The sequence below is a fragment of the Nonomuraea sp. NPDC003560 genome, from assembly GCF_042878785.1.
Classification (GTDB): Bacteria; Actinomycetota; Actinomycetes; order Streptosporangiales; family Streptosporangiaceae; genus Nonomuraea.
The window spans coordinates 103,004-212,724 of the sequence record NZ_JBIAOF010000005.1 but is presented as its reverse complement, the minus strand read 5'-3'; the positions used below and the strand labels follow the sequence as shown (position 1 = coordinate 212,724).

114 protein-coding genes, 1 tRNA gene and 1 riboswitch (2 of these 116 running past the window's edge) are annotated in these 109,721 nt (G+C 71.5%); of the genes, 57 read left to right on the top strand and 58 right to left on the bottom strand.

The genetic code is table 11. The features are described 5' to 3' along the window. On the top strand, positions 1-17 hold the final stretch of the coding sequence (locus ACFYUV_RS21615; RefSeq protein WP_387670807.1) for an ABC transporter permease. The gene continues 1,198 nt to the left of window position 1, outside the view; only the last 17 of its 1,215 coding nucleotides appear in the window; the start codon falls outside the window, past its left edge; it ends in the stop codon at positions 15-17. A 15-nt stretch (positions 18-32) separates the two neighbouring features. On the opposite strand, the gene ACFYUV_RS21610 is transcribed toward ACFYUV_RS21615, so the two are convergent. From ACFYUV_RS21610 to ACFYUV_RS21595, 4 genes are all read right to left on the bottom strand, one after another. Further along, positions 33-497, bottom strand: coding sequence for a hypothetical protein (locus ACFYUV_RS21610; protein WP_387670805.1), 465 nt, complete (start codon positions 495-497; stop codon positions 33-35). Positions 498-587: 90 nt separating this feature from the next. Continuing rightward, positions 588-1,157, bottom strand: coding sequence for a DUF421 domain-containing protein (locus ACFYUV_RS21605; protein ID WP_387670804.1), 570 nt, complete (start codon positions 1,155-1,157; stop codon positions 588-590). After that, positions 1,154-2,140, bottom strand: a complete 987-nt coding sequence (locus tag ACFYUV_RS21600; RefSeq protein ID WP_387670802.1) for a rod shape-determining protein — start codon at positions 2,138-2,140, stop codon at positions 1,154-1,156. Before ACFYUV_RS21600 ends, ACFYUV_RS21605 begins: the two co-directional genes overlap by 4 nt. A gap of 84 nt (positions 2,141-2,224) precedes the next feature. After that, on the bottom strand, positions 2,225-2,722 hold the full coding sequence (locus ACFYUV_RS21595) for a PadR family transcriptional regulator (protein ID WP_358288189.1): 498 nt from the start codon (positions 2,720-2,722) through the stop codon (positions 2,225-2,227). Positions 2,723-2,778: 56 nt separating this feature from the next. On the opposite strand from ACFYUV_RS21595, the gene ACFYUV_RS21590 reads away from it, so the two are divergent. From ACFYUV_RS21590 to ACFYUV_RS21575, 4 genes are all read left to right on the top strand, one after another. Then, a complete protein-coding gene (locus ACFYUV_RS21590) occupies positions 2,779-4,233 on the top strand; it encodes an MDR family MFS transporter (protein ID WP_358288186.1) in 1,455 nt (484 codons plus the stop codon). A gap of 47 nt (positions 4,234-4,280) precedes the next feature. Continuing rightward, the gene (locus ACFYUV_RS21585) at positions 4,281-4,481 is read left to right on the top strand and encodes a DUF5302 domain-containing protein (protein WP_352323331.1); all 201 of its coding nucleotides are present in this window, start codon (positions 4,281-4,283) and stop codon (positions 4,479-4,481) included. Between the two features lie 165 nt (positions 4,482-4,646). After that, positions 4,647-4,781: riboswitch (cyclic di-AMP (ydaO/yuaA leader) on the top strand. A 175-nt stretch (positions 4,782-4,956) separates the two neighbouring features. After that, entirely contained in the window at positions 4,957-5,664 is a 708-nt protein-coding gene (locus ACFYUV_RS21580) for a hypothetical protein (RefSeq protein ID WP_387670800.1), read from the top strand. A 54-nt stretch (positions 5,665-5,718) separates the two neighbouring features. Continuing rightward, positions 5,719-6,609, top strand: a complete 891-nt coding sequence (locus ACFYUV_RS21575) for an alpha/beta fold hydrolase (RefSeq protein WP_387670798.1) — start codon at positions 5,719-5,721, stop codon at positions 6,607-6,609. A gap of 30 nt (positions 6,610-6,639) precedes the next feature. Here ACFYUV_RS21575 and ACFYUV_RS21570 read toward each other — a convergent pair whose 3' ends face one another. From ACFYUV_RS21570 to ACFYUV_RS21550, 5 genes are all read right to left on the bottom strand, one after another. Continuing rightward, positions 6,640-7,011: a hypothetical protein gene (locus ACFYUV_RS21570; protein ID WP_352352019.1), complete on the bottom strand. Its 372-nt coding sequence runs from the start codon at positions 7,009-7,011 to the stop codon at positions 6,640-6,642. A gap of 26 nt (positions 7,012-7,037) precedes the next feature. Continuing rightward, positions 7,038-7,409, bottom strand: coding sequence for a roadblock/LC7 domain-containing protein (locus ACFYUV_RS21565; RefSeq protein WP_352323334.1), 372 nt, complete (start codon positions 7,407-7,409; stop codon positions 7,038-7,040). 32 nt (positions 7,410-7,441) lie between these two features. After that, entirely contained in the window at positions 7,442-8,266 is an 825-nt protein-coding gene (locus ACFYUV_RS21560) for a DUF4388 domain-containing protein (RefSeq protein ID WP_387670796.1), read from the bottom strand. A gap of 3 nt (positions 8,267-8,269) precedes the next feature. Then, entirely contained in the window at positions 8,270-8,644 is a 375-nt protein-coding gene (locus ACFYUV_RS21555; RefSeq protein ID WP_352352017.1) for a roadblock/LC7 domain-containing protein, read from the bottom strand. Between the two features lie 137 nt (positions 8,645-8,781). Continuing rightward, positions 8,782-9,132, bottom strand: coding sequence for a helix-turn-helix domain-containing protein (locus ACFYUV_RS21550; RefSeq protein ID WP_358288175.1), 351 nt, complete (start codon positions 9,130-9,132; stop codon positions 8,782-8,784). Between the two features lie 54 nt (positions 9,133-9,186). Here ACFYUV_RS21550 and ACFYUV_RS21545 point away from each other — a divergent pair, with 54 nt between their 5' ends. Then, positions 9,187-9,789: an NAD(P)-dependent oxidoreductase gene (locus ACFYUV_RS21545; protein WP_387670794.1), complete on the top strand. Its 603-nt coding sequence runs from the start codon at positions 9,187-9,189 to the stop codon at positions 9,787-9,789. Here ACFYUV_RS21545 and ACFYUV_RS21540 read toward each other — a convergent pair. Further along, positions 9,783-11,000: a DUF4032 domain-containing protein gene (locus ACFYUV_RS21540; protein WP_387670792.1), complete on the bottom strand. Its 1,218-nt coding sequence runs from the start codon at positions 10,998-11,000 to the stop codon at positions 9,783-9,785. The two genes, ACFYUV_RS21545 and ACFYUV_RS21540, sit on opposite strands and share 7 nt — an antisense overlap. A 23-nt stretch (positions 11,001-11,023) precedes the next feature. Between ACFYUV_RS21540 and ACFYUV_RS21535 the strand changes: the two genes are divergently transcribed. Further along, positions 11,024-12,592 carry a DUF885 domain-containing protein gene (locus ACFYUV_RS21535; protein WP_352352013.1) on the top strand — a complete coding sequence of 523 codons (1,569 nt, stop codon included), beginning with the start codon at positions 11,024-11,026 and terminating at the stop codon, positions 12,590-12,592. 31 nt (positions 12,593-12,623) lie between these two features. Here the strand turns inward: ACFYUV_RS21535 and ACFYUV_RS21530 are convergent, their stop codons facing one another. Then, positions 12,624-13,262: a class II aldolase/adducin family protein gene (locus tag ACFYUV_RS21530; RefSeq protein ID WP_387670789.1), complete on the bottom strand. Its 639-nt coding sequence runs from the start codon at positions 13,260-13,262 to the stop codon at positions 12,624-12,626. A 50-nt stretch (positions 13,263-13,312) separates the two neighbouring features. After that, entirely contained in the window at positions 13,313-13,897 is a 585-nt protein-coding gene (locus tag ACFYUV_RS21525; protein WP_387670787.1) for a TetR/AcrR family transcriptional regulator, read from the bottom strand. Between the two features lie 71 nt (positions 13,898-13,968). Here ACFYUV_RS21525 and ACFYUV_RS21520 point away from each other — a divergent pair, with 71 nt between their 5' ends. The 4 genes from ACFYUV_RS21520 to ACFYUV_RS21505 all read left to right on the top strand — a co-directional run bounded on the left by ACFYUV_RS21520 (position 13,969) and on the right by ACFYUV_RS21505 (position 17,820). Further along, positions 13,969-14,889, top strand: a complete 921-nt coding sequence (locus tag ACFYUV_RS21520) for a carbohydrate kinase family protein (protein ID WP_387670785.1) — start codon at positions 13,969-13,971, stop codon at positions 14,887-14,889. Continuing rightward, positions 14,886-16,100, top strand: coding sequence for an aminotransferase class III-fold pyridoxal phosphate-dependent enzyme (locus ACFYUV_RS21515; RefSeq protein ID WP_387670783.1), 1,215 nt, complete (start codon positions 14,886-14,888; stop codon positions 16,098-16,100). The genes ACFYUV_RS21520 and ACFYUV_RS21515 overlap by 4 nt, the downstream gene beginning before the upstream one ends. 318 nt (positions 16,101-16,418) lie before the next feature. Beyond that, entirely contained in the window at positions 16,419-17,279 is an 861-nt protein-coding gene (locus tag ACFYUV_RS21510) for a hypothetical protein (protein WP_387670781.1), read from the top strand. A gap of 202 nt (positions 17,280-17,481) precedes the next feature. Further along, positions 17,482-17,820 (top strand): hypothetical protein, encoded by a 339-nt coding sequence (locus tag ACFYUV_RS21505; RefSeq protein WP_387670780.1) that lies wholly within the window; start codon positions 17,482-17,484, stop codon positions 17,818-17,820. Between the two features lie 9 nt (positions 17,821-17,829). On the opposite strand, the gene ACFYUV_RS21500 is transcribed toward ACFYUV_RS21505, so the two are convergent. After that, positions 17,830-18,279 (bottom strand): NUDIX hydrolase, encoded by a 450-nt coding sequence (locus tag ACFYUV_RS21500; protein WP_387670778.1) that lies wholly within the window; start codon positions 18,277-18,279, stop codon positions 17,830-17,832. Positions 18,280-18,371: 92 nt separating this feature from the next. Here ACFYUV_RS21500 and ACFYUV_RS21495 point away from each other — a divergent pair, with 92 nt between their 5' ends. Next, positions 18,372-18,914: an RNA polymerase sigma factor gene (locus ACFYUV_RS21495; protein ID WP_387670776.1), complete on the top strand. Its 543-nt coding sequence runs from the start codon at positions 18,372-18,374 to the stop codon at positions 18,912-18,914. Positions 18,915-18,955: 41 nt separating this feature from the next. Beyond that, complete coding sequence (locus ACFYUV_RS21490) at positions 18,956-19,861, top strand: hypothetical protein (RefSeq protein ID WP_387670774.1); 906 nt, start codon at positions 18,956-18,958, stop codon at positions 19,859-19,861. A 33-nt stretch (positions 19,862-19,894) separates the two neighbouring features. Here ACFYUV_RS21490 and ACFYUV_RS21485 read toward each other — a convergent pair whose 3' ends face one another. Next, a complete protein-coding gene (locus ACFYUV_RS21485) occupies positions 19,895-21,160 on the bottom strand; it encodes an alkyl sulfatase dimerization domain-containing protein (protein ID WP_387670772.1) in 1,266 nt (421 codons plus the stop codon). Between the two features lie 154 nt (positions 21,161-21,314). On the opposite strand from ACFYUV_RS21485, the gene ngcE reads away from it, so the two are divergent. The 6 genes from ngcE (at position 21,315) to ACFYUV_RS21455 (ending at position 26,656) form a co-directional block, all read left to right on the top strand. Beyond that, the gene (gene ngcE, locus ACFYUV_RS21480) at positions 21,315-22,763 is read left to right on the top strand and encodes an N-acetylglucosamine/diacetylchitobiose ABC transporter substrate-binding protein (protein ID WP_358288139.1); all 1,449 of its coding nucleotides are present in this window, start codon (positions 21,315-21,317) and stop codon (positions 22,761-22,763) included. Between the two features lie 4 nt (positions 22,764-22,767). Beyond that, a complete protein-coding gene (locus ACFYUV_RS21475; protein WP_352352001.1) occupies positions 22,768-23,685 on the top strand; it encodes a sugar ABC transporter permease in 918 nt (305 codons plus the stop codon). Beyond that, positions 23,685-24,539, top strand: coding sequence for a carbohydrate ABC transporter permease (locus ACFYUV_RS21470; RefSeq protein WP_352326101.1), 855 nt, complete (start codon positions 23,685-23,687; stop codon positions 24,537-24,539). The genes ACFYUV_RS21475 and ACFYUV_RS21470 overlap by 1 nt, the downstream gene beginning before the upstream one ends. Positions 24,540-24,620: 81 nt before the next feature. Then, positions 24,621-25,166: a superoxide dismutase family protein gene (locus ACFYUV_RS21465; RefSeq protein WP_364329975.1), complete on the top strand. Its 546-nt coding sequence runs from the start codon at positions 24,621-24,623 to the stop codon at positions 25,164-25,166. Between the two features lie 48 nt (positions 25,167-25,214). Beyond that, positions 25,215-26,321 carry a low temperature requirement protein A gene (locus ACFYUV_RS21460; protein WP_387670770.1) on the top strand — a complete coding sequence of 369 codons (1,107 nt, stop codon included), beginning with the start codon at positions 25,215-25,217 and terminating at the stop codon, positions 26,319-26,321. After that, entirely contained in the window at positions 26,318-26,656 is a 339-nt protein-coding gene (locus ACFYUV_RS21455; protein ID WP_387670768.1) for a nuclear transport factor 2 family protein, read from the top strand. The genes ACFYUV_RS21460 and ACFYUV_RS21455 overlap by 4 nt, the downstream gene beginning before the upstream one ends. A 72-nt stretch (positions 26,657-26,728) precedes the next feature. Here the strand turns inward: ACFYUV_RS21455 and ACFYUV_RS21450 are convergent, their stop codons facing one another. The 3 genes from ACFYUV_RS21450 to ACFYUV_RS21440 all read right to left on the bottom strand — a co-directional run bounded on the left by ACFYUV_RS21450 (position 26,729) and on the right by ACFYUV_RS21440 (position 29,017). Beyond that, a complete protein-coding gene (locus ACFYUV_RS21450) occupies positions 26,729-27,277 on the bottom strand; it encodes a MarR family winged helix-turn-helix transcriptional regulator (RefSeq protein ID WP_387670766.1) in 549 nt (182 codons plus the stop codon). A 64-nt stretch (positions 27,278-27,341) separates the two neighbouring features. After that, a complete protein-coding gene (locus ACFYUV_RS21445; protein ID WP_387670764.1) occupies positions 27,342-28,313 on the bottom strand; it encodes a pirin family protein in 972 nt (323 codons plus the stop codon). 65 nt (positions 28,314-28,378) lie between these two features. Next, positions 28,379-29,017 (bottom strand): GntR family transcriptional regulator, encoded by a 639-nt coding sequence (locus ACFYUV_RS21440; protein ID WP_352326109.1) that lies wholly within the window; start codon positions 29,015-29,017, stop codon positions 28,379-28,381. Between the two features lie 112 nt (positions 29,018-29,129). Between ACFYUV_RS21440 and ACFYUV_RS21435 the strand changes: the two genes are divergently transcribed. From ACFYUV_RS21435 to ACFYUV_RS21395, 9 genes are read left to right on the top strand one after another with little or no spacing between them, the layout of a single operon-like run. Further along, positions 29,130-31,076, top strand: a complete 1,947-nt coding sequence (locus ACFYUV_RS21435; protein WP_387670762.1) for a beta-galactosidase — start codon at positions 29,130-29,132, stop codon at positions 31,074-31,076. Further along, entirely contained in the window at positions 31,073-32,404 is a 1,332-nt protein-coding gene (gcvPA, locus tag ACFYUV_RS21430) for an aminomethyl-transferring glycine dehydrogenase subunit GcvPA (protein WP_387670760.1), read from the top strand. The genes ACFYUV_RS21435 and gcvPA overlap by 4 nt, the downstream gene beginning before the upstream one ends. Then, on the top strand, positions 32,401-33,957 hold the full coding sequence (gcvPB, locus tag ACFYUV_RS21425) for an aminomethyl-transferring glycine dehydrogenase subunit GcvPB (RefSeq protein WP_387670758.1): 1,557 nt from the start codon (positions 32,401-32,403) through the stop codon (positions 33,955-33,957). Before gcvPA ends, gcvPB begins: the two co-directional genes overlap by 4 nt. Before the next feature lie 3 nt (positions 33,958-33,960). Continuing rightward, positions 33,961-35,157, top strand: coding sequence for an ATP-NAD kinase family protein (locus ACFYUV_RS21420; RefSeq protein ID WP_387670756.1), 1,197 nt, complete (start codon positions 33,961-33,963; stop codon positions 35,155-35,157). After that, on the top strand, positions 35,154-35,909 hold the full coding sequence (locus ACFYUV_RS21415) for an SDR family NAD(P)-dependent oxidoreductase (protein WP_387670754.1): 756 nt from the start codon (positions 35,154-35,156) through the stop codon (positions 35,907-35,909). The genes ACFYUV_RS21420 and ACFYUV_RS21415 overlap by 4 nt, the downstream gene beginning before the upstream one ends. Positions 35,910-35,942: 33 nt before the next feature. Continuing rightward, positions 35,943-37,232 (top strand): ABC transporter substrate-binding protein, encoded by a 1,290-nt coding sequence (locus ACFYUV_RS21410; RefSeq protein WP_387670752.1) that lies wholly within the window; start codon positions 35,943-35,945, stop codon positions 37,230-37,232. A 3-nt stretch (positions 37,233-37,235) separates the two neighbouring features. Next, the gene (locus ACFYUV_RS21405; protein ID WP_358288100.1) at positions 37,236-38,165 is read left to right on the top strand and encodes a sugar ABC transporter permease; all 930 of its coding nucleotides are present in this window, start codon (positions 37,236-37,238) and stop codon (positions 38,163-38,165) included. A 10-nt stretch (positions 38,166-38,175) separates the two neighbouring features. Continuing rightward, entirely contained in the window at positions 38,176-38,997 is an 822-nt protein-coding gene (locus ACFYUV_RS21400) for a carbohydrate ABC transporter permease (RefSeq protein ID WP_358288097.1), read from the top strand. Continuing rightward, positions 38,998-40,536 (top strand): amylo-alpha-1,6-glucosidase, encoded by a 1,539-nt coding sequence (locus ACFYUV_RS21395; protein WP_387670749.1) that lies wholly within the window; start codon positions 38,998-39,000, stop codon positions 40,534-40,536. It abuts the gene before it with no gap. Here ACFYUV_RS21395 and ACFYUV_RS21390 read toward each other — a convergent pair. After that, entirely contained in the window at positions 40,531-41,883 is a 1,353-nt protein-coding gene (locus ACFYUV_RS21390; RefSeq protein ID WP_387670747.1) for a serine hydrolase, read from the bottom strand. The genes ACFYUV_RS21395 and ACFYUV_RS21390 overlap by 6 nt on opposite strands. A 133-nt stretch (positions 41,884-42,016) precedes the next feature. On the opposite strand from ACFYUV_RS21390, the gene ACFYUV_RS21385 reads away from it, so the two are divergent. Both ACFYUV_RS21385 and ACFYUV_RS21380 read left to right on the top strand, forming a co-directional pair. Next, on the top strand, positions 42,017-43,759 hold the full coding sequence (locus ACFYUV_RS21385) for an ATP-binding protein (protein WP_387670746.1): 1,743 nt from the start codon (positions 42,017-42,019) through the stop codon (positions 43,757-43,759). Next, positions 43,752-44,429: a response regulator gene (locus ACFYUV_RS21380; protein WP_387670744.1), complete on the top strand. Its 678-nt coding sequence runs from the start codon at positions 43,752-43,754 to the stop codon at positions 44,427-44,429. The genes ACFYUV_RS21385 and ACFYUV_RS21380 overlap by 8 nt, the downstream gene beginning before the upstream one ends. A gap of 1 nt (position 44,430) precedes the next feature. Here the strand turns inward: ACFYUV_RS21380 and ACFYUV_RS21375 are convergent, their stop codons facing one another. Continuing rightward, positions 44,431-45,234 (bottom strand): spermidine synthase, encoded by an 804-nt coding sequence (locus ACFYUV_RS21375; RefSeq protein WP_387670742.1) that lies wholly within the window; start codon positions 45,232-45,234, stop codon positions 44,431-44,433. A gap of 67 nt (positions 45,235-45,301) precedes the next feature. On the opposite strand from ACFYUV_RS21375, the gene ACFYUV_RS21370 reads away from it, so the two are divergent. From ACFYUV_RS21370 to lat, 4 genes are all read left to right on the top strand, one after another. Further along, positions 45,302-46,834, top strand: a complete 1,533-nt coding sequence (locus ACFYUV_RS21370) for a penicillin-binding transpeptidase domain-containing protein (RefSeq protein WP_387670740.1) — start codon at positions 45,302-45,304, stop codon at positions 46,832-46,834. Positions 46,835-46,881: 47 nt separating this feature from the next. Further along, positions 46,882-47,529, top strand: a complete 648-nt coding sequence (locus tag ACFYUV_RS21365) for a hemolysin III family protein (protein WP_387670738.1) — start codon at positions 46,882-46,884, stop codon at positions 47,527-47,529. A 58-nt stretch (positions 47,530-47,587) separates the two neighbouring features. Further along, a complete protein-coding gene (locus ACFYUV_RS21360) occupies positions 47,588-48,130 on the top strand; it encodes an HdeD family acid-resistance protein (RefSeq protein WP_387670736.1) in 543 nt (180 codons plus the stop codon). Positions 48,131-48,196: 66 nt separating this feature from the next. Further along, the gene (gene lat, locus ACFYUV_RS21355) at positions 48,197-49,465 is read left to right on the top strand and encodes an L-lysine 6-transaminase (RefSeq protein ID WP_358288073.1); all 1,269 of its coding nucleotides are present in this window, start codon (positions 48,197-48,199) and stop codon (positions 49,463-49,465) included. Positions 49,466-49,483: 18 nt separating this feature from the next. On the opposite strand, the gene ACFYUV_RS21350 is transcribed toward lat, so the two are convergent. Continuing rightward, a complete protein-coding gene (locus ACFYUV_RS21350) occupies positions 49,484-50,740 on the bottom strand; it encodes an NAD(P)/FAD-dependent oxidoreductase (RefSeq protein WP_387670734.1) in 1,257 nt (418 codons plus the stop codon). Between the two features lie 87 nt (positions 50,741-50,827). On the opposite strand from ACFYUV_RS21350, the gene ACFYUV_RS21345 reads away from it, so the two are divergent. Beyond that, complete coding sequence (locus tag ACFYUV_RS21345; RefSeq protein WP_387670732.1) at positions 50,828-51,496, top strand: pyridoxamine 5'-phosphate oxidase family protein; 669 nt, start codon at positions 50,828-50,830, stop codon at positions 51,494-51,496. A 12-nt stretch (positions 51,497-51,508) separates the two neighbouring features. Here the strand turns inward: ACFYUV_RS21345 and ACFYUV_RS21340 are convergent, their stop codons facing one another. The 8 genes from ACFYUV_RS21340 to ACFYUV_RS21305 form a co-directional block, all read right to left on the bottom strand. After that, complete coding sequence (locus tag ACFYUV_RS21340; RefSeq protein WP_358288064.1) at positions 51,509-51,700, bottom strand: LuxR C-terminal-related transcriptional regulator; 192 nt, start codon at positions 51,698-51,700, stop codon at positions 51,509-51,511. Positions 51,701-51,897: 197 nt separating this feature from the next. Further along, positions 51,898-51,973: transfer RNA gene (locus ACFYUV_RS21335), tRNA-His, on the bottom strand. Between the two features lie 68 nt (positions 51,974-52,041). Next, positions 52,042-52,635: an oligoribonuclease gene (gene orn / locus ACFYUV_RS21330; protein ID WP_387670730.1), complete on the bottom strand. Its 594-nt coding sequence runs from the start codon at positions 52,633-52,635 to the stop codon at positions 52,042-52,044. A 68-nt stretch (positions 52,636-52,703) separates the two neighbouring features. Next, on the bottom strand, positions 52,704-53,858 hold the full coding sequence (locus ACFYUV_RS21325; protein WP_387670728.1) for a DUF2510 domain-containing protein: 1,155 nt from the start codon (positions 53,856-53,858) through the stop codon (positions 52,704-52,706). 46 nt (positions 53,859-53,904) lie between these two features. Further along, the gene (locus tag ACFYUV_RS21320; RefSeq protein WP_387670726.1) at positions 53,905-55,308 is read right to left on the bottom strand and encodes a hypothetical protein; all 1,404 of its coding nucleotides are present in this window, start codon (positions 55,306-55,308) and stop codon (positions 53,905-53,907) included. Between the two features lie 21 nt (positions 55,309-55,329). Beyond that, positions 55,330-56,982 carry a protein kinase gene (locus tag ACFYUV_RS21315; RefSeq protein WP_387670724.1) on the bottom strand — a complete coding sequence of 551 codons (1,653 nt, stop codon included), beginning with the start codon at positions 56,980-56,982 and terminating at the stop codon, positions 55,330-55,332. A 114-nt stretch (positions 56,983-57,096) separates the two neighbouring features. Next, positions 57,097-59,466 carry a protein kinase gene (locus tag ACFYUV_RS21310; protein WP_387670722.1) on the bottom strand — a complete coding sequence of 790 codons (2,370 nt, stop codon included), beginning with the start codon at positions 59,464-59,466 and terminating at the stop codon, positions 57,097-57,099. 85 nt (positions 59,467-59,551) lie between these two features. Next, the gene (locus tag ACFYUV_RS21305) at positions 59,552-60,190 is read right to left on the bottom strand and encodes a pyridoxamine 5'-phosphate oxidase family protein (RefSeq protein WP_387670720.1); all 639 of its coding nucleotides are present in this window, start codon (positions 60,188-60,190) and stop codon (positions 59,552-59,554) included. Positions 60,191-60,261: 71 nt separating this feature from the next. Here ACFYUV_RS21305 and ACFYUV_RS21300 point away from each other — a divergent pair, with 71 nt between their 5' ends. Both ACFYUV_RS21300 and ACFYUV_RS21295 read left to right on the top strand, forming a co-directional pair. Then, on the top strand, positions 60,262-61,656 hold the full coding sequence (locus ACFYUV_RS21300) for a PLP-dependent aminotransferase family protein (protein ID WP_358288047.1): 1,395 nt from the start codon (positions 60,262-60,264) through the stop codon (positions 61,654-61,656). 41 nt (positions 61,657-61,697) lie between these two features. Next, on the top strand, positions 61,698-62,417 hold the full coding sequence (locus ACFYUV_RS21295) for a hypothetical protein (protein ID WP_387670718.1): 720 nt from the start codon (positions 61,698-61,700) through the stop codon (positions 62,415-62,417). On the opposite strand, the gene ACFYUV_RS21290 is transcribed toward ACFYUV_RS21295, so the two are convergent. Next, positions 62,389-63,519 carry a DegT/DnrJ/EryC1/StrS family aminotransferase gene (locus tag ACFYUV_RS21290; protein ID WP_387670716.1) on the bottom strand — a complete coding sequence of 377 codons (1,131 nt, stop codon included), beginning with the start codon at positions 63,517-63,519 and terminating at the stop codon, positions 62,389-62,391. The genes ACFYUV_RS21295 and ACFYUV_RS21290 overlap by 29 nt on opposite strands. Further along, a complete protein-coding gene (locus ACFYUV_RS21285; RefSeq protein WP_387670714.1) occupies positions 63,516-64,598 on the bottom strand; it encodes a GNAT family N-acetyltransferase in 1,083 nt (360 codons plus the stop codon). The genes ACFYUV_RS21290 and ACFYUV_RS21285 overlap by 4 nt, the downstream gene beginning before the upstream one ends. Before the next feature lie 157 nt (positions 64,599-64,755). On the opposite strand from ACFYUV_RS21285, the gene ACFYUV_RS21280 reads away from it, so the two are divergent. The 4 genes from ACFYUV_RS21280 to ACFYUV_RS21265 all read left to right on the top strand — a co-directional run bounded on the left by ACFYUV_RS21280 (position 64,756) and on the right by ACFYUV_RS21265 (position 69,451). After that, positions 64,756-65,793 carry a phosphotransferase family protein gene (locus ACFYUV_RS21280; RefSeq protein WP_358288035.1) on the top strand — a complete coding sequence of 346 codons (1,038 nt, stop codon included), beginning with the start codon at positions 64,756-64,758 and terminating at the stop codon, positions 65,791-65,793. Between the two features lie 28 nt (positions 65,794-65,821). Beyond that, a complete protein-coding gene (locus ACFYUV_RS21275) occupies positions 65,822-66,574 on the top strand; it encodes an SDR family oxidoreductase (protein WP_387670713.1) in 753 nt (250 codons plus the stop codon). Between the two features lie 90 nt (positions 66,575-66,664). Beyond that, complete coding sequence (locus ACFYUV_RS21270) at positions 66,665-68,056, top strand: xylan 1,4-beta-xylosidase (protein ID WP_387670711.1); 1,392 nt, start codon at positions 66,665-66,667, stop codon at positions 68,054-68,056. Between the two features lie 615 nt (positions 68,057-68,671). Then, complete coding sequence (locus ACFYUV_RS21265; RefSeq protein ID WP_387670709.1) at positions 68,672-69,451, top strand: class I SAM-dependent methyltransferase; 780 nt, start codon at positions 68,672-68,674, stop codon at positions 69,449-69,451. A 94-nt stretch (positions 69,452-69,545) separates the two neighbouring features. Here the strand turns inward: ACFYUV_RS21265 and ACFYUV_RS21260 are convergent, their stop codons facing one another. After that, positions 69,546-70,121, bottom strand: coding sequence for a TetR/AcrR family transcriptional regulator (locus ACFYUV_RS21260; RefSeq protein WP_387670707.1), 576 nt, complete (start codon positions 70,119-70,121; stop codon positions 69,546-69,548). Positions 70,122-70,173: 52 nt separating this feature from the next. Here ACFYUV_RS21260 and ACFYUV_RS21255 point away from each other — a divergent pair, with 52 nt between their 5' ends. Then, positions 70,174-70,638, top strand: a complete 465-nt coding sequence (locus ACFYUV_RS21255; protein ID WP_387670706.1) for a DUF2867 domain-containing protein — start codon at positions 70,174-70,176, stop codon at positions 70,636-70,638. On the opposite strand, the gene ACFYUV_RS21250 is transcribed toward ACFYUV_RS21255, so the two are convergent. The 5 genes from ACFYUV_RS21250 to ACFYUV_RS21230 form a co-directional block, all read right to left on the bottom strand. Further along, positions 70,628-71,602 (bottom strand): NAD(P)-dependent alcohol dehydrogenase, encoded by a 975-nt coding sequence (locus tag ACFYUV_RS21250; protein ID WP_387670705.1) that lies wholly within the window; start codon positions 71,600-71,602, stop codon positions 70,628-70,630. The two genes, ACFYUV_RS21255 and ACFYUV_RS21250, sit on opposite strands and share 11 nt — an antisense overlap. A 9-nt stretch (positions 71,603-71,611) precedes the next feature. Further along, positions 71,612-71,878, bottom strand: a complete 267-nt coding sequence (locus ACFYUV_RS21245; RefSeq protein WP_352326042.1) for a hypothetical protein — start codon at positions 71,876-71,878, stop codon at positions 71,612-71,614. Beyond that, positions 71,878-72,216, bottom strand: coding sequence for a winged helix-turn-helix domain-containing protein (locus ACFYUV_RS21240; protein ID WP_352351957.1), 339 nt, complete (start codon positions 72,214-72,216; stop codon positions 71,878-71,880). Before ACFYUV_RS21240 ends, ACFYUV_RS21245 begins: the two co-directional genes overlap by 1 nt. A gap of 75 nt (positions 72,217-72,291) precedes the next feature. Continuing rightward, positions 72,292-73,497 carry a DUF418 domain-containing protein gene (locus ACFYUV_RS21235; protein WP_387670703.1) on the bottom strand — a complete coding sequence of 402 codons (1,206 nt, stop codon included), beginning with the start codon at positions 73,495-73,497 and terminating at the stop codon, positions 72,292-72,294. 70 nt (positions 73,498-73,567) lie between these two features. Further along, a complete protein-coding gene (locus ACFYUV_RS21230) occupies positions 73,568-75,775 on the bottom strand; it encodes a hypothetical protein (protein ID WP_387670701.1) in 2,208 nt (735 codons plus the stop codon). Between the two features lie 493 nt (positions 75,776-76,268). Between ACFYUV_RS21230 and ACFYUV_RS21225 the strand changes: the two genes are divergently transcribed. Then, positions 76,269-76,637, top strand: coding sequence for a hypothetical protein (locus ACFYUV_RS21225; RefSeq protein WP_387670699.1), 369 nt, complete (start codon positions 76,269-76,271; stop codon positions 76,635-76,637). A 148-nt stretch (positions 76,638-76,785) separates the two neighbouring features. Here ACFYUV_RS21225 and ACFYUV_RS21220 read toward each other — a convergent pair whose 3' ends face one another. The 9 genes from ACFYUV_RS21220 to ACFYUV_RS21180 all read right to left on the bottom strand — a co-directional run bounded on the left by ACFYUV_RS21220 (position 76,786) and on the right by ACFYUV_RS21180 (position 86,879). Next, entirely contained in the window at positions 76,786-78,102 is a 1,317-nt protein-coding gene (locus ACFYUV_RS21220; RefSeq protein WP_387670697.1) for a lipopolysaccharide biosynthesis protein, read from the bottom strand. After that, positions 78,095-78,898, bottom strand: coding sequence for a polysaccharide deacetylase family protein (locus tag ACFYUV_RS21215; protein ID WP_358288009.1), 804 nt, complete (start codon positions 78,896-78,898; stop codon positions 78,095-78,097). The genes ACFYUV_RS21220 and ACFYUV_RS21215 overlap by 8 nt, the downstream gene beginning before the upstream one ends. After that, complete coding sequence (locus ACFYUV_RS21210) at positions 78,895-79,836, bottom strand: glycosyltransferase family 2 protein (protein WP_358288006.1); 942 nt, start codon at positions 79,834-79,836, stop codon at positions 78,895-78,897. Before ACFYUV_RS21210 ends, ACFYUV_RS21215 begins: the two co-directional genes overlap by 4 nt. 11 nt (positions 79,837-79,847) lie before the next feature. Continuing rightward, on the bottom strand, positions 79,848-80,681 hold the full coding sequence (locus ACFYUV_RS21205; RefSeq protein WP_357978338.1) for a glycosyltransferase family 2 protein: 834 nt from the start codon (positions 80,679-80,681) through the stop codon (positions 79,848-79,850). Positions 80,682-80,831: 150 nt separating this feature from the next. Next, positions 80,832-81,962, bottom strand: a complete 1,131-nt coding sequence (locus tag ACFYUV_RS21200) for a GNAT family N-acetyltransferase (RefSeq protein WP_352351950.1) — start codon at positions 81,960-81,962, stop codon at positions 80,832-80,834. After that, positions 81,959-82,327, bottom strand: a complete 369-nt coding sequence (locus ACFYUV_RS21195; protein ID WP_352327059.1) for a hypothetical protein — start codon at positions 82,325-82,327, stop codon at positions 81,959-81,961. The genes ACFYUV_RS21200 and ACFYUV_RS21195 overlap by 4 nt, the downstream gene beginning before the upstream one ends. A 274-nt stretch (positions 82,328-82,601) precedes the next feature. Further along, positions 82,602-84,194, bottom strand: a complete 1,593-nt coding sequence (locus tag ACFYUV_RS21190) for a sigma-70 family RNA polymerase sigma factor (RefSeq protein WP_387670694.1) — start codon at positions 84,192-84,194, stop codon at positions 82,602-82,604. Positions 84,195-84,333: 139 nt separating this feature from the next. Further along, entirely contained in the window at positions 84,334-86,106 is a 1,773-nt protein-coding gene (locus ACFYUV_RS21185) for a substrate-binding domain-containing protein (RefSeq protein ID WP_387670692.1), read from the bottom strand. Between the two features lie 134 nt (positions 86,107-86,240). Then, positions 86,241-86,879 carry a hypothetical protein gene (locus tag ACFYUV_RS21180; RefSeq protein WP_387670690.1) on the bottom strand — a complete coding sequence of 213 codons (639 nt, stop codon included), beginning with the start codon at positions 86,877-86,879 and terminating at the stop codon, positions 86,241-86,243. A 141-nt stretch (positions 86,880-87,020) separates the two neighbouring features. On the opposite strand from ACFYUV_RS21180, the gene ACFYUV_RS21175 reads away from it, so the two are divergent. The 3 genes from ACFYUV_RS21175 to ACFYUV_RS21165 are packed head-to-tail and all read left to right on the top strand — an operon-like array spanning position 87,021 to position 89,114. Next, the gene (locus ACFYUV_RS21175; protein WP_387670689.1) at positions 87,021-87,794 is read left to right on the top strand and encodes a DUF4184 family protein; all 774 of its coding nucleotides are present in this window, start codon (positions 87,021-87,023) and stop codon (positions 87,792-87,794) included. Further along, positions 87,787-88,605, top strand: a complete 819-nt coding sequence (locus ACFYUV_RS21170) for a TrmH family RNA methyltransferase (RefSeq protein ID WP_387670687.1) — start codon at positions 87,787-87,789, stop codon at positions 88,603-88,605. Before ACFYUV_RS21175 ends, ACFYUV_RS21170 begins: the two co-directional genes overlap by 8 nt. A 59-nt stretch (positions 88,606-88,664) precedes the next feature. Further along, complete coding sequence (locus tag ACFYUV_RS21165) at positions 88,665-89,114, top strand: group II truncated hemoglobin (protein WP_387670685.1); 450 nt, start codon at positions 88,665-88,667, stop codon at positions 89,112-89,114. 4 nt (positions 89,115-89,118) lie between these two features. On the opposite strand, the gene ACFYUV_RS21160 is transcribed toward ACFYUV_RS21165, so the two are convergent. After that, the gene (locus tag ACFYUV_RS21160) at positions 89,119-89,412 is read right to left on the bottom strand and encodes a hypothetical protein (RefSeq protein WP_387670684.1); all 294 of its coding nucleotides are present in this window, start codon (positions 89,410-89,412) and stop codon (positions 89,119-89,121) included. A gap of 196 nt (positions 89,413-89,608) precedes the next feature. On the opposite strand from ACFYUV_RS21160, the gene ACFYUV_RS21155 reads away from it, so the two are divergent. Beyond that, positions 89,609-90,220, top strand: coding sequence for a hypothetical protein (locus tag ACFYUV_RS21155; RefSeq protein WP_387670682.1), 612 nt, complete (start codon positions 89,609-89,611; stop codon positions 90,218-90,220). 57 nt (positions 90,221-90,277) lie between these two features. On the opposite strand, the gene ACFYUV_RS21150 is transcribed toward ACFYUV_RS21155, so the two are convergent. Further along, positions 90,278-91,123 carry a D-alanyl-D-alanine carboxypeptidase family protein gene (locus ACFYUV_RS21150; protein WP_387670680.1) on the bottom strand — a complete coding sequence of 282 codons (846 nt, stop codon included), beginning with the start codon at positions 91,121-91,123 and terminating at the stop codon, positions 90,278-90,280. A 111-nt stretch (positions 91,124-91,234) separates the two neighbouring features. On the opposite strand from ACFYUV_RS21150, the gene ACFYUV_RS21145 reads away from it, so the two are divergent. Next, complete coding sequence (locus ACFYUV_RS21145; protein ID WP_387670679.1) at positions 91,235-91,426, top strand: YegP family protein; 192 nt, start codon at positions 91,235-91,237, stop codon at positions 91,424-91,426. Here ACFYUV_RS21145 and ACFYUV_RS21140 read toward each other — a convergent pair. Continuing rightward, positions 91,423-91,944, bottom strand: coding sequence for a DedA family protein (locus ACFYUV_RS21140; protein ID WP_387670677.1), 522 nt, complete (start codon positions 91,942-91,944; stop codon positions 91,423-91,425). The two genes, ACFYUV_RS21145 and ACFYUV_RS21140, sit on opposite strands and share 4 nt — an antisense overlap. A 155-nt stretch (positions 91,945-92,099) precedes the next feature. On the opposite strand from ACFYUV_RS21140, the gene ACFYUV_RS21135 reads away from it, so the two are divergent. Next, complete coding sequence (locus ACFYUV_RS21135) at positions 92,100-92,615, top strand: hypothetical protein (RefSeq protein WP_387670675.1); 516 nt, start codon at positions 92,100-92,102, stop codon at positions 92,613-92,615. Here the strand turns inward: ACFYUV_RS21135 and ACFYUV_RS21130 are convergent. From ACFYUV_RS21130 to ACFYUV_RS21120, 3 genes are read right to left on the bottom strand one after another with little or no spacing between them, the layout of a single operon-like run. Further along, on the bottom strand, positions 92,584-96,000 hold the full coding sequence (locus ACFYUV_RS21130; RefSeq protein WP_387670673.1) for a BTAD domain-containing putative transcriptional regulator: 3,417 nt from the start codon (positions 95,998-96,000) through the stop codon (positions 92,584-92,586). The genes ACFYUV_RS21135 and ACFYUV_RS21130 overlap by 32 nt on opposite strands. Before the next feature lie 51 nt (positions 96,001-96,051). After that, the gene (locus ACFYUV_RS21125) at positions 96,052-97,110 is read right to left on the bottom strand and encodes a lysylphosphatidylglycerol synthase transmembrane domain-containing protein (RefSeq protein WP_358287965.1); all 1,059 of its coding nucleotides are present in this window, start codon (positions 97,108-97,110) and stop codon (positions 96,052-96,054) included. Positions 97,111-97,159: 49 nt separating this feature from the next. After that, positions 97,160-97,978, bottom strand: a complete 819-nt coding sequence (locus ACFYUV_RS21120; RefSeq protein ID WP_357998908.1) for a PIG-L family deacetylase — start codon at positions 97,976-97,978, stop codon at positions 97,160-97,162. A gap of 38 nt (positions 97,979-98,016) precedes the next feature. Here ACFYUV_RS21120 and ACFYUV_RS21115 point away from each other — a divergent pair, with 38 nt between their 5' ends. After that, on the top strand, positions 98,017-99,099 hold the full coding sequence (locus tag ACFYUV_RS21115) for a glycosyltransferase (protein WP_387670670.1): 1,083 nt from the start codon (positions 98,017-98,019) through the stop codon (positions 99,097-99,099). Here ACFYUV_RS21115 and ACFYUV_RS21110 read toward each other — a convergent pair. From ACFYUV_RS21110 to ACFYUV_RS21095, 4 genes are all read right to left on the bottom strand, one after another. After that, positions 99,096-99,887 (bottom strand): NAD-dependent epimerase/dehydratase family protein, encoded by a 792-nt coding sequence (locus tag ACFYUV_RS21110; RefSeq protein WP_387670668.1) that lies wholly within the window; start codon positions 99,885-99,887, stop codon positions 99,096-99,098. The genes ACFYUV_RS21115 and ACFYUV_RS21110 overlap by 4 nt on opposite strands. 31 nt (positions 99,888-99,918) lie before the next feature. Further along, positions 99,919-101,382: a DUF2079 domain-containing protein gene (locus tag ACFYUV_RS21105; protein WP_387670666.1), complete on the bottom strand. Its 1,464-nt coding sequence runs from the start codon at positions 101,380-101,382 to the stop codon at positions 99,919-99,921. 115 nt (positions 101,383-101,497) lie between these two features. Then, on the bottom strand, positions 101,498-101,866 hold the full coding sequence (locus ACFYUV_RS21100) for a hypothetical protein (RefSeq protein WP_352351928.1): 369 nt from the start codon (positions 101,864-101,866) through the stop codon (positions 101,498-101,500). Positions 101,867-101,955: 89 nt separating this feature from the next. Further along, entirely contained in the window at positions 101,956-102,324 is a 369-nt protein-coding gene (locus tag ACFYUV_RS21095) for a TetR-like C-terminal domain-containing protein (RefSeq protein ID WP_387670664.1), read from the bottom strand. Positions 102,325-102,372: 48 nt separating this feature from the next. Here ACFYUV_RS21095 and ACFYUV_RS21090 point away from each other — a divergent pair, with 48 nt between their 5' ends. Both ACFYUV_RS21090 and ACFYUV_RS21085 read left to right on the top strand, forming a co-directional pair. Continuing rightward, positions 102,373-102,501 (top strand): hypothetical protein, encoded by a 129-nt coding sequence (locus ACFYUV_RS21090; protein WP_387670662.1) that lies wholly within the window; start codon positions 102,373-102,375, stop codon positions 102,499-102,501. Positions 102,502-102,564: 63 nt separating this feature from the next. Next, complete coding sequence (locus tag ACFYUV_RS21085; protein WP_387670660.1) at positions 102,565-103,677, top strand: SRPBCC family protein; 1,113 nt, start codon at positions 102,565-102,567, stop codon at positions 103,675-103,677. On the opposite strand, the gene ACFYUV_RS21080 is transcribed toward ACFYUV_RS21085, so the two are convergent. Further along, positions 103,647-104,201: a DUF1707 domain-containing protein gene (locus ACFYUV_RS21080; RefSeq protein WP_387670658.1), complete on the bottom strand. Its 555-nt coding sequence runs from the start codon at positions 104,199-104,201 to the stop codon at positions 103,647-103,649. The genes ACFYUV_RS21085 and ACFYUV_RS21080 overlap by 31 nt on opposite strands. A 179-nt stretch (positions 104,202-104,380) precedes the next feature. Between ACFYUV_RS21080 and ACFYUV_RS21075 the strand changes: the two genes are divergently transcribed. Together ACFYUV_RS21075 and ACFYUV_RS21070 are read left to right on the top strand one after the other, a co-directional pair. Next, a complete protein-coding gene (locus tag ACFYUV_RS21075; protein ID WP_387670656.1) occupies positions 104,381-105,313 on the top strand; it encodes an anti-sigma factor RsbA family regulatory protein in 933 nt (310 codons plus the stop codon). A gap of 10 nt (positions 105,314-105,323) precedes the next feature. Beyond that, on the top strand, positions 105,324-106,463 hold the full coding sequence (locus ACFYUV_RS21070) for a low temperature requirement protein A (protein WP_387670654.1): 1,140 nt from the start codon (positions 105,324-105,326) through the stop codon (positions 106,461-106,463). Here ACFYUV_RS21070 and ACFYUV_RS21065 read toward each other — a convergent pair. Next, positions 106,460-107,434 carry an aldo/keto reductase gene (locus ACFYUV_RS21065; RefSeq protein WP_387670652.1) on the bottom strand — a complete coding sequence of 325 codons (975 nt, stop codon included), beginning with the start codon at positions 107,432-107,434 and terminating at the stop codon, positions 106,460-106,462. The genes ACFYUV_RS21070 and ACFYUV_RS21065 overlap by 4 nt on opposite strands. Further along, complete coding sequence (locus ACFYUV_RS21060; RefSeq protein ID WP_364329775.1) at positions 107,431-107,781, bottom strand: MerR family transcriptional regulator; 351 nt, start codon at positions 107,779-107,781, stop codon at positions 107,431-107,433. The genes ACFYUV_RS21065 and ACFYUV_RS21060 overlap by 4 nt, the downstream gene beginning before the upstream one ends. Before the next feature lie 216 nt (positions 107,782-107,997). Here ACFYUV_RS21060 and ACFYUV_RS21055 point away from each other — a divergent pair, with 216 nt between their 5' ends. From ACFYUV_RS21055 to ACFYUV_RS21045, 3 genes are all read left to right on the top strand, one after another. Then, a complete protein-coding gene (locus tag ACFYUV_RS21055) occupies positions 107,998-108,615 on the top strand; it encodes a DUF998 domain-containing protein (protein WP_352327172.1) in 618 nt (205 codons plus the stop codon). A gap of 110 nt (positions 108,616-108,725) precedes the next feature. After that, a complete protein-coding gene (locus ACFYUV_RS21050; RefSeq protein ID WP_387670649.1) occupies positions 108,726-109,184 on the top strand; it encodes a universal stress protein in 459 nt (152 codons plus the stop codon). Between the two features lie 96 nt (positions 109,185-109,280). Continuing rightward, on the top strand, positions 109,281-109,721 hold the 5' end (the start) of the coding sequence (locus ACFYUV_RS21045; protein ID WP_387670647.1) for an APC family permease. It continues 807 nt past the right edge of the window; the window shows 441 of its 1,248 coding nt (coding positions 1-441); its start codon is at positions 109,281-109,283; the stop codon falls past the right edge of the window.

The following is a 109,721-nucleotide window of genomic DNA, read 5'->3' as shown; positions in this document are numbered from 1 at the left end:
CGCTGTCGGCGCCCTGAGACGAGCGCCCCGGGTCAGGACAGCGTTGTCTCGGGGGCGGGGGAGTAGCAGGTCGTCCTGCCGACGATCCTGACGTTCGGCCCGTCGAGCACGGTGAGCTCGAACGTCAGGTTCGTCCGGGGGTTGCGCACGACGGAGACGACAGGGGTCTCGTCACGCAGGTCGAGATCCTCGACGATCTGGTCGTAGCCCATGTCCTGGAGGGTGTGCAGCAGGCCGTCGGGGGTGTCGGCGGCCTCGCCCTCGGCCCGGACGAGCCGGCGCACCTGGCCGGGCACGCACGAGCGGTCTTCGGTCTCGTCGGAGCGGTCGGCCGGCGACACATGCAGCGCGGCGCTGGTGAGCAGGGTGTCGGTGTCGGCGGTGAGCTGCCTGGCCGCCTCCTCGAAGGAGGACTGGCGGCCGGAGGTACAGGCTGCCGCGACCGCGACGCATACAAGCACCGCGGACATCACGACCGAGCGACCAGCCAGGCGCACGTTGGGACGATATCGGAGATCAATTCCGGGCGCAGGGGTATTAACGCAAGATTAATGGCCGATATCAAAAGGCAATCCGGCCGCGCATTCTCAGGAGGGGCCGGTTCTCAGCTCGTCCAGCTTGCGTTCGATGCGGTCGAGGCGGCGGCACAGGTCCTCCAGGTCACCGCGTTCGGCCCCCTCCTCCTCGGGGCGCAGGTGAACCAGGAGCGAGCCGCCGGGCTCCAGGCGTACCAGGTCGGTGTCGGTGACGCTCTCGGCCCCCCGGAGCTGGAGCATCACGTTGAGGTCGGCCTGCCGGACGCCCATCCGGCGCAGCGCCGAGGGGATGAAGTGCCCGTCGCGGGCCAGGACGACCGGCGTGCCCTCGAACGCCCTGCCGACCGAGGGCACGGTCGCCGCCAGCCGCACCACGACCGAGTTGACCGCCACCAGGATCACCACGCCCACCAGGCCGCCGATCAGCGAGTTGTCCGGGCCGATGATCGCGTTCTGCACGACGTTGCTCATCAGCAGCATGACCACGAAGTCGAAGTTGTTGAGCTGCGCGATGCCGCGTTTGCCGGCGATGCGAAGCAGCACGGCGATCGTCACGTAGACGGCGATCGTCCTGACGGTCTTGTCGGCGACGGAGACCCCCAGGTCGAACAGGTCGCTCACCGGCGCCTCAGCTTGGCGATCAGCCCCAGGTCCTCCACGCAGCGTCCGAGCCCCAGGGCCACCGAGTCGCTGGGCCGCTCCGCGCGCCGCACCGGCATGGACAGCCCCTCCTGCAACCGCCGGCGCAGTCCGGGCAGCAGCGCGCCGCCGCCGACCAGCACCATTCCGCGCTCGCCCAGGTCGGCGGTCAGCTCGGGAGGGCAGCGTTCCATGGTGTGCTCCGCGGCCCGCACGATGTGCTCGACCGGCTGGACGGCCGCCTCGCGGACGCGCGCCGCGGGCAGCGCCACCGCGCGCTCCTCGCCGGTGTCGGCGTCCCTGCCGCGGATCAGCACGTTCCCGGTCGGCTCCCGCGTCGCGCGCAGCTTGGCCGACTCGGCCTCCCGCTCGTCGGCCAGCAGGCCGTGCTCGTCCTCGACCAGGCGGGCGACCGCGCGGGTCACGGCGTTCCCGCCGCCGCGCACGGTCCCGGCGGCGACCACGGCCCCGCAGGAGAGCACGGCGACCCTGGTGGCGTCCCGGCCGATGTCGACGACCATGTGCCCGGCGCCGTCGCGGACCGGCAGGCCCGCGCCGAGCGCGGCCGCGATCGCGTGTTTGACCAGCAGGATCCCGCGGGCCTCCGCCTCGAAGCCGGCGTCGCGCAGCGCCACCCGCTCGATCGGCGTGAACTCGTCGGGCACGGCCATCACCAGGCGCGGCCGGGGGAACGGGTGCCGGTGCACCTTGCGCAGGAAGTGCCTGATCATGCGCCGGGCGAGCTCGCCGTCCTGGGGCAGGCCGTCGCTGATCGGCCAGTACGTCTCGCCGTCCGTGCCGTCCGAGCCGTCCAGGGCCTCGGCGCCGAAGCCGACGACCCTGCCCGTCTGCCTGTCGCGCAGGACGACCGACGGCTCGTCCAGCACGATGCCCCTGCCCTTGGCGTAGATCCTCGTGCCGGCCGCGCCGAGGTCGATCGCCAGGTCACGACCCAGGAGGCTCATCGCCGTACTGGGAGGTTGAGCATCATGCCTGGGTGTATATCCGGCGCTTCTCCAACGCAACACCAGGAACCGCAGAGTTCCGTTTTACCCTTCGCGCCGCAGGGCGGCCAGGGTCTCGTCGGCCCACTCGATGCCGGAACGCGCCTGGTGCAGGCCGAGGGACAGCGCGTACTGGCCGAACAGGCCCCCGGGCCGGCAGTCGAGCGTCGCGAGGCGGGCCTGGAAGTGGGCCTTGATGCGCTCGACCACGGCGACGGCCTGCCCGGTGTCGAGCAGGGCCAGCAGGAACGCCTGGAGGGCGGTCTCGCTGCGCACGGTCGCCGACGGGTCGTGGCCGACCAGCCACTCGGTGACCAGCGCGCGGCCCTCGGCGGTGATGGCGTAGATCTTGCGGCCCCGGGCGCCCTCGTGCTCGACCGTCACCAGGCCGTCGGCGGCCATCTTGACCAGTTCCGGATAGATCTGCGTGTGCCCCGCCTGCCAGACGTGGTTGAGCGAGTGCTCGAACTTCTTGGCCAGGTCGTAGCCGCTGGCCGGGCCTTTGGTGGCGAGCAGGCCGAGGAGCGCGATCCGCAGGGACATGCCCGCCAGCATAGCGAAGGCTTGACATGTCAGCTCTTACATATCAATCTTCACCTGTGACTAATGACATGAAGACCAAGGGCAACGGTCTGGTGTTGCTGGCGGTGCTCGGCGGGATGTTCCTGGCGATGCTCGACCAGACGATCGTCGGCACCGCGCTGCCCCGCATCACCGGCGAGCTGGGCGGCACCCGGCTCTACACCTGGGTGGTCACGGCCTATCTGCTCACCTCCACCGTGACCGTGCCGCTGTACGGCCGGCTGTCCGACCAGCACGGCAGGAAGCCGCTGCTGCTCGTCGGGATGTCGGTGTTCGTCGTCGGATCGGCGTTGTGCGGGCTCGCCCAGGACATGACCCAGCTCATCGCCTTCCGCGCCGTGCAGGGGCTGGGCGCGGGCGCGTTGCTGCCGCTGTCGCTGGCCCTGGTGATGGAGATGTTCCCGCCCGGACGCAACGGCGCCCGCGTGCAGGGCGCGCTCGGCGGCGTGATGGCGTTGACGTACCTGGCCGGGCCCTTCCTGGGCGGGTTGTTCACCGACCACGCGAGCTGGCGGTGGGCCTTCTACGTGAACGTGCCGCTCGGGATCGTGCTGATCGCGATCGTGGTGCTGCGGCTGCCGTTCCGTCCGGGCACCGGCGGCGGGGGCCGGCCGGACTACGCGGGCATCGCGGTGTTCAGCGTGGCCATCAGCGCCCTGCTGCTCGGCCTGACCGAGAAGGGCCTGGACGGCAACTCCTGGACCTCCCCGCCCGTGGCCGGGCCGATCCTGCTGGCGCTGGTCCTGCTGGCCGCGTTCGTGCTGGTCGAACTGCGGGCGGCGAACCCGGTCATGCCGATGCACCTGTTCCGGGACCGCACGTACACGCTGGTCAACGCGACCTCGTTCTTCACCGCCTTCTGCATGTACGCCGGCGTGGTGTTCCTGCCGCGCTACTTCCAGCAGGCGCTGGGCGTCAGCGCCACCGAGTCCGGGCTGAGGATCTACCCGATGACGCTGGCGATGGTGGCGGGCAGCGCGCTCATGGGCACGCTGATGTCCAGGACGCGCACGTACAAGCCGTGGCTGGTCGGGGCGCCGTTCCTGCTGGTGGCCGGCAGCCTGCTCTGCCTGAACCTCACCGTGCGCACCGACGGCCTGCTGCTGGCCGGGTGGATGGCGCTGCTCGGGCTCGGCATGGGGCCGATGTTGTCGGGGCTGACCGTGGCTGTGCAGCAGGCCGTCGCGCCGCGGTACATCGGCACGGCCTCGGCCAACCTCACCTTCTTCCGGCAGATCGGCGGCTCGGTGGCGCTGGCGCTGGCCGGCACCGCGTACACGTCGGTCATCACCACGGACGCGCCGGTCCACGGGCTCGCGGCCGCGCACGCCTCGGCGGCGGCCGTGGTCATCCCGTCGCTGGGCGTGGCGGGCGCGGTGATCGCCCTGGTCGCGCTGGTCATGATGCCCGGCAGGCGGCTGGAGCAGGCGCCCGCGGCGGAAAGCAGAGTGGAGGCCGGTTTCGCGTCGTAAGCGACGTCGTGCGAAGCTGTGGATGTCCCCAGAACCAGGAGGTCCTCATGGCGGAAACACCGGAGCCGGAAGTCAGCGAGACTCCCGAGGACGAGATGAAGCGCAAGTTCCGCGAGGCGTTGGAACGCAAGCGCGGGCAGCAGGCCGACTCGGCCGCGGGTGGCAGGGGCGTGGACCCGTCGAAGATCCACGGGGCGCACGGTCCGGCAGCGAGTAAAAGATCCTTCAGGCGCAAGAGCGGCGGCTGAAAGGCCCGATTTAGCAGGGGGTACGGCATGCCGTGCCCCCTTTCTCTTTACCTCGATAGGTAGATCTTTACCCGGTTCATGACGATTCGTTTGTATTTGTCCGAATCTCTGGGTACCGTCTTAACCAATTACCAGCTGGTGGCGTAGTCCCTACCAGGAGAGGGACGACAGCTGGCGCCGAATCCCGACTTGTCGGGAACCGGGGACCCATCTCATTGGGGTGAATCCGGCCATGTGCCGGTAGGGCATCTCCACGCCCGAACCCGTCAGCTAACCCGGTAGGCGAGATGGAGAGGACTTCACGCATGTACCACCTCGTCGTACCCCCGGACAGTGTAGTGACGACCGCCTGCTGAGCGGTCTCTTCCCTGACTTCCCCCACGCGCCGCGTAACCACCTTTTCGGCGCTCTGCCCGGTTACGCACCGTAGTCACGCGCGTTCCCCCTGTCCCCTCGCGAAGGACTTCACTGCTTCATGTCTCGATTTGGCCTGCGCTCTCTCGCCCTGCTGTCCGTGTCCGCCATGGGCGCGCTGACGATCTCCGCCACCGGCGCCCACGCCGACACCGGCGACGACCAGAAGATCCTGCTCAAGGGTTCCACGAAGGCCTCCTACTTCTGGGACGACTCCTCCGGCCGGGCCGGCGACACCGGCCTCCCCGCCAGCGGCAAGCCCATGCAGAAGGGCCTGGCCGCCAGCCCGAGCTGGCCCCTCATGACCGAGGGTTACGTGACCTACAACGGCAAGAAGATGCCGTTCTTCGTGGGCGACCGCGGCCCCGGCGAGCCCTCCAGCCGTGGCGTCATGCTCGACCTCGACGCCAAGACCTTCGCCGAGCTGACCGGCGGCACCTTCAACCCCGACACGCTCGGCGTGGACGGCAACGGCGGCCAGGGCCACATCAAGATCGATTACGTCATCACCAAGTGGGGCGACGGCAAGGGCAAGAAGAACTACCCCGTGGCCTTCTCCACCGGCGCGTGGGGCAGGTTCGACGACAACCCGGCCGAGCCTCCCAAGGTGCTGGCCGACAAGCCCGCCGAGGACGCGGCCGGTTCCGCCGGCGGCCAGGTCGGGAAGACCGTCGCGATGGGCGGCACCGTCATGGCCGGCGTGCTCGTGCTGGCCGGCGGCGGCGTGGTGCTCGGCGGCGAGCGCCTGCGCAAGCTGCTCAACGACTGATCTCCGGACAGACCGCTCTTTACGCCTCGCGACCAGAATGACATTCTGGTCGCTGTGATCCAGCGCGCAGCCGCCAACGGCATCGAGATCGCCTACGAGAGCTTCGGCTCACCCACGGGCAGGCCCCTGCTGCTCATCATGGGACTCGGCGCCCAGCTCATCCACTGGGACGACGAGTTCTGCGAACTCCTGGCCGAGCAGGGCCACCACGTCGTCAGGTTCGACAACCGCGACGCGGGCCTGTCCACCCATCTCCACGACGAGGGCGTGCCCGCATGGGGCGCGCCCTCGCCGTACGTGCTGGACGACCTGGCCGACGACAGCGCCGGGCTCATGGACGTCCTGGGCCTGCCCGCCGCGCACGTCGTCGGCGCCTCGATGGGCGGGATGATCGCCCAGGCGCTGGCCATCCGGCACCCCGCCCGCGTGCTGAGCCTGACCTCGATCATGTCCACGCCCGGCCCGCAGGCGGCCCCGCCGACCGAGGCGGCCGCCGCGGTGCTCTTCGCCAAGCCCGCGACCGACCGCGAGGGGGTCGTCGCCGGCGCGTTGACGACCTGGGCCGTGCTCGGGTCCCCCGGCTGGGAGCTGGACCGCGAACGCGTCACCAGGCTGGCCGGGCTCGCCTTCGACCGCTGCCACGACCCGGCCGGCACGGCCCGCCAGCTCGCCGCCATCATGGCCTCCGGCGACCGCACGTCCGCGCTGGGCGGGCTGAAGGTGCCCGCGCTGGTCATCCACGGCGAGGACGACCAGCTCGTGCCGCTCGCCGGCGGGCGGGCCACGGCCGCCGCCATCCCGGGCGCCCGCCTGGTCACCTACCCCGGCATGGGCCACGACCTGCCCCGCGCCCTGTGGCCCGCGATCGTCGCCGAGATCACCGCCCACACCGGCTCCGCGACGCCCGCCCGGCCCGAGCCCGCCCGGCCCGAGCCCGCCGCGTGACCCGCCGCGGAGCCTCCCTGCGCGGGCCGGTCAGAGCTCCAGCTTCTCCTCGATGACCTTGAGCATGTGCCGGGCCAGGGCCAGGTTGGCCCGGTTGCGGTCGAGGGCGAGGTAGAGGAACAGGCCCTTGCCGCTGCGGCCGGTCAGCGGGCGGATGATGTGGTACTGGGCGGTCAGCGTGATCAGGATGTCCTCGATGCCGTCCTTGAGGCCCAGCGAGTCCATCGTGCGCAGTTTGGCCTTGATGACCTCGGTGTTGCCCGCCGCCGCGACCTGCAGGTCCAGCTCCTTCGAGCCGCCGAGCGTGCCGAGCGCCATGCCGCTGCCGTGGTCGACGATCGCCGCCCCGATCGTGCCGTCGATGCTCATCATCTCTTTGAGGGAGACGTCCATGCCTGCCATGCTTTCCTCCGCTTCGGTGGGGATGGTCAGTGCTTGCGTGCCACGGCGGCCACGGAGGCCGCCGTCTTCCTGCCCTCCAGCCGGAGGAGCCCGACGTTGGCGCCGGGTCCCGCCAGAACCGTGAGGACGATCGTGGGGCCCGCGGCGTAGAAGGCCACGAACCCGGCGGTGCCGGACACGAGGGTCTCCTCGAACGTCCCGCGGCCCGCCATGGTCAGCATCCGGCCGCTCATCGCGAGCAGCGCCGCCGACAGCGCCGCCACCTGCTCGCCGGTGTCCCCTTGCAGGTCGCAGGCGATCCGCAGGCCGTCGACGGTGCACGCGACGCTGCCGGTGACGTCCGGCGTGCGGCCGCGCAGGAGCTCCATCTCCGCCAGGACCTCTTGCCGTAGCTCCACGGGTGGCCTCCTCCTGCGTCGTGAGGGGAACCTCACGGCATCTCCTCCAGCGCCTTCTTCAGCCGCAGCAGCAGCGTCAGATCGGTCGGGTCGCCCGTCGGCACCGGCCCGGCGGCCCCCGCCCGCCCGTTCCCGGCGGGAACCGCCACCGCGCCGGGCACCCGCCTGGGCAGCGCCTCCCCGTCGTCCGGACGGCGTTGCGCGGGCCGTACCGGGTCCGGCGGGACGAGGAGGCCGGCGGCGGCCAGCCTCCTGACGGCCACCAGCACCGAGTAGCCCGACCGGCCCAGGTGCCGGGCCAGCTCCAGCGGGGTCGCCTTGTGGTCGGCCCGTACGACGACCTCCCACTGCACCTGGCTGAGCGCCACGCCATGCCCGGGCAGGCGCGGGACCGGCCGCACGGGCTGGGTGTCCACCTCCGGCGAGGGCCAGATGCCGGCCAGCTGCTCCCGGCGGCGGGCGGACTCCCGCACCAGCTCCTGGACGTCGAAGAACCACTGCCCGCCCAGCCAGTGCTCCTCGCCGGGCCGGAACTTCGGTCGCACGCCCGTCACCGGCAGCAGGAAGAAGGCGGCGTCCTGGACCACGCCGAGCACGGCGTACTGGAGCTCGGCCAGGGTGACCGGACCCTCCTGGAGCAGCCGGGCGCGGCCGCCGTCGGCCTGCAGGGCGCGCAGGGCCGACTCCGGCACCCGCCCCCTGGCCGCGAACAGCCGCTCGACGCCCGGCGTCTGGGCGCACTCCATGTACGTCACGCGCCCGTCCGACAGGTAGATCGTGCCGTTCCGGCCCACGCGGAGCGCCCCCGTCGCGCGTTCGCGGGCAAGTCCGGCGAGGAGTGAGTCGAGCGCGGCCATGGCTCAGGTGGTCAGCAGGTCGGAGATGGCCCGCAGGCGGTACCGGGCCAGGGCCAGGTTCGACCGTTCCGGGTCGAGGCGGACGTAGATGACCAGCGGCCCCTCGAAGACCGTCTCCAGCAGCCGGAGCAGGTGGTGCCCCCGGTCGGTGGTGACGAGCATGTCGTCGATGCGCACGATCTCGCCGGGACACGTCCGGGTCAGCCCGTCGGTCGTGGCGCGCAGCGCCTCGGTCAGCGCCGCGGCGGACCTGTCGGCGTCCACGCCGGACGCGCTGCTGAAGGCGACCGCCATGCCGCTCGTGCCGTCGACCAGCATGGCGTCGAGCGCGCCCGGTATCGACATGACCTCCGCCAGGCAGGTGTCCACTCCCAGCACCGCGAGCCTCCCTCCGTCGTGGGACGGGGAAAGCGTAGGGGGCCACAAGAGACCAGAAGGCAGGCGATTTACCGAGGGATACGTTTTTATACGGCCAGGACGAAGAAAAGCATCACTCGTGCGGAAATATGATTAATTCACGAGGTTTTTTCACGATGGCGGAGCATTTCGTGCACGTTCTCCTCGGCCCACCGCGCGACCACCGAGATCGGCGCGTGCAGCGAGCGGCCCAGGTCGGTCAGCGCGTACTCCACCCGCGGCGGCACCTCGGCGAAGACCTCGCGGGTAATCAGCCCGTCCAGCTCCATGGCCCGCAGCGTCTGCGTGAGCACCTTCGGCGTCACCCCGCCGATCCGCCCGCGCAGCACGGTGAAGCGCATCGGCCCGTCGCTGAGGCTGAGCAGCACCAGCACCGACCACTTGTCGCCGATCCGGTCGAGGACCAGCCGAGTCGGGCAGTTCGGGTCGAAGGCATCACCAGTATCCATAAGGTACTTATAGCACGATGAAGTAACCAGTATCCATTGGATACTGTGCTTGTCATGAAGATCCTCGTGTTCGGCGCGACCGGAATGATCGGTCAGCGCATCGTCACCGAACTCACCGGCCGCGGCCACGACGTCACCGGCGTCAGCCGCCGCGGTCCCGTCAAGGGCGACATCCACGACGCCGCCACGCTCGCCGAGGGCTACGACGCCGTCGTCTGCGCCATCGCCCCGCCGCGTGACGGCACCGAGCCCGAGCCGCCGTTCCTGGCCGCCAACCGCGCCCTCATCGACGGCCTGCGCGCCGCCGGGGTGAGCCGGGTGCTGGTCGTGGGCGGCGCGGGCAGCCTCAAGGCCGGCCCGGACGTCGACCTGGTCGACACGCCCGGCTTCCCGGAGATCTACAAGAAGGAGGCCAAGGCCGCGCGGGCCGCGCTCGGGCTCTACCGGGAGGTGACCGACCTCGACTGGACCTACGTCTCACCGGCCGCCGAGATCGCGCCCGGCGAGCGCACCGGCGTCTACCGGATCGGCCGCGACGACCTGCTCAGCGACGCCGACGGCCGCAGCTTCATCACCGCCGAGGACTACGCGGTGGCGATCGCCGACGAGCTGGAGGAGCACGCCCACCCGCGCACCCGCATCACGGTCGCCTACTGATCGTCCTCGTCCGGGTCGTCGGGCAGCAGCGCCTTCTCGTCGGGCTTGTGCACCAGCACGTTGTCCACGTACGACTTCACCGCCGTGGCCAGCCCGACGTCGCCGCCCGCCGTCTCCGACAGGTACCAGCGGTGGTCGAGAATCTCGTGGAAGAGCTGCGCGGGCTCCAGCTTGCCGCGCAGCTCGGCGGGGATGCCGTCGACCGTCGGGTGGAACACCTCGGCGAGCCAGCGGTGGGCGACGATGGCCTCGTCCTCGTGGCGCAGGCCCTTGGCGACCCGGTAGCCGTCCAGGTCGTTGAGCAGCCGCCGCGCCTGGTTCTCCTCCACGTCGAGCCCGGTCAGCCTGATCAGCCGGCGCTGGTGGTGGCCGGCGTCCACCACCTTCGGCCGGACGATCAGGCGGCCGGTGCCGACCTTGCGCCGCACCATCATCTCGGCGACGTCGAAGCCGAGCAGGTTCAGGCGGCGGATGCGCTGCTCCACGCGGTGCCAGTCGACCTCGTCGATGATCTCGCTGTCGGTGATCTCGGCCCACAGGCGGTGGTAGCGGGTGACGATGTCCTCGGCGGTCTCCATGGGGTCGATCGACGGGTGCAGCAGCCCGCCGGCCTCCAGGTCGAGCATCTCGCCGAAGATGTTGGTGTGGGCGACGTCGATGTCGGTCAGCCGCTGGCCCTCGCTGATCATCGGGTGCATCTCGCCGGTCTCGGCGTCCACCAGGTAGGCCGCGAAGGCGCCGGCGTCCCGGCGGAAGAGCGTGTTGGACAGCGAGCAGTCGCCCCAGTAGAAGCCGTTCAGGTGCAGGCGCACCAGCAGCACGGCGAGCGCGTCGAGCAGGCGGGTGAGCGTGTCGGGGCGCAGGGTGCCGGACATCACGGCCCGGTAGGGGAGCGAGAACTGCAGGTGCCGGGTGATCAGCGCGGCGTCCAGGCCCTCGTCGCGGCCGGTCACGTACGCCACGGGCTCGACGGCCGGGGCGTCCAGCCTGGCCAGGTCCCACAGGAGCTGGTACTCGCGCCTGGCGTACCGCTCGCTGATCTCCTTGATCGCGTAGACCTTGCCGGAGAGCCGGGCGAACCGCACGACGTGGCGGGAGATGCCGCGCGGCAGATCGACCAGATGATGCTTGGGCCAGTCGGCCAGCGGGACGTCCCAGGGGAGCCGGATGAGGTCGGGGTCGCCTAGCGCGCCAGTGATCTGCAGGGGCATGAACGTCAGGATATGGTGCGTAGGTGGACGAGTTTCTCAACTGGTACTTTTCCGACCGTCCCGTCGTCGCCAGCCAATTGGGAGCCGACGGCTACGACCACACCCTCGGCGATTTCACCGCCTCCGCCTGGGAGAACAGAGCCCGGGAAGAGCTCCGCTGGATCGACCGCCTCTCCGACGCCCCGGCCGACTCGCTCGACGACGCCATCGACAGAGACCTGGTCCTGTCCCAGCTGAGGGGCTCGGTCGCGCTCGAATCCTGGCCCGAGTGGCGGCGCAACCCTGGCCTGTACCTCTCGGCCGTCTTCGGGTCGCTGTTCAACGCCTTCCAGCAGCGGCTCAAGCCGGAGCCCGAACTGGTCGCCGCCGCGATCTCCCGCCTGGCCGAGGTGCCCGGCGTGCTGGCCGCCTGCCAGGCCAACCTGGACCCCGACCTCGCCGCGCCGCTGCTGGTCACGCGCGGGCTCAACCAGGCCCGTACCGGCCGCAACTTCCTCACCCGCACGCTCCCCGCGATGGTCGGCGACGAGACGCTGCGCGCCCGGCTGGCCGAGGCCGCCGGACCCGCCGCCGACGCGTTCGACGCGCTGGTGTCCTTCCTCGAAGGCTTCCAGTGCGGCGGCACCTGGCGGATGGGGGAGAAGCTCTACTCCACCCTGCTGCGCGAGCGCGAGATGCTCACGTACGGCGCCGCCGAGCTGCACCAGAAGGGCAGGGCCGCCTGGGCCGACCTGGACGCCCGGATGCGCCGGGTCGCCCTCGGCATGACCGGCGCCGAGGACTGGCGGGCCGCCATGGAGTCCCTCATGGACGACCACCCGCCGACCCTGGCTGACATGCGGGCCGAGTACGAGGCCGAGACCCGGCGGGCCCGCGAGTTCGTCCGCGAGCGCGGGCTGGTCACCTTCCCCGAGGGGGAGGAGTGCGAGGTCCTGCCCTCGGCCGAGTACGCCCGCCCGGTGCTGTACGTCGCCCACTACCTGGCGCCGCCGCCGCTCAGCAGCTCGCGCACGGGCATCTTCTTCGTCCCCTACACCCCCGACGACTTCACCGAGGAGCAGGTGCGCCAGCGCCTGCGCACCAACGCGCGCGCCCAGATGCCCTCGATCGCCGTGCACGAGGCATATCCCGGGCATCACTGGCACCTGTCGTACATGGCCGACAACCCGCGTACCGTCCGCAAGGTCTTCAGGACGCCGTACTTCACCGAGGGCTGGGCCCTGTACGTCGAGAAGGTGCTGCACGAGCAGGGCTACTTCGACACCCCCGCCACCGAGCTGGCCCACCTGGACTTCCGCCTCTTCCGCGCCGCCCGGATCATCGTGGACACCGCGCTGCACTGCGAGGACATGTCGATCGAGGAGGCCGAGACGTTCATGGCCACCAAGGCGTCGCTGTCGCCCGGCACCGCCCGGGGCGAGGTGAACCGCTACTGCGCCTGGCCGACGCAGGCGCCGTCGTACCTGACGGGGGCCATCGAGATCGACCGCATCCGGGAGTCGTTCACCGGGTCGCTGCGGGAGTTCCACGACCGGATCGCCGGCTCCGGCGGCCTGCCGCTGGGCCTGGCCGAACAGGCCGCGCTGGCCTGACCGGCCCGCTCGCGCTTTCCGGGCTCCCGGGCTAGCTCGGGCGGCGCGGGAACGCCGGCGGGTTGGCCGCGCGGTCCACGACGGCGGCGAGCTGCTCGTCGGTCAGGACCGCCGGCCTGCCCACGGCCAGCCCGCGCACGTACACCTCGCACAGCCACTCCAGCAGGCGGGTGGCCTCGAACGCCTGCTCCATCGTCGCCCCGATGGTCACCCCGCCGTGGTTGGCCATCAGGGCGGCCTGCTTGCCCGCCAGCGCCGCCCGCACGTTGGCGGCCAGCTCGGGCGTGCCGTAGGTGGCGTACTCGGCGACCTTGACCACGCCGCCCAGCAGCAGCGCGTTGTAGTGGACCGGCGGCAGCTCGGTCATCGTCGTGGCCACGACCGTCCCGAACACCGAATGCGTGTGCACGATCGCCTGGGTGCCCGTCGCCTGGTAGACGGCCAGGTGCATGGGGGTCTCCGACGACGGCTGCAGCTCGCCCTCGACCAGGTGGCCCTCCAGGTCCACGATCGGGCACGCCTCCGGGGTCAGCCGGTCGAGCGCCACACCGGACGGGGTGACCGCCACCTGGTCGCCCCGGCGCACGCTCAGGTTGCCCGAGGTGCCGATGACCAGGCCCAGCTCGACGGCGCGCCTGCCGTACTCGCACAACTGCTCGCGGAGGCTCATGGGTGGGCACAGTAGTCGGTCGTCCGAAATACTTCCAGCGGCTGCCGTTGTCAGAGGCGGTCGAGTGCCTGGAGCATGAGCCGTTCGAGGTCGACGCGGGTGAGCCGGCCCGGGTAGAGGAGCAGGTGCAGGCTAAGGCCGTCGACCAGGGCGAGCAGGTGCTCGGCGAGGTCGTCGAGGCTGCCGTCCGCGCGCACCTCGCCGGCCGCGCGGGCCTGGCCCAGCAGCTCCCGTACGGCCCCGCGCAGCTCGTCGGCCTCGGCCCGCTGGACCTCCGCCAGCCGGTCCGAGGCCAGGCTGCGGCTCCAGAAGCTGACCTCCAGCCGGCTCTCCTGGGTGCGCTCGGCGTCCAGCGGCAGGTTGTCCAGCAGCAGCTCGCGCAGGGCGGCCAGGCCCGTGACGCCCTCGACCTTGCGCGTCAGCCGCTCCCTGATGCGCTGGTGCGACTGGCTCAGCGCCGAGAGCAGGATCTCGTCCTTGTCGGCGAAGTAGTGCGCGAGCACGCCGTTGGAGTAGCCGGCCTCCTTGGCGATGGCCCTGGTGGTGGCGGCGTCGATGCCGTCCCTGACGATCACCCTGCGGGCCGCCGACAGGACCTCGGCCCTGCGCTCATCGTGATCGACGATCTTCGGCATCGGGATCCCCCTCTTCTCGCGGCGACTCCCACCATATTGACTTTTTATTCGGACGTCTGTCTATTTAGTCCATGACCGTCGCCACTGTCGGCGTGCACATCGTCGACATCCTCGCCAGGCCCGTCGAGCACATCCCCGAGGGCCAGGACACCGTACTCGTCGAGCAGATCCGCCTCACCGCCGCCGGCGCCGCCGCCGGAACGGCCGTGGACCTGGTCAAACTCGGCAACGACGTGATCACCATGGGCGCGATCGGGGACGACGAGCTCGGCGACTTCCTGGTGGCCGTCCTCACCAAGCGCGGTGTGGACGCCTCCCGCCTGGTCCGCAGGGCCGGCGAGCAGACCGCCGCCTCGATCCTGCCCATCCGCCCCGACGGCGGCCGGCCCAGCTTCCACGTGCCCGGCGCCAACCTCGGCGTCACCCTCGCCGACCTGGACCCCGACGTCCTGCGCCGCGCCAGGGCGATCCACCTGGGCGGCATGGACGTCACCTTCGGCCTGGGCGACCCCGCCTTCTTCGCCCTCCTCGACGAGGCGCGCGCGGGCGGCGCGATCGTCACGATGGACCTGCTGTCGGAGCTGCCCGACCTGCTGGCGATGGCCCGCGCGTTCCTGCCCCACGTGGACTACGTGCTGCCCAACGAGTCGCAGGCGCTGCTCATGACCGGCGACCCCGACGTGGCCACCGCCGCCGCGACCCTGCTCGCCGACGGCCCCAAGGGCGTGCTGGTCACCCTCGGCGCGGCCGGCAGCCTCGTGCTGACCTCCGGCGGCGGGCCCGAGCGGGTGCCGGCGCTGGAGACGGAGGTCACCGACACGACCGGGTGCGGCGACGCATACTGCGCCGGCTTCCTGACCGGCCTGCTGCACGGCCGCGACGTCGTCGAGGCCGCCCGCTGGGGCACCGCCGCGGCGGCCCGCGTGGCCACCGGGCTCGGCTCCGACGCCGGCCTCACCGACCTCGAATCCACCCTAAGGACTCTCGCATGACTGACGCCGAACTCCGCGAGCGCGCGCTGAAGGTCGTCCCCGGCGGCATGTACGGGCACCTCAACGCGGCCATCTTCGCGCCCGGCTACCCCCAGTTCTTCCAGCGCGGCGAGGGCTGCCGCCAGTGGGACGTGGACGGACGCGAGTACATCGACCTCATGTGCAGCTGGGGACCGGTCGTGCTCGGGCACCGGCACCCGCGCGTGGAGGAGGCCGCCGCGCGCCAGCTCGCGCTCGGCGACTGCCTCAACGGCCCGGGGCCGATCATGGTGGAGCTGGCCGAGCTGCTGGTCGACACCGTGCCGAGCGCCGACTGGGCGATGTTCTCCAAGAACGGCACCGACGCCACCACCCAGGCGCTCATGGTCGCCCGCGCCGCCACCGGGCGCACGAAGGTGCTGATGGCGCACGGCGCGTACCACGGCGCCGACCCCTGGTGCACGCCCTCGACCGCCGGCACCACCCCGAACGAGCGCGCCGACCTGGTCGAGTTCACCTACAACTCGCTGGAGTCCCTGGAGGCCGCCGCCGCCACCGTCGAGGGCGACGTCGCGGCGATCATCTGCACCCCCTTCAAGCACGACTCCTTCGAGGACCAGGAGCTGGTCGAACCCGCCTTCGCGCGCGGCGCCCGCGCCCTGGCCGACCGCATCGGGGCGGCCCTGGTGATCGACGACGTGCGGGCCGGGTTCCGGATCGACCTGCGGGGGTCGTGGGAGCCGTACGGGGTGCGTCCCGACCTGACCGCCTGGTCCAAGGCCATGGCCAACGGCTACCCGATCGCCGCCGTCACCGGCACCGACGCCCTGCGCGGCGCCGCCCAGACCCTCTACACGACCGGCTCCTTCTGGTTCTCGGCCGTGGCGATGGCCGCCGCCAAGGCCACCATCGAGACCCTGCGCGACACGGACGGCATCGCCGCCATGGAGCGCGCCGGCACCCAGCTCAGGGAGGGCCTGTACGCCCAGGCCAAGTCCCATGGCTTCGTCGTGAACCAGACCGGCCCGGTGACCATCCCGTGGCTCAGCTTCGACGGCGACGCCGACCTGTCCACCGCCCTGTACTGGAGCGACGCCTGCCTGCGGCACGGGGTGTACCTGCACCCGTGGCACAACTGGTTCATGTCGGCGGCCCTGACGGACGAGGACGTGGCCCGCGCCCTGGAAGCCACCGACCAAGCCTTCACCGAAACCCGCACCCACTTCAGCTGACCCTCACCCGAACGGCCCACCCGTCGCCCGGTCACCGGCTGGGCGTGCGGGACCCCGCCCCCTCGCCGCGAACGGCGCTTTCGGCTCCCATGGTGGGTCACCAGAGGTGAGCCTTGGGAGTCCCGCTGCGAACGGCTCTCTGGGCTCTGAGGCGCTCCCGTGGTGTCCCTTCGGCCGCGTGCTTCCCCACCCCCAGTAGCGTCGCATCCGGCTCGCAGCCCCGCGACGAGCGCTCCGCTCTGGACGATGGTCACACTACGCGCTCGCCGTGTGACAATAAGTGTCATGCCGTCCCCCCGACATGACGCTCTCAGACAGATGTTCGCCGACCGGCCTCAAGTGGCGGTGGAGATCCTGCGTGACCTGATGGGCGTCGACCTGCCCTCCACCTCGCTGGTCCGGCAGGAGGACCGCCTGTTCAACACCCGGCCTTCCGACGACATCGAGCCGGACCTCGGCATCGTGCTCGGCCCGCCGCAGAGCCCCGCGCACGCCATCATCGTGGAGATCCAGCAGGACAAGTCCAAAGACCCCCGGCAACTGGCCCGTTACGCCGCCGCGCAGTGGCTGATGCTGCGCTGCGACGTGACAGTCCTGGTCGTCTGTCCAGACCGGGGAGCCGCCGCCTACTACTCCCAGCCGATCGACACCGGGCTTACCGGCTACCGCCTCCAGGCGTACGTGCTGGGCCCCGACGACGTACCGGCGATCACCGACCCGCAAGAGGCCGCCGCCCACCTCGAACTCGCGGTCATGTCCGTCATGATCCACGGGCGTGAGCGGAAGGTCATCGAGGCGTTCGCGGCGGCGCTGGCGGAAACCGTCGGCGATCACGCTCCGAAGTACAGTGAATACGCGTGCAGTATGTCCGCACCCGAGGTCAAACTCATCTTGGAGGAGATCATGGCGTCCACCGACTGGCCAGGCCACACCCGCTTCGCCCACCAACACTTCGGCAGGGGCCACGCAGTGGGCCACGCAGAGGGCCACGCGGAGGGCAGTCACGAGACCGCACGGAGAATCGTGCTGTATCTGCTGGACGCGCGTGGCATCGATGTCCCCGAGGACGTTCGCGCGCGCGTCGACGCCTGTACCGACGTCGACCTGCTCATGCACTGGACCGTTCGCGCGAGCAGTGTTCAGTCCGCCCGCGACCTGTTCGACGATTCGGACGGCTGACGCACTTGGCGCCGGGTACTCAGGTGCACCCGGTCCAGGTTCTGATCGTCCTGTCTGCTGGTTCAGCAGCAGATCTTGACTGTGCTCGGGATGACGGGGTGCCGAGGCGTGGCGACGTGCCGGACAGCCGGAGGCCGGTTGAGGGCACATGATCAGTCTCGGTGCGACCCCGTTCACGGCAATCGGCGTTCGAGAGGAGACCATGACGTCCATCAACTGGCCGGTGTACCGGCCTTCCGTTCGCGAGGCGTACAAGCAGCGCCGCACGGTGGCTGACTGGGCGCCCGAATGGATGCTCGGCTTGCTGGCCTTCATGGCGGGCTACAAGGAGGGCTACGGAGAGAACTACAAGGAGGAATACGATGATCACGCTCGGCTGGCCGGCATGAAATGTGTGCTCAAGTGCCTGCTGACCGAGCGTGGGATCGAGGTGCCTGACGACGTCCGTGAGCGGATCGATGCCTGCACCGAGGTCGACCACCTCGTGGCCTGGACCGTCCGCGCGAACGCCGGACGATCTCTCCAGCAGGTCTTCTCCTGACGACCGGGATCACGGCCGGGCGACGGGCGGCGGCGTGATCCTGTAGAGCCCGTCGCGGGAACCGGAGCCGGAGGCCGGGACGGCCAGGACGAGGGCGGTCGCCGGGAACAGCGGGGACGGCAGCTCGTCGTACGGGAACCACTGCCATGAACGGAAGACGTGCGGCTCGGTCACCGCCGGAGCGTCGGCGCCCCGGAGCATGGCGACCGCCGCCGTCACCCGTACGGCTCCCTCCGGGTGGTCCAGGGCCACGCCGGTGACGACCGGCGGCCCGGCGTCGCGGATGCCGGTCTCCTCGGCCAGTTCGCGGACGGCTGCCGCCTCGAAGGTCTCGCCAGGCTCCACCGCCCCGCCGGGCAGGCACCACGACAGGGGCTCGCCCGCCTTCACCCGCTCGCCGAGCAGCACGCGCCCGTCCAGGTCCGTGAGCAGCACGCCGACGCCTACGATGCGATTCACCGTCAAAACCGACTCCTCTCGCCAAGAGCTGTAATGCTGCCAAAAATCCGGACATGGGGTGAGTGTTGTTGATGCTCACGTAAGGAGACCGGATGGGAGCCGATCCCGAGAGCCGGTTCGAGGAGATCTATGCATTCTCCTACAGACCCCTGCTCGGCTACGCGCTGCGCCGCTGCCCCGACCCCGACGACGCGGCCGACGTGGTGGCCGAGACGTTCATGATCGCGTGGCGGCGCATCGAGGAGGTGCCGAGCGGAGAGGAGTCCCGGCTCTGGCTGTACGGCGTGGCCAGGAAGGTGCTGGCCAACCACCGGCGCGGTGAACGCCGCCACGAGCGGCGCACCGAGGCGTTACGCGCGGAACTGGCCGCCGCGCCTGTGGTCGCCGGGCCGACCGTCGAGGACCTGTCGCCGCTGGCCCGGGCGTTCAAGACGCTCTCCGACGACGACCGGGAGCTGCTCGCCCTGGTCGCCTGGGAGAAGCTGGACACGGGCCAGATCGCCACCGCCCTCGGCATCACCCGCAACGCCGTACGGGTCCGCCTGTACCGGGCCCGCCGGCGCTTCGCCCGCCGCCTGACCGAGGCCGGGGTCGAGCGCACACAGGCCGTCGCCCTCGAAGGGAGCCCGTTGTGAACGTCCCAGATCCCGCAAGCGGGCACGACAAGGAGTCCGTTGTGAACATCGCCGATCTCGCCCGGGTGCGCGACGAGGAGCTGGCGGGCGTGCCCGCCGGGCAGGCGTCCGGCGCGGGGGCGCGGACGCTCATGAAGTCGATCACGTCCGAGCCGATCACCGCCGGGGAGCGCGAGCCCGTCATGCGCCCGCGCCGCAGGGCGCCGCGCAAGATGTTCCTGCTGGGGGCGGTGGCGGCCGGGCTGGCCGCCGTGCTCGCCGTCACGCTGCCGATCTTCGGCCCGGTCACCGAGTACGCCAACGCCGCCGTCACCGTCAAGACCGGCGACGACTACATCGACGTCGTCATCACCGACCCCGAGGCGGAGGCGGCGGCCTACACCGAGGCGTTCAGGGCCGTCGGCCTGGACGCCACGGTGAAGAAGATCCCGGTCGCGCCCGAGTACGCGGGCATGCTGTTCGGCCCCGCCACCCCAGGGAACTTCCCGCCGGGGACCGGCGTGACCGTTCGCGGCGTCGAGAATTGCGCGTCGGTGTGGTGCGGCACGATCTCCATGCCGACCGGGTACAAGGGCAAGGTCGTCATCGGGATCGGCCGCCCGGCCGAGCCAGGCGAGCGGTATGCCGCGATGGCGCCGAGCACGGTGGGTGTGGCCGCCGACGGCGTGGCCGGCGTCAAGCTCGTGGGCAAGCCCGTCTCGCACGCCAGGGCCGAGCTGTCGCGCCGCGGCCTCAAGATCGAGTACGTGGTGATGTGGCAGAACCCCGACGGCAGCGGCAGCGGTTACGACGTGGCCGCGGAGCACGTCAAGGACGACTGGATCGTCGACAGCGTGATGAAGGTCGCCTCGGACACGGTCAGGGTGGACGCCGTGGCCTCCGCCGACGTCCCCAAGGACTCCCTTCCGCGGGCCGACCGGCCACAGGACGGCTGGACCGGTCCCTGAGTCGTTGAACCCCGGCACCGGCCCCGCGGGCGCCTATGCGCCTTCGGGGGGTGCCGGGGTTCCCCGGTCCGCCCGGGCCGAGGATTCCGTGGCGGCCCAGGAGAAAATGCCCTTCGCCATCAATGACTGTTCACTCGCCGCCCGGGCGGCGAAAACCTGGGCCCTGACCCGGTGTACTCCCGAGTCGTCAGGAGCGGCCAGCGCGGCCATTTCCGCGAGATGTCCGGCGAGCCGCTCGTCGCCCTCGGAAAGGGCTTTGAGCGCCGCGTCGGCGAGCGCGTGCGGACCGCCCGCGAGTTCCACTACGGATTTGGCCAGCACCGCCTCGGGGGCCGGTTTGAGATTGGCCGGATTGCCGTCGTACCAGCCGCCGTAAAGGCGCCAGAGATTGCGTACGACGAATTCCGGCTCATCATAGCGGGCCCGCAGATAGGGTCGGTCGGAATGGCGCTCGGAAGGTTTCACCGAATGCACGATCTCGTCGAGCCGGGCGCCCGCGTTGAGCAGGTCGAGCGTCTGCGTGATGATCGACTCCAGCCATTCGGCCGTCTCCAGCAGCGCCTGCCGCACGCGGTCGGCGCCGAAGACGGGCGCGCCGTGGCTGGGCAGCATGATCTCGGCGTCGAGGGCCGCCATCCGGCGCAGCGCGTGCACCCACTCACGCGGGTAACGCTGCACCTTCTGGGGGTTGCCGCAGTTGGGCGTCACCCAGATGAACAGGTCGCCGGGCAGCAGCAGCCGGTGCTCGCGCACGTAGCCGACGGTGGCGTCGTCGGTCTCGCCCTTGGCGTGCAGCAGGTCGAAGGTCAGCCCGCCGCGCCGTACGGTCAGCGCGTCGGTGTAGGTGACGTCGGGCCGCCGGTAGTCGGCGGGCCAGCGCAGGCGGGTGTTCTGGAACTGCCGCTGGTTGATCACCGTGTTGTAACCATTTGTCAGCAGGTAGCGGTCGAACCGATCGATCACCGCCTGATGGGCGTAAACCGTGGCCCGAGGGCCCGACTCCTCGAAGGGTCCCGTGCCGAAGACGTGGTCGATGTGCCCGTGTGAGTAGAACGCGGTGGTCAGCGGCGCCCGGGACCAGCGGCGGACGTCCTCGTGCAGGCGTCCGGCGGCCCACGGCCCGCCGGTGTCGAAGAGCAGCAGCTCGCCCTCGGTCTCGAAGGCGATCGCGTTGCCGAACCCGGCCCACCAGCCCACGCCTTCCGTCACGGTCTGAACGCCCTTGCCCTCCATGCCGGTGTCCACGATGCTGTCGTCAGACTCGCCGCGCCACACCCGGTCCGCGTACTCGATAATCATGTGACCCACCCTGCTTCTAGAACGTCGTTCTAGGCAAGGGATCACGGCAAGGTCACGTCTCGATTGCGCCCCCTTGACGCGTGTCGGCGGGCGTTCGTACGTTCGGGCAAACGTTTAGGAAACTTTCCTAACTGAATCCTCTTCGGGAGCCCCCATGACCCACCCGGGCGAGATCACTCGGCGTCAGCTGCTCCGCCGCATCGGCCTGACCGCGCTCGTGGCCGGGCCCGGCGCGAGCCTGCTGAGCGCCTGCGCGACCAGCGGCGGTGGCGGCGACCAGCCCTCGGCGGCGCCCGCCACGTCGATCGCGGCGTCGGCGGACCCCAAGAACCCCTTCGGCGTCGACGTCAAGAAGCCGCTCGAAGTGGTCATCTTCAGCGGCGGCTACGGCGACTCCTACGCCAAGGACCTGCACGAAGAGCTGTACAAGAAGGCCCACGCCGGCGTCACGGTCAAGCACACCGCCACCCAGCAGATCGGCACCCAGCTCCGGCCGCGCATCGTCGGCAACGACATGCCCGACGTGATCAACAACTCCGGCCCCGAGGCGCTCGACCTGGCCGCGCTGGCCGCCGAGGGCCACCTGGCCGACCTGACCCCGCTCTACGACGCGCCCTCCTTCGACGACCCGTCCAAGAAGGTCCGCGACACCATCACGCCCCTCGTGCTGCAGAACGGCAAGCTCGACGGCAAGGACCTGGTGCTCAACTACACCGTCTCCCACCGGGCGCTGTGGTACAACGCCAAGCTGTTCGCCGCCAAGGGCTGGAGCGTGCCGAAGACCTGGGCCGAGTTCACCGCGCTCGGCGAGACGGCCAAGAAGGAAGGCGTCGTGCTCTTCGCCTATCCCGGCAAGAAGGGCCCGTACTACCAGCTCTGGAACGTCCTCTACACGGCCGCCAAGATCGGCGGCAACCAGGTCATCATCGACATCGACAACCTCGTCGACAACGCCTGGAAGAGCGAGGCGGTCAAGCAGGCGGTCACCGCCTGGCTGGACGTCCAGCAGAAGTACGGCGACAAGGCGTACCTGGGCCTCGACCACACCCAGACCCAGGTCAAGCAGCTGCAGAACAAGGTGCTGTTCTACCCGTGCGGCTCCTGGCTGGAGAACGAGATGACCAAGGACATCCCGCTCGACTTCGAGTACGCCCTGGCCCCCATCCCCGACGTCACCGCCTCCGACAAGATGCCGTACGGCGCGATCCAGGTCGGCGTGGGCGAGAACTTCGTCGTCGCGGCGAAGGGCAAGAACCCGCAGGGCGGCCTGGAGTACCTGCGGATCATGTTGTCGAAGGAGGGCGCGGCGGGCTTCACCAAGAAGACCAACAACCTCACGGTGGTGACCGGCGCCGCCGACAGCTCCGAGTTCCCGCCCGGCCTGGTCAGCGCCGCCAAGGCGCAGGAGGCGGCCGGCGAGAACATCATCACCGACGCCCGGTTCGAGGGCTGGTACAAGGAGCTGTTCGACTACGGCTGGGAGCAGACCAACGTCCTGATGTCCGGCCGCATCACCCCCGACGAGTTCTGCGAGCGCATGCAGAAGAAGGCCGACGACGTCAAGAAGGACGACTCCGTCACCAAGCAGACGCGGAGCGCCTGAGCACATGGAGCGGTTGCGCAAGTACGGATTCGTCATCGGGTTCCTGGCCGTCCCGGTCACGCTTTACACGGTCTTCGTGATCAGCCCATATGTGCAGGCTTTCCAGCTCTCGCTGACGAGCTGGAACGGCGTCAGCTCGGTCGTCCGATACGTGGGGCTGGACAATTTCGGCCGGTTGTTCGAGGACGACAATTTCTGGCAGGCCCTGCGCAATCACGGAATTCTCCTGCTGGTGCTGCCGCTCCTGACGATCGTCATCGCCTTGTTCCTGTCGTTCCTGCTGAATCTCGGCGGCGGCACCCGCGGCGCGGGAATGCGCGGGGTGTGGGGGTCGAATTTCTACCGGGTGGTGTTCTTCTTCCCCCAGGTCCTCGCCGTGGCCGTGGTCGGCGTGCTGTTCCAGGCCATCTACCGTCCCGACGAGGACGGTGTGATCAACGGCACGCTGGCCAGGCTCGGGCTGTCCGAGCCGATCGGCTGGCTCACCGAGCCGGGCCTCGCGCTCTGGTCGATCATCGCGGTGATGGTCTGGCAGGCGGTCGGCTTCTACGTGGTGCTGTTCTCCGCGGGCATGGCCGCCATCCCCAAGGACTACTTCGAGGCCGCCTCGATCGACGGGGCCGGCCGGGTGCGGCTGTTCTTCTCCATCACGCTGCCGCTGCTGCGCGACACCCTCCAGGTCGGCTGGATCTACCTGGGGATCGCCGCCTTCGACGGCTTCGCGCTGATCCAGGTGCTGGCGGGCGACCGGGGCGAGCCCGACGGGGCCACCACCATCCTGCCCATCACCATCTACAAGACCGCCTTCGACTACCACAAGGTCGGCTACGCCTCGGCGATGGGCGTGGTGCTGTTCTTCCTGACCGTGACGTTCGCCGTGCTGACGCTCCGCACGACCAGGCGTGAAAGGGTTGAGCTCTGATGGCTTCGCGTGGAGCGGGCAGGCCGCGGCCCGGCGTGCTGAGCGGGCTCTCCCATGTCGCCCTGGCCGTCTGGGCCCTGCTGATCATCCTGCCGCTGTTGTGGACGTTCCTGGCCTCGTTCAAGAGCAACACCGAGATCTTCGGCGACCCGCTGCAGCTCCCCGGGGCGCTGCGGCTGGACGCCTGGGGCCGGGCCTGGGACAAGGCGCACGTCGGGCAGTACATGCTCAACACGGTGATCGTCGTGTTCTTCGGCACGGCGGGCACGATGCTGTTCGGCTCGATGGCGGCGTACGTGCTGGCCCGCTACAAGTTCCTCGGCGGCAAGCTGATCTACTACTACTTCGTCGCCGGGCTCGCCTTCCCCATCTTCCTGGCGCTCGGGCCGCTGTTCTTCGTCGTCAAGCAGTTCGGGCTGCTCGACTCGCACATCGGCCTGATCATCGTCTACATCGCGTACTCGCTGCCCTTCACGATCTTCTTCCTGGCCGCGTTCTTCCGAACCCTGCCCGAGGCGGTCGCCGAGGCGGCGCTGATCGACGGAGCCTCGCACACCAGGACGTTCTTCCAGATCATGGTGCCGATGGCCAAGCCCGGCCTGGTCAGCATCACGATCTTCAACGTGCTGGGGCAGTGGAACCAGTACCTGCTGCCCCTGGCGCTCATGGGCGGCGCGCCGGACAAGTGGCCGCTCACGCTCGGCATCGCCCGGATCTCCACCAGGGCCGGCTACGAGGCGGACTGGCCGGGCCTGTTCGCCGCGCTCAGCATGACGATCCTGCCGGTGATGGTGGTCTACATCATCTTCCAGCGGCAGATCCAGTCCGGGCTCAGCTCGGGGGCGCTGAAGTGAGTTTCACCGAACACGGCGTGTAGCCGTACGGCTACTCGTTAGAGTGAGGGGCCTTCCGCCAGCACACCCGGAGGGTCCCTCATGCGAGTGCCCGCACTCCTGCTCGTCCTGTTCACGGCCGCCGCCTGCGCCGGGCCGCCGGCGCCGCTCCAGGAGGTCACCAAGCCGAGCCCGCCGGGCGTGCCCGAGCTGAGCGGCGGCGGTGAGTTCACCTCCGGCGACACCGCGGCGATCGCCTACGACCGCCGCCTGGCCCCCGAGGGCGCGCAGGCCAGCCTCACGGCCGAGTCCACCGGCGGCGAGACCCGCACCTCGCTGGTCGTGGAGGGCTTCCTGCCCCGCCACCACTACGGCGCCCACCTGCACACCGCGCCCTGCGGCGCCGACCCCGACGCCGCGGGCGGCCACTACCAGCACAACCCCGGCCACGCCGACCCGGCCAGCGAGATCTGGCTCGACGTCACCACCGACGGGTCGGGCGCGGGCCGTTCGACGGCCCGCCATCCCTGGAGCCTCGACCCCGCCGCCCTGCCGAAGTCGCTGGTCATCCACGCCAAGGCCACGAAGAAGAGCGGCGCCCACGCGGGCGAGGCGGGCCCTCGGGTGGCCTGCCTGACGCTGCACTAGCCGAAAGGCGTGCATAATTACACAATTACATATTGTGGAGGTCCCGCGTTGACTAGCCGCCAGTGGCAGCCGCCCCGTTTACGGTTGTTCGAGCAGGTGCACCGCCGGGCCACCTGGCTGGAGCTACTCTACGACCTCGTCTTCGTCGTCGCGGTCGCCGAGCTGGCCGACGTGCTCGCCGGCGGGGCCGACGCCGGTCGCGTCCTCACCTTCGTCGGCCTGTTCGTGCCGGTCTGGTGGTCCTGGGCGGGTTACGTCTTCTACGCCAACCGGTTCGACACCGACGACGTCAGCCACCGCCTGCTCGCGCTGCCGCAGATCCTCGCGGTGGCCACGATGGCGGCCAGCGTCAGCGACATCGAGCAACGCTCGGCCCTGTTCGCGATCTCCTACGCCGCGGCCCGGATCCTGCTGGTCGTCGCCTACCTCAGAGCCGGCCGGCACGTCCCCGAGGCCAGGCCGCTCACCGTGCGGTACGCGGCCGGGTTCAGCGTCGCCGCGGTCATCTGGCTGGCCTCCCTCGCCGTCGATCCGCCGCAGCGGTACGCCTTGTGGGCAGTGGCGCTGGTGATCGACCTGGCCACCCCGCTGCTCAGCCGCGGCCACCAGAGCCGGCTCCCGCCGCAGAGCGAGCACCTGCCGGAGCGGTTCGGGCTGTTCGTCGTGATCGTGCTCGGCGAGGTGGTCGCCGCCGTGGTCACCGGGCTCAAGGGGCACGAGGTCACCCCGTCCGTGCTGCTGGTCGCGCTGGCCGGGGTGGCCATCGCGATGGCCTTCTGGTGGTTGTACTTCGACCACGTCGACGAGTCCGTCGTGCTGCGCACCAAGCTGGCCGGGCAGGTGTGGGTGTACTCGCACCTGCCGCTGTCGATGGGCCTGGTGGCCTTCGGCATCGGGATCGAGCACGCGATCATGCACCCGTCGGGGGCGAGCTGGGCCGTCGGGGTGCCGGCCGCCGTGGTCCTCGCCGTGCTCGGCCTTCAGCACCTGTGCTCGGCCGACCGCCGGGCGGGTGCCGTCCGGCTGGCCGCCGCCGTGCTCGCCCTCGCCTCCTCGGCGCTGCCCGTCGCGGCGGCGCTCCCGCTCCTGCTGTTGTACGGCGCCGCGCAGGTGGGCTACGACCTGCTGCGCCCCTCCCCGGAAGGCACACCGTGACCCAGGAAGTGACCCAGGAAGTGTTCGACCGCCAGCTCGCCGCCATCGCCGACGGCGACCTGGCGGCGCTGCTCGCCCAGTACCACGACGAGGCGGTGGTGGTCCGGTTTGACCGGGCGGCCCGGGGCACCGCGGAGATCCGTGAGCTGTTCACCGGTTACCTGGCGGCCGGGCCGCGGGTGGAGGAGATCACGTCGCTGCGCGTCGAGGACGACGTGATCTTCTACAACGCGGTCATGACCGTGGGCGGGAACCGGGTCACCACGTTCGGGACGCTGGTCGTCAGGGACGGCAAAATCTGGCGCCAGACCGCCGCCGCCCTGCCGCTCACCTGATCGCCGCCGCGGCCGGCACGCGGCCGCGGAGCCCGGCCTCGTGGTAGGCCCTGACCACCTCGCGGGTGCCCGTCATCGCCCCTCCAGGTGTGCCGCGAGCCGCTGCTCGTTGTCGGCCAGCCGCAGGCACAGGTGCCGCAGCGCGGTCAGGTCCGCGGCCGAGAAGCCCTGGAACATCGCCCGCATCGCCATCTGCGACGGCGTGCGGAACGCCTCGATCCACGCCCGGCCCTCGTCGGTGATCACGGCCAGCACCGAGCGCCGGTCGCGGTTGTCCTGGACCCGCCGCGCCAGGCCGTCACGCTCCAGGGTGTCCACCAGGCCGGTCACGTTGCGCGAGCTGACCCCGGCGGCCTGGGCCAGGTCGCCGATGCTGATGCCGGCGCCGGCGCCCGCCGCGCCGAGGCGCAGCAGGACGTCCATCGCGCCCGAGCTGAGCCCGCGGCCCTCGCTGCCGTGCGCGCGCATGCGCTCGACCGCCTGGTACGCCGTCCGCACGGCGGCGGCCGCCTCGAAGGCCGCGGTGTCGCCGCCGCCGGCGAACTCGCTCATGGCCGCCCTGGCCCGTGGGTCGAAGAGGGAGCCGTCCGGCTCCTGGTCAAATTTATGTACGTCCTTCACAATGAATGTCTACCAGAAAAAGCGAAGGCCCGTGCGGGACGCACGGGCCTTCGCGGCAGGACGGTCAGGAGTGGGCGTGCTCGGCCGGGATCGTGCCGAGGCGGCCCGCCTGGAAGTCCTCGAACGCCTGGACCAGCTCGGCGCGGGTGTTCATGACGAACGGGCCGTGGTGGGCCACCGGCTCACCGATCGGCTCGCCGCCCAGCACGATCACGTCGAGGGTGTCCTTGGCCTCGATCGTGATGGTCTCGCCCAGGGTGGTCAGTCCCGGCCGGTTGCCGAAGCCGTCGAAGACCGCGAGCTGCCCGCTGTTCAGCGGACGCCGCTCGGCGCCGACCGTGCCGCGGCCGGAGAGGGCGTACACCAGGGCGTTGTAGTCCTTGCGCCAGGGCAGGGTCAGTCGCGCGCCCGGGGTGATGGTGGCGTGCAGCAGCGTGATCGGCGTCTGCGTGCTGCCCGGACCGGTGTTCCCGGCCAGCTCACCGGCGATCAGCCGGACCAGCGCGCCGCCGTCGTGGCTGCTCAGCAGCGCGACGCTGGACCGCCCGATGTCCTGGTACTTCGGCGCGATCATCTTCTTGGCGCCCGGCAGGTTGACCCAGAGCTGGATGCCGTGGAACAGCCCGCCCTTCTGCACGAGCCACTCCGGCGGCGCCTCCTTGTGCAGGATGCCGGAGGCGGCCGTCATCCACTGGGTGTCGCCGTTGCTGATCGTGCCGCCGCCGCCGTTGGAGTCGAGGTGCTCCATGACGCCGTCGATCATGTACGTGACGGTCTCGAAGCCGCGGTGCGGATGCCAGGGCGTGCCCTTGGGCTCGCCGGCGGCGTAGTCGATCTCGCCCATCTGGTCCATCATCACGAACGGGTCGAGGTATTCGAGCTTGATCGCCGCCAGGGCGCGGCGCACGGGGAAGCCCTCGCCCTCGAATCCGCTGGGCGCGGTCTCGACGGCGAGCACCTTCCGCTCGGGGACCCCCGCCACGGGCGCGGGCACGCGGGGGAGGGTGAGCGGGTTCTCAACGGTTACGGCGGGCATGTCGCGCTCCTTCCAGCGGGATCTGCCCCATGCAACCAAGTTGAGATTTCAACTATTCCGTCGCGTCACGGGATGCGGGACATCATCCGTTCCATGCCGTTGATCCAATTGTCGCGCAGCGCCTGGACGGCCTTGGCCGGCTCGTCGGCCAGCAGGAACTCGGCGATGCGGCGGTGCTCGGCGGCCTCGCGCTCCAGGGGCGCGTCGTCACCGGCGATCAGGTGCGCGTAGCGGCGCATGCCGGCCTTGACGCTGGTGATGAGGTCGAGCAGGCGCTCGTTGCGGCAGCCGCTCAGCAGCAGGTCGTGCCACTCGTCGTCGTGGCGCTCGATGACCTGCTGCTCGGCCACGTTGTCGGGGAAGTCCTGGGCCAGCTTGAGGAGGTCGGGGGCGATCGAGCGCAGGTGGGCCGGGTCGGAGCAGTCGAGGGCCAGCGACTCCAGGGCGGCCACGATCTCGCACAGCTCGCGGAACTCGCGCCGGCTCACCGGGGCGAACCGGAAACCGCGCCCCTGGTTGCTCTCCAGCACGCCCTCGCCCGCCAGCGTGATCAGCGCCTCGCGCAGGGGGGTGCGGCTGACGCCCAGGTCGGCGGCGAGGGAGGCCTCGTTGATGTCGGTGCCGGCGGCGAAGTCGCCCCGGTCGAGCCGGCTCAGCAGCTCTTCCCTGATCTGCTCACGCAACGGTCGCCGCTCGATCGGCATGGGGGACTCCCTCTCGTTCAGGACAACCGAATCTTAACCCTTGACGTGATGCAAAATACTGCACTATGAATTCGGCATACAAAATATTACATTGCATGATCGAGGAGTTCGAGTGGGGCTGACCCGGATACCGGGGCTGCTGTTCGGCGGAGACTACAACCCCGAGCAGTGGCCGGAGGAGGTGTGGGCCGAGGACGCGCGGCTCATGGCCGAGGCCGGGGTCAACATGGCGACCGTCGCGGTGTTCTCCTGGTCGCGCCTGGAGCCCGAGCGCGGGGTCTACGACTTCGGATGGCTCGACCGGGTCATCGACCTGCTGCACGAGCACGGCATCGCCGCCGACCTGGCCACCGCCACCGCGACGCCGCCGCCGTGGCTGGTGCGCGAGCACCCCGAGATGCTGCCGGTCAACGCCGACGGCGTGCGGCTGGAGTTCGGCTCCCGGCAGGGCTACTGCCCGAGCTCGCCGGTCTACCGCGAGCACGCCGTACGGATGGCCACCGCGATGGCCGAGCGCTACGGCGACCACCCGGCGCTGGCCATGTGGCACATCGGCAACGAGTACGCCGACCACACGCTGGAGTGCTTCTGCCCCGAGTCCGCCGCCCACTTCCGCCGCTGGCTGGAAGAGCGGTACGCGACCGTCGGCGGCCTCAACGCCGCCTGGGGCACCTCCTGCTGGGGTCAGCACTACACGTCCTTCGGCCAGGTCGAGCCGCCCAGGACGGCCCCGGGCCCGGTCAACCCCGCCCAGGTGCTCGACTGGCGGCGCTTCTGCAGCGACGCCCTCCTGGAGCTGTTCCTGGCCGAGAAGGCGGCGCTGCGCGCGATCACGCCGGACGTCCCGGTCACCACGAACTTCATGAGCATCCTGCACGGCCTCGACTACTGGAAGTGGGCCGCGGCCGAGGACCTGGTGAGCGACGACGCCTACCCCGACCCGGCCGACCCGACCTCGCACGTGCAGGTGGCGCTCAGCTACGACCTCATGCGGTCGCTGCGGCAGGGGCCCTGGCTGCTGCTGGAGTCGGCGCCGTCCGCGGTGTCCTGGCGCGAGGTGAACGTCCCCAAGCCGCCCGGCATGATGCGCCTGCACAGCCTCCAGGCGCTCGCCCACGGCTCCGACGGCGTGATGTTCTTCCAGTGGCGGCAGGCCAAGTACGGCCCCGAGAAGTTCCACTCGGCGATGCTGCCGCACGGCGGGACGCGTACCCGCGGCTGGCGGGACACCCTGGCGCTCGGCGCCGACCTGCGGCGGTTGTCGGAGGTCGCGGGCAGTGACACCCGCGCCCAGGTCGCGCTGGTGCTCGACTGGCCGAGCTGGTGGGCCCTGGAGGCCCCCGAGTCCATGCCGTCCAACCGGCTCAGGCTCAAGGAGCTGCTGCTCGCCTGGTACGCCCCGCTGCACGCCAGGGGCATCGCGGTCGACCTGGTGCCGCCCGGCCGGGACCTGTCGCCGTACGAGCTGGTGATCGCCCCGAACCTGTACATGTGCACCGCCGAGCAGGCCAAGGCGCTGGAGGCGTACCAGGGCAGGCTCGTCGTGGGCCCGTTCAGCGGCGTCGTGGACGAGAGCGACCAGGTGCACGAGGGCGGCGCGCCCGGCCCGCTGGGCGACCTGCTGGGCATCGCCGTGGAGGAGTTCTGGCCGCTCGCCGACGGGGACGTCCAGCGCACCGGCCTGGGCGAGGCCCGCACCTGGGCCGAGTGGATCAGGCTGGAAGGCGCCGAGCCCGTCGCCCTGTTCGAGGGCGGCGATCTGGACGGACTGCCAGCCGTCACCCGCAAGGGCGCGGCCACCTACATCGGCTGCCTGCTCGACGACGTGACGCCGGTGCTGGAGCCGCTGCTGGACGGCATCGACCGCATCGACGTGCCGCAGGGCGTGGAGGCCGTCAGGCGGGGCGGCCACCTGTTCCTCCTCAACCACACCACCGCCCCGCAGCCGGTCACGCTCCCGCACCCGGGGACGGACCTGCTCACCGGGGCCGAACTGCGGGGCGGCATCGAGCTGGCCCCGCGCGACGCCGTCGTGCTCAGGATCGAAGGAGACAAGTGACGCACCCGTACATACCCAACGCCGAGCCGGGCGTACGAGCCGAGATGCTCGCGGCGGTCGGCGCGTCGAGCGTCGACGAGTTCTACGCCGACATCCCCGCGGAGCTGCGGCTCGACCGGCCCCTCGACCTGCCGGCGCCGTTCACCGCCGAGCGCGACCTGGTGCGCCACATGAAGGGGCTGTTCGCCCGGAACACCGACACCGAGGAGGCGCTCAGCTTCCTCGGCCACGGCTGCTACCCGCACCACGTGCCCGCCGTCTGCGACGAGGTCAACTCCAGGAGCGAGTTCCTGACCGCGTACGCGGGCGAGCCGTACGAGGACCACGGCCGCTTCCAGGCCCTGTTCGAGTACGTCAGCATGATGGGCGAGCTGCTGGAGATGGACGTCGTCAACGTCCCCACCTACGACGGCTTCCAGGCCTCGGGCACCGCGCTGCGTATGGCCTGCCGCTACACCAAGCGGTCGAAGGTGCTGGTCACCGGGGCGATCGGCGCCGACAAGCTGAGCAAGCTGCGTGACTTCCTGGCCCCCGACATCACCATCGAGCTCGCCCCGGTGGCCGAGGACGGGCAGATCGGCGAGGTCGCGCTCGACGACTCCTACGCCGCCCTGTACCTGGAGACCCCGAACGTCTACGGCGTCGTCGAGACCCGGGGCCGGGAGCTGGCCGACCACGCGCACGCCGCCGGCGCGCTGCTGGTCGTCAGCGCCGACCCCATCTCCCTGGGCGTGCTGGCCCCGCCGGCCTCCTACGGCGCCGACATCGTCTGCGGCGACATCCAGTCGCTCGGCATCCACCAGAACTACGGCGGCGGCCACGCCGGCTACATCGCCACCCAGGACCACGAGCCGCTGGTCGCCGAGTTCCCCTCGCGCCTGTTCGGCATCGCGCCGACGAAGGTCCCCGGCGAGTACGGCTTCGGCGACGTCTTCTACGACCGCACCTCCTTCGCCCTGCGCGAAGAGGGCAAGGAATGGGTGGGCACGGCCGCGGCCCTGTGGGGCATCACGGCCGGGGTCTACCTCGCGCTCATGGGCCCGCAGGGCATGAAGGAGCTCGGCGAGACCGTCCTGGCCCGCACCCGGTACGCGATGGACGCCCTGGGCCGGTCGGTCACCGTCCGGCACGCCGGCTCGGTGCACTTCCGCGAGTTCGCGATCGAGGTGGCCGACTCCGCGGCGCTGCTCGCCGCGCTGCGCGAGCGCGGCATCTACGGCGGCGTCCCGCTGGACGAGCGCACGGTGCTGGTCTGCGTGACCGAACGCCACACCATCGACGACATCGACCGGCTCGCGGCAGCCGTACAGGAGGTTGTGCAGGCATGAGCGGGCACGGAGCCGAGTCCTTCGCGGAACTGCCGGTGGCGCCCAAGCCGCCGCTGCGCCGCTTCCACCAGGCACGCTGGGACGAGCCGATCATCTTCGAGCTGTCCAGCCCCGGCCGCCGCGGCATAGCCGTGCCCGAGCCGGGCGCGCCGAAGGTCGAGCTGCCCGAGGGCGTCGGCCGGGCCACCCCGCCGAAGCTGCCCGAGATGGCGCAGCCGCACGTGGTGCGGCACTACCTGCGGTTGTCGCAGGAGAACCTGGGCGTCGACCTCAACATCGACATCGGCCAGGGCACCTGCACGATGAAGTACAGCCCGAAGGTCAACGACCAGTTCGCCAACGCCATCGCCGAGCTGCACCCGCTGCAGCACGAGGACACCGTGCAGGGCGTGCTGGAGATCTACTGGCGGCTGGAGCGCATGCTGGCCGAGATCTCCGGCATGTCGCGGGTGTCGCTCCAGCCCGGTTCGGGCTCGGCGGCGATCTACGCCAACATCGCCATGATCAGGGCTTACCACGCCGCCCGCGGCGAGGGCCACCGGGACCAGGTCATCACCACGATGTTCTCGCACCCCTCGAACGCGGCCTGCGCCAAGGTCGCCGGGTACGAGGTCATCACCCTCATGCCGGACGCCAACGGCCTGCCCGACATCGAGGCCCTGCGCGCCGCCGTCGGCCCGCGCACGGCCGCCCTGATGATCACCAACCCCGAGGACACCGGCATCTACAACTCCCGGATCAAGGAGTTCGTGGACCTGGTGCACGAGGTCGGCGGCCTGGCCTGCTACGACCAGGCCAACGCCAACGGCATCCTCGGCATCACCAGGGCCCGCGACGCCGGGTTCGACCTGTGCCACTTCAACCTGCACAAGACGTTCTCCACGCCGCACGCCTGCGGCGGCCCGGCGGCCGGCGCCTGCGGCGTCTCGCCGGAGCTGGAGCCGTTCCTGCCCGGCCCGGTCGTCTCCTTCGACGGCGAGTCCTACGGGCTGGAGACGCCCGCGCAGAGCGTCGGCAAGATCCGGCCGTTCCTCGGCGTCACCCCGAACATCGTGCGCGCCTACGCCTGGATCATGACCCTGGGCGCGAAGGGGCTGCGCGAGGTGGCCGAGACATCGGCGCTGAACAACAACTACCTGATGCACAAGGTGCTGCAGATCCCCGGGGCCTCGGCGCCGTGGAACCAGCGCCGGATCGAGCAGGTCCGCTACTCCTGGCAGGAGCTGTCGGAGGAGACGGGGGTGCACTCGGAGGAGATCGGGGTGCGCGCCGCCGACTTCGGCGTCCACTACTGGACCAGCCACCACCCGTACCTGGTGCCGGAGCCGTTCACGCTGGAGCCGACGGAGTCGTACTCGCGGGAGGACCTGGACGAGTACGCGGCGATCCTGGAGCACGTCGCCTCGGAGGCGCGGCGGGATCCGGAGTTCGTCAAGGGCGCGCCGTACAACCAGACGATCCACAAGATCGACCCGACGCCGCTTGACGACCCCAAGCAGTGGGCGCCGACCTGGCGGGCGTACGTGCGCAAGCACCTGGCCGCGGGCGGCTGAGCCATGACGTCCGGAGGGAACGGCGTGATCGGGCTGGTCGTCAACCCGGTCGCCGGGCTGGGCGGGTCCGTGGGGCTCAAGGGCAGCGACGGCGCCGACGTGCAGCGCGCGGCCCTGGCCAAGGGCGCCGAGCCCAGGGCCGGGCGGCGGGCCGCGCAGGCCGTCGCCACGCTGCTCGCCCGCCGTCCCGGGGCCCGGCTGGTGACCGTGGCGGGGGCGATGGGCGAGGACAGCGCCCGCGCCGCCGCGGTCCCGTACGAGCTGGCGCCCTCCGGCGTCCAGGACGATGGCATGAGCACGGCAGCGACCACGGCCGCGGACACCCGGGCGGCCGTCGCCGCGCTCGCCGGCGTGGACCTGCTGCTGTTCGCCGGCGGCGACGGCACGGCGCGCGACGTGCTCGACGCCGTGCGGGAGCTGGGCGGCCAGGCGCCGCCCGTGCTCGGGATCCCGGCCGGGGTCAAGGTGTATTCGGGGTGCTTCGCGCTCAGCCCGGCCACCGCCGGGTTCGTGGCCGCCGACTTCCTGGCCCGGCCGGACAGCGTCGAGGCCGAGGTGGTCGACCTGGACGAGGAGCGCTACCGCCGCGGGCTCGTCAGCCCCCGGCTCTACGGTAGCCTGCGCGTCCCGGCAGGTCGCGCGGCCCTGTCGGGACGCAAGGCGGGCTCCTCGGACGCGGCTCCGGCCACGGTCGAGGGCATCGCCCGGGAGGTCGCGGCCCGGCTGCGGCCGGGGGCGCGCTACGTGCTCGGTCCCGGCGCCACCACGGCGGCCGTGGGCAGGGAGCTCGGGCTCGCCACCACGCTGCTCGGCGTGGACGTGGTCGAGGCCCGCGCGGGCGGTGGCGCCGACCTGGTGGCCGCCGACGTGACCGAGGGGGAGCTGTTCGAGCTGGTACGCGGCCGGGAGACGGTCATCGTGCTGTCGGTGATCGGCGGACAGGGCTTCGTGCTCGGCCGCGGCAACCAGCAGGTCTCGCCGCGGGTGCTCGACGAGGTGCTCGGTGACGGGTCCGGCGACCGGCTGGTCGTGCTGGCCACCCAGCAGAAGCTGGCCGGGCTCGGCGGACGGCCGCTGCTGGCCGACAGCGGGGACCAGGAACTGGACCGCAAGCTGGCCGGGCACGTACGGGTGATCACCGGATACCGCGAAAGCACGATTTATCGCATCTGTGCGGCAAGTGAGGAGTTCTACGGATGAACAGGCTCGATGGCAAGGTCGCGATCGTCACCGGCGGTGCCTCCGGCATCGGCCGGGCGACGGCGCTGCTCTTCGCCGAGGCGGGCGCCCAGGTCGTCGTCGCCGACATCGACGGCGCCGGGGCCGAGGCGACGGCCAAGGAGATCACGCGGACGGGGGCGGCCGCGGTGGCCGTCCAGGGGGACGTGTCCGCGGAGGAGGACTGCCGGCGCATCACCCGCACGGCCGTGGACACCTACGGCGGCCTGCACGTCCTGTTCAACAACGCGGGCATCATCCGCCGCACCACCGCGCTCGACCTCGACGCCGACGAGTGGGACCGCGTGATGGCGGTCAACGTGCGCTCGGTGTTCCTGATGTGCAAGCACGCCATCCCGCTCATGACCGCGGGCGGCTCGATCGTCAACACGGGCTCCGGCTGGGGCCTCAAGGGCGGTGGGAACGCGATCTCCTACTGCGCCTCCAAGGCGGCCGTCGTCAACATGACCAGGGCGCTGGCGATCGACCACGCCAAGGCCGGGATCCGGGTGAACTCCGTCAACCCCGGCGACACGAACACCCCGATGCTGCGGGACGAGGCCCGTCAGCTCAACGAGGACTGGGCCGCCTTCGAGGCCGACGCCGCCGACCGGCCGATGGGCCGCTCGGGCAGCCCCGAGGAGATCGCCCAGGCCGTCCTCTTCCTGGCGAGCGACGCCGCCAGTTACATCACCGGTTCCGCTCTCGTCGTCGACGGCGGCGGGCTCGCGTAGCCCCAACAGCACCACCCCCCGAAGGAGCCCATCATGAAGCGTGCGCTGGCCGTACTGGGTCTGCTCGCCACCGCCGCCACCGCCTGCAGCGGCGGTGGAGGGAACGTTCCAGGCGTGAGCGGGAACGCCGCCGCAGGGCAGGTCACCATCCGCTGGTCCACGTGGGGATCGGCGGAGGACGTCAAGCTCTACGAGTCCTTCACCAAGGACTTCGAGCAGCGTCACCCCAACATCAAGCTCAAGCTGGAGTCCGTCGCCAAGTACGAGGACTACCACCCCAAACTGCTCGCCCAGCTCACCAGCGGCACGGCTCCCGACGTGTTCTTCGTGGGCGACGACAACATCGGCAAGTTCGTCTCCGCCGGTGTCGTCTCGCCGCTCAACGACCAGCTCGCGGGCCCGGACTCCAAGAGCAAGCCCGAGGACTTCTTCGAGGGCGTGTACGGCGGCGCCAAGAAGGACGGCCAGATCTACGGCGTCCCGAACGACACCAACCCCGAGGTCCTCTGGTACGACAAGAAGGCCCTGAAGGCCGCCGGCATCACCGAGGACCCGGCCACCCTCAACGCGTCCAAGCAGTGGACCATGGCCAAGTACCTGGACATGAACGCCAAGCTCAAGGCCGCGGGCCTGGGCGGGTCCATCTACTGGAACTGGTACGGCTCGACGTACTCGGTCGTCTCCGGCTTCGGCGGCAAGGTCTGGGACGGCGGCAAGTTCGTCGCCACCACCGACCCCAAGTCCCGCAAGGCGCTGGAGACCCTGGCCAAGGGCTACCAGGACAAGACGTTCCTGAGCGCGGACGTGCTGCCGGCCAGCAACGGCGCGAACACCCAGTTCATCAAGCACAAGGCGGGCTTCTTCGCCGGTGGCCGCTGGATGATCGACATCGTCAAGAAGGGCGGCGAGCTGGACAACTACGACATCGTCCCGTTCCCGTCCGAGACCGGCGAGCCGATGCCCGGCGCCGTGGCGGCCTCCTACCTGGCGCTCAACAAGGGCACCAAGCAGCCCAAGGAGGCCTTCACCTTCCTGACGGAGTTCGTCAGCAAGGAGGGCCAGCTCCTGCGGCTCAAGAACGGCGGCGCGGTGCCCTCGATCAAGGGCGCCGAGCAGGTCGTGCTGGACGGCAACTACCCCGCGCACGCCCAGACGTTCCTCGACGTGCGGGACACCGGCTTCGCGAACTACCCCGAAGAGGTCGCGGTGCCCGGCCTGACCGCCTCGATCAACGAGCACCTGATGAAGGTCTGGCAGGGCAAGCTCGGCTTCGAGCAGGGCATGACCGAGCTGCAGACCCTCGTCGACGGCAAGCTGGGCTAGCGGATGGCCGTGCTCGCCGGGCCGCGCGGCAAGACCGCCGCGCGGCCCGCCAAGAAGCTGCGCGACCGCGACGGCTGGTGGGCCGCGATCTTCCTCGCGCCGCAGGTCGGCGCGCTGGTGGTGTTCCTGGTGATCCCGCTCGGGTTCGCCGTGGTGCTGGCCTTCATGAACTGGGACGGGCTCGGCGAGAAGTCGTGGGCCGGGCTGTCCAACTTCGCCGCCCAGCTCACCGACCCGCTGTTCGGCCGCGCGGTGTGGAACACGGTCAAGCTGGCGCTGCTGACCGTGCCGTTCGGGCTCGCCCTGGCGGTGCTGATCGCGGTGGCCCTGAACAGCATCAAGGGCAGCAACGTCTACCGGGTCGTGTACTTCATGCCGGTGGTCACCAGCTCGGTGGCCGTCGCCCTGATGTGGCAGGTCATCCTGGCCGGCGACGAGAACGGCGTGCTGAACACCTCGCTCAGGAGCTGGTTCGGCGTCAGCGGCCCCGACTGGCTGCTCGACCCCGGCTGGGTCATCGTGGCGATCGCCGTGGTGACGATCTGGTCCTCGCTCGGCCTCAACGTGGTGATCTTCATGGCCGGGCTGCAGACCATCCCGCCGCAGGTCGTCGAGGCCGCCCGGATCGACGGCGCGAGCTCCTTCCGGATCTTCCGGTCGGTCACGCTGCCGCTGCTGTCGCCCACGATCTTCTTCTCCAGCGTGGTCGCGGTGATCAGCTCGTTCCAGGCGTTCGACCAGATCTACGTGCTGGTGGACCCGAAGGACAACGAGGGCGCGCGCACGATCGTGTACCACATCTTCGATCTCGGCTTCAAGAAGTTCGAGTTCGGGCCGAGCAGCGCGGCCGCCCTGATCCTGCTGGTGCTGACGCTGCTCGTGACGCTGGTCCAGTTCGCCGCGCAGAAGCGCTTCGTCCACTACGACTCGTGAGGCGGTACGCATGAGATCACGGCAGATCGGTCTGCACGCCGCGCTCACGGTCGGCGGGCTGCTGATGCTGTTCCCGTTCGTGTGGATGTTGTTCACCTCCGCCAAGGGCGTGCGGCAGATGATCAACGATCCGACCGCCTGGCTGCCCAACCCCTGGACCTGGCAGAACTATCCCGACGCGCTGTCGACCATGCCGTTCGGGCTGGCGTACTGGAACAGCTTCTACATCGCCGCGCTCAACGTGGTGCTCACCCTGCTCACCTCGGCCATGGCCGCCTACGCCTTCGCCCGGATCAGGTTCAGGGGCTCGGGCGTGCTGTTCGTGCTGTTCCTGGCCACGCAGATGGTGCCGGCGCAGGTGACGATCGTGCCGCTCTACCTGATGCTGGCCAAGTTCGGCTGGATCGACTCGCACCTGTCGCTGATCATCCCGACGATCGCGAACCCGTTCGCGGTGTTCCTGCTGCGTCAGTTCATCAGGGCGGTGCCGATCGAGCTGGAGGAGGCGGCCAGGATCGACGGCGCGGGCCGGTGGCGGTGCTTCTGGAGCATCGTCCTGCCCAACATCCGGCCGGGGCTCGGCGCGCTCGGCATCATCGTGTTCCTGGCGTCCTGGAACTCGTTCCTGTTCCCGCTGATCTTCCTGAACACGCCCGAGCTGGCCACCGTCCCGCTGCTGCTCAGCCAGTTCGCCCAGCAGCACGGCGCGACCGACTACGGGCAGATCCTGGCGGCCTCGGCGATCGCCGTGGTGCCGACGCTGATCGCGTTCCTGATCGGGCAGCGGAAGATCATCAACTCGATGGCCGCCTCCGGCCTGGGAGGAAAGTAAGTGCTGGACCTGCGCGAACGTCCCTTCACCGAGCGCGGCTCGCGGCTGCTCGTCATGGCGGCCGACGACGGCTCGCTGCGCGTCGCCGAGGCGCTCTACGAGACCCGGCTCGACGACACGACCGTCCGCGCCGGACTGCGGTTCTACGCCGGTTCCCGGGAGCTGCGCGTGCGCCGGGCCCTGCCCCACCGGGTGGAGTTCGACGGTGACGTGACCCTGGCCTTCGCCGACCCCGACACCCTCGTCGCGGTCGGCGAGGGCGCCAGGGCCGTCTGGGACGGCGGCGAGGCCGCCGTGGACGGCTGCCTCACCCTGGCCGGCGGGCGGACCGTCACCGACGGCGCGAAGGTGCTGGCCGAGGCCGCCGAACGCTGGGCCGCGTGGTTCGCCCGGATGCCCGCCGTCCCCGGGGAGCTGCGCGAACGCGCCGAGCAGGCCTGGTGGACGCTGGCCGTCAACCTGGTGCGCATCCAGGGCAGGGAATCCCTCATCCCCTCCAAGTACGGCTACGTCGGCCTGTGGAACTGGGACTCCTACTTCCACGCCATCGCCTTGCGGCACGCCGACCCCGCCCTGGCCAGGGAGCAGATCCGCATCCTGCTCGACAACCAGCGTCCCGACGGCCTGATCCCCGACGTGGTGCACGACCACGGCGTGCTCGCCGAGACCACCGACCTGCCCCGCTCCGACCTGGCCCGGCTGGCCCAGCACGTCGGCGGCGAGCCGATCGCGCACGTCGTGCCCGTCACCAAGCCGCCGCTGACCGCCTGGGCGGTGTGGAAGATCCACGAGGTTGACCCCGACCCGGGCTTCCTGGCCGAGGTCTACGAGCCGCTGGTCAGGTCGCAGCAGTGGTGGTTCGCCCACTCCGACCCGGACGGCGACGGCCTGGCCGAGTACCTGCACCCGTACTCCTCGGGCCTGGACGACAGCCCCATCTGGGACGGCGGCCCGCGCGCCGAGCCCCCGGACCTCAACTCCTACCTGGCCCTCCAGTACGACCGCCTGGGCGACATCGCCGCCGCGCTCGGCAAGGACGCCGGCGAGTGGCGGGCCAGGGCCCAGGCGCTCGTGGACCGCATGGTCGAACGCCGCTGGAACGGCCGCCGCTTCGTCACCAAGGTCGCCGGCGCGGCCGACGCCGACGTGCGGACGCCGCTCGACCTCATGCCGCTGCTCACCGGCCGCCTCCCGGCCGAGATCGCCGACCGGCTGGTCCAGGACCTGACCTCGCCCGCCTTCTGGGGCGAGCGGCCGGTCCCCACGGTGGCCTTCGACGACCCGCGCTTCGACCCCGACGCCATGTGGCGCGGCCCGGTCTGGCTGAACGTCAACTACCTGCTGATCGACGGCCTGCGCCGCTCCGGCCACCCGGACGTCGCCGCCGAGCTCGCCGCCCGCACCCTGGCCATGGTCCGCGACGGCGGCGGCCTGTACGAGTACTGGAACCCCCTCACGGGACGGCGGGCGGGCCGCGCCACGACCGGCTTCGGCTGGTCCTCGGCCCTGTTCGTCGACCTCGCCCACGCCGCCCTATGAGGACTTGACGAGCGCGAACGCCCCCCGCGTCAGCACCAGCAGCTCCTGGGCCACCGGGCCCTGCTGGAAGGGGGCGTCCGGGTTCACGGCCGTCGTGGACACCACGTAGGTCCGGCCGGCGGCCGTACGGGCGAGGAAGCTCATGGTCAGCAGGCCCGGCTCCGAGCCGCCCTTGTGCCATACGACGGGCCACTGGTTCCTGTCCAGCCGCAGCCCCGCGTCGGTGATCGACAACACCTCGCCGACGCGTGCGTCCTTCAGCCGGGCCAGCCCGGCGTAGGCGCGGCAGACCTGGGCGGGCGTGGCGAACCACTCCAGCCGGTCCAGCTCGCGCGGCTCGGTCCACGGCCGCACCTTCGACAGCGGCACCTTGTCCACGACCCCGGCCAGGTAGCCGCGGCGCGCCGACGTGCCGAGCGACAGGTACCGCTCGGCGTGCCGGGGGTAGTCGGCGCCCTTGAGCACGAACAGCTCCCGGGTCGTCAGGAACGGCACGTTGCGCCGGTCGCCGCCCCACGAGCGCACGACCCGCTCGACCGCCTTGCGACCGGCCTGGTGGATCAGCAGGTCGGTGGCGGTGTTGTCGCTGATGGAGATCATCAGCCGGGCCGCCTCCAGCACTGTCACCTTGCTGTTGTCCGGGCGGTTCTGCAGCTCGCCGCTCGGCAGGCTCTTCAGCTCGGGCCTGATCGTCAGCTCGGTGTCCCAGCCGAACGCGCCGCTCCTGATGCGCTCGGCCACCGCGCCGAGCACGTACAGCTTGAACATCGAGCCGAGCGGGAACGTCTTCTCGCCGGCCACCGCGTGGACCGGGCGGCAGCGGCCGTCGCCGGTCAGCTCGGCGGCCAGGAAGCCCGCCCGCGGCGCGGCCTGGCGCAGCCGCTGGTCCAGCTCCGGCCAACTGGCCGGCGCGACGCCGGTGAACTGGATGTAGTCGACCTTCCCGGTGCCGTCCACCCCGAGCGCGAGGGTGAACGACTTGCCGGCCGCCCTGACGGTCGCCGACAACGTCCGCTCCTGGGCCTGGTCCAGCCGGTCCAGCCGCATGTCCTCGAACCCGGCCAGCGCCTGGTTGAGCTGCGCCGGTGGGATGTGGTCGAGGAAGCTCGGCGCGAAGTGCCCGGCCAGCTCGGCGTCGCCGACGGGCAGCCGGGTGACGGCCTCCAGCAGCCAGCGGAGCTGCCGGCCGACGGGGGTGTCGGGGATCTCGACCGCGGCGCTCGCCGTCGGCGTGGCGGTGACGGACCCGGTGATGGTGGCCAGGGCTGGCACGGGCTGCGTCGCGCAGGCCGTGACCGCCACGGCCATGACGGCGGTGGCCAGTGCGGTGAACCTGTAGTGAGACATGTGCCCAGCCAACAGCCGCGGCCGGGCCCGCGCCCACCATATGCGCCGCCGTTCTCGCAGGTGAGGCTGTCCGTACCGAATGTGCGGTTAACCTCATAGACGCCCATTCGGTTTCCCCTGACGATGGTGGTCCATGAGTTCCAGGCTGCTCGCCGGGTCGCTGGCGACCATCGGCGCCGGGGGCGCCCTGGCGGGTGCGCTGCTGGGGTCCGGGCTGCCCGCGCCGCCGCAGGAATGGGCCTTCGGCGTCCTCGGCCTGGTGCTGCCCGCGCTGGGCTGGCTGCTCACCGTCCGCCGTCCCGACCTGCGGTACGGCTGGCTGTTCCTGGCCGCGGCCGCCTGCTTCGGACTCGCCGCGCTGGGCACCGGCCTGGCCGTCAGGTTCCACTACAGCGGGCCGGTCGTCGTCTGGCTGTCCGCGCTCTATGCCACGTTCTACGGCCTGACCTGGATCTTCGTCCCGCTGCTCTTCCCCGACGGCCGCCTGCCGTCCCGGCGCTGGCGGCCCGTGGCCTGGATCGGCGGGGTCGCGATCGCCATGCACACGGTGGGAAACGGGCTGTTCGGCGTCGACCCGGCCCGGCCCGGCGAGCTGCCGGCCGTGCTGACGACCGGGGCGATCTGGGCGGCCCTGGCCAGCGCGCTGGGCCAGCTCCTCGCCTTCCTGACGGCCGTCGTCGTCCTCGCCGGCCTCGTGGTCCGCTGGCGGCGCAGCGAGCGGGCCGAGCGCGGGCAGTACGCCTGGATGGTCGCCGGCACCGCCGTCCAGCTCTGCGCGGGCGTGCTGCTGCTGTTCCTGCTGGACGCCCGGTTGTGGGGCGCCGTGGTGATCGGCCTGCTCACGGTGATGGCGGCGCTGCCGGTCGCCGTCCTGGTGGGGATCGTGCGGCACCGGCTGCTCGACATCCGGTTCGGCCTGCGGGGCTCCCGCCTGCACCTGATCTTCGACCTGCGGCCCACCGTGGACGAGGTGCTGTCCGGCCTCGGCACCGCGCTGGCGGCCACGCCCGAGCCGGTCGAGCAGCTCGGCAGGCTCGCCGCCGCCGTCCGCGACGGGCTGGAGGCCAGGTGGGCGGCCGTGACGCTGGCCGACGGCACCCGGGTGGCCGCGGGCGAGGAGGAGGGCGGGACGGCGCTGGCCGTGCCGGTGCGCGGCGGCCTCGGACGCATCGAGCTCGGCCCGCGCCGCGCCGGCCGGTACGACCGGGAGGACCGGCGCCTCCTGGAGGCCCTGGCCGTGCCCGCCGGGCTGGCCATCCAGAGCGCCGGGCTGGTCGCCCGCCTGGTCAACGCCCAGGAGGCCGAGCGGCGGCGGATCGAGCGCAACATCCACGACGGCGTGCAGCAGCAGCTCGTCGCACTCATCGCCGGGCTGGAGCTGGCCCGCGTCACCGGCGCCGGCCCCGACGCGCTGGCCCGCCTGCGCGAGCAGGCCCGCCAGACGCTCACCGACCTGCGCGAGCTGGCCGCCGGCATCCATCCGTCGGCTCTCAGCCAGGGCGGCCTGGTGGAGGCCGTGGAGGAACGCTGCTCCGGGCTGCCGGTGCCCACGACCGTCACCGCCGACCCCGGGCTGCGGGCCCGCCGTTTCGCCGACGAGGTCGAGGGCGCGATGTACTTCACCGTCAGCGAGGCCGTCGCCAACGCGCTCAAGCACGCCGCCGCCGCCAGGATCGAGGTACGCCTGACCCTGGCGCCGGGCCGGGTACGGGCCACCGTCGCCGACGACGGCAGGGGCTTCGACCCGGCCACCGCCGCCCGCCGCGGCCTGGCCACGCTCGCCGACCGCCTGGACGCGCTGGGCGGCGGCATGGAAGTCCACAGCGAGCCCGGAAAGGGGACACGCATGCACGCGTGGGTGCCGGCCGATGCCTGAGCCCGTCCGCACGGTCGTCGCCGACGACCACTACCTGGTGCGCGAGGGCACCCGGCAGCTGCTCGAACTGTCCGGCGAGGTGACCGTCGTCGGCGCGGTCGGCGACGCCGACGAGCTGCTGGACGCCGTGCGCCGGCTGGAGCCGCAGGTCGTCGTCACCGACATCCGCATGCCCGGCGGCGAGTGGCGGCCGGGCTTCGAGGGCATCGACGCGGCCCACCGCATCAGGGCCGGCCACCCCGGCACCGGCGTGGTGGTGCTGTCGCAGTTCTCCGACGCCCTGTTCGCCTTCGAGCTGTTCAAGCACGGGACGGCCGGGTTCGCCTACCTGCTCAAGGACCGCGTGGGCGACCTCGACGAGCTGCTCGGCGCGATCCGGGCGGTCGCCGGCGGCGGCTCGGTCATCGACCCCAAGGTGGTCGAGGGCCTGCTGGCCAGGCGCGAGGTCCGCGGGCAGGGGGAGTCGCTGACCCCGAGGGAGCGGGACGTGCTGCGCGAGATGGCCCACGGCCGCTCCAACGCCGGCATCGCCCGTGCCCTGCACCTGTCGATCTCGTCGGTGGAGAAGAACGTGAACGCCATCTTCACCAAGCTGGGGCTGGAGAACAGCGGCGACGTGCACCGGCGGGTGGCCGCCGTCCTGGCCTACCTCGGCCCGGCCGACCGCTGACTCAGCCGAAGACGGCCGGGGGCGGGACCGGGGCGAGCACGGCGTCGCCGTCCTTGATGGGGTAGGCGCCGCCGATGAAGTTCTTCAGCGTCTCCCCGTGCACGCAGCGCGCCTGGGTGAGGCCGCCGGCCGCGCGCCGGGAGAGCAGGTCGAGCGGCAGCTCCGTGCGCGAGGCCGCGACGATCAGGTTGCCGAACCGGCGGCCTCGCATGATCCCCGGCTCGGCCAGCAGCGCCACGTGCCGGAACGCGTCGCACACCGTGGCCAGCAGCCGCTTGGCGAACGCCAGGCCCTTGCCGTCGGCCATGTTGATCAGCAGAGTGCCGTCGGGGCGCAGCACGCGGGCCAGGTCGCCCATGTACTCCGCGGTCGCCAGCTCCACCGGCATCGTGGCGCCGGTGAACGCGTCGAGCACGACCAGGTCGGCCGAGTCGTCCCACACCTTGGCCGTGCCCTCGCGGCCGCCGGCCACGATGACCTTCAGCCGGGGGACCGAGCGCAGGTCGAGCTGCTCGCGGACCAGGTTGACCAGCAGGCCGTCGGGCTCGATCACGATGTGCCGGGAGCCGGGGCGGGTGGCCGAGACGTAACGCGGGATCGTGCACGCGCCGCCCCCGACGTGGACGCAGCTCAGCGGCCCCTCCGGCAGGAGGTCGATGACGTCGGCCATGAGCCGGACGTACTCGAAATCCAGAAATGTCGGGTCTTGTAGGTCAACGTACGACTGAGGTACGCCATCCTTGGACAGCACCCAGCCGTCCTGCCTGTCCAGGTCCCGGAGAAGCTCGACCTCGCCGAACGTCACCGGATAAAGGCCAGGCATCGGTTCCCGCTGTCCACGTGCCACGCTGATCCCTCCCTGGGAGAACCGTATGCGACGCAAGAGGCTGATTGTGCTCGTCATCGCGGTTGTCGCGGTATTGGGGGCGGGCGCCTTCGCCGTTCTGGCCGCCGGGCAGGTCAAGGGCAGCGCCGCCAAGACCGCCGCCGCCTACTTCGACGCCTGGCGGAAGGGGGACGTCGCGGGCATGGCCCTGCTGGTCGACCGGCCGCCGGCCGACTTCTTCGACCGGCACCGCGAGCTGTCGCAGAACCTGCACGTCGAGTCGATCCGGCTCACGCCGGGGCCGGTGCGCGGCACGGGGGAGGAGTCGGCCGAGGTGCGCTTCACGGGCGTGCGGGAGCTGACGGACCTCGGGTCGTGGCCGTTCGACAGCACGCTGCGGCTGGGCGTGCGCGACCGGGCCTGGCGGGTGCTGTGGACGCCCGAGACGCTGCACCCGCTGCTCAAGGACGGCGGCACGCTGGAGGTGGAGGAGGTCGAGGCCCCGGCGGCCGAGCTGGTGACCAGCGAGGGCGCCAAGATCCCCAACGACAGCTACGCCGACGCCTACCTCAACCCGCTCAAGCCCGAGTTCGCCAAGGCCAACCACGGGCTGGAGCTGGTGTCGCGGATGCCGGGACGGCCCGACAAGACGCTGCTGACCCGCCTGCCGAAGGCGAACGTCGAGCGCACCACCCTGTCGCAGCCGGTCCAGGCCGCCGCCGCGCGGGCCCTGGACGGCGCGGCGAACTCCTCGATCGTGGTGCTCAGGCCGAGCACGGGCGAGATCCTGGCCCTGGCCGACCGGCTGGAGGACAACTTCAGCGCGGTGCGCGACGCCTTCCCGCCCGGCTCCACGTTCAAGACGATCGTCGCCGCCGCGCTGCTGGAGAAGGGGGTCGCCACGGGCGACGAGATGGGCTGCCCGGCCTCGTACGCGCCGGACCTCGCGGCGGCCATCAGCAACGACGGCGACGTGGACCGGGGGACCGTGACCTTCGCCGACGCCTACGCCTACTCCTGCAACACCACGTTCGTCGAGCAGGCCACCAGCCGGCTGTCCATGGAGGACCTGCGCAGGACCGCCGCCCGCTGGGGGTTCGACCGGCCGATGGCGACCGGCGTGGGCGGCCGGTGCGGCACGATGCAGCAGACCGACGACACGGACATGTTCTCCCTGGACGTCATCGGCCAGGGCACGGTGGTGGCCACCCCGCTGTGCATGGCCGCCGTGGCCGCCGCCGTGCAGAGCGGCACGTGGCGCTCGCCCCGCCTGCTGTCGGAGGACGACGTGCGCCGCGTGGACGGCGAGCCGTTCCCCGACGTCAAGCTGGACGAGCGGGTGGTCGGGGCGTTGCGGGAGATGATGGCCGCCGTCGTGGACCACGGGACGGCGAGCCAGGCCGGCCTGCCGGAGGGCGTGGCGGGCAAGACGGGCACCGCCGAGGTGCAGGACCAGACGTCGCACGGCTGGTTCATCGGCTACCGGGGCGACCTGGCCTTCTGCGTGTTCGTCAGGAACGGCGGATCGGGCCGCTCGGCCGCGGTGCCGATCGCCGTGCGCTTCCTGAACGGCCTGTGACCTTTGGCACTTCAGCTCAATCCGTAACCTACGGTACCGTAGGTTACATGACGACCATCACCGTGAAGCCGAGGCTGCGTGGCTGGTTGCACACCGGGGCGCTGCCGGTGACGCTGGTGGCCGGGTTCGTGCTCGTGGCGCTCGGCCCGACCCTGCAGGCCCGGCTGGCGGCCGGCGTCTACGCGATCACCTCGGGGCTGCTGTTCGGCATCTCGGCGACCTACCATCGGGGCACGCTGGGGCCGCGCCTGGCCGAGGTGCTGCGCAGGTTCGACCACGCCAACATCTACCTGATCATCGCGGGCACGTACACGCCGTTCGGGCTGCTCGCTCTCGACGGCGCGGCCAGGGTCGCCGTGCTCTCGGTGGTGTGGGGCGGCGCGCTGGCCGGGGTGCTGTTCCGGGTGTTCTGGATGAACGCGCCGCGCTGGCTCTACACCGTCCTGTACCTGGCGCTGGGCTGGACGGCGATCTTCGTGATGCCGCAGCTGCTCGAAGGGGCCGGGGTGGCCGCCGTCGTGCTGGTGGCCGTGGGCGGGGTGTTCTACTCGGCGGGCGCGATCGTCTACGGGCTGCGCCGTCCCGATCCGTCGCCGCGCTGGTTCGGCTTCCACGAGGTCTTCCACGCCTGCACGATCGCCGCGTACCTGGTGCAGTACATCGCGGTGTCGATCGTGGTCTATTCCCACATGTAGGTCGACATTTGACCCGGCACTGGTCTCTTTTCGCATGAATCACGGAAAGCAGACCAGTATGCAGGAACTTTCGCGTTCGTGGTGGCTGCTGCTCGTCCGTGGCATCGCCGCGATCATCTTCGGTGTGCTGGCGTTGATCTGGCCGGGGATCACTCTGCTGGTGCTGGTGATCTTCTTCGGTGCGTACGCCATCGTCTCCGGCGTCTTCGAGCTCTTCGCCGCCTTCCGGCACGGCGCCCGGTCGCGGGCCTGGCTGATCTTCTCCGGCATCGTCGGCATCGTGGCCGGCATCATGGCCTTCGCCTGGCCCGGGATCACCTCGCTCGCGCTGCTCTACCTCATCGCCTTCTGGGCCATCGTCTCCGGAGTCTCCGAGATCGTGGCGGGCGTGCGGCTGCGCAAGTCCATCGAGAACGAGTGGATGTTCATCATCGCCGGCATCCTGTCGGTGATCTTCGGTGTGCTGCTCATCATCTGGCCCGGCGCCGGAATGCTGAGCCTCGTCTGGCTGATCGGCATTTTCGCGATCCTGTATGGAATCGCGATGATTGTGCTGTCACTTCGTTTGAAGAAGTTCACTCGCGGGGCAGGAATACCGTAAATTTTACGGATACGACCGGGTTCCCTGGATGGAACCTCCGGCCTGTCTCACGACATTGGAGAAGGCATGGACGTACACACCCGCCTTGCCCGTCACCTGCTCGTCGATGGCTACCGTCTCGTCCTCGATCTCGAACTCAGCCGTGGCTCCTGGTTGGTGGACGCCCGCAACGGCCGCCGCTACCTGGACTTCTACACCTTCTTCGCGTCCGCCCCGCTCGGTGTGAACCCGCCCTTCGACCCCGACTTCGCCGCCCTGCTCGGCCAGGTCGCCCGGAACAAGCCCGCCAACCCCGACATCTACACCGAGCACCTGGCCGACTTCGTCGACACGTTCGTCCGCGTGCTCGGCGACCCCGAGCTGCCCCACCTGTTCTTCGTCGAGGGCGGCGCCCTGGCCGTGGAGAACGCGCTCAAGACCGCCTTCGACTGGAAGAGCCGGCGCAACGAGGCCGCCGGCCGCCCCCGCGACCTGGGGACCAAGGTCATGCACCTGACCCGCGCCTTCCACGGCCGCAGCGGCTACACGCTGAGCCTGACCAACACCGAGCCGGGCAAGACCGACCGCTTCCCCAAGTTCGACTGGCCGCGCATCGACGTGCCGGCCATCCACCTCGGCGACGTCGAGGCCGCCGAGGAACGCGCGCTGGCCCAGGCCAGGGCCGCCTTCGAGCGTCACCCGCACGACATCGCCTGCTTCATCGCCGAGCCGATCCAGGGCGAGGGCGGCGACAACCACATGCGCGGCGAGTTCCTGCGCGCCATGCAGGCCCTGTGCCACGAGCACGACGCCCTGTTCGTCCTGGACGAGGTCCAGACCGGCGGCGGCACCACCGGCACGCCCTGGGCCTACCAGCAGCTCGGCCTGGCCCCCGACGTGGTGGCCTTCGCCAAGAAGGTGCAGGTCGGCGGGATCATGGCCGGTCGCAGGGTCGATCTGGTGGCCGACAACGTCTTCCAGCTCAGCGGCCGGATCAACTCCACGTGGGGCGGCGGCCTGGTGGACATGGTCCGCAGCCGCGGCCTCCTGGAGATCATCGAGCGCGACGGCCTGATCGCGCGGGCCGGCACGCTCGGCGGCGTCCTGCTCGAACGGCTCACCAAGCTGGAGGCCGAGCACCCCGACACGGTCTCGGGCGTGCGCGGCAGGGGCCTGATGTGCGCCTTCGACCTGCCCGACCAGGCCGCCAGGGACGGCTACGTGACCCGGCTCAGGGAGGAGCACGGCGTGCTGGCGCTGCCCTGCGGGCCCCGGTCCGTCCGCCTGCGCCCGGCGCTGAACATCCCCGAGGCCGACCTCGAACACGGCCTGGGCGCGCTGTCGGCCGCGCTCTGATCGCCGCTCACCCGGCACTCACTCGGTGGTGGCGATGCTGGTGGCGCTGCGGCGCGGCCCGCCGTAGCGCCAGAAGAAGTTCAGCAGCACGCTGACCCGGTTGCGCCCGCCCAGCAGGTACGCCACGTGCACGAAGATCCAGGCCAGCCAGGCGGGCAGGCCGCGCATGGTCAGCCCGTTGCGCAGCTGGAGCACCGCCTCGGCCTTGCCGACCGTGGCCATGATCCCGGGGTCGCGGTAGGAGAAGCGGCCGATCGGCCGCCCCTGCGCCGCGGCCAGGATCTGCCTGCCCACGTGCTTGCCCATCTGGATGGCCGGCTGGGCGAGCTGGGGCAGCGGGTCCGGCTGTCCGGCCAGGTCGCCGGCCACGAAGATCTCGGGATGGCCGGGCACGCTGAGCGCGTCGGTGAGCGTGATCCGGCCGCCCTTGCCCTGCGGCAGCCCCCAGTCGGTCACCTCCTTGGGCGCGGTGACGCCGAGGGCCCAGACGGTCACGTCGCTCGGCAGGCGCGTCCCGTCCTCCAGGATGACGGCGTCCGGCTCCACGCCCGCCACCGTGGCTCCCAGGCGCATCCGGACGCCTCTCCTGCGCAGCGCCTCGGCCGCCGCGTCCCGCAGCCGCGACTTGTACGGCGCCAGCACGTAGTCGAACCGCTCGACCAGGGTGACGCTCGTCTGGTCGGGCCGGATCTCGGGATGCGTCAGCGGCACCGTACGGCGGCGCAGCTCGGCCAGCGTGCCCGCGGTCTCCACGCCGGTCGCGCCGCCGCCCACCACCACGACGTGGGCGCTCTCGCGCCGGCCCGCCGCGGTGTCCTCCAGGCAGTGCTGGAGATGCCGCCGCAGGTCGGCCGCGTCGCGCAGCGAGTAGATCGGCAGCGCGTTCTCCTCGGCGCCGGTCACGTGGACCCAGTTGGTGGTGACGCCGGTGGCGATCACCAAGTAGTCGTAGTCGAGGGTGGAGCCGTCCGCGAACTCCACCCGCCGGTCGGCCGGGTGCACCTTGCTCAGCGCGGCCCGGTGGGCGCGGACGTTCGGCCACTTCGCGGCGAACGTACGGATCGGGTAGGAGACGTCGGACGTGCCCATGCCCGCCGTGGCCACCTGGTAGAGCAGGGGCTGGAAGGTCGAGTAGGGGTTCCGGTCCACGAGCGTGACCAGGGCGCCGCCCTTGGCCAGTTCCCGCGTCGCGGCCAGGCCGGCGAAGCCCGCCCCCACGACGACGACGCGCGCTCTCCGCACCATGACCACGTCCCTTCCCGGATTGCGTTCCATGGTCCATATGGCACCCAGAGGATCGGTTAAACCATTTCTGCCGTAGACACCACCGGGAAGAGGGGAGATCCGGGGTAGGGCACCGGTATGTCTGAGCAAGTGACCACGATGGAACGCCTGGGCCGCCGGATAGCCGAACGTCGGGAATCGCTGAACCTGAGCCGGCAGGAGCTGGCCGAGAGGTCCGGCGTGGCGGTCGGCTACGTCGCCTATCTGGAGGACCAGTCCGGCATCTCGGTGCGCGAGGCCCTGGCCCGCCTGGCCGAGGCGCTGGAGACCACCGTGGAGGGACTGCTCGGGGTGGTGGCCGAGCCCGCCGGCGCGGGGCCGGCCGCGGCGCACCCCACGCTGGTGCCGCTGGCGGAGGAGGAGTGCCTGCGCCTGCTGCGGCCCGGGGGAGTGGGCCGGATCGCCTTCGAGGGCCGCTACGGCCTGACCGTGCTGCCGGTGAACTTCCGGATGTCGGAGGGGGCGATCGTGTTCCGCACCGCGGCGGGCGGCAGCACCGACGAGGACCTGAGCACGGGTGTGGAGGACGTCGAGTACGAGGTCGCGTTCGAGGTCGATCGCATAGAGGAGCTGACGCGGGGCGGCTGGAGCGTGCTCGTCCACGGCTCGCTGCACCACGTCACGACCGAGGACGAGCAGGCCGAGGCGGCGAGCACGGGCGTCGAGCCGTGGGCCGGCGGGCGGCGCCAGCACTACCTGAAGATCAGGCCCACCCGCCTGACCGGCCGCCGGATCACGACCGGCTGAACCCCCGCCGGGTCAGGAGCCGTCCTTCCTGAGCGACAACCACAGTCCGATGGCCGTGACCCGGGAGTCGACGCCGAGCTTGGCGTAGATCCGGTTGACGTGGTTCTTCACGGTCTTCTCGCTGAGGAACAGGCATTGGGCGATCTGGCCGTTGGACCGGCCCGAGGCGATCAGATCCATGACCTCGGCCTCGCGTTTGCTCAAGGAGGTGATCACACTGTCGAACGCTGCGTCGTCGACTCTCATCCGGCCTCCGGGGGCGCGCAGACGGTCTGATCGCCGATGGCCCCCGTGCTTCCGGCGTTAGCGGTAGACAGTGAGCATAACTCGCATTGTCCTGATTTGGGGGCGTTGGCGGGAGAAAACGACAACAGCCGGTCCCGAGGGACCGGCTGTGTGCTTGGGGTGAGTGAAGGGACTTGAACCCTCGACATCCAGGACCACAACCTGGCGCTCTGCCAACTGAGCTACACCCACCATGGCCGCCCGCTCCGTGACGGCACAGGAAAAGTGTAGCGGGGTTCGGGAGTCTTTACGCCATCCAATTAGCCGCTGACCCGCTCGGCGAGTTGCCGGGCGGTCGCCGAGTCGGGGCCGGGCTGCGCCACGAAGATCGCCGCGCGGTAGTAGCGCAGCTCCCTGATGCTCTCCTTGATGTCGGCGAGCGCGCGGTGGCCGCCCTGCTTCTCGGGGGCCGCGAAGTAGACCCGCGGGTACCAGCGGCGCACCAGCTCCTTGATCGACGACACGTCGACCATGCGGTAGTGCAGCCAGGCGTCGACCCCGGGCATGTCCCTGGCGATGAACGTGCGGTCGGTGCCGATCGAGTTGCCGCACAGCGGCGCCTTCTTCGGCTCCGGCACGTGCCGCCGGATGTAGTCGAGCACGAGCGACTCCGCCTCGGCCAGCGTGACGCCGCCCGGCAGCTCGGGCAGCAGGCCCGAGGCGGTGTGCATCTCGCGCACGACCTGCGACATCTGCTCCAGCGACTCCGGCGGCGGCTTGATGACCACGTCGACGCCTTCGTCGAGCTGATTGAGCTCGCTGTCGGTGATGACACAGGCCGCCTCGACCAGCGCGTCGCGCCCCAGGTCGAGCCCGGTCATCTCGCAGTCGATCCAGACCAGCACGTCACTCATTCGATCTCCTCGCCCAGCGGCTCGGAGCAATCCGCCCGCTTGTTACCCCACCAGCCTAGTGCCCCCGCTTACGCGGGCTTGAGCGAGCCGAGAACCTTCGCCACCACGTCCGTGCCCAGATTGTCGGGAACGGAGATGTACAACAACGTCGGACGCTGCCCGGCCCCGCGGTCCATGAGCACGATCGCGGCGTTCTCCTTCTTCCACTTGTAGCCGTTCTTCTCCGCGACGGCGGTGAAGTCGAGCTGGAACTGCATGACCCACGCGTCATGGTCGCCGATCTTCGTGGCCTTGTTCTCGATCAGCTTGGTCGTGTGCTGCGGCTCGTAGAACTGGGTGCTGAACTGCATGAACAGCGCCTTGGCGGTGTCCTCCAGCGCCGAGGCGCCCGTGTAGGGGATGAGCGCGGCCAGCGGGCCGGCGTAGGCGTTGCCGATCCAGTCCTTGTCGCCCTCGTAGTTCTCCTGCGAGCTGGCCTGCACGCCGCTCGTCCACATCTGCTGGGAGGGGTCGGTGCCGTTGACGTCGCCGTACGCGGGCACCTTCCAGCCGTCGGGCGCCTGGTAGGACAGGCCGCTCCGCGGGTCGGTGATGCGGCCGTCCTGTGGCTGCGGCAGCTCGCCGCCCTGCGGGGGCAGCTCGGTCGGCGGGCCGGCGGAGGGCGGTTCGGCCGTCGGGAACGGCTGCGGCTCCTCGGTGGTGGGCGAGGCGACCGGCGTGCTGCTGCCCCGGTTGAGGAAGAAGATCCCGGCGACCACGATCAGCGCGACCACGACCAGCGCGGCCAGGCCGCCGAACACCCACGGCAGCGGGTTGCCCTGCTTGGGCGGCGGCGCCTGGCCGGGGCCGGGCAGCGGACCGCCGGCCCACTGCGTGGGCTGCTGGCCGAAGGCGGGCTGCTGGTGGGTGGGCTGCCCGTAAGCGGGCAGGCCCTGGGCGGGCTGACCGCCGTAGGGGGGCTGACCCTGCGCGGGCTGCTGGTCGGCGGGCTGCCCGTAGGGCGGCTGGCCGGAGGAGGACCGGCCGTACTGGAGCGTGGGGTTCGCCGGGGTGGCCGACCAGTCGGGGGACGACTGGGGCTGCGGCCCGGAGGACGGCTGCTGCGGCTGAGGCTGCCGCTCCTGCGCGTGGGTGGCGTCCGTCCATTGGTTGCCGTCCCACCAGCGGAGCTGCGGCTCTCCGTACGGGTCGGGGTACCAGCCCGCGGGGGTCTGCGTGGTCATGCCCGTCAGATTAGTAAGAACCGCTTTGTTGCGCATTCAGGGAAGGTCAGCACTTGTAGGTGAAGCTCGCCTTGTCGGTACGCGCCGGGCCCGGCGAGAGCACCTTCAGCGTGGCCGTGGCCTTGACGTTGCTCTTGCCCGACAACGTCCAGCGCAGCGGCACCGAGTAGGACGTCTTGTCGGCGCTCGTGCGCAGGCTGCCCTTGACGACCTCCTTGTCCAGGTTCTTGCGCCACTCGTAGCGGATCTCGCCCACGCCGCCGTTGGTGACCACCGTCCCGGTCAGGACGATCGCGCCGCCGCAGCCCAGCGTCTTCTTCGGCGCCACCACGTCGATCGACCGCACCGCCAGCTCGGGGGCGTCCGTCAGCCTGAACCAGGCCACGATCGCGCCCGCCATGACGACCGCGAAGAGCGCCGTGGACAGGATCGTGCGCCGCCGCCGTCGCCGCGACACCTTGGCCACCCGGCCTTGGGAGCGCTTCTCCGGCTGGTGGACGGTCGCGGCGCCGTCGCGTCCCTCGCGCCAGATGCGTTCGGCCGTCGTCTCGGGCTGCCGCACGGTGCCGGCACCGGCTCCCGGGCCGGCTCCCGGGCCGCCCACCCCAGGGCCGAACTGCAGGCGCGGCGGCGACCCCGACGCCGGCACGTGCAGCAGCGTGACGATGTCGCCCTCGTCCTGGGGCGCCGGCGGCGGCTGCGCGGCGAACGACGGCGGCTGCGCGAACGCCGACCGGCCGCGCGCCGCCCGCGCCAGCGCGTCCCGGCTGATCAGGCCGCCGGGCAGCGCCGCGCGTTCCTGGCTCAGCATGGCGCGGGCCGGTTCGAGGCCGAGCGTGGTGGCCGTGCCGGCGGCCCGTTCGAACAGGCCGGCGGCCCGCGGCGCGGTCTGCGTGAAGGACGCGGCCAGCCCGCGGGCCAGCGACGCCCAGCCCGCCGCGTCCCGCTCGCGCGGCGAGACCTGGCCGCGGATCGCGTCGGACAGGCCGCGCTCCGACAGCAGCGCGGCCCCCTCGGCGGTGATCACCACCGTGCCCGGATGCACCGAGCCGTGCGTGACCCCGGCGGCGTGCAGCGCGAGCAGCGTCTGCGCGGTCTCCGTCAGCACCGACGCCGCCCCCGCCGGATCGACGGGCGCGCCGGCGAGCAGGTCGGCCAGCGTGGGGCTGACCGCCTGCGCGGTGAGCAGCCACACCTGGTCGCCCGCCGCGACCACGTCGGCCACCGGGATCAGCCCGCCCATGCCGCCCAGCACGAGGTGCTGGTCGGTCATGACCGCGTTCACCACGCGCTCCCGGACGCCCGGCAGGCCGATGACCCGCGGGTCGAACAGCAGCGCCCCGGCCCTGCGGCCGTCCGGCGAGATGGCGTCGATCCAGTTGCCGAGCTCGGTCATCCACGTGTGCTCGGTCAGCCGGAATCCGGCGATACCGTTCCTGTGGTTGTCCATCCCCCTTGCCCCCCGGCGCGTCTAGCGCTGCTTTCTGTGGCGTCCTGTCATGCGACGTTTCACCGCAAGTGTGACCGGAACCGCGCCGGACGTCATCAGGCCGAGCGCGAGGAGTCCGGCCTGCGCCTTGCCCACTGTGTCCAGGGTGGGCGTCTCGGTGCCGCCGCCCTCGCCGCCGCTCGGCGTCCCGGTCGGGCTGGGCTCCTCCGTCTCCGAAGGCGGCGGGCTGCTCGGGGGCGTCCTGGTCGAGGGCGTCCTGGTGGACGGGGCGGAGGTCTGGGTGGGTGTGGGAGCGGCCGAGGTGGGCTTGCTGCCGTCGCTGGTCGTGCTGTTCTTGCCGGTGATGTTCGGCTCGGGGGAGTCGGTCGGGGTCGGCTTCGGCGTCCTGACCGGCCGCCTGGTCGGCTTCCGCGTCGGGGTCGGCTTGGGCGTCCTGGACGGCGAGGCCGCCGCCGTCGCCGTCGGCAGGACGGGCGGCGGGGTCGAGACGGCCGGGTCCGCGGAGGTCGGCGTCGGGTCCGGCTCCGGGGTGGTCTCCTCGGGCGTCGCGGTCGGCTCCTCCTCCGTGGGCTCCTCGTCGATCACCGGGTCGGTCGCGCTGGGCGTGACCTCGCTCGTCTGGGCCCGCAGCACCGGCTCGTCGGAGGAGGAGTTGACCAGGATCACGCCCACGGCCACCACCACGCCCACGGCGACCGCGCCGATCGCGATCTTGGCCGAGAGCTTGCTCAGCAGGCGGGCGGGGTCGGGGAAACGGGTCTCGGTGAGCGCGGTATGCGTCTCGGCGGCATCGTGCAACGGGCTCGGGAACAGCAGGATGAGCAGGCCGGCGAGCGCGGCCAGGCGGCGGCGTCCGCGCTCCTCCCAGTCGGCGCCGTACGCCTCGGCCGCGATGGCCTCCAGCTCGGTCAGGAACGCCTCGGCGGACGGCGGCCGCTCGCCCGGCTGCTTGGCCAGGCCGCGTTCGACCAGGCTCTGGAGCGCCGTGGGCACTTCCTCGACGGGCGGCGGCGCGCTCTGGTGCTGGCGGGCGAGCGCGGCGATGTTGGGCGCCCGGAAGGGCCGGGTGCCGGTCAGGCACTCGAAGAACACGACGGTGGCGGCGTAGACGTCGGTCGCCGGCCCGGCGGCCCCGCCCGCCCACTGCTCGGGCGCCATGTACGGCGGCGTGCCCGCGGCGCTCGCCCCCTCGCCGGCCCGGACCGCGATGCCGAAGTCCACCAGCTTGCTGACCCCGTCGCCCTGGACCATCACGTTCTCGGGCTTGAAGTCGCGGTGGACGACGCCGATCGCGTGCGCGGCGGCCAGCCCCTGGAGCGAGCCCTTGAGCACGACCAGCGCCGCCTCGGCCCCGGTCGGCCCCTCCGAGCGCAGGATCTCGCGCAGCGAGACGCCGTTGACCAGCTCCATGACGATCGCCGCGCCCTGCCCCGACTCGACGTAGTCGATCAGGCGCGCGTGGTGTGAGCTCTGCAGGGTGCCGAGCAGCCGGGCCTCGTGCCGGAACCTGGCCACGAAGCCCATGTCGGACCTGAGCTCGTCGTTCAGATATTTGATGGCGACTTCCACGCCGTCGTGGTCACGCGTGGCCAGGACCACCCGGCCGGCGGCACCGCTGCCCAGTTCCCGGACTTCGGTGTAGCCGGGGACCCCCCACTGCCCATCGCCGTACATAAACGGTCTCCTCTGGAGTCATTCGGGCCCCCACCCGCATCAAACGCTGCGTAGCTTAACCAGAGGGAAGGGCTTTCCCGCCACCGATATGCCGATATGGCCGAATTTGCGAGGTTAGTCCACAGTGCCGGGCTTATCGGATTGTGGGGATTCCTGCGGTTTGGGTGTTTCCTGTGGTTTTGGGGTTTCTTCTGGCTTGGGTGTCTCTCTGGGGCATTCTGGGGTTTTTCCGCTCGCCCTGTCCGGGCCGCCCGCCGCCTCCGGCGTCGTGCTCGCCGTGACGGTCCAGGTGGCGCCGCACGGGACGGTCCTGAGCGCCCGGCTCACCGTCCTGGTGTACGTGGTGTCGCCGGACAGCGTGACCCGCTCCGAGCCGGCCGGCTCGCCGCCGATCAGGAACCCCACGTCCAGCGTCACCGGCCGGTCGTCGGCGGTGACCACCGAGACGGTCGCCGCCAGGCCGCCCTCGCTCAGCCCGGCCCTGACGATCGAGACCCGTCGCACGGCGGGCGGGCAGGTGACCTCGACCCGGGCGGTCCGGACGCGGTCGCCGGCGCGGACCCGTACCGACAGGGCGGAGCCGCAGGGGCGCGCGCGGAAGGAGTGGGTGAAGACGCGGGAGTAGGAGGTCCGGCCGGACAGGCTCGCCGTACGGGTGCCGACGGTCTCGCCGTCGACCGCGAACACGGCCTCGACCGGGATCTCGCCGGTGCCGTCGGCGGTCACGCCGACCCGGGCGCGCGCGGTCAGCCCCGGCGCCTCGGGCATCGCCAGCGACACGAACAGCCCGTTCACCCGCGTCTGGCAGGCCGGCACCGGCACCGAGGAGGACCGGGCGCCGCCCGGCGCGGCGGGGGAGGTGACGACGGTCAGCGTGACGGTCCCGCCGCACGGCCGTTCGCCGAGGTCCCAGGTGAAGGCGCGGGTGTAGGACGTCGCGCCGCTCAGCCGCAGGCGCTGGACGTGGCCCTCGCCGCCCGGCGCGTTCCACGTCCCGGTGGCGTTGACGGGAGCGCCCCCCGCGGTCCGGACGGTGACGGAGGCGCGCGCGACGCCGTCGCCGTCGATCGTGACGTCACCCACGCTCACCCCGAGAACGGTCGCGACGGGCGTCGGCGTCGGGGTGGGCGTCGGGGTGGGCGTCGGCCTGGGGGTCGGCCTGGGGGTCGGTGTGGGGGACGGCGTCGGGGTCCGGGTGGGCGTCGGCGTGGCGGTCCTGGTCGGCTTCCTCGTGGGCCCGGCCGTCGGCGTGCGCGGCGCCCGGGTGGTGACGGGCGGCCTGGAGGTCGTCGGCGGCGGCAGCAGCTCGGGCGGGGACGCCGGCGACGGCGGCCCCTCGGGAGAGGTCCGCGGCGTCGCCTCGGGCGTGGTCGGCGGCGCGAGCACCGCCTCGGCCGTGCTCGGCGGCGCGGTCACCGCCTCGGTCGTGGCCGGCGGCACCGCGACGGCCGCGCCGACCGGCTGCTCGGCAGGCTGCCGCCGGGCGGCGAGCGCGACCACCACCGCCACCGTCACCACCGCCACCAGGGCGGTGCCCATGCCCACCCGCACCGCGTTGGACCGCAGGCCGCGGAAGACCGTCCTGGCCAGGGACGTGGTGACCTCGGGGGTGGGCTGCGGCGGGGCCGGCAGGAGCAGCGCGAGCAGGGCGACCAGCGCGGCCAGGCGCCGCCTGCCCCGCTCCTCCCAGTCCTCGCCGTACGCGGCCCGCGCCGTGGCCTCCAGCTCCTCGACGAAGGCCAGGGCGCTCGGCGGCCGGTCCCGCGGCTCCTTGGCCAGGCCGCGCCGGACGAGCCCCTGGACCGGCTCGGGCGCGTCGTGGAAGGGCACCGGCGCGTGCACGTGCTGGTAGCCGAGCACGCTGGGCTCGGTGGACCGGTACGGCCGGTGCCCGGTCAGGCACTCGAAGAAGACCGCGGTGGCCGCGTACACGTCGGTCGCCGGCGAGGCGGCCCGGCCGGCCCACAACTCCGGCGCCATGTACGGCGGCGTCCCCTCCGGGTGCGTGGCCGTGCCCTGCGGCACCGCGACGCCGAAGTCCACGAGCTTGCTCATCCCGTCGTCGCGGACGAGCACGTTCTCGGGCTTGTAGTCCTTGTGCACGACCCCGGACGCGTGGGCCCTGGCCAGGCCCAGCAGCGAGCCCTTCAGCACGACCAGCGCCGCCTCCGGCTCGGTCGTGCCGTTCTCACGCAGCAGGGCGCGCAGCGAGACGCCGTTGACCAGCTCCATCACGATGCAGGCGCCGTTCGGCTCCTGGATGTACTCCCACATCGTGGCGATGTTCGGGTCGCGCAGCGAGGTCAGCACCCGCGCCTCGGCCTGGAAGCGGGACAGGGCGGCGGGGTCGCGCAGCAGCGCCTCGGAGAGGTACTTGATCGCGACCTTCACGCCCGTCTCGTCGTGCACGCCCAGCACGACGCGCCCGCTCGCGCCCGCGCCGAGCTGTCTGATCTCCGTGTAACCGGGAGCACTCCACTCCATCGCCCTCTCCCATCAGGAGCCGGCCCACCTGATGAGACGCGTGATCAAGGAGTCGGGTTTGCCAGGTGGTTCCGGATTCATGGAACTACTCCCGACGGAGGATGTGAACCGGTATATCGATACCTTCTGGAAGTGCCGGATCCGGTTGCGGTTCGCCCCACGACGTGACCAGCGGATGCACCCCGGCCCAGACCGGCAGCGCGTAGTCCTCCTCCTCGTCCTCGGGCGCCCCGCTGCGGATCTTGACCGACGCCTCGGCCAGCGACAGGGCCAGCACGGCGGTGGCGGCCAGCTCCTTGCGCGTGGGCGGCCGGACGTAGTCCCACTGGCCGGGGGCGAGCTGCTCGGTGAGCGCCCGCAGGGCCGCCAGCCGCTCGTCGGGGTCGCTCACCAGCCGGGCCCGGCCGTAGACGATCGCCGAACGGTAGTTGATGGAGTGGTTGAAGACCGAGCGGGCCAGCACGATGCCGTCCAGGTGGGTGACGGTGACGCACACCTCGGCGCCGTCGCCGGCCCGCAGCGAGCGCGCGCCGGTGGAGCCGTGCAGGTAGAGGGTGTCGCCGATCCGTCCGTAGCCGGTGGGCACGACCATGGGATGGCCGTCGGCCACCACGCCGAGATGGCAGACGAGCCCGCTGTCGAGCACGTCGTAGAGATCGTTCCGGTCGGTGCTGCCGCGGTGCTTCTCTCGGCCGAGAGCCGTGCGCGGGGTGGAGGAGAGCATGATTCGACGCTAATCGCGAAGTGGACCTATCCTGTAGGGCCACTAACCGACCCTTCCTAGAGACCACTTTCGTGCGCACCCACATTGACCTGCCGGTATCCCTGTCCCGCGACTCGGCCGTCCCGCTGACCACCCAGCTCGCCGGCTGGCTGCGGCACGCCATGATGGGCGGCGCGCTCGCGCCGGGCGAGCGGCTGCCGTCCACGCGGGCGCTGGCCGACCAGCTCAAGGTGAGCCGGACGGTCGTCACCGAGGCGTACCAGCAGCTCTACGCCGAGGGCTGGCTGGAGGGGCGCCACGGGTCCGGCACGTTCGTGGCGGCCATGGAGTCGCACGTCCCGCCGCGCGAGAGCCCGTACGAACCGGCGCCGCCCGCCCGCCGTCCCGAGGGCGAGTGGATCGACCTGCGTCCCGGGGACCCCTGGGTGCGCGACTACGACCGGGCCGCCTGGAAGCGGGCCTGGCGCAGCGCCGGCGAGCTGCCGCCCGGCGACTCGCCCGACCTGCACGGCCTGCCGCGCCTGCGTGAGCTGCTCGCCGACCACCTGCGCAGGGCCAGGGGCATGGCCGTCGGCCCCGAGAACGTCCTGGTCACCAGGGGCACCGGCAACGGGCTCGACCTGTGCGCGCTGGCCCTGCTGGCCGGCGGCGGGCGGGCGGGCGTCGAGGACCCGGGCTACCACGTGGCCCGCACGGTGTTCGCGGCCAGGGGCGCCGAAGTCGTGCCCTGCCCGGTGGACGAGGACGGCGTGATCGTCGACGACCTGCCCCGCGACCTGCGCGTCCTCTACACCACCCCGGCCCACCAGTACCCGCTGGGCGGCCGGCTGCCGATCCCGCGCCGGGAACGCCTGCTGTCCTGGGCCAGGAGCACCGGCGCCACGATCGTCGAGGACGACTACGACGCCGAGTTCCGCTACGACGTCGCCCCTCTCCCCGCCCTCTACGGCCTCGACCCCACCCGCGTCGTGCTGCTCGGCTCGCTGTCCAAGACCCTGGCCCCCGACGTCGGCGTCGGCTGGCTGGTCGGCACGCCCGACCTGGTGAGCCGGATCGCCGCCCTCCGCGCCGCGGTCTCCGACCGCACCAGCGGACCGGTCCAGCAGGCCGTCGCCACCCTCCTGGAACGCGGCGACCTCGACCGCCACCTGCGCAGGATGCGCCTGGAGTACGCCCGCCGCCGGGCCGCCGTCGTGGAGATCCTCGGCCCGGTCTGCCGCCTGCGCGGTGACACCGCCGGGCTGCACGTGCTGGCCGAGCTGCCGGCGGGCGACGTCCAGGAGGTCGTGGAGCGGGCCAGGGAGCGCGGCGTGCTGCTCGACCCCGCCGACCGCCACCACCACGACCGCGCCCGCCTGCACGGCCTGGTCCTCGGCTACGGCTCGGCCTCGCTCAGGGACGTCCGGCGCGGCTGCGCGGTGCTGGCCGGGCTGATCCGGGATGCTCAGACCGGATTGAGTATCTGAGCGCTGGCGCCCGCCGGGCCGCCGTCGGCAGGGTGGCGGGCATGAAACCCTGGCTCCTGCCGGCCTCGCTGATCGTCACGGCGGTCACCGCGTGGCTCGTCCTGTACGCGGGCGTGCCCCTGTCCACCCTCCTGTCGCTGGGCCTGGGCGCGATCTGCCTGGTCTGGCTGGCCGTCCTGCTGACCTTCCCGTGGAACCTGTCGTTCGCCGCCCGGCAGGTGGTGCGCGACATCGAGGTCTCCCGCGAGAGCGGCATCGACGTCCCGGCCCGCGGTGCGGAGGAGGCCAGGACGATCGCCCGCCGCATGCTCGTCCTCGCGGTCGCCGGGCACGTGGTCTCGGCCGTCGTGGTCGCGGTGGTCACGTTCTTCTCCGGGCGGCAGATCGGCTACTACTTCGCCGGGTTCTACCTGCTGGCCACCGCGTTCCGCCCGGCCGGGGCCTACGTCGGGCACCTGCGCGAGCGGGTCAGGACGCTGGGACGCGAGGTCCGCTACCCGCGCCTCGACGTGATCGCGCTGCGCGACCAGGTCGAGGCGCTGTCCGCCGCCGCCGAACGGCTCACCCGGCAGGCCGAGGAGCTCGGCGGCGAGCTCGCGGCCACCCGGGCCGGCCTGGAACGGGCCGACCACGACCTGGACCGCCGGATCACGCTGATGGCCCGCCGCTTCGAGGAGACCGTGGACGGCCTCAACGACAACCAGGAGATCATCACCGGGCTGCGCGCGTTCCTCAGACTGCTTCGCGCGGACCCCACATAGGCGGCTCCAGACCGCGCAGGACGGGCAGCGAGCGGGCCGCGTACAGCGGGTCCACCGGCAGCACGTGCCGGGCCCACCAGCGCGCGGGGCCCGGGTCCGGCGAGGCGTCGGTGAAGCCGAGGGCGTACTCGTCGTACGGCGGGTCGTACAGGTAGCCGGTGGCCACCCCACGGCGCTCCAGCGCGGCGACGGCCGCGTCCCTGTCGCGCACCAGCAGCGGGACGCGGAACAGCGGCTGGTCCAGGTTGTCCAGCACGGCGGGCGCCACCGTGGGCAGCTCGGCCAGCCGGGCGATCCCGGCCAGCCGCCGCGCCCGCTCGCCGGGCACCTTGGCCAGGCGCCTGGACTGGTACCAGCGGACCAGCCGCCCCCGCCGGGCGCGGTAGGCCGCCAGGTCGGCGCGTACCCACGGGTCGAACGGCGGCAGCGCGGGCACCTGCTTGAGCGCCAGCTCCAGCGCGTCGGGCTCCAGGGCGATGCGGTAACCCTCGCGCTCCTCCTGCATGCCGAGGGCGCGCATCAGCGCGAGCGCCGGACGGACGAGGTCGAGCCTGAGCGCGACCTGCCGGGCCATGGAGGTGGCCACGCTGAACAGGTCGGCGCGCAGCGCGCCGGGGACGAGCAGTTCGTCGCGGGCGCGTTCGAGCGCTTCGAGGTCGGCGCGGTCGGTCACCGCGAGCACGCCGCCCGAGCCCGCGCCCGGATGTTTGGACAGGCTGAAGACCCCCGCCTGGCCGAACGTGCCCAGCGGGCGCCCGCCGGGAGCGGTCTCCAGGGCGTGCGCCACGTCCTCGATCAGGATCTTTCCCGTGAAGGCGGACACCTCGTCGGGCAGGCCGTACAGGTTCGTCGTCAGGACGGCGTCCACCGTGGACAGGTCGACGCGGGAGACGTCGATGTTGCCGTCACGCGGGGACAGCGGCGCGATCACCGGGCGCAGACCGGCCGCCAGCACGAGGAAGAGGATCTCGTCGGCCGAGACCGGAGACATGAGCAGCCGCTGACCCGGCAGGCACCAGTGGCGCAGCGCGAGGTAGAGGCCGAGGCGGTTGGATGGGAGCCACAGGCAGTGCCGCCCGGTGCGCTCCGCGATGAGTCTCACCCTTGTAGGACGGTACGCAGTCGCCCGAAAGTTTTCAACGCTTTGTCCGCGGTCTTGAGCAGCAGCGGATTGGCCATCACCGTGGCGCGCGTCTTGCGCACCGGCACCCGCATCATCCAGTGGACCCCGGCCGCCACGCCGGCCCTGGCCACGCGGCCCTCGGCCACCTCCAGCTCGCCGTTCTTGAGCTTCTCCTTGTACTCCTTCTCGCCCCGGCCCATGTCGATCACCTGGACGCCCGACGCGGCGGCCGCCTCGGCCATCGCCAGGTGGTGGATGAGCCCGGGGGAGTACTTGGCGTAGGCGGTGTCGTAGGCCGGGAACCAGCCGGCCAGCGTCGTGCGGGTGCGCACCCCGAAGTGCCCGGCCACCGGCACGTCGTCGACGTAGACCATGTCGAGGACGCCGGCGAAGCTGTCGGACCGGGTGGCCAGCAGCCGCTCGACCAGCTCGACGATCCACCGCTGGGAGAACCGGTCGGTGCGCCCGGTACGCCGGTACTGGTCGGTCTTCCAGCCGAGCAGCGTGTGCAGCGGCCCGGTCTCGGCGATCGCGTAGTCGTGGCGCAGCGGCCCCGACTCGCGCTGCAGCTTGCGCGACTTGGCCAGGGTCGACTTGTACGTCTTGCCGGACCGGGCGCGCAACGTCTCGGTGTAGGGGCCCCAGCCGTCGCGCAGGTCGATGATCGGCGAGGGGTGTGTGGTGCACCGCCCGTCGAGCAGCGGCTGGCCGGAGACCAGGTGGTCGAACTCGTAGACCGACAGCCCGCAGTCCTTGATCAACCGGCGCGGGTCGAGGTCGAGGCCCTTGGCGTGGACCAGGCCCTGCGCGTCGGTCAGCCCCGCGGCGACCGGCTTGCCGATGCCCAGCGGATGGCGTTCGAAGGGGAAGAAGCCGACGATGTCCGGCCCGTCGTACAGGACGGCCACCCGGACCAGGTCGCGGAGCTCGCCCACCGTGACCGTGAACTCCGGGGACAGGAAGGGGTTGTCGAAGGCGGCGTCGGACTCCTGCAGGGCGCGCCATCGGCTGAGCTCGGGCTGTCCCAGATCACGAGGGTGGGCAACGGTGACGCGCATGGGCTCCTACTGTCGGCTTACCACAACCTGACCAGCATGAGGTCAGAGGTGTAGGGCCAGGTTAAAGGATGGGCGCCCATGCCTGGGATGTGCCGGGCCTACTGTTATGCAACTCTCAGCTGGCTTTCAGGACCGAGTGGCGTTCTAATGTGTGTCCATGACGGTACCAGGGATCGACTGGCCGCGGCTGGTCTCGTGGCTGGGCAGGAACGTGCCGGACGCCGGGGAGCCGCTGTCCGTCTCGCTGATCTCCGGAGGCAGGTCGAACCTGACCTACCTGGTGGAGGCGCGCGAGCGCCGGCTGGTGCTGCGCAGGCCGCCGCTGGGTCACGTGCTGCCCACCGCCCACGACATGCGGCGGGAGTGGCGGGTCATCTCCGCGCTGGCGCCGACGCCCGTCCCGGTGCCCGAGCCCGTCGCCTTCTGCGCCGACGAGGAGGTGGTCGGGGCGCCGTTCTATGTCATGGGGTACGTGCCCGGCGCCGCCGTGCAGACCAAGGACGAGCTGGGGCGGCCGACGCCGGCCCAGACGCGGCGGCTGTCGGAGCGGCTGGCCGAGGTGCTGGCCGCCATCCACGCCGTGGACTACCGCGAGGTGGGGCTCGGCGACTTCGGCCGTCCCGAGGGGTACCTGGCCCGGCAGCTCGACCGGTGGTGCCAGCAGTGGGAACGGTCGAAGACCGCCGACCTGCCCGACTACGACAGCCTCGTACGGCGGCTGCGCGAGCGGCTGCCCGCCGCGTCCGACAGCACCCTGGTGCACGGCGACTACCGGCTGGACAACACGCTGGTGCGCCTGGCGCCGCCGCCGGCCGAGATCGAGATCATGGCCGTGGTCGACTGGGAGATGTCCACGCTCGGCGATCCGCTGGCCGACCTGGGGCTCACGCTGACGTACTGGCACGACCGCGGGGACGACGAACGGGCCCGCATCCCCGTGTCGGGCGACGTGACGGTGGCGCCGGGGTTCATGAACGCCGCCGAGTTCGCCGCCCACTACGGGAAGGTCTCCGGCCGCGACATCTCGGACCTCGGGTTCTACGTGGCCTTCGGCAACTTCAAGCTGGCGGTGATCGTGGAGGGCATCCACGCCCGCTTCAAGCAGGGTAAGACCGTGGGGGAGGGGTTCGACCGCATCGGCGCGGCCGTGCCGACGCTGATCTCCCGCGCCCATCGCATGCTCGACCAGCCCTGACCCCGCCCCTGACCCCGCGAGGAGCCCCATGAGCACAGTTGCACTCATCACCGGAGCGGCCAGCGGCATCGGCGCCGCGGTGGCCCGGCGGCTGTCGTCGGGCGGCGCGAAGTGCGTCCTCGTCGACCGCGACGGCGAGGGCGTCGAGCGGGTGGCCAAGGAGGTCGAGGGCGCGTGGCTGGCCGCCGACGTCAGCACCGAGGAAGCCTCCCTGGAGGCCGTCGCGCTCGCCGAGCAGCGGTACGGCCGCCTCGACCTGGTGCACCTCAACGCCGGCATCTCCGGGGGCGTCGACCTGGCGAACTTCGACCTGGAGCGCTACCGCGCGGTCGTCGGCGTGAACGTGGACGGCGTCGTCTTCGGCGTGCGCGCCAGCGTGCCGCTGCTGGCCAGGTCGGGCGGCGGCGCGATCGTGGCCACGTCCTCGCTGGCCGGGCTGGTGGCCTTCGCCGGCGACCCGATCTACACCATGACCAAGCACGCCGTCGTCGGCCTGGTCCGGGCGCTGGCCGAGCCGCTGTCCCAGCAGAACATCCGGATCAACGCGGTCTGCCCCGGATTCACCGACACCCCGCTGGTGGCCGCCGCGCGGGAGATGTTCGTCGACGCCGGATTCCCGCTGCTCACGGCCGAGGACGTCGCCGCCGCCGTCGAGTCCGCCTTCTACGCCGAGACGCCGGGCACCCTGCTCGTCGTGCAGCCGGGTAGGCAGCCGGTGCCGTACCGTTACTCGGGGGTTCCCGGGCCCGCGGGCGGTCAGCGCCCACCCGCTTCCGATTGACAGCAAGTCTGCTGCAAGCGGAACGATTACCGTCATAAGGGCCGGGCACTGCCTGGCCCTTGTACGTTGCGTGATGGTAAGGAGCGTTCCGTGATTCCCACCGAGGGCAGACACGCGCGCAAACGGTCGCCATGGCCGATCGCCCTGGGGGCCGGCGTCCTCGCGGTCGTGCTCGTCGTCGGCATCATGGTCTACGCGGGCATGCGGTCGAGCTCCCGCGAGGGCTTCAAAGGCGGCGAGGTGGCCGAGGTCGGGCCCACCCAGGCGCCGCCGCGGCTCGAACAGCCGCCCGTGCTCCACGACTGGCCCCGGTGGGGCATCACGCACACGCAGTACAGCACGGAGACCGAGCCGCGCCCGGTCGTCGAACAGGCCAGGGGCCTGCTCGGACGGGTGCCGATGCTGCAGAACCAGCACATCATGGGCTGGGGCGTGGGCAACCCCGAGCCGAGCCCCGGCCAGTTCAGCTTCCGCGACCTCGACCGGCGGCTGACGTTCATGGCGTCGTCGCGGGCGGTGCCGGTGATCACCCTGTGCTGCGCGCCCGACTGGATGAAGGGCGGGCAGCCCGGACGCACCGACTGGAGCAAGAACCACACCGTCGCCCCCAAACCGGAGCACTTCGACGACTACGCCAAGCTGGCCGCGCGGGTGGCCCGGCAGTACCCGACCGTCAAGTACTACATGGTGTGGAACGAGTTCAAGGGCTTCTGGGACCCCTCCACCAACCGCTGGGACGCCGAGGGGTACACCCAGCTCTACAACAAGGTCTACACGGCGTTGAAGAAGGTCGACCCGCAGATCAAGGTGGGCGGGCCGTACATGCCGATCGAGACCGGCTCGGGCGGCGGGCCGTCCGAGCTGAAGGGGCCGTGGGGGACCGTCGACCAGCGGGCGCTCGACGCCATCGAGTACTGGATCGAGCACAAGAAGGGCGCCGACTTCATCGTCGTGGACGGCGCCTCGATGACGACCGACAAGGGGAACGTTCCCGACGACTTCGGCGCGCTCGGCAAGTTCGGCGCGATCACGAAGTGGCTGCGGGAGAAGAGCGACGACCTGCCCGTCTGGTGGGCCGAATGGTACGTCGAGCCGGAGAACTCCGGGTGGAGCGAGGAGCGGCGCACGGCCGTGCAGGCGGCGGCGATGATGGAGTTCGCCAGGAGCGGCGTCACCACCGCCCTGTACTGGAACCCGCAGGTGAAGGGGACGGGCCAGTGCGACGGCTGCCTCTGGGCGCCCGGGCGGGGGGACGAGATGCCGATGGCGGGGCTGCTGAGCGGGTTCACCCGGTGGTTCCCGGCGGGGGCGCGGCTCGACAGCGCGGTGACGTCGTCCGACCCGAAGGTGAAGGTGCTGGCGCAGGAGCAGCAGGTCGTCATGGTGAACACGTCCGACCGGGAGGTGACGGCCACGGTGGACGGCAAGGCGGTGACGCTGGGGGCGTACGAGATCAAGTGGGCGGGAAGAGGCGGCGCCTGACGGCACCCGACGCCTGCGGCGCCCATGGTCCCAAACCCGGCGCCTTCGGCGCCCATGGTCCACCCGGCCCGTTGCCTGGTTACCGGGTGGGCCTGTTGGAGCCCGCCCTGGAGAGCGCCTATGGCGCTGATGGTTCCCACCCCTGGAAGGCGCCTTCAGAACCCCGGGAAGGCGCCTTCGGCACCCGCGGAAGGGCGCCTTCGGCACCTCCTGGTTGGCGCGTCGTTGTTCGGTTACCGGCGTGGTACGGCTTTCACCCCGCGCCTCGCCTCCTGGGGTTCGCCGCCGGCCTCCTGCACCGACACCACGACACCGTCACCCCGCGCCGAACACCCACGAAAGCCCCTCAGCCCAGGCATCGCCCTCACCCGCCGGCCTGGCCAAGCCTGCCTCGCCCTCACCCCCGGCGACTCCCGACACCCGAGCCCGCACCCAGGCCCCTCCCACCCGACCCCGGCTTCACGACCCCGGCTTCACGACCCCGGGGCCCGTCCCGGGGCCCGTCCCGGGGCAGCCGCCCGGTACGGTCCACCGCTTCACCGATCCCGACACCCATGAACGTAGAGTGGTGCTCCATAAGCCGAAAGTGACTGACTTGTGATGCCGGGGACCGTGATGACCGACAGCAACGCCGAGCCGCCCATCGTGCACATCCTCGACCCGATGAGCGCGGCCTACGACGCCGCCTTCGCCACCTTCCTGGCCCACACCGACCAGAAGATCCGGGCCCGCGAAGAACTGGCCCGGGTCGTGGGACGGCTGCCCCACCGCCGTACGCTCATCGACGCCGGCGCGGGGACGGGCGAGACCACCGCGTGGCTGGCCCCCAGGTTCGACCGGACGATCGCCATCGAGCCGAACGAGCACCTGCGGGCCGAACTGGCCCGCAGGTGTCCCGAGGCCACGATCCTCGGTCAGGACATCGCCACCGCCGACCCGGAGGAGACCGCCGACCTGGTGTTGTGCGCGCACGTCCTGTACTACCTGCCGCAGCAGTCCTGGCTGCGGCAGCTCCAGAGGCTGGCCTCCTGGACGGCCGAGGGCGGCTTCGCGGTGGTCGTCATGCAGAACCCCGACAGCGACTGCATGCGCCTGCTGCGCCGCTTCACCGGCCACCGCTACGACCTGGACGCCCTCGGACGCGCCTTCGCCGCCACCGCAGGCACCGAATGGGAGATCGGCATCAGCACCGACCCGGCCTCCGTCACCATGCCCGACCTGGAAACCGCCCTGGCCGTCGCGCAGTTCATGCTGAACGTCGTCCCGCTGTCGCAGCCGCCCGCCATGGACGAGGTCGCCGCCTACCTCCAGGAACACTTCCGCACCCCGGACGGCTACCGCCTGAGCTGCGACCAGGACTTCCTGGAACTCCAGCGCAACGGCCCAGACTCCTGACCGCAGGCAGCCGGCCCGGACCGCCCAGCGGCGGCCTGACGCGGCCCTGACGGGCCTCCACGATCGGCCCTGACGGGACCTTCGCGATCGGCCCTCACTCGGCCTGGGTGGCTGGCGGCGTGACGGCCATCGTGAAGGCGGTCTCGGTGAGGAGCGCCCGGTCGAGCACGATGTGCGGCCGCGTGCCGCGTTCGAGCTGCTGGAGGCCGAGCACCACCGCCAGCGCGAGCAGCGCCCGCCGTTCCGCCTCCTCCTCGTCGAAGCCCAGCCCCACCAGGAGCCCGGCGACGAAGTCGACGCGGCGGCGGGTGACCCGGGTGACGATGTCGGCGACGCCCTCGCGTTCGGCGTCGAGGTAGAGGCGGCCCTCGCCACCGCGCCGCCCCGCGCGGGCCGCGACCGTGCCGAACAGGGCGCGCAGCCGGGCGCGCGGCTCGGCCTCGGCGGAGGCGGCCGCGATGATGTGCTCGGTCTCCTCGGCCTCCCAGCGTTCCATGACCGCCCGGACGAGCGCGCCGCGGTCGGCGTGGTGCCAGTAGAAGGAGCCCTTGGTGGTGCCGAGGTCGCGGGCGACGGCCTCGACCCGCACCGAGTCCAGCCCGATCTTGGTGAACCGCGCGTACGCCGCGTCCACCCACTGTTCCGCCGTGATCCGGCCCCCTTGCGCCATTCGCCATACGGTACCGTATAGTCCTCACCATACGGCACCGTATGGAGGCGTCATGAGAACACCCGTCTACTGGTCGTCCGCCCTGGACGACATGCCCGCGCCCGACTACGCCGACGTGGTCGTCGGCGTGCTGCCGCCGCGCGCGACCGACGACCCGCGGGCCTGGGCGAAGGCCATCTTCTCGATCAGGTCGATGCCCCGCTGGATCGCCGCGGCCCTGTGGTTGCGCCAGGCGGTCGTGCCGCTGGTCGGCATCCCGCGCGCGCCGCGCGACGTCTTCGGGGTTGCCCGGGTCGAGGGGGAGGAGGCGCTGATCGTGGCCGATGACCGGCACCTGGACTTCCGCTGCGGGGTGGGGGTCGATCGCGAGGCCCGGCTCGTGCGGGTCACGACCACCGTCCGGCTGAAGGGCCGGCGCGGCCGGCTCTACTTCTGGCCGGTACGCCTCGTGCACCCGATCGTCGTCCGGGCCATGCTCCGCTCCGCCCAGCGCCGCCTGGGTGCGTCTAGAGGGTGACGACGACCTTGCCCGTGGCGTGGCCCTGCTCGACGTGGGCGATGGCCTCGGGCACCTGGTCCAGCCGGTACGTCCGGCTGACGACCGGGACGACCTGGCCCGCCTCGACGAGCCCGCGCACGGCGGCCAGCGCGTCCCGGTCCACGGACGTGACGAAGTTGACCAGGCGCTGCCGGACGAACGGCTTCGTCGCGAGCACGCGCAGGATGCGCCCGGTCGGCCCGAGCAGCGACCCGCCGCCGGAGCCCCCGTTGGGGACGTAGGCGCCGGTGGGGGCGAGGGCCCGCCGGTAGTCCGCGAGGGGCCGGTCGCCGACGTTGTCGAGGATGACGTCGTACCGGCCGGGATGCTGGGCGAAGTCCTGCCGGGTGTAGTCGATGACCTCGTCGGCCCCCAAGGACGCGACGAGCTCAGCCTTGCCGCCGCTGCACACGCCGGTCACCTCGGCGCCCAGCGCCTTGGCGATCTGCACCGCGAACGTCCCCACCCCGCCCGCCGCGCCGACGACCAGGACCTTCTGCCCCGGTTTGACCTCGCCTCTGGTGGCCAGGGCCTCGTAGGCGGTCAGCGACGCCAGCGGCACGGCCGCCGCCTGCTCGTACGTCGAACCGGCCGGCTTCTCCAGCAGCACCTTGTCCTCGGGGACGGCGACGTACTCGGCGAAGGAGCCCCGGAAGTGGCCGAACACCTCGTCGCCGGGCTTCAGCCGGGTGACGTTGCGGCCCGTCGCCTCGACCTGACCGGCCAGGTCCATGCCGAGCCCGTCGAACGTGGGGCGGCGCAGCCCGGAGACGGCCCGCGTCACGTACGGCAGACCGCGCACGAAGTGCCAGTCACCCGGGTTGACGGCCGCGGCCCGCACCCGGACCAGCACGTCGTCGTCGCCGACCGGCGGCGGATCGACCTCGCGCAGTTCGATGACAGCCTCGGGCGGCCCGTAGGCGGTGTAACGGATGGCCTTCATGGCACGCTCCTACTCGACGGTTCTGAGGATCTGCTCGATCGACGCCGTGCGGGCGCGCAGCTCGGCCAGGTCGGCGGCCGAGCGCTGCTGGGCGTCAAGGGTGTTCTCGGCGAGCTGCTCGAACCGGTGCACGAGCCGGCGCAGGTCGTCCTTCTGCAGGGCCTCCAGCTTCGCCTTGCGGAAGTCGAAGAGGCCGACGATGACCAGGCAGATCAGGAAGCCGGTCACGAGCAGCACACCGAGGATGAAGATCACCTCGGGCCAGGCGGTGGGCATCAGGGGCGCTCCTTGGGCTCCGGGTCGGGCGCGGTGAGGGTCTTGGCCGCCTCGGCCAGCGCCGCTGCGGTGAGGTGGACGTCGAAGTCGGTGACTTCGTAGTACTTCATGGCCTTGCCGTCCTCGGAGAGCTCCAGCGTGCCGACGATCAGGCCGGCCGCTTCCAGCCGCCGCAGGTGCATGTGGAGGAGCGGACGGCTGACGCCGATCTCGCGGGCCAGGTGGCTCACATAGTCGCGGCCGGCGGCCAGGGTCGCGACGATGCGCACCCGCAGGGGGTTGCCCAGCGCCGCCAGCATCTCGACCAGCTCGTCACCGGTCGGCCCGGCATCGGTCATGGTTTCCCGTCACGTGAAAGGTTTTCCTTACACATGAGAGCGTACCTCGCCCAAGGGGTTTTTGGGCAGAAGATTTCAGACGGTCTGCGCGGAGTCGGGTGCCTTGCGCCGCTCGCCCGTGGGCCTGCGCCAGTACGTCAGGAAGCGCAGCACCCACTCCACCGGCCCGTACCGGTGTCCCTTGAGCCACCAGTGGCTGTAGAGCACCTGGACGGTGAAGATGGCCAGCGCGATCAGCACCTCGACGCCGGGGCTGACCCGGTCCACCAGGGCCAGGCCGTAACCGGTGAAGATCAGCGAACAGATCAGCGACTGGCCCAGGTAGTTCGACAGGGCCATCCGCCCGGGGGCGGCCAGGGCCCGGCCCACCCGCGGCAGGTACGGCAGCACCCGCAGGAACGTGGCCGCGTACGCGGCGGCCAGCAGCGGCGCGGTCACCAGGTCGATCGCCTCGCCCAGGAACTTGTTCACCGTGCCGTTCCAGGCCGACTGCGTGTAGACGAAGGCCCCGGCCAGCCCGACCGTGAACCCGGTCCACTGCAGCCTGCGCAGCGCCACCTTGTGCGCCGACAGGTTCCGCAGCACGCCCAGCTTGCCGACCGCCAGCCCGATCAGGCACGCGGCCAGCACCGCCGGGCCCTGGAACAACACCCGCAGCAGGACGATCAGCGACAGCTTGCGCATGTGCTCGGAGATGATCTGCCAGAACACCCCGCCGAGGGCGGTGTCGGACCTGGCGGCCTCGGCGGTGCCCTCGGCGACCGTGCCGGAGGCGTCCAGGCCGACCATCGCCAGCAGGGCCAGCATGAGGAACCCGAACGCGAGCACCAGGGTCAGCAGCCCAGCCAGCACGATCGCGGTCTTGGGGCCGATCCGGCGCAGCACCAGCAGCGCGATCCCGACGAACGCGTACGTGGTCAGGATGTCGCCGGGGAACAGCAGCACCGCGTGGGCCAGGCCGATCAGCAGCAGCCCGCCCAGGCGGCGCAGGAACATCGGCACGAACGCCCGCCCCTGCCGGACGGCCGAGTCGAGCTGGAGCGTGAAGCTGTAGCCGAACAGGAAGGAGAACAGCAGGTAGAACTTGTTCTCCATGAACAGCGTCACGAGCCAGCGCACGACCCAGTCGAGCGAGGAGTCGAAGCCGGGCTCGGCCATCCCGGCCATCCGGTAACCGGAGGCCAGGAAGGCGATGTTGACGACGAGGATCCCCAGCAGCGAGAAGCCGCGCAGGGCGTCCACAGAAGTGATCCTCGCGGCCGCGAGTCGTGCATCGGGCATGGCGGGAAGTGTCTCCTGTGTCCTCATCAGGCCTACATCATCCCGCAAAACCTTAGCGTTTCCTGTGAATTCAGTTATTTAGTGCGATGTGGATAAATCTCTCCACGATCACTGCTATTGAGATCAAGAACGACGGGATGGCCAGGAACATCAGCCCTCTGCGCGCCCGCCGTGCCCGGTTCGGCCCGTTCAGCCGGATGACCTCGTAGCCGAACAGCGCCACCCACGTCACGACCAGCGCCCCGATGCCGACGGGCGTCCACGGCGAGGTGGGGTCGCCACGTCCCTTGTAGGGGTTGGGGTCGGGGATCTCCGTGCCCTTCACGAACTTCTTCCAGGTGTAGAGCGCGGCGTCGTCGTTGGAGAAGACCTTCTTCAGGTCGGGCGAGGCGTCCAGCGCGGCCCGGAACCGCTGTCCCCAGTCCTCCGGGAAGCCCTCGTTGAGCTGCAGGTAGCTGACCTGCCCGCGGCTCACCATCAGGTACGAGTTGCGCGGCTGCTCCTTCAGCTTGGCCACCGCGTCGGCGATCTGCGTCGGGTCCTTGTGCACCAGCGCCTGGACGCCGAAGTTGACCAGCTCGACGTCCCGCTCGCCCCATGGCAGGGTCGGCGTGACCTCCGGGCCCTCCTTGGGCACCAGGTAGAGCACCTTGGCGCTCGGCTTGTCGTGATCGTAGACGTAGTGCAGGGCGGCGACCTCGCCGGTGGTGACCCGTTCGAACTTCTCGTTGCCGTACCGCGCCAGCAGGAACGCGAAAGCGAACAGCACGGCGAAGCAGGCCGCGAGCACGACCGAGATCTTCCTGGTCAGCTCGGGGTTGAAGCGCACGTTCCGCCTGCGCAGCGGCACGGTCTCCTCGCGCACGTCCGCGCTGTCGGCCGGCAGGTTCGGGAAGAACGCGTAGGCGGCCAGCAGGCAGGAGCCGGGCAGCGCGAACATGTAGATGCGCAGCCCGATCTCGCCGCCGTAGCTCTGCAGCCCCAGCGCCAGCACCGGCACGCACAGCAGGATCAGCGCGGACCGGTCGAACACCCCGCGGCGCAGCCGCCGGAACAGTCCGGCCGCCGCCAGCGAGAGGATGACCCCGAGGATGCCGAGCCGCGCCTGCAACACCAGCGCGTGCGCCGGGTCGCTGCCCTCGACGCGGTCGGAGGTGGCGCTGCCGATGTTCTGCAGGATCTTGCCCAGGCCGCCGAAGATCGCGTCGATCTGGCCCGCCCAGAACCCGACCGTCATGTAGCTGATCCACGCCAGCGTCACGAGACCGAGGAAGAACGGCAGCGCCCAGGTCAGCGAGGTCCGCTTGAAGATCAGGAAGGCGGTCACCACGCCGAGCATCATGAACGGCGTGATCTGGTGCGAGGCCACCGACGCGAAGAACAACGCCAGCAGCATCAGCAGCATCAGCAGCTTGTCGGCCCGGTAGGTGCCGGTGTTCACGATCTCGCCGGGCGTCATCGCGTCGAGCTTGCCCAGCAGCTTGCGCAGCCCCTTGGGCGGGATCGGCTTGGTACGCGGCTCCACCCGTCCGAACCAGCGCAACAGGATCGCCACGAACGCCAGATACAGGGCGAAGGTGAACCCCTGCGGCGAGAAGTAGTCCTGTCCGATCCACTGCACCAGGATGAACAGCAGCGCCGCGAACCAGCGGGCCCGCGTCGTCGCGACCACCTGGCGCAGGATCAGGACGAACGGGAGCAGGTAGAGCAGGTTCGACAGGAGCGGCGTCCACTGCAGGATCGTCGTCATGTCGGTGATGCCGGCGGCCTTGGTGACGAACGCGAACAACGCGAAGAAGCCCGGCCAGCCCATGCGGGCGTCGATGCTGATCGCCGTCTCGCCCGTCCTGGAGATGAACTCCACGAAACCGGCGTGGATGTACGCCGTGGGGAAGCGCGGCTCGGTGGCCACCAGGGCGCCCGCGCCGTGCAGGGCGAACGTGATGGCGGCGATCTGGAACAGCAGCAGGAACTTGCGGTCGGTGCTCTGGGCGACCGTGACGAAGAACGACACGATCATGATCAGGAGGGCGACGAACGCGGTCGCCGGCAGCGCCGAGATCAGGCCCAGGCCGTTGATGTTCTCCGGGTCCACACCCCACAGCGGGCCCGGGGGCACGCGCAGGGCGAGGATGTACATGAGCAGGCCCTCAAGGACGAGGACGACGGGCAGCCACTTGGGCGCGCTGGCGACCAGCGCCCCGACCCGCCCGCCGGCGGTCCGGCCCTTCTGGCCCGCGGCCACGGGCGCGCCTTCGCCGCCCAGTGGGCCGCCCACGACCTGCCCGTCACCGGAAGCCGCCGGAGCCCGCTCGACCACCGGAGCCCCGACCCCGGACGCCGCGACGGCGCCGGCGTCGGCCGTCCGGGAAACAGGCGCCCGGAAGGCCACGGTCCTGCCGTCACTCTCACCATCGACGGCAGCCCCATCAGGACGGCCCGCCCGGGACCCCCCGGCGGCAGGGCCCTCGGGCCGCCTGCCCTGGGAACCGGACACACCGGACTCGCCTGCGCTCCCCGCGTCGGCGACCCCGGTACGGCCAGAGCCTGCCTCCCCGTTCGGCGAGGCGCCACCCGCCTCGGAGGAGCCCCCGGAACGAGCAGGCCCTGTCGCAGGCGACCCAGCCGATCCCGCAGCACCCGAACCAGCCGATCCCGCAGCTCCCGAACCAGCCGAGTCGGAGCCCTTCTGGCCACTTCCCGCGCCTTGAGGTGTCGCGGAGCTCTTCGAGGAGCTGTCGCCGCTGTCAGCAGTCGTGGGGGAGCCGCCCTTGGCAGCCCCGGCGGCGGGAGCCTGGGGAGACTCCGCCGCAGGCATCGGCATGGTCCCGGCGGTCGGCGAGCTCTTCGCGTCCGAAGCCGCGGGCTTCTCGGTGCCGGACGGCTCGGCCGGGGCGTGGGGTGCCCTGGCGGTGAACGCGTTGGGCCCCACCGTCTTGGGCTGGGCCGCGCCGTCACGCTCCGCGAACGCCTGCGAAGGCCCGGAAGCGGGCTCGTCGTTCGTGGGAGGGTGGCCGATGTGCACGGTTCCGGGGACGCGGAAGGCCGTCGTCGTCTCGGCGTTCACCTCCGCCGGGGAGCCGGACGCCTCCGGCGCCTCCTCGTCCGACGCCGGCGGGGACGCCGGGGCGCCCCCTTGACCGTCGTCGAACGTCAGCCGCGGGATCACCCCCGTGGCCTCCGGATCGAAGGGCGTCTCTGTCTCCTCCCCGGCGTCCTTGCGAACGTCGGAGGAGCCGGTCTTCCCCTTAGTCATGCCATCGCCGTCCCGTTGCCTCACGTTGACCATCATGCGGCCCCGGACGACCCCTGAGTGACAGTCGGCTGCCCAGTTTCACCAAAATTGAGTATTTTGCGTAGATTTCCGAAGATCAGAAGTGCCACCAGGAGCTCGCTGAAGAGCAGTCCGTAACCCACGGCGTTCACCCCGAAGTGCGGGAAAAGGGCCACCGTGGACACCAGCACCAGCACCGCCAGCCCGATCTGCACGATCGCCAGCGTGCGCGCGTGGCTCTGCGCCCGCAACGCGCTCAGGTACACCTCGATCAGCACCCGCGGCAGCACGGCCAGCGCCATCAGCCGCAGCAGCGTGGACCCCTCGTCGGCGAACTCGGCGCCGAAGACGGTCAGGATCAGCGGCGCCCCGATGATCGCCACCGCGATGATCGGAGTCACGATCATGAAGCCGCGCCGCAGCGCCCGCCGGCAGTTCAGGGCCAGTTTGGAACGGTCGAACGACCCCTCGACCGTCAGCGACACCGCCATGTTCATGGCCAGCAGCTCGATCATGCTGGCCAGCGTGTGGGCCATCGAGAAGCGCCCGAACGTGGCCTCGCCCACCTTGGTCGCCACCACCACGGGCACCAGGTAGACGATCGCCAGGATCGACAGCGTGCCGGGGAAGTCACCGGCCAGGAACCGGCCGATCTGCCGCAGGCCGGGCGGCTCGTGGGCGGTGCCGAGGCTCTTGACGTGCCGGGGCACGACGACGCCGAAGATCAGCCAGTTGACCGGGATCAGCGCGAGGGCGGTGGGGATCATCCACGAGACGAAGATCCCGCCGTCGGGCAGCGCGCCGGCCAGCGCGACCAGCAGGCCCATCTTGACCAGGCCGAACACCAGGTTGTTGACCGGCACCCAGGTGGCCTTGCGCAACCCGGTGAGCACGACGTCCTGGAGCGTGAAGACGGCCCACACCAGCACCGAGGCCAGGAAGAACAGCCCCGGCCCGAACCCGGCCAGCACCGAGTACGTCTTCCCCCACAGCGGCAGCGTCAGCAGGAAGCCGAGCGCCGCGACCCCGCCCGTGGCGGCGGCCAGGCCGTAGCCGCGCAGGATGAGGTCGGGCGTGCGCCGCCCGGCCACCGGCAGGAAGCGGGCCAGCGCCCCCACGAAGCCGAGCGCGGTCAGCGACGCGAACAGCCGCATCGCGGTGATCACCGCCTGGCCGCGCCCGAACTCCTCGGGGGTGTAGAAGTGCGCCGCCAGCAGCCAGTAGCCCATGCCGAGGGTGCCCGTGACGACCGTGTTGGCCATCAGGGCGTAACCCTGGCGGAAGAGCGGATTGCTGAGGTCGCGGAGGATCTTTTCCCGCAGGCTAGACATTTCCGCGCACCCGCTGCAGCCCGTACCTCGTCCGCCGGACGACCGCGTACCCCTTGGTGAGGATGCGTTCGCGCAGGTAGATGAGAGGTACGGCGTTGCCTTCGACGGCGCGCTTGAACATGCTGATGGTCGTCGGCTTGCCGACCGTCAGCCGGGGGATGGCGAGCATGTCGTGGCGGTCGGCCGCGATGGTGTTGCTCACGGCGCAGGCGGCGAAGTAGCCGGCCTTGCGCACCTCGTGGCGGACCCGGGCGCTGGAGTAGCCATAGGGATAGGCCATGGTGGCGACCGGCGCGCCGATCTTCTCCTCCAGCAGGCCCTTGTTCCTGCGCAGCTCCTGCCGCAGGTCGTCGGTGCGGAGCTGGTCGAGCTGCGGGTGGCTGTGGCTGTGGCCGCCGATCTCGATGCCGTTCTGGGCGGCCTCGCGGGCCTGGCCCCACGACAGCATGTCGTCGAGCGGACGGCCCGCGGCGTCCTTGCCGGCGTCGGACACCCAGCCGCTGGTCAGGAAGACCGTGGCCGGGAAGTTGTAGCGGTCGAGCAGGGGCAGCGCCTGGCTGTGGAAGTCGGCGTAGCCGTCGTCGAAGGTCAGGACGATCGGCTTGGCCGGCACCGTACGGCCGTCGATCTTGTTCAGCGCGGCCACCAGGTCGCCCAGCGTGAGCGGGGTGAACCCGCTCTCCGACAGGTAGGCGAGCTGCTCGGCCAGGTCGGACGGCCGCACGGCGTGCGGCCGCGTCTCGTCGTTGGGGCTGTCGCTGACCGAGTGGTACATCAGGATCGGAATGCGGATCATGAGCGTGCCACCTTCAGCCGTGCCGTGCCGACCACGTAACCCCAGGTCGTCCAGGCCAGGCCGACGACGATCGCGGCGGCCCTGCCGAGCCCGGACGGATCGCCGCGCAGGGCGTCGCCCACGCCGCGCAGCGCGCCGAGCGGCAGCGTCTTCATCGCGTGGGCGCGCTCGCTGGCCAGGCCGTCCTGGGTGCCGACCTCCCGCGTGACCAGGGCCTTCGACAGGCCCTCCGCATAGCACCTGGACCTGAAGTAGGCGAAGCCCTCGCGCTGCCTGGACACCTTGTGCCCGATGACCGCGCGGGGCTCGAACAGCATGACCGAGCCCGGCTTGCGCTGGCTCAGCCTGATGCAGAACTCGGTCTCCTCGCAGCCCAGCGGGCGCGACTTGCGGCCCTGCACGCTGCGGCCGATGCCGCTGTGGAAGCCGCCGACCTCGGCGACGACCTCGCGCAGGAAGGCGGCGTTGCCGCCCATGACGTTGCGGATCGGCGCGCGCACCGCGGGCATGCCGCGGTACGTGCACCCGACCGTCCAGTCGAACTCGTACGGGAACCAGCGGGGCCGGCGCTTCGACGCCCACAAGGGGTCGGTACGCCCGCCCACGCCCACCACACCGGATTCCTGGAAGCCCTCCTCCAAAGCCTCCAGCCACCCCGCGTCGGCGACCGCGTCGTCGTCGAGAAACGCGACGATCTCACCGGTGGCCGTGGCCACGCCGGTGTTCTTGCCGCCGGACAGCCCCTGCTCGTGCGTGTTCTCCACCACGATGGCCTGTGGATAGGCGCGCTTGAGCTTCAGGTGCAGGTCCGGATTGTGGTCGACCACCAGGATCAGCTCGTGTGCCGGGCGGCTCTGGTTCTCGACCGACTCGACTGCCTGCCTGATGTCCTCCCAGCGCTCTTCTGTGTAGACGCAGATGACAACAGACGTGTTCACAACGGTTCCTCTTACGCGACGCCTCGGTCAGCGGCGGGAGTGGCGGTGGGCTCAGGCTGAGGGGCGGAGGGCTGGCGGCGCCACTCCTTCAGGATCGTCTTGAGCACACGGAAGCCATCTCGTACGGCACGCAGGTTGCTCTCGCCGTGAATGCGGTTGCGCTCGTGGCTGGGCACCTCGTGCACCTTCAGCCCGGCCTTGGCCGCCCGCACGTTCATCAGGGTCTCGACCTCGAAGCCGTCGCAGTCGAGGTCGAGCACGTCGAGGTGACGCGCCCAGAACGCGTTGTAGCCGTAGCACAGGTCGGTGTAGCTGGTCTTGTACATGACGTTGACGATGCCGGTGAGGACCTTGTTGCCCAGGCGCCGGTTGAGCGTCAGGTCGTCGCTGCCGCCGCCGGCGGCGTAGCGCGAGCCCTTGACGAAGTCGGCCCCGGTCACGAGGGCGCCCACGAACGAGATGATCTCGCGGCCGTCCGTCGAGCCGTCGGCGTCGATCATGACGATGATGTCGCTGGTGCACGCGGCGAAGCCGGCGGACAGGGCGTCGCCCTTGCCCTTGCCGGTCTGCGTGACGATCTTCACGTTGGGCCGCAGGCGCTTGGCGACCTCGACGGTGTCGTCGACGGAGTTGCCGTCGACGAGCACGATCTCGTCGACCCACTGGGGGATCGTCGCGAAGACGTGCGGCAGGTTCTCGGCCTCGTTCATCGCCGGGACGACCACACTCACCGTAGGGGAAATGGCCAGGTGAGGGGTGACGGGCGTGAAGCTCGAAGGGGGCGGCATGGAACGCAAGGGCGACTTCTGGACCTTGCCGTTGTGCTTGGTGATCTCGGGACTCATGGCGAGGGATATCCTTCCGGGACCCGGCCCTGCTCACCGCACGGAGTCATCCCCGGGTGCTGCGGGAATGGCGGAGCCGACGAGCGGTGCATTGTTGGGTCCTGTGGAGTGAGGGTGTGTGCTGGTGCCGGGGGGTGGTGCCGGGAGCGTTCAGCCGGCTCCCGTTGGTTCCTTGACTACATTGGGTGACTCCTGCTGCTGCTGCATCGAGGTGCGCACCCGACCAAAGCCCTTGAGGACGCGGTCGGCCGCCTTATAAAGAGACGGTCGATCCAAGACGATTGTTCGAGCTTTGTTGAAAGGAGTTCGGCCCATCCAGTGGACGGCCGCTGTCGCGGACGGTCGTGAGATGCGGCCCTCGGCAACGTACAGGACCCCGCTCTTGAGCCAGTCTTTGTACTCTTTGCCGCCCTTGCCCATGTCGACCATGTGCATCCCGTCGTTCGCGGCGGCCTCGGCCATCTGCAGATGGTGGACGATGCCGGGCGAGTAACGGGCGTACTCGGTGTCGTAGGCGGGGAACCACCCTACAAGCGTCGTGGCCGTACGGAGACCGAAATGCCCGGCGACAGGCACGTCCCCGGCATAAAGCATGGTGAGGATGCCGGAGAAGTCCGATGACTTCTCGGCATGCATCATGTCGATGAGTTCGACGATCCAGGGCTGGGCGAACCGGTCGACCCGGCCGGTGCGCCGGTACTGGTCGGACTTCCAGGCCAGCAGCGTGCGCAGGACCTCGGGGTCGGTGGCGTTCCACTCGAAGCGCAGCCCGCCCTGCTCGCGGCCGAACTTGCGCTCCTTGTAGCGGACGGTCTTGAGGTTCTTGGGGGAGTTGGCCTTGACCTGCTCCAGCCAGGAGTCGAAGCCGGAGGTGAAATCCATCACGGGGGCCGGGCGCACGTCGGCCTCGTACGGGGCGAACGTCGGCTGGCCGGCGACCAGGTGGTCGAAGTCGAACACGCTGAGCTTGCAGGCGCGCAGCAGCTGCTTGGCGTCGAGGTGCAGGTCGGGGACGGCGATCAGGCCGTGGCAGGTGGTGAGGAAGCCGCCCAGCGGCTTGCCGATGCCGAAGCTGTGCCGCTCGTACGGGAAGAACCCGGCGATGCGGTTGCCGTCGGAGATGACCGCCACCCTCACGTAGTCACGCAAGCGGTCCATCGCCACGGCGAACTCGACGGACAGGAACGGGTTGTCCAGACTCGGATCGGCCTTCTGGAGCTCGCGCCATCGGGCGCGTTCGGAGTCGCCGAGGTCTCTCGGGCGCACTACCTGGATGTTCACCTTGCCCTGGCCCCCTGTTCGGTCTGCATGTTCTTCCCCCGGTACAACACGCGAAGCACGTACATGAACCCGCCGAGCACGGCGACCGTCGCCACCCCGGCTCTGGGCGACCATGCGTTGAACAGCAGCATGGCTTCGGCGAGGAGCACGTTCAGGACGAGGCTGGCCGCGGCTCCTACTGATAGTGCGGCAAGGGGGTCACGATCGCGCAACAGTCCCACCACCGCCGCCCCCGGCACCACCATGAGGAACAGGGAGATCAAGAACGGGCGCAGCGGGGTGTCGAGGTCGAACAGCGCGACCACGGCCCCCGCTATGCAGGCGAGCGCCAGCAGCCATGCCAGCGCTCTGCGGTGCTTGAGCATCTCCTGTTTCTCTCCTGCTCTTTCTGGTCAAGACATGGTTGATCGATTTTCATGGGACCAATCCTGGTCCGGGCACGTCAATGCCGACGCTTGGTGAGCCGTTGAGGTTCACCGGCATGGCGAAGTTTCTCCTGTGACTTCCGCCACAGGACGTGGTGACTCCGGGTTTCCGGGCGTGTTCCCCAAGCTAACCAGAATGCCCTATGTGGCCTATGATGTTCGAGCCAGGGTCCTGTTTATCCCGTTATGTCCGCTCTTCCAGGGGAGTTGTTCGTCACCCTTGTGGCGCGGCGTCCACATTCGAGGTCTGTCCGTCGCTCGGCGCCTCGGACGGCTCGGCGGTGGGCGTGGGCGGGTCGGAGGGGGGATCGGACTCCGGGGCGCGGTCGGCGTTCCAGGCCAGCGAGCAGCTGGCGGCGCCGCCGTTCGAGGTGAACGAGACGCGGCCGCGGCCGCCGGCGCTCGGGTCCACGACGGTCACCCAGATCGACACCGAGCCGCCCGCCTTGACCGAACCGCTGGCGGGGAAGACGTCGAGGCCCTGTGACGCGGTCGCCACCCAGGAGACCGCGGCGTTGCGGGCGCGCAGCCCGATCTTGGCGGCGCCCGCGATCGAGGCGGGGCACGTCGTGCCGAGCCGGGCGACCGGCGCGGGCCTGCGGCGGCTCACCGTGGGCGCGGCCGGCCCGCCGCTGGGCCGCCGGGCGGGCCGCCGGACCGACGGCGTGGCGGACGGGGACGCCTCCGGCGCGTCGGCGCTCGGCGTGGGCTCGGGCGTCACGTCCTCCTCCTCCGGCGCCGGCTCCGGCGTGCGCTCGGAGGAGGGGGAGAGCGTAGGCGTGGGCGTCAGAGTGAGCGCGGTCTGCGCGGCGTCGCCGCCGTTCAGCACGACCACCGCCCCGGTCGCGGCCAGCACGCACACCCCGGCCAGCACCACCGGCCCGAGACGACGCGGACGGCGGCGGCGCGAGCGCCGTTCGGCGGCCACCGGGAAGCCGGTGCGGTCGAAGTTGTCGCCGCGGTCGGTGATCAGCGTCCTGGTCTGGTCGCGCCCGGGATCGACGCAGGTGTCCACCACCCGGCGGCGCAGCGAGAGCGGCGGGAACTCGACCGGCACCAGGTCGAGCAGGCGCGACGCCGCGACCTGCCGGTGCTTGCCCTCGGTGCACACCTCGCACCCGGCGATGTGCCCCGACAGCCGCCGCCGCAGCAACGGCGTGAGCGGCCCCTCCCAGGAGTCCACCATCGCCGACAGGTCCGGGCAGTGCGCCCGGCCCGTCTTGGCCAGGACGACCGCCGCGGCCGCGTTCTCCAGCTGGTCGCGGGCCCTGCCCAGCCGGGTGGCGGCCTGGCGGGAGGTCAGCCCCAGCACCGAGGCGACCTCGACCGGCGTCAGGCCGTGCCGCAGCGACAACAGGACGATCTCGCGCTCGTTCCCGCTCAGCTCGCCCAGCGTCTCGCGGACCAGCCCGGCCAGCTCGGAGTCGGGCTCCCCGGACGGCGGCGTGGACGACGGCCCGGACGGCGGCCCGGACGGCGGCCCGGACGGACGCGCCTGCGGCAGGCCCCCGGCGTGCGTGCCGCGGTGGGCCATCCTGGCCCGGACCTGGAACCTGGTCAGCGCGTACACCCAGGCGCGCAGGCGGCCGGCCTCCTTCAGCCGGTCCACGCAGCCCTGCGCGGTCACCAGGGCGTCGTGCACGGCGTCGGCTGCCGAGTCCCGGTCGCCGATCAGCGAGAGGGCGTAGTCGTAGAGCCGTTCGCCGTAGGAGTCGTACAGGGCGGCGGGAGCGTCGGTGTCAGCCCGCCGCAGAGCGGCGACCAGTTCCTGATCGTCGGCGCGGCCGACCGTCGGCCATCCAGGCACGGATTCCCCTCCCCGCGGGTGGAACGGGCGCTCAGGCCCCCACGCGGGAGAGGACGCCGCCTCGATCGGCCAGGTTGACCGGCGCGGCCGCGGTCATGCCCAACCGGCATGACGTCGTGATCCGTGTGACGGGAGTGGCTCAGCCGTCGCAGTCGGGGGCGCAGAGACGGCGTTCCATGCCCTGGAGGAAGAAGTCGCGGACCTGGAGCACGTCCTTGGCGATGTAGGCCTCGCCGCCGGTCGTCTTGGCCAGCGTGTCCATCTGCTTCCTGCCCGCCTCGGCCTCCGGGCCGAAGGCGATGAGCAGGATGCTGATCGGCCGCTTCGGGTTGTAGGTCTTCTTGAGGTACTGCAGGATCTGGGCGTTCGAGACGCCGCCGTCGGGGTCGTCGTTGCCCGCGCCGTCCGTCAGGATCAGCAGGGTGTTGATCTTGTCTTCCTGGTACGTCTTCGTCAGCTCGCCGTAGGCGGCCTTGATGGTGTCGTTCAGGCCGGTGTCGCCGGTGGCCTTGGCCTGGATCTGCCCGAACTGCCGGACCAGCGCCTGCTTGCGGAGCACGCCGTTGGTGGACTCGGCGAGCGGGCCGACGGAGACGAGTTCCTGCCAGTCCTTGCCCTGTCCGTCCATGTGGGTGGAGAACGTCCACAGGCCCAGCTCGGAGTCGGCCGGGAACAGCCCCAGGCCCTCCATGGCGATCTTGTTGATGGCCTGCATGCGGGTCATGTTCGTGCCGGGGACGGGCAGCGCCATCGTGCCGGAGACGTCGAGCAGGGTGAGCAGCCGGGTGCCGAGGTTCAGCCGCGACCAGGTCTGCACCATCGAGGCCACGCTCTTGGCGTCGGGCCGCGGCAGCGCCTCCGGCTTGTCGGGGACGAACCCCTTCTCCTTCGTCAGCGTCTCGCCGGCCTTGCCGTCGGGGCTGCGGAAGCCCGCGTCGCGCAGGATCTTCTTGGCCGCGTCCGTGCCGAGGTCCTGCCTGAAGTCCGCGGCCGCCTTCTGGACCGCCGGGTCCTTGGTGACGATCGTGAGCGGGTAGTCGAGGCTGAGCGTGCCCTCCTTGGGATAGAGGGCGACCACCGGGGCCTCGGGCTTCTTGGCGTTGTGGGCGTAGACGGCCTGCTCGGAGGCGACGCCGACCGGCACCTTGCTGCCCGACTTCACCGTCAGGCTGGCCAGCAGCGCCGCCGGGTCGGAGGCGAGCTGGCCGGAGATCTCCTTCAGCGCGCCGACCAGCGCCTTGTTCTGCCCGGCCTCCTTGGCCGAGGTGGCGGCGGCCAGCAGCGCGGCCAGCCCGGCGGAGTTCTTCTGCGGGTCGAGCGCCAGCACCCGGACCTTCCTGCCGGGACCGTCGGGGTTGGCCACGTTGGCCGCCGCGATCATGCCCGCCCAGCTCGGCGTCAGGCTCCCGGACAGCTTCGCCGCGGCGGACTTGGCCGCGGCCAGCACGACGGGCGACAGGGCGACCGAGCCGGCCGGCTCCGGCAGCGCCGAGCCCGCGGGGGAGTTGCGAAGATTGCCCACCAGCAGGCTGGAGTCGGCCACCCACACGTCCGCGCCGGACTTGCCGGCGGCCAGCCCGTTCGCGGTCTTGGCCGCCGCCTCCCTGGTCACGGTGACCTCGACGCACTTGCTGTCGATCGAGTGCAGGGCCTTGGTGTAGTTGGCGGCGATCTTGTTGAGCGCGGGGTGGATGTCGGGGGTGGCCACGACGCGCAGCGGCAGCTTGCCGGCCGAGCAGTCGTGCTCCCGATTGAAGATCACGAACGCCGCGACACCGAGGAGCACGGCCAGCGCGACGGCCCCGGCCAGCGGTACGAGCACCCTGCCACGCCCGCTGACCGACCGCCTGCGGGAGGGTGGTTCCTGGGCTCGGTAGCCGCCGTCGAGCTCGTCTGTCCGGTGTCGCCCCACGATGTCCTCTTAGGTGTGTTGAGACCTTCCGGAGACCCTAGCGGGAGTTGCTCCGCAATACTCCGGGAACACTACTCGGTGGGCTCTGTGTGGCAAAACCGCTCTTTTGGTGCGCCTATTACGGAGAGTGGCGGTCAATGGCAGCAGGCGTGACCGCGCCAGGCGCGCGCTCCCTCACGCACCGCGACCGCCGCGAGGGCCACCGCCATGGCCGGATCCACCCACCACCAGCCCAGCGTGTTCAGCCACAGACCGGCCAGCACGCCGGCCGCCATGGCGGCGCAGATCAGGTTCTGGGTGCCCTCGCCGGACGTCGCCGCCGACGCCAGGCGCGCCCCCAGCCGCCGCTTGACCAGCCCCAGCGCGGGCATGCTGACCAGGCTGACCGTCGTGACCACGATGCCGAGCACGGTCGGCGTGGCCCGATGGCCGGCGTCGAGGTCGTGCGCGACGTGCCCGACGAGGTAGGGCGCGAGCAGCCAGAAGCTCACCGCCACCGCCCGCCTGGCGGTCGTCTCGGCGTGCGGCGACAGCGTGCGGGCGCCGGTGAAGCGCCACACCACGATCAGGCTCGCCCCCGCCTCGGCGAAGGCCGACAGCCCCCACCCGATCAGCGCGACGGAATGCGCCGACAGCCCGGCGGCCAGGCCCAGCGTGCTCTCCACGGCCAGCCAGGTGAGCGTGGCCACCGACAGCGCACGTGCGGCGCGGGCGGCCCGCAGCCAGTCGGCCGTCGCGGCCGGATGCTCATGAATCCGCTGGTCAGACACCATGAACCCCCGAACTCCCGGCTATCCGGCCGTCGACAGCGTTACGTAACGTACCCATGACCTGGAGTGACTTTAAGCCCTGTGCGGCAAAGGATGTTCAAGATTCACCGGATAATGGCGGTGATCGCGTCCGGGGGAGGGATCGTGCCGTTCACGCCCAGTCACATCGCCGCCGTGCTGCCTCTGGTGGCCTCCGGACGGGCGCGGCGGTTCGCCGATCCGTGGGCGCTCGCGCTCGGGGCGATGGTCCCCGACCTGCCGATCTTCCTGCCGTTCCTGCCGGTCTACGGCGACTGGCACTCCTGGCAGGGCGTGCTCACCCTCGACCTGGCCGCGGTGCTGCTGCTCCTGCCGCTGTTCCACCTCGTGCTGCGCGATCCGCTGATCTCGCTGCTGCCGCCGTCCCTGGCCGGCCCGGCCGCGGCGCTCCTGCGGCCGGGCCGGCTCAGGGTCCTGCCGGTGGTGGCCGGCGGCGTGATCGGCTCGGCCACCCACCTGTTCTGGGACTCCTTCACCCACTCCTACGCCTCCGCCCGCTGGGGCGCCTGGCCGGACACCCCCGTCTTCGGCACGACCAGGCTCTTCAGCGTGCTGCAGTACACCTCGTCGGCCGTCGGGCTGGCCGTGGTCGTGTGGTGGGCCTGGCGCGCGTTGTCCCGCACCGAGGCGGCCGGCGTGCCGGGCCGTCTGCGGCTCACGCCCGCCGTGCGGTGGGCCGTGCTGGCCGCCTGCGCGCTCGGCACGGTCGCCGGCGCCCTCGTGTGGCCGCTGGTGGACGAGCCCAACCCCGCCTTCGGCTTCCGGAGCGTGCTCACCAAGACGGGCGCGGGCACCGTGATCGGGCTCTCGGCCGTCCTGGCCTGCTACGCGATCGGCTGGCAGGTCAGGCGGCGCATGGCAGTATCGGAAGGTGCCTGACTACGTGTTCGACGCCGACGACCCCCGAATCGCCGACTACACCCGGCTGCGGGACGTCGAGCTGCGCAAGAGCCTGGAGGCGGAGCGCGGCCTGTTCCTCGCCGAGGGGGAGAAGGTGATCAGGCGGGCCATCGCCGCCGGCTACCCCGTCCGCTCGGTCCTGACCACCCGGCGCTGGTACGAGTCGCTGTCCGACGTCATCGGCGACGCCACCGTCTACGAGGTGAGCGACGAGCTGATGGCCGGCATCGCGGGCTTCCAGATCCACCGCGGCGCGCTGGCCTCCATGCGACGCCTGCCGCTGCCCTCGGCCGAGACCCTGATCAAGGGCGGCGCCCGCCGGCTGCTGGTCCTGGAGGACCTGGTCGACCACTCCAACGTCGGCGCGATCTTCCGCTGCGCCGCCGCGCTCGGCGTGGACGGCGTCCTGCTCTCGCCGCGCTGCGCCGACCCGCTCTACCGCCGGGCGGTGAAGGTCTCCATGGGCGCGGTCTTCTCGATCCCGTACGCGCGGCTCGACGACTGGTACACCGGCCTCGGCGAGCTGCGGGCGGCCGGGTTCCAGACCCTGGCGCTGACCCCCGACCAGAGCGCGGTCCCCCTCGACCGGGTCCCGATGGGCGACCGGGTGGCGCTGCTGCTCGGCGCCGAGGGCGACGGCCTGTCCTCCCACTGGCTGCACGAGGCCGACCACGCGGTGTGCATCCCCATGAGCCCGGCCGCGATGGACGCGGGCGTCGACTCGCTGAACGTGGTGGCCGCGGCGGCGATCGCCTGCCACGGGCTGATGCGCTCGGCCGCCGCGCACTGACCGTCCGGGCGTGCGAATGGGTCTGGTGGCGCTTCGACCAGGCGTGTAACCCTGTAATCATGCAGACCCTGTTCGAGCACGCCGGCGGCGAAGAGGGCTTACGCCGCTTCATCGAGATCTTCTACCGCAGCCTGCTGGCCGACCCGCTGCTCCAGCCGCTCTTCGGCGAGGGCAAGCCGAGCCACGTGGACAACCTGACCGCCTTCACCGTCGAGACGTTCGGCGGCCCCGACACGTTCTCGGCGGAGATGGGCGGCTTCCCGCTGCTCATCGAGGCGCACCGCGGGCTGGGCATCGAGGAGGCCCAGCGACGGCGGTTCGTCGAGCTGTACATGGAGGCCGCCGACGCGGCCGGGCTGCCCGATGACGAGCCGTTCCGGGCCTCGCTCCGCTCGCACGTGGAGTTCGGCACGCAGGTGGCGTTGCAGAACTCCCACGCCGAGACCGACGACCAGCTCCACCCGCTGCGCGAGGTGCCGCGCTGGGACTGGGAGCGGCCGCCGGGGTAGCCGGTCAGGGGCGGTCGGTGTCCTCGGTGAGCCAGTCGGGGTAGGCGTCGACGTCGTGCAGCACCGGCTGGGCCTCGACGGTGCCGGCACCGCCGTTCGCGCCGATGTGCGCCGCCAGTTCGGCGGCGTGTTCGCGTGGTGTGATGAGGGTGAGCTGCCAGGAGACCCCGGCCTCCGCGGCCGGGACTTCCGCGATGTCGATCGAGGTGGCCAGCCCCGCGAGCAGGATCGTGTGCGCGAGCGCGGCGGCCTGCTCGTGGCCTTCGATCGTCGTGCGGACTTCGATGAATTCCGCCATGATCTTCCTTATTGCGGAGGGGTACATTCGCCACCCTATCTGGGCGAATCGACCGTGGGGTCGGCTTCGGGCGGCCGAAGTCGGCCTGGGTGGCGTCGGTTGCGACGAGCCGGTACCCGAGATCGGCGGCCTCAATCACGACGGGATGCGGCAAGATGTGATCCGCCGATCACCGAGAGCGACCGACGGAGGTCCCGTGAAGCCGACCTGGATCATCGCGGCCACGGTCGCGGCCACCCCGCCCGCGTTCACGAGCCCGCCCGTGTTCACGACTGTGCGCGTTACCGGCGCGGGAGTGGCCGTGCGCCCGGCGGCGGCCACGCATCCGCGGGTCGCCTCCGCCGATCGCAGCGCTCTGAGCTGTGCCGTCAGCTCCCCGGCCGGTCGGCCGCTGACCTTCAGCCCGCGCATCGGCCTGACCGCGAAACCGGTGTCGGCCCGCGGCAACCTCCAGCTCACCGGCTGCCTGTCGGCCGACGGCTCGGCCCCCTACCTGCGCTCGGGCTGGGTCACCCTGAAGAGCGTCGGCCGGGCGTCGTGCGCGAGCGCCCGGCAGGTCCACGGCACCGCCCGCATCACCTGGTTCGGCCTCGACGGGCGGCCGGTCGGCACCTCGGAGGTGCGTACGCGGGCCGACCGGCTGGCCACCCAGAGCCCGGCCGACAGCTTCCTGACCGGCACGGTCGTGTCGGGGCCGCTGGACCGCGAGCGCGTCCGCGGCACGATCACGCCCGCCATGGGCCTCCTGGCCTGCGCGACCGGCGGCCTGGGCACGCTGTCCGCAGCGGGCCGGCTCACCTTCGGCTGACCTCCGCCCGGCTCCCGCGGGTCAGTCGTCGGCTCGTCTCCGGCCGGCTTCCGGCGGTCAGCCGCCGGCGATCTGCTCGCCCGCGAAGTCCAGCAGTTGCTCGGCGGTGCTGAAGCGGCGCTCGTCCCCGTCGTGGAGCAGGACGCCGAACACCCGCCTGCCGCCGCGGTCGCCCGCGAACAGCAGGCAGTACTGCGCCGCGTTCGTGTAGCCGGTCTTCACGCCCACGACGTCCGCCGAGCGGCCGAGCAGCTTGTTGGAGTTGCGCCAGGTGTGCGCGCCGTGCAGGGCCGACTTGGCCACCTTGTACACCTTGCTGCCCACCACCGTGCGGAAGACCGGGTCGGCCATCGCCCGCTGCGCCAGCGTGACCTGGTCCACGGCGGTCGAGTAGCCGCCGTTGGCCGGCGTGGGCAGTCCGTCGGGGTTGGTGTAGCGGGTGTCGCCGAGGCCGAGCGAGCGCGCGGCCCGGTTCATCTTGGCCACGAACGCGGTCTTGCCCGGCCCGTACTTCCTGGCCAGGGCGTTGGCGGCGTCGGCGCCCGAGGGGAGCATGAGGCCGTACAGCAGGTCCCTGGCCGTGAGGCGCTCGCCCTTCCGCAGTCCGGCCGTGGTCGCGCCGTTGCTGGTCGCGTGCTTCGTGTCGGCGGCGGTGACGGTGATCGGCTCGTTCAGGCGTCCCTCGCGCAGGACGACGTAGGCCGTCATCACCTTGACCAGGCTGGCCACCGGCACCCGCCGGGTCTCCCGCTTCGTGAAGTGGATCGTTCCGTCCGAGTCCACTACATATGCCGCCCCCGCCTTCACGGCTGGGACGTCGGTGGCCCGTGCGGCGGACGCCGGGTAAGAGATCCCCACAACCAACGCGAGTACGGCAGAGCCGATGAAACCCCCAATACGCATGCCAGACATGTTCGCAGGAGATCAAGGGTTGGTTTGCGAAACTCGGCCGTAAGTGGCCCTCAGTTGGGGGTAAATGCTTGATAGATCCGACATCTGCGGGGAGACGAGGCCGTGGCAGGCAGGTTCATCATCAGTCAGGACGAGCGGGGCACGTTCCGTTTCGCGCTCGTCGCGAACAACGGGCAGACGCTGGCCGTGGGCGAGGGCTATCCGAGCAAGGCCGCCTGCGTCAACGGCATCGAGACCGTGCGCAGGAACGCTCCCGAGGCCGCCATCGACGACCAGACTCCGCCCACGATCTAGGACGAGGCCAGGGCCTTGCGCCGGCGGCGGACGAAGAACCAGGCCACGCCGGCCGCGACCGCGAGCAGCAGGACCAGCGCGCTGACGGGCGAGCGGGCGGCCAGTTGCAGCCAGCCCCACACCAGTGCCGTGAGCCCGAACCACCAGATGGGCGCCCAGGTCAGGCAGCCGAGCGCGCTCGCCACCACGTACCAGGGATAGGACACCCGCAGCGCGCCCGCCACCCACGGCAGCGTGTGCCGCAGCATGGGCACCCAGAAGCAGCCGTAGACGGCCAGCGCGCCCCACTTCTCGACGACGCCCTCGATCCGTGCGATGCGCTCGCGGCCGAGCCGCACGCCGACCTTGGACTCGTAGAGCTTCTCGCCGAGCTTGCGGCCGACCCAGTAGTAGACCTGGAACGCGCCGAACAGCGCGAGGATGAGAGCGGCCCCCACCAGCCAGTACGGCAGCCCGAACCAGAACGGCCGGGCGGGATCGGGGAGGGCGGCAGCCGCATGCCACATGAGCCCGCTCACCCCCACTCCAACGCCTTAGGTCAGCCTTACCTTAGTCAAGGAAAAGGCGTTCCGCCACATCAGCTTGCAAGGCCGGGTCACTGGCTGCAAGTAGCCGACAACCACCCCTCAACCATCCCGCCCTATACCTGAACTGAGCAAAAGGGGTGTTGATCATGTCGTCGAGAAGTGCGGTGGTCCTGGCCGGCGGTACCGCCAACGCGGTCAAGCTCTTCGTGGCCGCGCTCGCCTTCACCAGCGCCTACGTCGGCTTCTCCGCCTACAGCAGCGCCGGATCGGCCGCCGAGCCGGTGCGGACCGTCACCCTCTCGGCCCGCGAGCTGCCCATCACCGCCCCGGCCCGGCAGAGCGCCCCCACCCGCGCGGGCGAGATCGCCCTCAGCGCCCTGACCGACGGCGCCCCCGGCTGCGGCAAGTCGTTCCTGGCCCGCGGCCTGCTGGTCAACCCGCGGCCCGGCACGACGGTCCTGTACCGCTGGCGGTTGTCGCGCTGGAGCCCGGCGACCGGGACGTGGCGCACCTACCTGGCGGACCACTCCGGGTTCGCCGGCGGCAGCCGGAGCGTGGAGTGGCAGCCGCAGATCTCCGGCAACGCCGGGTGGTACCGGGTCGAGCTGATCGCCCGGCCCGGCGGGACCGTCACGAGCGAGCGTTTCCAGGTGAGCTGCTGACCGAGCGGCGCGCCGCCTCCACCCAACGCGGCACGCCCACCCGCTGGGCCACCTCAAGAGCCTTCTCGTAGTGCTCGCGCGCCGCGTCGGGCTGGCCCAGCCGGATGGCCAGGTCGCCCAGGGTCAGCGCCACCGGCCACAACGCCACGACGCCCGTGCCCGCGCCGGCCACCCGGTCGGCGAACGGCTTGAGCTTGTCGTAGCAGTCGACCATGCGCTCGCGGTCGTCGAGCAGCATGCCCGCCAGGGCCCGCCAGGTCATCACCAGCTCGTAGAGGAAGTCGGGCCGGACGGGCGGGCGGGTGGCGGCCACGGCCCTGGCGTCGTTGAGGTGCCCGGCCGAGGCCAGGGCGAGGGCGTAGGCGTCGAGCGTCCACTTGGCGCCGCGCTGGTGGGCCGCCGCCAGCAGATCGACGGTCTCGGCCGCCCGGCCGTCGACCAGGTGCAGGCAGAACGCGGTGATCAGCGGGAGGTCCTGGCGGCCTTCGAGCATGCCGGCCCGCGCGGTCATCCTGGCGGCCTCGCGGTAGGCGCGTTCGGCGCCCGCGTAGTCGCCGGCGATCATCAGGCGCTGACCGGCGTACCAGACGACGACGGCCGCGGGGGCCGACAGGTCGTACTGCTTGGCCAGACGGTCGGCGGCGGCCGCGTGCTCGTCGGCGACGGCGAACTCGCCCCTGGCCGCCGCGCACTCCAGCAGCACCAGGTGGGCCAGGGCCTGCGTGGCCATCTGGCCCGAGCGCTGGGCGACCTCCAGCAGCTCCCTGCCGATGCCCTCGCGGGTGTCGACCGCCGGGATGTCGTAGGACTGGCGCAGCCGGCCGCTCAGCGCCGCCGCGATCAGCGTCGGGTCGCCGCTCTGCCGGGCCAGCTCCAGCGCCTCCAGCGACGCCTGCCGCCCGCGCTCGGGCGCGGAGGAGCCCTCCAGCTCCAGCGCCAGCGTGGTGAGCAGGCTCGCCCGCAGGCGCTGCTCGCCCGCGGGCAGCTCCATGAGCGCCTTCTCGGTGACGTCGACGATCTCCCACGCGGTACGGGTGAAGTCGCGCGCCATGCCCTTGTGCGGCACCGCCAGCGACGCGGCCACCTTCGCGGTGATCTCCAGGTCGCCGAGCGGCAGCGCGGCGTCCATGGCCTGGCGGCGCAGCAGCCTGGCCGCCGTCATGTCGCCGCACAACGCCAGCGCCTTGATCTGCCGGAGCATCAGCCGCAGCCGCTCCTTGGCACGCTGCGGCTCGGACTCGCGGCCCTTGTCGTCCTTGCGCGGGCCGCCGCGGTCGAAGGCCGCGATGGCCTGCTCCCACAGGGTGGCCGCCTCGCGGTGGGCGAAGCGCCGCTCGGCCTGCTCGGCCGCCAGGCCCGCGTAGTGGACGGCCTTCTCGGCCGCGTCGGCCAGGAAGTAGTGGTGGGCCAGCGCCGCCACGTCGGAGGACGTGCGCTGCTCGATCACCGCGGCGACCGCGGCGTGGAGGCGGGTGCGGCGCAGGCGGGAGGCGTCGGAGTAGATCGTGTCGCGCACCAGGTCGTGGTCGAAGCGCAGCAGCCCGGGACCCGGCTCGGTGACCAGCCCGGCCAGCAGCGCGGCCTCGACCGCCTCGATCACCGCCTCTTCGTCGCCGGCGACCGTGACCAGCACGTCGAGGTCGACGTCGCGGCCGATCACCGCGGCCTGGAGCAGGATCTGCTGGGCGCCGGCGGGCAGCCGCGAGATGCGCCGCCGCAGCACGTCGCGCACGCCCGAGGGCACGCGTGAGAGCACCTGCGTGGCGCTGGCCCGGTCGGCCGCGCCCTCGGCGTCGAGCAGCCGGACGGTCTCGCGCACGAAGAACGGGTTGCCGCCGGTGCGCTCGACGATGGACTCGACCGCGTCCTCGTCGATCTCGCGGACGCAGGTGGCCTTGACCAGCTCGGCCACGGCCTTCGGGTCGAGGCCGGACAGGCCCACGCGCAGCGGCTCAAGGCGGGCCAGGGCGGCCAGCACGTCGGACTGGCGGTCGTCGAGCTCGCTCTCCCGGCACGTCACGACCAGCAGCACGCGGCTGGTGGCCAGCAGGCTCGGCAGCGCGCGCAGCAGGGCCAGCGTCTGGTCGTCGGCCCAGTGGAGGTCCTCCAGCGTGAGCAGCACCGGCGCCCGGCGGGCCACGCCGGCGAGGTAGCCGCCGACCGCGCGGTGCAGGCGGAAGCCGCCCGAGACCTCGTCCTCGTCGGGGTCGGGGGCGGTGTCGTCGAGCAGGGGGGCCAGGAGCTGGGCGTACTCGCCGGCGCCGGTCGTGCCGATCAGCGAGCGCAGGATCTCGACCCAGGCCCAGCCCGGCGGGGTGGCGCTGGAGTCGGGGCAGGCGCCGGAGGCGGTGATCCAGCCGTCGGCGCCGAGCCTGCCGTCGAGCTGGCGCAGCAGCGTGGTCTTGCCCGCGCCCGCGACGCCGGTCACGATCGCGACCTGGAAGCGGCCGGTGCGCGAGGCGGCCGTGGTCAGCCTGGCCAGCTCGGCGTCGCGGCCGACGAACGGCTCGGGCTCCAGCGGCGGCGGCTCGACGTGCGCGGCGGCCGGCCGGGGCGGCCAGGTGTCGGTGACCGGGGCGGGCCGGGCGGGACGCGGCGGCGCGGCCAGCTCCAGCTCGGGGGCCTGGGCCAGGATGTCGGACTCCAGCTTGCGCAGCGCGGGCCCGGGGTCGATGCCCAGCTCGTCGGCCAGCATGTTCCTGGCCCTGCGCAGCGCGGCCAGCGCGTCGCCCTGCCTGCCGCAGCGGTAGAGGCCCAGCGCCAGCAGCCGCCAGCCCTCCTCGCGCAGCGGGTGCTCGGTGGTCAGCGCCTCCAGGTCGGGGACGGTCTCGGCGTGCAGGGCCAGCCGCAGGCCGGTGTCGGCGTGCCGCTCGCGGGCCACCAGACGCAGCTCGGCCAGCCGGTTGACCTCGGCCTCGGCCCAGGGCTGGTCGGCGAAGTCGGAGTAGGGGGTGCCGCGCCACAGCCCGAGCGCCTTCTCCAGGCGGCCGCGGGCGGACTGCGGGTCGCCCTCTTCGAGGTGCTCGCCCGCCGCCCTGACCAGCTGCTCGAAGCGCAGCGCGTCGACCTGCTCGGCGGCCACGCGCAGCGCGTAGCCGGAGGCGACGGTCACCAGCAGGCGGTTGGGGCCGCCGCGCGGCCGGCCCGGTTCGAGCACCCTGCGCAGGCGGGAGATGTAGACCTGCAGGCCCGACTGGGCGCCCTTGGCGGCGTCGTCGTCCCACAGGTCGTAAAGAAGCGTGTCAACCGGCACGACCTGACCTCTGGCCACGAGAAGTCGGGCGAGGACGGCCCGCTGCCGCAACCCGCCGAGGTCGAGTTCGTCGTCGTGTTCGTACGCCTCGACTGGCCCCAGAACCCGGAACGCCACCATGTCAGCCGCCACGCTATGCGTGCTTCCGAAGGGCGCACAAGGTCTTTGATGGCTTTGGGATTGTCACTGCGGGGCCTTCGAGATCGCGGACGGGGGTTCCGCGGCGGCGTTCCGGCCGTTGCGCCTGCGCAGGAGCGCCCACGCGCCGAGCGCGAGACCGCCGAACGGGATCTCGATAGTGTAAGTCCAGAAGCCGAAAAGTAGTGCTGTCGCGACGGCCGGAGTGCCCGGCACGCCGAACGTGATCAGCATCGCGGCGACCCCGCTCTCCATGATCCCGGCCCCGCTGGGCGTGATCACGGCGCTGGTGAGCACCCGGGACAGCGCGAAGACCGCGATCGACTGGGCCAGGCCCGGCCAGGCGCCGGTGGCCGTCATGCAGGCCGCCATGATCGCCCACTGGAAGCCCAGGAAGAACACCATCCCGAGCGACAGGCCGAGCGCGCGCGTGCGGACGACCTCCGTGGTGTCGGCGCGCAGCCGGTGGAAGGCCTCGGAGGCGTGCACCTTCAGGCGCAGCAGCCGGGTGAGCCCGTCGAGCGCCCGGCCGAGCACGACGGCGGCGCGGTCCCAGTAGAGGGCGACGGCCACGACCAGGCAGAGCACCAGGATGGAGATCGCGCCCGTCCAGCCCGCCCTGACGAACGCCGGGTCGAGCACCTCGCCCGCCATGAGCAGCGCGATGATGCCCACGGCCGGCAGGATGAACCTGAACAACGTGTTCCAGATGCCGCTGACCAGCGTCATCACCACGATGGGCCGGTTGGCGAAGCCCCAGCCCCTGGTCATGGCGAACGACAGCGCCACCCCGACCGCGCCGCCGAACGGCAGCAGGTTGCTGACCGCGCTGCCCGCCGCGTTGAGCGCCAGGCCCTGGAGGTTGTTCAGCCCCGGCAGCGAGTTGGTCAGCACGAACGTGTACGCCAGCAGGCTCAGCAGCCACAGGGCCGTCATCAGCGCGATCTGGCCGAAGCTGAGCGCCCCGAAGACCGCCCCGATCTCGCGCCAGGAGACCGGCTTGCCGGTGAGCGCGTGCACGATCTGCGGCAGGTAGACCACGAGCAGCACGGCCAGCCCGAGCGACAGGACGGACAGGGCGATCTGGAGCGGCTTGTTCTTCATCGCCCACCAGTCTGACGGGTCGCCGGAGCCGGCACGTCACCCTCAGGTGCTACTTCGGCCATGGGTCGAAAGGGTGAGTGAGACGAGTGCCGGGCGGCAGGTCGCGGCGTACGAACCACTCGGTGCCGAAGACCAGGCGGTAGAGCGGGCCGGGGACCTTCAGCATGACGGCGAGGGTGCGGTCGCTGTCGCCGCCGCTGGCCTGGGACGCGTGCGCGGCCATCGAGGCGCGCTTCTGCCGGGCGTAGCGGCGGACGTTGACCCGGTGGGTGATCGTGTCGCTCGCCGAGTACGCGCTCTCGAACGTGCGCACGTCGAACTCCGGCGGGAACTTGTACACCCGGCCCGCCATGCGCAGCAGCCGCACCAGCGGGTCGCGGTTGACCGTCGCCTCCAGGACGATCTCCGTGCCCGCGATCTGCGCCGCCCGCTTGCCCACCCGGTGGACCTGCACGTGGTCGGGGTGCCCGTAGCCGCCGGCCGGGTCGTAGATCGACAGCAGGTCGGCCTTCTCCTCCTCCAGGATCGCCGCGAGGGCCCTGGCCGCCGCCTCGGTGTCGGCGTCGATGAAGGCGTTGTCGGGCCGCTCCTCGGCGACGCCGCCCTTGGGGCTGAGCCCGGAGTCGCCGTAGCCCAGGCACTCGACGCGGGCGCAGCCGAGCAGCGCGGCCGACTCGTAGAGCTCCTTGAGCCTGGTCTCGCGCAGCTCCTCGCCGGGGCCGATCTCGGCCAGGCCGCGCTCGCCGGCGGTCGCGACCACGAGCACCACGCGGTGGCCCTCGGCCGCGAGCATCGCCATGGTGCCCGCCGTGAGCAGGGCCTCGTCGTCGGGATGGGCGTGGAAGAAGACCGCGGTACGTGGAGGCACACGCCCAGATTAGTCTGGGAGGGGTGCGGATCTTTCACGTGAGTGACTGTTACCTGCCGCGACTCGGGGGGATCGAGGTCCAGGTGGCCGACCTGGTGCGGGCGCAGCGCGAGGCCGGGCACGACGTGGTCGTGGCCACGGCGACCAGGGGCGAGGCGCTGCCGGGCGTGCGCAGGGTCGTCGCCAGGATGCCGTTCGACCTGCCGGTGCATCCGTTCGGAGTGGGGCATCTCACTCGGGGCATCTCCGTCGTCCGGCCCGACGTGGTGCACGTGCACACCGGCGCGGTCTCGCCGTTCGCCTGGATGGGGGTGCGGGCGGCGCGGCGGGCGGGGGTGCCGTGCGTGGTCACCGTGCACAGCATGTGGGACCCGGTCACGCGGGGGCTCTACCGGCTGCTGCGGCTGGCGTTCGGCTGGCAGCGCTGGGGGCTGGTGGCCACCACGGTGAGCACCGCGGCGGCGGTGCCCATCAGGGCGGTGGCCGGGCCCGGCGTGCCGGTGCGGGTGGTCTCCAACGGCCTCGACCTGTCGGGCTGGGCGCCCGCCCCCGGCGTGCCGGCCGGGCGGGCGGAGGTGCACGTGGTGGCCGTCGGCCGGCTGGCGCCGCGCAAGCAGCCCGTACGGCTGCTCAGGCTGCTGCGGGCCGCGCGGGCGCGGGTGCCCGCCGCGATCCCGATGCGCGCCACGATCGTCGGCGACGGCCCCGCGCGCGCCCGCATGGAACGTTTCCTGGCCGAGCACGGCATGACCGGCTGGGTGTCGCTGCCGGGCCGCTATTCGCGCGAGCAGATCGCCAAGCTGCTGGAGTCGGCCGACGTCTTCGTGGCCCCGGCGCCCCGGGAGTCGTTCGGCATCGCGGCGCTGGAGGCGCGGGCGGCCGGCGTGCCGGTGGTGGCCAGGGCCCAGAGCGGCGTCGCCGACTTCGTCAAGGACGGCGTCGAGGGGCTGCTCGGCCGCACCCTGGACGACCTGACCGGGGCGGTGGCGCGGCTGTGCTCCGACGCCGGGCTGCGCCGGGAGATCGCCGCCCACAACCGCTCGACGCCGCCCGTCGCGGGCTCGTGGGCCGGGGTGCTGGAGGGGTTCGACCGGGCCTACGAGCAGGCGATCGCGCGTTAGGCCAGGCCGCCCCTGCGCAGCGTGTACTCCGGCGCGGCGAAGTCGCCGCCCTGCGGGGTGTCGTCGGTGAAGAAGGCGGCCGGCGTGCCGGTGACGCGGGCGGCGTACGACTCGGCGTCGTCCTCGGGCTCGTAGCCGAGCTCGGGGGAGAGCAGCCAGAAGCGGCGGGTGTTGGCCGAGACGGCGTAGGCGGCCAGGAAGCGCAGGCCGGGCGTGGTGACGGCGGCGTGCACGAACCCGGCGCAGTCGCGCGGGCTCAGCCAGGTCGCCAGGTGGCGGACGTCCTCGGGCTCGGGCTCCAGGCTGCCGATGCGCAGGCAGACCACTTCGAGGCCGAACTTGTCGGCGTACAGGCGGCCGAGGGCCTCGACGGCGGCCTTGCTGACGCCGTACAGGCCGTCGGGGCGCGGCGGCAGGTCGGGGGAGATCGTGGCGGTGGCCGGGTACATGCCGGTCAGCCGGTTGCTGCCGGCCAGCACCACGCGCGGCACGCCGGCCAGCCGGGCCGCCTCCAGCACGCGGTGGGTGGTCAGCACGTTGCCGTCGAGCAGGTCCGGCAGGGGCGCCTCGTCCGGCACCCCGGCCAGGTGCACGATCGCGTCGGCGCCCTTGACCAGCGCCACGGTCTCGGCCAGGTCCGACAGGTCGGTGCGGACGGCCTCCTCGCCCGGCCCGGCCTCCATGGGCGCCCGGTCGGCCAGGACGAGCCTGGTGGCGGACCGGCGGAGCCGCTCGCGTACGGCACCGCCCACCATGCCGGCTGCGCCGGTGAGCACGATCATCTTCATGCCGACATTGTGCGGCATCGGGCCGATGCGGTCAGTCGCGCCGGAGAACGACGTACCCGTCGCGTTCGAACACCTTCGTGTACCCCTCGGTCTGGAGCTGCTCGACCCGGTTGCGCTGGTCGTCGGCAGAGCCGAAGGGGAACTCCCAGCGGGCGGTGTCGGCCACGATCCACGGCGCGCCGCGCGGGGCCGCGCTCCACAGCAGGACGGTGGTGCGCGAGGACAGCGCCGGGCCCACGGAGTTGACCGCCTCGACCGTCACCCCCGAGGGCACCCTGCTCACCGCCTCGGCCGCGGCGGCGGCCTTGTCCTCCTTGTAGAAGGCGGGATGGTAGAGCTGGTCGAGCGCGAACCTGGGCACCAGGGTGAGGGCGACGGCGCAGGCCGCGGCGGCCCAGGCCAGCTTGAGCCCCTGCCGGTCGGCGCGGCCGGTCCAGCGCAGCAGCCTGGCCAGGCCGTCCACGCCGGCGCAGAACAGGATCATCACGGTGAACGCGCTGTACTGGAAGTCGGCCTGCCACCACTGGGGACGGTCGGACAGCAGGCGTTCGAGCACGTGCGGCAGCGCCGCCAGCGACAGCGGCGACAGCAGGCACAGCAGCAACGTGGGCCAGGCCAGCAGGAACAGGGTGTCGACCTTGGCCTCGTCGCTGAAGGGCAGCAGCAGGGCGGCGAGCGGGTCGCGCAGCATCGCCAGCAGCGCGGCGGGCGCGTCGGGGCCGAGGTGGCCGTAGGCCCAGAAGTCCTTGCTGTCGCCGCCGAAGGAGGTGATCAGCAGGCCCCGGACGAGCACGACGGCCCCCGCGCCGACCAGCGCGCACACGAGGCCGCGCAGGCGGTCGCCGACGACGAACAGGTACAGCCCCGCCCCGATCACCAGGAGCCCCATGTCCTCCTTGACGAGCAGGAGCCCGAGCATCGCCAGGAACGCCGGCAGCACGCGTCCGGCGTGGTAGCGCTCGATCATGATCGCGGTGAGCAGCGGGACGAACATCACCTCGTGCGCGTCGAAGGCGACGGCCTGGGCGATCGGCCACGACAGCGCGTAGGCCACGGCGACCAGGTAGGCGGGCCCGGCGCCCAGCACGCGGCGGGTGAACAGCCACAGGAACGGGATCGCCCCCGCGAACAGCAGCGCCTGGGCCACGATGAGCGTCTCGGGCCCGTCGTGCACCCAGTAGAAGGGCGCGAGCAGCGCGTAGATCGGGGAGAAGTGGTCGGCGAGCTGGAGGTAGTCCGTGCCGCGCTCGTGGAAGACGCCCAGCACCGGCACGTACGGCGGCCGGAAGCGGGCGTAGTTGCGCACCGCCTGGTCCACGATCACCAGGTCGAACGTGGTCGCCCGGAAGGTGGCCAGCTTGACCAGCCCCAGAACGGCGTACGCCACCGCGGCGAGCAGCGCGATCGCGCCGACCCGCACGCGGTGGCGGAAGAGCACTCTGGCGGGGAGTGCGGCGCCTGCCGGAGGCCGTGCGATCACCGTTTCGTCGGTCACGGCAGCAAGCGTAAGGGGATCATCCGGTCCTGTCCGTACCCCGTACCGGCGGACCGGATGAGGCGGTCACCGCGCCGGCCTGCCCCCCGCAGGCGGTGCGGCGACCGCGGACCGGTCAGGAGCAGGCGGCGGTGATCTTCGAGGTGAAGCCGCTCATCTTGCCGCTGAACTCGGTCGTCTTGCTGATGTCGCCGCTCTGCAGGCTCTCGAAACCGGCGGCGAAGTCGTTCAGGGCGGCCGCGACGTCGCCGTCGTACTTGCCGGCGAGCTCCTTGGTCTTGGCGGCGGCGGCCTTGGAGGCGTCCCCGACCGCGGCGGCGTCCGTGGCGTTCTTCGTGATGGCGCCGCTCCACTCGGTGGTGATCTTCGAGAGCTCGTTGACGGCGGTGTTGCAGTCAACGGCCTGGCCGACACCGCAGGCGGTGGACAGAGCGGCAAGGGAGATCGTCGCGACTGCGAGGGCGAGTCGGCGAGGGGGAGTCATTTTTGGTGCCCTTCGTTGGTTTTCCGTACGAGGAGGACATTAGCGATCTCTGGTTGATCCCCGCTTGCACGCCACTAACATTCCGGCCGTCAGGCGGGTGTAAAACCGCGCAGCAGCACGTGGACGACCTCCTCGGCGTCAGGCATGGGCAGGTCGAGCAGCCCGCGGTAGGTCACCAGGCCGGCGAACAGGTCCGTGAGGAGGTCCAGGTCGGCGTCCGGGGACAGCTCGCCGCGGCCGATCGCGCGCTCGTAGACGACCCGCGAGCGCCGCATCCGGGTGCGCATGCCGGTGCGGACGATCTCGGCCACGGCGGGGTCGCGGCCGGCCTCGCCGTACATCTGCCTGGTCAGGCGGGCGACGCCCGGGTGGCCCCACAGGGCGAGGGTGTCGGAGACCACCACGCGCAGGTCGCCTTCAAGCGAGCCGGTGTCGGGGACGGCGACGTGCGTGTCCATGAGCCCGCCGATTGATTCGCCAGGGCGCGGATCGCGCGGCGTCCCGCCTTGATCGCCGGCACGGAGGTGACCAACCGGCAGCGCTCGTTCGCGGGCCTGGTCCCCGACTGGATGGCGACCAGGATGCACACGGCGTCGCTGCGCAGGTTCAGCACCTACCTCTTGACAGCCTCGTGAAGGCCGCCGGACGATGTCGCATATAGAGCAACTCGGTGCGTAATACGCAACAAGGGGTGTCGGTTGACCACCACGTCGAGCTTGATCTCCACGCTTCCCGGCCGCTCCTACACCGACCCCGACCTGTTCGCCGAGGAACAGGCCAAGATCTTCGAGAGCATGTGGTTCTGCGCCGTGCGCGCCGGCGACCTGCCGAAACCGGGCGCGTTCCGGACCGTCCAGGTGGGCACGGAGAGCGTGCTCGTGGTGCGCGGGCGGGACGGGCTGCTGCGCGCCTTCCTCAACGTCTGCCGCCACCGCGGCGCGCGGCTGTGCGTGCAGGAGCGGGGCGAGGTCAGAAGGACGATCAGGTGCGCCTACCACGCCTGGTCCTACGACCTGGACGGCAGGCTGGCCGCCGCCCCCAACCTGGCGAAGATGCCCGACATCGACCGCGTCGAGTACGGCCTGGTCCCGGTGAGCCTGCGCGAATGGCTGGGGTACGCCTGGGTGTGCCTGGCCGACGAGCCGCCGTCCTTCGAGGACACCGTCACCGCCGCGGCCACCGAACGCCTGGGCGACCCGGCCGCCATCGAGAACTACCACGTCGACCGGCTGGCCCTGGGCCGCCGCGTGGTCTACGACGTCAGGGCCAACTGGAAGCTGGTCGTCGAGAACTTCATGGAGTGCTACCACTGCGCCACGATCCACCCCGAGCTGGTGGCCGTGCTGCCCGAGTTCGCCGGCGGGTACGCCGCCCAGTACTACGTGGGCCACGGCGCGGAGTTCGCCGAGCGCGTCGAGGGCTTCACCGTGGACGGCGGCGCGGGCTTCGGCCGGCTCCCCGACGTGGCCCCGGAGCAGGACCGCCGCTACTACGCGATCACCGTCAAGCCGCAGGTGTTCGTCAACCTGGTGCCCGACCACGTGATCCTGCACCGGATGTTCCCCATGGCCGCCGACCGCACGGTCGTCGAGTGCGACTGGCTCTACCACCCCGACGTGGTGGCCTCGGGGGCCGACCTGACGCCGTCGGTCGAGCTGTTCCACCGGGTCAACGAGCAGGACTTCGACGCCTGCGAGCGGACCCAGCTCGGCATGGGGTCACGCGCCTACCGGGCGGGCGGCGTGCTGGTGCCGAGCGAGCACCACATCTCGGCCTTCCATCAGTGGGTGAACCAGCGCCTGCGCGGATAGCGCACCCGCAGGCCGCCGTACTTGGCCCGGCCGCCGACCACCAGGTAGAGGACGCCGGGCCGCCGCCTGCCCGGCACGTCGCCGACGACGGTCTGGCCCCAGTCGGTGCGGAAGGCGTCCACGTTCACCACGGCGCCCTCGGGCACGGTGATCCTGGCGGAGCCGTAGTCCAGGTCGAGTTCGAGGTCGACGACCGGGTGGGGGATGACGGCCCGGGACAGGTCGAGGTCGACGCCACCGTACTTGGAGGAGATCCGCAGCCGCCGCGGGACGGCCCAGTCACCCGAACGGCGCACGTGCCCGCTCTTGGACTCCAGCTCGACCACGTCGTCGGCCGGGGCCGGCGGGGCGGGCAGATCGGTGGTCAGGCCGAGCAGGTCGCCGTAGGTCCTGGCGGTGAGCGCCAGCCCGAGCCGGTCCTCCAGCTCGGGACGCGTCAGGCGGCCCTCGGCGAAGGCGTGCTGGAGCCGCTCCGCCGCGCGCTCCCGGTCCTCGTCGGAGACCCGCATCTGCATTTCCGACATGTCCCGAGCATAGGTTCGCGGCGGTCAGAACGGGAGGCGTCGCCCTGAAGGGGTCCGCAGATCGAGGTGGGAGTACCGGCGCCCCCGTAGGGGCCTGCGCACGAGCTGAAGTCGCTTCACGCCCTGTAAATACCCATTTGATTGTCTAAGAGTCCTCATGCGGAGGTACCGTGTGCCTGATGTCGGCGGACCCTTTCGTGCATCCGGCCCTCTTCTACCGAGGTGACCCGGAATATGTGGCTGCCACCACGGCTTTCGTGCGCGAGGGGCTGGCCGCCGGGGAGCCCGTGGCGGTGGCCGTGCCCGCCGCGAACCTCGCCAAGATCGAGGCCGGGCTGGGCGCCGACGCGGCCCGGGTGACCATGCTCGACATGGGCGTGGCGGGCCGCAACCCGGGGCGGATCATCCCGGCCGTGCTGCGGGCCGTCGCCGACCGGCATCCTGACGAGCACGTACGGATCATCGGCGAGCCGATCTGGCCCGGCCGCTCGGCGACCGAATACCCGGCCTGCGCCCAGCACGAGGCGTTGATCAACCTGTCGTTCGCGGGGCGGCGCGTCACGATCCTGTGCCCGTACGACGTGGCGGGGCTGACGCCCGAGGTGCTGCGCGAGGCCGAGCGCACCCACCCGGTGCTGCGCGACGCCTCCGGCGAGCGGACCAGCCCCGGCTACGCGCCCGACGAGGTCGTCGCCCGGCACAACCGGCCGCTCCCCGAGCCGGCCGCGTGCGTCTCGCTGCGCTTCGACCACACCAACCTGGCCTCGGCCCGCATCCTGGCGGCCGGCCAGGCCGAGGCGGCGGGCTTCGGGGACGACCGGCTCGACGACATCCGGCTCGTGGTGGCCGAACTCGGCGCCAACAGCCTCGACTACGGCGGCGGCGCCGGCCTGATCAGGGTCTGGATCGAGGACGCGCGGCTGGTCTGCGAGGTCGCCGACGGCGGTCACATCACCGATCCGCTGGCCGGGCGCCTGCCCGTCGAGGCACGCCGCTCCGGCTCGCGCGGCCTGCTCATCGTCAACCTGCTCGCCGACCTCGTACGCGTCCACAGCCGCCCCGGCGCCACCGCGGTCCGGGCCTACTTCGACCTGCCGGCCTCCCTGGTGTAGACATCGGAGGATGATCCGGCTACGGCCCATGCGGGCGCGCGACGCGGGCGAGTCCCACCGCGTCGCCACCAACCTGGAACTCTTCTTCGACCTGTGCTTCGTCGTCGCGGTCTCGTTCGCCGGCTCACAGCTCCACCACGCGCTCAGCGAAGGCCACCTGGCCGAGGGCGTCCTCGGCTACCTGACGACGTTCTTCGCCATCTGGTGGGCGTGGATGAACTACACCTGGTTCGCCTCCGCCTACGACAACGACGACTGGCTGTTCCGGCTGACCACGCTGGCCCAGATGGCGGGCGTGCTGGTGCTCGCGGCCGGGGTGCCCAGGGCGTTCCAGGAGCACGACTTCCGCGTGGTCTACGCCGGATACGTCATCATGCGCCTGGCCATGGCCGCCCACTGGCTGCGGGCGGCCTGCGGCGACCGTCCGGGCCGGCGGACGGCCGTGCGGTACGCCGCCGGCATCTGCGTCGCGCAGGTCGGCTGGATCCCGCTGCTGGTCGTGCCGGGGGAGTGGTACCTGGCGGCGTTCGCGCTCGGCGTGCTGCTGGAGCTCGCGGTGCCCGTGTGGGCCGAGCGGGGCAGCCCGACCGCCTGGCACCCGCACCACATCGCCGAGCGGTACGGCCTGTTCACGATCATCATGATGGGCGAGAACGTGCTGGCCGCCACGGTCGCCTTCCAGGCCGAGGCGCGCACCGCCGGCCTGCGGCCCGAGCTGATCGTGCTGGCCCTGGGCGCGCTGGTGATCGCCTTCGCCATGTGGTGGCTCTACTTCGACCCGCCGACCGCCGAGATCCTCGACTCCACCAGGCGCGCCCTCCTCTGGGGGTACGGCCACTACGCGATCTTCGCGGCGGTCGGGGCGTTCAGCGCCGGGGTGGAGGTGAGCATCGACCACGCGTCGGGCGCGTCCCATCTGTCCGCCACGGGCGCGGCGCTGGCCGTGTCGGTGCCCGTCGCGGTGTTCCTGTCGATGCTCTGGCTGCTGCACGTGCGGCCCCACCGCTACGGGGCCGCCGACAGCGCGGCCTTCCTGGGCGCGGCCGTGCTCGTGCTGCTGTCGGCGCTGACGCCGGCGCCGATCCCGCTGACGGCGCTCGTCCTGGTCGCGCTGGTGGTCGTGACCGGCGCGACCAGGCGCGCGGCCTAGCGCTCGACCTCCGACATGTTCGGGTAGCGGGCGCCCCGGACGGCGTCCGCGGGCACCGCCCTGGCCAGGGCGTCGAGCTGCTCGGCGGTCAGCGTGACGTCGGCCGCGGCGGCGTTCTCCTCCAGGTACGCCAGGCGTTTCGTGCCGGGGATCGGCACCACGTCGTCGCCCTGGGCCAGCAGCCAGGCCAGCGCGAGCTGGGCGGGGGTGATCCCGGCCGCCTCCGCGATCTCGCGCACCCGCTCGACCAGGCGGGCGTTGTGCTCGGCGTGCTCGCCGGACATGCGGGGCAGGTGCTTGCGGAAGTCGTCGTCGGGGAGCTGGTCGGCGCTCGGCAGCGCGCCGCCGAGCAGACCGCGGCTGATCGGCGAGTACGCCACCAGCGCGGTGCCCAGTTCCCTGGCCGCGGGCCGGATCTCGGCCTCCAGGCCCCGGGTGAACAGCGAGTACTCGCTCTGGAGCGCGGCGATCGGGTGCACGGCGGCGGCCCTGCGCAGCGTGTCCGCGCTCACCTCCGACAGCCCGAGATGGCCCACCTTGCCCTGCTGGACGAGCTCGGCCATGGCGCCGACCGACTCCTCGATCGGCACGTCGGGGTTGCGGCGGTGCATGTAGTAGACGTCGATGTGGTCGACGCCGAGCCGCCGGAGCGAGGCGTCGCAGGCCGCCCTGATGTACTCGGGGCTGTTCTCGACCGTGCGGGTGCCGTCGTGGCGGTTGATGCCGAACTTGGTCGCCAGGACGACCTCGTCGCGGCGGCCCTTGACGGCCCGGCCGACCAGCTCCTCGTTGTGGCCGCGTCCGTACATGTCGGCTGTGTCCAGAAAATTCATGCCAAGGTCGAGGGCGCGGTGGATGACGGCCATCGACTCCTTCTCGTCGCCTTGGCCGTAGAACTCCGACATGCCCATGCAACCCAGGCCGAGGGCCGACACCCGCGGGCCGCCGGTCCCCAGAACGCGCGTCTTCACATCCGCTCCCGATAGTTGTCGATCTTGTGGTCGAGGACGTCCATGTCCGCGCTCAGCTCGGCGATCCTGGCCCGGACGCGCTCCCGGTGCAGCTCCAGCATGGCCAGCCGCTCGGCGGAGGTGTGCTCGCCCATCCGGCGCAGCTCCGCGTAGCGGCACATGTCGGCGATGGGCATGCCGGTGGTCCGCAGCTTGGTGAGGAAGTCCAGCCAGCGGAGATCCGCCTCCGCGTAGTCGCGATGCCCGCTGACGTTGCGACCGACCGAGTGGATGAGCCCGATGCGCTCGTAGTAGCGCAAGGTGTGGGCGCTGAGACCCGAACGCTGGGCGGCCTCTTGGATCGTCATGCATCCAGAGTCACCCTTCGAGTGCACTCCAAGTCAAATCGGGGGTGCCGCCGACTGCACCCACCCTGAGGAGGCAGACCCTACCCAGGGTCGTCTTTCCGCAGGTCACGGGACCGTCCCCGGACTCTGCCGACCAAGGTATTAGGGGACGGATCAGGGCCCGCTGGGGGCTCATCTCCGATGCCGGTCAAGGCCGCCTTACGCGAGCTTTAAGGCATGAGGGGATTGCTTGTCAGCGGATTCACGGCCATCGGCACCGGAGCCGGCGCGATGCTCACCTTGCACGCCGAGGCGGGCCTCGACCCGTTGCACAGCGTGATCAGCGAGTACGCCTTCCAGGCGTCCGGATGGCTGCTGCCGGCCTCGCTGACGCTGTTCGCCGTGGGGTCCGGGCTGATCGCCGAGGCGCTGCGCCGCTCGGGCGCCAACCGCTGGGTCGTCGCGCTGCTGGTGGCGTGGGGGGCGAGCATGTTCCTGATCGGGGCCTTCCCGACCGACCGTCCCGGGGTGCCGCTCTCGTTGTCCGGAGGCATCCACCGCTACGCCGCCTTCGCCGCCTTCCTGGTGATGCCCGCCGCGGGGTTCCTGCTGGCCAAGGCCAGGATCCGGTACGCCAGAGCGATGCGCGTGCTGAGCGGCGTGGCCCTCGGGGCGCTGTTGCTGGTCGTGGTCCCGTACGTGGTGCGCATGTTCGGCATCCCGCTGAGCAACGACGACATCCCGGCGGGCCTGACCCAGCGCGTGGTGGTCGTGACCGAGATCGGCGTGCTGGCGCTGGCGGGCCTGTCGATGCTCAGGCCGGCGGCGCGGCGGGTGTCGGCCGTGCTGGCGTGACGCCTGGCCGGTTCGCGAGGGGCGGGATGATCTCCCCGCCCCTTCTCGCGTGAGAACGGTCCGCTCCTGGAAAGAAGAAGGGCTCTGACCTCGCCCAAGGAGCTGTGAAGATGACCATTTTGATCGCCTACGACGGTTCGGACGACTCCAAGGCCGCCATCGAGTTCGCCGGACGGGCCGTGCAGGACAGGTCCGCCGTCGTGCTGACCGTCTGGGAGCGGCTGGCGATGACCTCCGCCCGCGCCTCCGCCGGGCTCATGATGACCCTCGACAACACCGCGGCCGAGGACGAGGCGATCGGCCAGGCGATGACCGAGCTGGCCGGGCACGGCGCCGAACTGGCCCGCGAGGCCGGCCTCGACGCGACGCCGCGGTGCGACCTGGACTCGGTGGCGGTGTGGTCGACCATCGTGGACGTCGCCGACGAGATCGACGCCACCCTCATCGTCACCGGGACGCGGGGACTGGGCGGCGTGCGATCGCTGCTGCTCGGCAGCACCTCGGACCGCGTCCTGCACCACGCCCGGCGTCCCGTGCTGGTGGTCCCGGGCCCCGAGGCGGCCTCCTGACGGACCCGGCGGCGAGGATGCCAATGGCGTGCGGCAGAGTGGGGCCCTCGGGATCTCCTGACCGGTGACCCGATCGAGGGCGGTGGAGGGGGCGGCATGGCCGAGGGCCTGGCGCGGCGGCTGGGCACCGGCGACGCGGTCGTCGTCGGGCTGAGCGCGATGATCGGCGCGGGCGTGTTCGCCGCCTTCGCCCCGGCCGCCGCCGCGGCGGGCGGCTCACTGCTCGCCGCCCTCGCGCTCGCCGCCGTCGTGGCGTACTGCAACGCGACCTCCTCGGCCCGCCTGGCCGCCCTCCATCCCGAGTCCGGCGGCACCTACGTCTACGGCCGGCGGCGGCTCGGCCCGCTGTGGGGCTACCTGGCGGGCTGGGGCTTCACCGTCGGCAAGACGGCCTCGTGCGCCGCGATGGCCCTCACCTTCGGCTCGTACGTCGCCCCCGGCGCGGCCCGGCCGCTGGCCGTCGCGGCGGTCGTCGCGCTCACGCTGCTCAACCTGTTCGGCGTCCAGCGTTCGGCCGCGGTCGCCCGGGTGATCGTC

What these genes read in the sequence shown, in the direction of transcription:
- ACFYUV_RS21600 (WP_387670802.1), bottom strand. Translation starts at nt 2,140, where the DNA reads ATGAGCCTCCTGGGTCGTGACCTGGCGATCGACCTCGGCGCGGCCGGC.
- ACFYUV_RS21595 (WP_358288189.1), bottom strand. Translation starts at nt 2,722, where the DNA reads ATGTCCCTGCGGATCGCGCTCCTCGGCCTGCTCGCCACCAAAGGCCCG.
- ACFYUV_RS21585 (WP_352323331.1), top strand. Translation starts at nt 4,281, where the DNA reads ATGGCGGAAACACCGGAGCCGGAAGTCAGCGAGACTCCCGAGGACGAG.
- ACFYUV_RS21580 (WP_387670800.1), top strand. Translation starts at nt 4,957, where the DNA reads ATGTCTCGATTTGGCCTGCGCTCTCTCGCCCTGCTGTCCGTGTCCGCC.
- ACFYUV_RS21570 (WP_352352019.1), bottom strand. Translation starts at nt 7,011, where the DNA reads ATGGCAGGCATGGACGTCTCCCTCAAAGAGATGATGAGCATCGACGGC.
- ACFYUV_RS21560 (WP_387670796.1), bottom strand. Translation starts at nt 8,266, where the DNA reads ATGGCCGCGCTCGACTCACTCCTCGCCGGACTTGCCCGCGAACGCGCG.
- ACFYUV_RS21550 (WP_358288175.1), bottom strand. Translation starts at nt 9,132, where the DNA reads ATGGATACTGGTGATGCCTTCGACCCGAACTGCCCGACTCGGCTGGTC.
- ACFYUV_RS21545 (WP_387670794.1), top strand. Translation starts at nt 9,187, where the DNA reads ATGAAGATCCTCGTGTTCGGCGCGACCGGAATGATCGGTCAGCGCATC.
- ACFYUV_RS21540 (WP_387670792.1), bottom strand. Translation starts at nt 11,000, where the DNA reads ATGCCCCTGCAGATCACTGGCGCGCTAGGCGACCCCGACCTCATCCGG.
- ACFYUV_RS21530 (WP_387670789.1), bottom strand. Translation starts at nt 13,262, where the DNA reads ATGAGCCTCCGCGAGCAGTTGTGCGAGTACGGCAGGCGCGCCGTCGAG.
- ACFYUV_RS21525 (WP_387670787.1), bottom strand. Translation starts at nt 13,897, where the DNA reads ATGCCGAAGATCGTCGATCACGATGAGCGCAGGGCCGAGGTCCTGTCG.
- ACFYUV_RS21520 (WP_387670785.1), top strand. Translation starts at nt 13,969, where the DNA reads ATGACCGTCGCCACTGTCGGCGTGCACATCGTCGACATCCTCGCCAGG.
- ACFYUV_RS21515 (WP_387670783.1), top strand. Translation starts at nt 14,886, where the DNA reads ATGACTGACGCCGAACTCCGCGAGCGCGCGCTGAAGGTCGTCCCCGGC.
- ACFYUV_RS21510 (WP_387670781.1), top strand. Translation starts at nt 16,419, where the DNA reads ATGTTCGCCGACCGGCCTCAAGTGGCGGTGGAGATCCTGCGTGACCTG.
- ACFYUV_RS21505 (WP_387670780.1), top strand. Translation starts at nt 17,482, where the DNA reads ATGACGTCCATCAACTGGCCGGTGTACCGGCCTTCCGTTCGCGAGGCG.
- ACFYUV_RS21495 (WP_387670776.1), top strand. Translation starts at nt 18,372, where the DNA reads ATGGGAGCCGATCCCGAGAGCCGGTTCGAGGAGATCTATGCATTCTCC.
- ACFYUV_RS21485 (WP_387670772.1), bottom strand. Translation starts at nt 21,160, where the DNA reads ATGATTATCGAGTACGCGGACCGGGTGTGGCGCGGCGAGTCTGACGAC.
- ngcE (WP_358288139.1), top strand. Translation starts at nt 21,315, where the DNA reads ATGACCCACCCGGGCGAGATCACTCGGCGTCAGCTGCTCCGCCGCATC.
- ACFYUV_RS21475 (WP_352352001.1), top strand. Translation starts at nt 22,768, where the DNA reads ATGGAGCGGTTGCGCAAGTACGGATTCGTCATCGGGTTCCTGGCCGTC.
- ACFYUV_RS21470 (WP_352326101.1), top strand. Translation starts at nt 23,685, where the DNA reads ATGGCTTCGCGTGGAGCGGGCAGGCCGCGGCCCGGCGTGCTGAGCGGG.
- ACFYUV_RS21465 (WP_364329975.1), top strand. Translation starts at nt 24,621, where the DNA reads ATGCGAGTGCCCGCACTCCTGCTCGTCCTGTTCACGGCCGCCGCCTGC.
- ACFYUV_RS21445 (WP_387670764.1), bottom strand. Translation starts at nt 28,313, where the DNA reads ATGCCCGCCGTAACCGTTGAGAACCCGCTCACCCTCCCCCGCGTGCCC.
- ACFYUV_RS21440 (WP_352326109.1), bottom strand. Translation starts at nt 29,017, where the DNA reads ATGCCGATCGAGCGGCGACCGTTGCGTGAGCAGATCAGGGAAGAGCTG.
- gcvPB (WP_387670758.1), top strand. Translation starts at nt 32,401, where the DNA reads ATGAGCGGGCACGGAGCCGAGTCCTTCGCGGAACTGCCGGTGGCGCCC.
- ACFYUV_RS21420 (WP_387670756.1), top strand. Translation starts at nt 33,961, where the DNA reads ATGACGTCCGGAGGGAACGGCGTGATCGGGCTGGTCGTCAACCCGGTC.
- ACFYUV_RS21415 (WP_387670754.1), top strand. Translation starts at nt 35,154, where the DNA reads ATGAACAGGCTCGATGGCAAGGTCGCGATCGTCACCGGCGGTGCCTCC.
- ACFYUV_RS21410 (WP_387670752.1), top strand. Translation starts at nt 35,943, where the DNA reads ATGAAGCGTGCGCTGGCCGTACTGGGTCTGCTCGCCACCGCCGCCACC.
- ACFYUV_RS21405 (WP_358288100.1), top strand. Translation starts at nt 37,236, where the DNA reads ATGGCCGTGCTCGCCGGGCCGCGCGGCAAGACCGCCGCGCGGCCCGCC.
- ACFYUV_RS21400 (WP_358288097.1), top strand. Translation starts at nt 38,176, where the DNA reads ATGAGATCACGGCAGATCGGTCTGCACGCCGCGCTCACGGTCGGCGGG.
- ACFYUV_RS21390 (WP_387670747.1), bottom strand. Translation starts at nt 41,883, where the DNA reads ATGTCTCACTACAGGTTCACCGCACTGGCCACCGCCGTCATGGCCGTG.
- ACFYUV_RS21385 (WP_387670746.1), top strand. Translation starts at nt 42,017, where the DNA reads ATGAGTTCCAGGCTGCTCGCCGGGTCGCTGGCGACCATCGGCGCCGGG.
- ACFYUV_RS21380 (WP_387670744.1), top strand. Translation starts at nt 43,752, where the DNA reads ATGCCTGAGCCCGTCCGCACGGTCGTCGCCGACGACCACTACCTGGTG.
- ACFYUV_RS21370 (WP_387670740.1), top strand. Translation starts at nt 45,302, where the DNA reads ATGCGACGCAAGAGGCTGATTGTGCTCGTCATCGCGGTTGTCGCGGTA.
- ACFYUV_RS21365 (WP_387670738.1), top strand. Translation starts at nt 46,882, where the DNA reads ATGACGACCATCACCGTGAAGCCGAGGCTGCGTGGCTGGTTGCACACC.
- ACFYUV_RS21360 (WP_387670736.1), top strand. Translation starts at nt 47,588, where the DNA reads ATGCAGGAACTTTCGCGTTCGTGGTGGCTGCTGCTCGTCCGTGGCATC.
- lat (WP_358288073.1), top strand. Translation starts at nt 48,197, where the DNA reads ATGGACGTACACACCCGCCTTGCCCGTCACCTGCTCGTCGATGGCTAC.
- ACFYUV_RS21350 (WP_387670734.1), bottom strand. Translation starts at nt 50,740, where the DNA reads ATGGAACGCAATCCGGGAAGGGACGTGGTCATGGTGCGGAGAGCGCGC.
- ACFYUV_RS21345 (WP_387670732.1), top strand. Translation starts at nt 50,828, where the DNA reads ATGTCTGAGCAAGTGACCACGATGGAACGCCTGGGCCGCCGGATAGCC.
- orn (WP_387670730.1), bottom strand. Translation starts at nt 52,635, where the DNA reads ATGAGTGACGTGCTGGTCTGGATCGACTGCGAGATGACCGGGCTCGAC.
- ACFYUV_RS21325 (WP_387670728.1), bottom strand. Translation starts at nt 53,858, where the DNA reads ATGACCACGCAGACCCCCGCGGGCTGGTACCCCGACCCGTACGGAGAG.
- ACFYUV_RS21320 (WP_387670726.1), bottom strand. Translation starts at nt 55,308, where the DNA reads ATGGACAACCACAGGAACGGTATCGCCGGATTCCGGCTGACCGAGCAC.
- ACFYUV_RS21315 (WP_387670724.1), bottom strand. Translation starts at nt 56,982, where the DNA reads ATGTACGGCGATGGGCAGTGGGGGGTCCCCGGCTACACCGAAGTCCGG.
- ACFYUV_RS21310 (WP_387670722.1), bottom strand. Translation starts at nt 59,466, where the DNA reads ATGGAGTGGAGTGCTCCCGGTTACACGGAGATCAGACAGCTCGGCGCG.
- ACFYUV_RS21305 (WP_387670720.1), bottom strand. Translation starts at nt 60,190, where the DNA reads ATGCTCTCCTCCACCCCGCGCACGGCTCTCGGCCGAGAGAAGCACCGC.
- ACFYUV_RS21295 (WP_387670718.1), top strand. Translation starts at nt 61,698, where the DNA reads ATGAAACCCTGGCTCCTGCCGGCCTCGCTGATCGTCACGGCGGTCACC.
- ACFYUV_RS21285 (WP_387670714.1), bottom strand. Translation starts at nt 64,598, where the DNA reads ATGCGCGTCACCGTTGCCCACCCTCGTGATCTGGGACAGCCCGAGCTC.
- ACFYUV_RS21280 (WP_358288035.1), top strand. Translation starts at nt 64,756, where the DNA reads ATGACGGTACCAGGGATCGACTGGCCGCGGCTGGTCTCGTGGCTGGGC.
- ACFYUV_RS21275 (WP_387670713.1), top strand. Translation starts at nt 65,822, where the DNA reads ATGAGCACAGTTGCACTCATCACCGGAGCGGCCAGCGGCATCGGCGCC.
- ACFYUV_RS21265 (WP_387670709.1), top strand. Translation starts at nt 68,672, where the DNA reads ATGACCGACAGCAACGCCGAGCCGCCCATCGTGCACATCCTCGACCCG.
- ACFYUV_RS21260 (WP_387670707.1), bottom strand. Translation starts at nt 70,121, where the DNA reads ATGGCGCAAGGGGGCCGGATCACGGCGGAACAGTGGGTGGACGCGGCG.
- ACFYUV_RS21255 (WP_387670706.1), top strand. Translation starts at nt 70,174, where the DNA reads ATGAGAACACCCGTCTACTGGTCGTCCGCCCTGGACGACATGCCCGCG.
- ACFYUV_RS21250 (WP_387670705.1), bottom strand. Translation starts at nt 71,602, where the DNA reads ATGAAGGCCATCCGTTACACCGCCTACGGGCCGCCCGAGGCTGTCATC.
- ACFYUV_RS21245 (WP_352326042.1), bottom strand. Translation starts at nt 71,878, where the DNA reads ATGCCCACCGCCTGGCCCGAGGTGATCTTCATCCTCGGTGTGCTGCTC.
- ACFYUV_RS21240 (WP_352351957.1), bottom strand. Translation starts at nt 72,216, where the DNA reads ATGACCGATGCCGGGCCGACCGGTGACGAGCTGGTCGAGATGCTGGCG.
- ACFYUV_RS21235 (WP_387670703.1), bottom strand. Translation starts at nt 73,497, where the DNA reads ATGCCCGATGCACGACTCGCGGCCGCGAGGATCACTTCTGTGGACGCC.
- ACFYUV_RS21220 (WP_387670697.1), bottom strand. Translation starts at nt 78,102, where the DNA reads ATGTCTAGCCTGCGGGAAAAGATCCTCCGCGACCTCAGCAATCCGCTC.
- ACFYUV_RS21215 (WP_358288009.1), bottom strand. Translation starts at nt 78,898, where the DNA reads ATGATCCGCATTCCGATCCTGATGTACCACTCGGTCAGCGACAGCCCC.
- ACFYUV_RS21205 (WP_357978338.1), bottom strand. Translation starts at nt 80,681, where the DNA reads ATGAGTCCCGAGATCACCAAGCACAACGGCAAGGTCCAGAAGTCGCCC.
- ACFYUV_RS21195 (WP_352327059.1), bottom strand. Translation starts at nt 82,327, where the DNA reads ATGCTCAAGCACCGCAGAGCGCTGGCATGGCTGCTGGCGCTCGCCTGC.
- ACFYUV_RS21180 (WP_387670690.1), bottom strand. Translation starts at nt 86,879, where the DNA reads ATGGTGTCTGACCAGCGGATTCATGAGCATCCGGCCGCGACGGCCGAC.
- ACFYUV_RS21165 (WP_387670685.1), top strand. Translation starts at nt 88,665, where the DNA reads ATGCAGACCCTGTTCGAGCACGCCGGCGGCGAAGAGGGCTTACGCCGC.
- ACFYUV_RS21160 (WP_387670684.1), bottom strand. Translation starts at nt 89,412, where the DNA reads ATGGCGGAATTCATCGAAGTCCGCACGACGATCGAAGGCCACGAGCAG.
- ACFYUV_RS21150 (WP_387670680.1), bottom strand. Translation starts at nt 91,123, where the DNA reads ATGCGTATTGGGGGTTTCATCGGCTCTGCCGTACTCGCGTTGGTTGTG.
- ACFYUV_RS21135 (WP_387670675.1), top strand. Translation starts at nt 92,100, where the DNA reads ATGTCGTCGAGAAGTGCGGTGGTCCTGGCCGGCGGTACCGCCAACGCG.
- ACFYUV_RS21125 (WP_358287965.1), bottom strand. Translation starts at nt 97,110, where the DNA reads ATGAAGAACAAGCCGCTCCAGATCGCCCTGTCCGTCCTGTCGCTCGGG.
- ACFYUV_RS21110 (WP_387670668.1), bottom strand. Translation starts at nt 99,887, where the DNA reads ATGAAGATGATCGTGCTCACCGGCGCAGCCGGCATGGTGGGCGGTGCC.
- ACFYUV_RS21100 (WP_352351928.1), bottom strand. Translation starts at nt 101,866, where the DNA reads ATGACTCCCCCTCGCCGACTCGCCCTCGCAGTCGCGACGATCTCCCTT.
- ACFYUV_RS21095 (WP_387670664.1), bottom strand. Translation starts at nt 102,324, where the DNA reads ATGGACACGCACGTCGCCGTCCCCGACACCGGCTCGCTTGAAGGCGAC.
- ACFYUV_RS21080 (WP_387670658.1), bottom strand. Translation starts at nt 104,201, where the DNA reads ATGTCGGAAATGCAGATGCGGGTCTCCGACGAGGACCGGGAGCGCGCG.
- ACFYUV_RS21075 (WP_387670656.1), top strand. Translation starts at nt 104,381, where the DNA reads ATGTCGGCGGACCCTTTCGTGCATCCGGCCCTCTTCTACCGAGGTGAC.
- ACFYUV_RS21070 (WP_387670654.1), top strand. Translation starts at nt 105,324, where the DNA reads ATGATCCGGCTACGGCCCATGCGGGCGCGCGACGCGGGCGAGTCCCAC.
- ACFYUV_RS21060 (WP_364329775.1), bottom strand. Translation starts at nt 107,781, where the DNA reads ATGACGATCCAAGAGGCCGCCCAGCGTTCGGGTCTCAGCGCCCACACC.
- ACFYUV_RS21055 (WP_352327172.1), top strand. Translation starts at nt 107,998, where the DNA reads ATGAGGGGATTGCTTGTCAGCGGATTCACGGCCATCGGCACCGGAGCC.
- ACFYUV_RS21050 (WP_387670649.1), top strand. Translation starts at nt 108,726, where the DNA reads ATGACCATTTTGATCGCCTACGACGGTTCGGACGACTCCAAGGCCGCC.